This is a genomic window from Rhodanobacter terrae (assembly GCF_042657005.1).
Classification (GTDB): Bacteria; Pseudomonadota; Gammaproteobacteria; order Xanthomonadales; family Rhodanobacteraceae; genus Rhodanobacter; species Rhodanobacter terrae.
Map to the genome: position 1 here is coordinate 57672 of NZ_JBHSNG010000006.1, position 115343 is coordinate 173014.

A 115343-nucleotide genomic window follows, 5' to 3' on the forward strand; every position below is an offset into this window, starting at 1 on the left:
GATAGTCCGCCCAAGTCTGCATGACCTCGCGGCGCTGGTCGTCGAAGGTGGTCCGATCGTAGGCCTTCTGCACCTCGCCCCGCTTGGCGTGGGCGAGCTGCGCTTCAAGCACGTCGATGTCCACACCCAGACGTTCACGCGCCATCGTGCGCAGCGTGCCGCGGAAACCGTGCGTGGCGTGCTTGCCCTGGAACCCCATGTCTCGGAGTGCCTTGCTCAGGGCATCACGGTGTAGATGGGGTGTCGTTTGTTTCGCGGGCGACGGAAACACGTAGGCCTGCCGAGCGGGCAGCGCAGCACGACGGGTTCGCAACATGGCGATCGCCTGGCGCGGCAACGGCACGATATGGTCATGTCCCATCTTCATCAGTGCCCCGGGGATGTGCCATTCGGCGGCGTCAAGGTCGATGTGTGGCCACTGCGCCGAGGCGACGATGGCGGGGCGCAGGGCCGTCCAGGAGGCGAACAGCAACGCGTCGCGCGTCGTGGGCGAACCATAGCCGTCGATGGCGCGGAGCAGCGGGCCGAGCTCGTCGGGGCGAGTGATCGCCGCGATGTGGTGTTTCTCGTAGGTCGGTATGACGCCGCGTAGTGCCAGCACCTTGCCGTCCTCGCGCAGGCCTTCCTTGATGGCGTAGTCGACGATGCCGTTGAGGTATTGCCGGGCCTTGGTTGCCAGGTTGGGTGCGCGCGCGGCGATGTCGCGAAGTATCGGGGTACAATCCTTGGTAGTGAGCGCGGTGGCCGAGTGACGCCGCAGGGCGGGAATCAGGTCACCTTCGACCACAAGCTTCATCTTGCGGTAGGTCTCGGTGCCGACCGTGCCTTCCTTGAAAGCGAGCCACGCCTTAGCAACGATCGGGAACAGTCCGTCGCGTTCGCGCAGGCGGGCGTCGGCTTGTTCGCGCTTGTGCCGGACCGGATCGACGCCGTCGTAGAGCAATCGCCGGGAGTCGTCCCGCTTGCGGCGGGCGAGGGCGAGCGGAATCAGCGGCCACGGTCCCAGGCTCATCATTTGCGACTTGCCGGCATAGCGATATCGCAGGCGCCAGTGCTTGCGTCCGTTCGGATGCACTTCGAGGCACAGACCCGTCGCGTCCGAAACGCGATAAACTTTCGTCTTCGGCTTCAACGACTTGATGGCGATTTCCGTGAGCATCGTAATCCGAAGTTCGACTTCCGGAAGATACTCACAAACGTACTCACATTGGAGGCCGGTTGCAAGCGATGTTCCTCGGATCACATCGGACGCAAAGACAACAAAAAAACCCCGCCGTGGCGGGGTTTCTTGGACTTCCTCGGACGCTATCGGCTATCCTCGGATTGTCAATATGGTGCCCAGGAGAGGACTCGAACCTCCACGGAGTTGCCCCCGCTAGCACCTGAAGCTAGTGCGTCTACCAATTCCGCCACCTGGGCAGGTGTCACACCGCTCTGCGAGCTGCGTGAGCCGCGTAATGTAGGCATCTGTCGGTAGCTTGTCAACACTTTTCACAATCATTCATCGCGTCGTGTCATTCTGCGCGCCGCAGATACCACAAGGATATTTAGTGACCAGAAAAACTCCCCCACAGTCCGGCAAGGAACAGGACTCCAAGTCCCCCCCAAAAGGTCGGGCCAGATCCGCCGACCAGAACCAGCAAACCGGCACGTCTACCGGACCACGACGCAACAAGGCCGCCGCGGGCGCCGTGCGTGACCCCCATGCCGATCGCGAGGCGCAGCGTTATGCGCGCCCGATCCCCAGCCGCGAGGCGATCCTGGCACTGCTCGAAGAGCGCGCCGAACTGCTGACCGAGGCACGCATTGCCGAAGCGCTGGAAATTCACGACGAAGACAGCCTCGAAGCGCTGCGCAAGCGGCTGGCGGCGATGGTGCGCGACGGCCAGCTGCTGCTGGGTCGGCGCGGCGGCTACGCGCCGACGCAGAAGCTAGATCTGATCGCCGGCCGCGTGCTGGCCAATGCCGAAGGCTACGGTTTCCTGCGCCCGGACGAAGGTGGCGAGGATCTGTACCTGTCGCCGCAGCAGATGCGCACCGTCATGCACGGCGACCGCGTGCTGGCCAGCGTTGTCGGCATCGACCGCCGTGGCCGCAAGCAAGGTGCGATTGCCGAGGTGCTGGAACGCCGTTCGCCGCGGCTGGTCGGCCGGGTGGTGATCGAGAACGGCGTGACCCTGGTGGCGCCGGACGACCGACGCCTGAACCAGGACGTGATGATCAAGCCGGGACAGGAGCAAGGCGCCAGCTCCGGCCAGATCGTGGTGGTCGAAATCACCGATCCGCCGACGGTGCATCGCGGACCGATGGGCGAGATTCGCGCGGTGCTGGGTGAGCGGTTGCAGCCGTCGCTGGTGGTGGAAATGGCGATTGCCAGCCACGACTTGCCGCACGAATGGCCACCGGAAGTGCTGCGCGATGCAGCGCAGGTGGAATCCGCGGTGACCGCGCCCGAACGCGAAGGCCGCACCGATATTCGCCAGCTCCCGCTGGTGACGATAGACGGCGCCGACGCACGCGATTTCGATGACGCGGTATATGCCGAGCCGAAGCGTGGCGGCGGCTGGCGGCTGATCGTGGCGATCGCCGACGTCTCGCATTACGTGCAGGCCGGCAACGCGCTGGATCGCGAGGCCTACGAGCGCAGCACCTCGACCTACTTCCCCGGTTTCGTGGTGCCGATGCTGCCGGAGACGCTGTCCAACGGCATCTGTTCGCTGATGCCCAAGGTCGAGCGTATGTGCATGGTCTGCGACATGCAGATCGATGCCGAAGGCAACGTGACCAAGTCGAAGTTCTACGACGCGGTGATGCTGTCGCATGCGCGGCTCACCTACGACAAGGTATGGCAGGCGGTGGGCCTCAAGGAGGCCGACGCCCGCCATGAAGTCGCCGATGTGCTGCCGCAACTGGAAAACCTGCACGCGCTGTACAAGGCGATGGCGCAGCAGCGCAAGCGCCGCGGCGCAATCGACTTCGAAACGCCGGAAGTGAAATTCCGCCTCGACCAGACCGGCAGCGTCGAGTCGATGGGTGCGACCGAGCGCAACGACGCACACAAGCTGATCGAGGAATGCATGATCGCCGCCAACGTTCAGGCGGCGCTGTTCCTGGAAAGAAAGAAGATCCCCGCGCTGTTCCGCGCGCACGAGCCGCCGCCGGCGGAGAAGTACGAGGACCTGCAGCAGTTCCTGCGCGAGTTCAAGCTGCGCATGCCGCCGGTGGACGATGTCACCCCGGCCGACTTCTCCGAAATTCTGCGCATGGTGCGTGACCGCCCCGAGCGTGAGCTGATCCAGAACGTGCTGCTGCGCTCGCAGAGCATGGCTGCGTACCAGCCGGACAACCGCGGTCACTTCGGCCTGGCGCTGCAGGCGTATGCGCACTTCACCTCGCCGATCCGCCGGTACCCGGATCTGCTGGTGCATCGGGCGATCCGTTACGCGCTGAGCGGTCGCAAGCCGGCCGACTACACGTATGGCCCGGCCGAGATGTCGGCGATGGCGATCCATTGCTCACAACGCGAACGCCGTGCGGAAGAGGCCGAGCGCGATGTGGACGAGCGCTTCAAGTGCGCGTGGATGGAAAAGCACATCGGCAGCGAATTCGAAGGTGTGGTCACCGGCGTCACCTCGTTCGGCCTGTTCGTGGAGCTGGACGAATCGAAGGTGTCCGGCCTGGTGCATATCAGCCAGCTGGCCAACGACTACTACCATTTCGATGCGACCCGCAAGCTGCTGAAAGGCGAGCGCACGGGTGCACAGTTCCGCCTCGGCGACCATGTGCGTGTCCAGGTGCTGCGCGCCAGCCTGGAGGATCGCAAAATCGACTTCCGGCTGGTATCGCCACGCGCGGCGGCCACGCCGCCGGCAGCTGTCGGCAAGGCTTACGACTACGCGGCCAGTGGAGAGCGTTATTCGTTGCCGAAGAAGGCGGCTGGTCCCGCCAAGGCGCCAGGCATGTTCGGCCGTGCAGCCAAGGCGATCGGCCGCGCGTTCGGCCGACGCGATGCAGTGGTGCAGGAGGCTCACGTACCGGCCGATAGTCCGCCGCCGCGTTCGCGCACCGCTTCAGCATCGACGGAAGGCAGCAGTCGTCCTCGCCACGCGCCGGCACCAGCCAAGTCGGCGCACGCGCAGCCCAGTCGCGGCAAGCGGCAGGGTCAGTCAGCCAAGTCGGCAGCGGCATCGCCGCCCGCAAACGGCGGCAAGAAGCGCAGCGGACGCAAACCGAAACCGAAAGGCAAGCCATGAGTGAGAGTTGGATCGTCGGCATCAATCCCGTCGAAGGTGCGCTGAGCAACGACGCCGAACGCGTGCGCGAGCTCGTCGCCGAGAACGGCCAGCGCAACCCGCGCGTGCATGAACTGGTCGAGCGTGCGAAGGCGCTGAAGATCACCGTGAACCACCGTCCGCGCGAGCAGCTCGACAAGCTCGCCGGCGAAGCGCGTCACCAGGGCGTGGCGGCGTTGTACGAGGCGCCGCCGATGGCGCATGAAAGCGACCTGGCCGCGCTGATGGAGCGCGATGGCGGCGAAACGCTGGTGCTGGTGCTGGACGGCGTCACCGATCCGCACAATCTCGGCGCCTGCCTGCGCAGCGCGGCGGCGGCGAAAGTCACTGCGGTGATCGTGCCGAAGGATCGCGCCGTGGGTCTGACCCCGGTCGTGCGCCGCGCTTCGGCCGGCGGCGCCGACCGCGTGCCGCTGGTCGCGGTGACCAACCTGGCGCGTACGCTGCGCGAGCTGAAGGATGCCGGCGTGTGGATCACCGGCCTGGCCGGCGACACCGACACCTCGATCTATGGCGTCGACTTCAAGGGGCCGGTGGCGCTGGTGCTGGGCGGCGAAGGCGAGGGCATTCGCCGGTTGACCCGCGAGCTGTGCGATTTCGTGGCGAAGATTCCGATGCCTGGCACGATGGAGAGCCTCAACGTCTCGGTCGCCACCGGCGTGGTGCTGTTCGAGGCCTTGCGGCAGCGGAGTGTGAAGCGATGAACCTGTTCTGGTACGACTGGGCCGGCTATATCGGCGTGGCGCTGGTGCTGCTGGCGTTTTTCCTGCTGCAGGAACGCAAGCTGCAGGGCAGCGGCCCGACCTATCAGCTGATGAACATTCTGGGTGCGATCGGAGTGATGCTGTCGCTGGGCTTCGGCAATTTCAACCTCGCTGCCTTCATCATGCAGGTCGCGTGGCTGCTGATCGGCAGCTACGGCATGTATCGCGGCATCAAGCGGCGCCGCGAAATGCGCGAGCTGCCGTAACGGCGGCTCGCGACGACGGTGATGGCGTTCAGCCCCTGATGTGATGTGCTCGTGTGTAGGAGCCCGCTGGCGGGCGATGCCTTTGCTTTGATGGTTGGATAGGGAGAATCAAAGCAAAGGCATCGCCCGCCAGCGGGCTCCTACATGGCCGGGGCGCCGAGTTTGGTCATCTCCGGACTGGAGGTGAAATCGCCCTTGCTGCGCTGCTTGTTCAGCGGTTCGCCGATGACCTGAAACCACACGTTCTCGGCGATGTTGGTGGCGTGGTCGCCGATCCGCTCGATGTTCTTGGCCATGAACAGCAGATGCGTGCACGGCGTGATGTTGCGCGGATCTTCCATCATGTAGGTGAGCAACTGCCGGAAGTAGCCGGTATAGGCCTCGTCCAGCACGACGTCCTCCTTCCACACCTGGTAAGCCCTTTCGGCATCACGGTCGCGGTAGGCCAGCAGCACCTCGCGCACGCTGGCCGCGGCCAGTTCTGCCAGATAGCCCAGGCCACCGACGGGAGCGACCGGCGCCATCATCGACAGCGGGATCGAGCGCTTGGCCACGTTGGCGGCGTAGTCGCCGATGCGCTCGATGTCGGCGGCTATACGCAGCGCCGCGAACACGTTGCGCAGGTCGCCGGCCATCGGTGCGCGCAGCGCCAGCAGACGCACCACGTCGTGGCTGATCTCTTGTTCCAGCTGGTCGATCGCGTCGTCGTTGCCGACCACGCGCTGCGCGGCGCGTTCATCGCGCCGATCGAGCACGTCGATGGCGGCTTCCAGCTGCGTCACCGACAGCTCGCCCATGCGCACGATCTCGCCGGTGAGGCGCGCGAGCTCGCTGTCGTAGCTTTTGATGATGTGGTCTTTGTCGCCGCTCATGTCGTGATTCTCGCGCTGGAAGTAGGGAGTATATGGCCGCCTGGCGGTTATCCCCTGGCGGGGGACGCCGTCGATCAGCCGAATCGGCCGGTGATATAGTCCTCGGTCTGCTTCTTGTCAGGCTTGGTGAAGATCTTTTCCGTATTGCCGAATTCGATCAGCTCGCCGATATACATGAAAGCGGTGTAATCGGACACGCGGGCGGCCTGCTGCATATTGTGGGTGACGATCACGATGGTGAACTCGCTCTTCAGCTCCTCCACCAATTGCTCGATGCGGCTAGTGGCGATCGGATCGAGCGCGGAAGTGGGCTCGTCCAGCAGCAACACCTCGGGCTTCAAAGCGATCGCACGGGCGATGCACAGGCGCTGCTGCTGGCCACCGGACAGGCCCAGCGCGTTCTGCTTGAGCTTGTCCTTCACCTCGTCCCACAACGCGGCGCTGCGCAGCGCCTGCTCCACGCGGCTTTCCATGTCCGGTTTGGAAAGCTTCTCGTGGTGGCGGATGCCATACGCCACGTTCTCGAAGATCGTCATCGGGAACGGCACCGGCTTCTGGAACACCATGCCAACCTTGCCGCGCAGACGATTCATCGAATAGCCGGGGTCGAGGATATTCTCGCCGTCCAGCTCGATCGAGCCCTTGGCCTCCAGTTTCGGATAGATCGCGTAGATGCGGTTGAAAATGCGCAGCAGGGTCGACTTGCCGCAACCGGAAGGACCGATGATCGAGGTGACCTGCTTTTCCGGTATGTCCATGCTGACGCCTTTCAACGCATGGAAGCCGTTGTAATAGAAGTGCACGTCGCGCACCTTGATCTTGGTGCGCCCATCGACGCTGGTCAACGGGGCCGCGGCAGCGGCTGCGAGGTCATTCATAGCTCACCTTCTTGCGCGAAAACAGCAGGCGTGTCAGCAGGCTAAGTGCCAGCACAAACAGGGTAATCAACAATGCGCCGGCCCAGGCAATGGAGTGCATGGCGGGGCTCGGATCGTTGGTGTACTGGTAGATGGCCACCGGCAGACTGGCCATCTTGTCCAGCGGATGTACCGTCATGAAGTTGTTGCCGAATGCGGTGAACAGCAGCGGCGCGGTCTCGCCAGCCAGCCGCGCCAGCGCCAGCAGCACGCCGGTGAGGATGCCCGAACTGGCCGCCCGTATCAGCACCTGCACGGTCAGCTTCCACTGGGGCACGCCCAGCGACAGCGCCGCTTCGCGCAATGTGCCCGGTACCAGCTGCAGCATCTCGTCGGTAGTGCGCACGATCACCGGCAGACCGATCAGCGCCAGCGCCACCGCCCCGGCGAAACCGGAGAACGAAACGTTGCCGTGGGTCAGGTTCGACATCGGCAGCACGATGATCACGTACACGAACAGGCCCATCACGATGGATGGCGCCGACAGCAGGATGTCGTTGAGAAAGCGTATCGAGGCGCCCAGCTTGGAGCGGTTGGCGTACTCGGCCAGATAGGTGCCGGCCAACACGCCGATCGGTGCGCAGATCAGCAAGGCCATCAGATCCATCAGCAGGCTGCCGACGATCGCATTCGAGAGACCGCCCTGATCGGCGTAGGCGGTGATCTTGGTGAACAGGCGCGGATGAATCGCGCTCAGGCCGTTGCTGATCGTCACCCACAGGATCCATACCAGGAAGATCAACCCGAGCACGGTGGCGAATCCGCCGAAGAGCAGGCCGATCACGTTGACGAGACGGCGGCGGAGATAGATGCCGGCATTCGACATTACTTGCCCTCCCGCTTGGACAGCTGGTGCAGCATCAACCGGGCAATCAGCAGCACGATGAAGGTGACCACGAACAGCAGGAAGCCCAGCGCGATCAGGGCCGACCGGTGCACTCCCACCGCTTCGTTGAATTCATTGGCGATGCTGGAGGAGATCGATGTCCCGGGCATCAGCAGGGACGCGGTGATGTTGTAGGAGTTGCCCAGCACGAAGGTGACCGCCATGGTCTCGCCGAGCGCGCGGCCCAGGCCCAGGAAGATGCCGCCGATGACCGCCGAACGCGTGTAGGGCAGCACGATGTCCCACAGCACTTCCCAGGTGGTCGAGCCGAGCGCATAAGAGGATTCCTTCAGGCGCGTGGGAACGGTCTGGAAGACCTCACGCATCACCGAGGAGATGAACGGCAGGATCATCACGGCCAGCACGATGCCAGCGGTCAGCAGGCCCAGTCCCAGCGGCGGGCCCTGGAACAGCTTGCCGATCAGCGGCAGACTGCCCAGCGTGTCGCTGAGGGAGGGCTCGACGTTGGCCATGAACGGCACGAACACGAACAGGCCCCACATGCCGTAGATGATCGAGGGGATGCCGGCCAGCAGTTCGATCGCGGCACCGACTGGCCCGCGCATCCAGGTCGGCGCGATCTCGGTGAGGAAGATCGCAATGCCGAAGCTGATCGGCACGGCGATCACCAGTGCGATAAGCGACGTGACCAGGGTACCGAAGATCGGTGCGAGCGCGCCGTAGTCGTCCTCGACCGGATTCCACGCATCCCCGGTCAGGAAATGCAGGCCATGCCCGAACAGCACTTCGCGCCCGCCCCACAGGGTCGACAGCGCCGCACCCAGCAGAGTGGCCAGTACCAGCAGGGCGCAGAACTTCAATACCCGGTGGAAGATGCGGTCATGCCGGGCGTCGGCACGCGATCGCCGGTCGATGTCTCGGGCAAGCGGTACGGCGCTGGTCACTTGCATGCGGGCACGTTATCCATGGCAGGGGGTGGTTCAACAGCAAACTGCGCGCAACCTGGGTTGCGCGCAGTGATTTCATACCATCGGTTGCGGTGAGGCAACTTTGGTCAGTTACAGCTTGTATTCGGTCTTCCAGTAATTCTCGATCTGCTCAACCAGGCTGGGCGGCAGCGGCACATAGTCGAGCGAGCGGGCCTGATCCTGGCCATGCTCGTAAGCCCACTTGAAGAAATCGAAGGTCACCTTCGCGTTGGTGAGGTTCTTCGGCTGCTTGTACATGATCACCCACGAGGTGGCTGTGATCGGCCACGCCTTGACGCCGGGAGCGTTGGTCATGACCAGGTTGAAGTTCCTCGAATGCTTCCAATCCGCCGTGTCGGCAGCTGCCTGGAAGTTCGCGATGGTCGGCTCGACCACGTTGCCGGCGGCGTTCTTCATGAGCGCGTAGCCGATGTGGTTCTGCAGCGCGAACGCGTATTCCACGTAGCCGATCGAGTTCTTGATCTGCTTGACGTAAGCGGAAACGCCTTCGTTGCCCTTGCCACCCACGCCGACCGGCCACTGCACCGCGGTGCCTTCACCGACCTTGGTCTTCCACACAGTACTGACCTTGGACAGGTAATCGCTGAAGTTGAACGTGGTGCCGGAACCGTCCGAGCGATGCACCACCGTGATGTTGGCGGCCGGCAGCGAGAGAGAGGGGTTCAACTTGGCTATGGCAGGATCGTTCCACTTGGTGATCTTGCCCAGATAGATGTCGGCCAGCGTGGCGCCATCGAGCACCATCTTGCCGGGGGCGATGCCCTCGACATTGAAGGCCGGCACGATACCGCCGATCACGTCGGGAAACTGGCCCAGGCCGAACTTGCTCAGGGTGGCCTCGTCCAGCGGCATGTCGGAAGCGCCGAAGTCGACCGTGCCAGCCTTGATCTGGGCAATGCCGCCGCCCGAGCCGATCGACTGATAGTTAACGTGGTTGCCGGTCTTCTCGGCGTAGGCAGCCGACCATTTGGAGACAACCGGATAGACGAAGCTGGAACCGGCGCCCGTGATATCGGTGGCCTGTGCGGCCGCGCCGAATGTCGAGGCCACGGCGATCGCGGCGACGGCGGCGAATCGAGTGGATCGAGTGAGATATTTGCGTGAGGTCAACACGGTAGCTCCTTGGAGGATGGTCTGATGAGACCCTGCCATTTCAGGTCCTTCGTGTTGCCATTGGATGTAATCAATGTTTCAGAATGATGACAGCCGGTGACAGGCGGTCATGTCCGCGCGGCAGATCAGGCCCTGCGTGGGCCTGAAATCCCTGCCCGGCGGAGGTTTCAGGCGGCATCCAGCCCTAGCTGTCCCTGTTCGAGCAACTCCAGCTGGCGCCAGCGATTGACCACCTTGCAGAACAGTTCGGCGGTGCGTTCGGCGTCGTACACCGCCGAATGGGCCTCGCGACTGTCGAAGGACAGGCCGGCAGCCAGCACGGCCTTGCTCAGGACTGTCTGGCCATAGGCGAGGCCGCCAAGGCTGACCGTGTCGAAGCAGCTGAAAGGGTGAAACGGGTTGCGCTTGTGCCCGCAGCGACGCACCGCCTGGTTGACGAAGCCCAGGTCGAACGCCGCATTGTGGCCGACCAGGATGGCCCGCTGGCATCCGGCCTCGCGGACCGCCTCGCGCACCACATGAAAGATATGATCCAGCGCCAGCCGCTCGGCCAGCGCGCCGCGCAGCGGATTGGTCGGGTCGATCCCGGTGATCTCCAGCGAGCGCGGATCGAGATTCGCGCCGGGGAACGGCTCCACATGCGTCGACACCGTCGGCTGGAGGCACAGGAAGCCATCCGCACCGATCGTCAGCGGCACGGCGGCTATTTCCAGAAGGGCGTCATGCTCGGCATCGAAGCCGCCCGTTTCCACGTCGACCACCACCGGCAGAAAGCCGCGAAACCGCTCCGCCATGCGCGATGCGGTGTTGTTGCTCAGTATTCCCATCGGCAAAGCATATCAGCCGCCTCGTGCAACGTGAGGCGAATCGCCCGTATGTGGCGCGTTCGACCGCGAGTCGATTCCATGTCACAAATGTGTCATGAAAGATGCATCCAATCGTAAAAATCACTCGCCACACTTGTTAACTAATCGCTAGCCGGCCATCGGATCGAGGGGGCGGTTGAGATGTTTCCCACCAACTTGCGGAGAATGACATGCGTTCCAAATTGATTGCGGTGGCGATTGCCGCTGGCCTGGGCGTTACCAGTTTCACGGCCGCTGCGGCGCCGGCAAAGCACGAAAAGACGACGACGACGGCAACGACGCAGGCCACCAGCAACGCAGAAATCGAGCTGCTGAAAGCGCAGCTGGCCGCGTTGCAGGCCAAGGTGGATTCGCTGGAACAACGCACCGACGCACAGTCCGACATCAACGTCAGCAATGGTCAGGCAGTCGAGAAGGCCACCACGATAACCGCTGCTACCGACACCAAGGTCGCGGCATTGGAAAAGGCGATCAACAACACCTCCCTGTCCGGCAAGATGTACTTCGACTTCACCAACATCAACCAGAAGAACAGCGATACCGGCAAGACGAATGCGTCGGGGACCGGTCTCGACGTCAAGCGCTTTTACCTGAGCGTCGACCACAAATTCAATGACATCTGGTCGGCCAATCTGACCACCGATTTCAACTACGTCAGCAGCGATGGCGAGACCAACCTGTTCGTCAAGAAAGCCTACGTGCAGGGCAAGTTCGACCAGGCGGCGGTATTCCGCGTCGGCTCGGCCGACATGCCGTGGATTCCCTTCGTCGAAAACGTATACGGCTTCCGTTACGTCGAAAATACGCTTATCGACCGTCTGCATTACGGCAACTCGGCCGACTGGGGCCTGCATCTGGGCGGCGACGTCGGGGCTAGCAAGTCGCTCAACTACGCCGTGTCGGTGGTCAACGGCAACGGCTACAAGAACCCGAGCCGCAGCAAGGGCGTGGACGTGGAAGGTCGCGTCGGTTTCGTGCCGTTCGAAGGCATGATCGTGGCGCTGGGCGGTTACAGCGGCCACCTCGGCAAGGAGACCCAGACCGTCAGCGCACAGAACACCGCGCAGCGCGGCGACCTGATGGTGGCCTATGCGAGCAAGGCTTTGCGCCTCGGTGCGGAATATTTCACCGCCAAGGACTGGAACAACGTGCTTAGCCCGCTTTCCGACAAGGCCGACGGTTACTCGGTCTGGGGCAGCGTGCCGGTGGCCGACAATGTCAGCCTGTTTGCACGCTACGATTCAGCCAAGTTGAGCAAGGACCTGGATCGCAACGCGAAAGACACCTACTACAACGCCGGTGTCCAGTTCGACATCACCAAGGGCTTCCAGCTGGCCGTCGTGTACAAGCACGAAAAGGGCGACAAGTCGGTGACCAGTCCGGCTCCGCCCCATATCCAGAACGTGAAGACCGACGAAATCGGCGTTTTCGGCCAGGTGGCATTCTAAAACTGTCACATACCTGAGGCACACTCGGGCATGTAGATACAGGCTGTCAGGTTATCGCAAGGGAGTTCCACTCCATGGACGGAAAACGGCGGGCATATGCCCGCCGTTTGCTTTTTTTGCCGCCGGAAACCGCCGTCAGCGATTGTCCAGCGTCGCTCCAGTCAGCAACCCGCGCGCAAGCATGCTGCACTGGCGCCGGTACAGCAGCAGCTGCCACTGGCGGCCGCCGACCTGCCGCCACAGCACTGCCGAACGTACGGCAGCGAGCAGGCTGGCGCGCACCTTTTCCACCACGACCGGGAGTTGCAGCTGCTGCGGGTTGCCGCTGACCATCACCCGCGGCTTCAGCGTGGACAAGGTGGAGGCGTACAGCTCCGCCAGCCGGCTGATGACCTGCGTCGAGTCCCGGCCGAAATGCTCGACCTGCCGCTCGGCGGCGACGATGCCTTGCTGCAACTTGCCGAGCAGCTCCGGCCGGCCGGCCAGGCTGCGCTCCAGCCGCATCACGGTCACCACCATGCGGGTCACCGCCATGTCGCGATCGCTTTCGTCGAGCTGCGCGATCAGGTTGCGCAAGCCGATCCGCACGCTGGAGATATTGCCGTACACGCCGACTACCGAGGGCGCGTCGATGCGGAACACGCTGGCCACGCTGGCCTCCATCGCGCCTTCATCGCAGCGGCCTTCGTTGGCCAGCTGCTGCGCCAGCGCACAGGCCTGGAACAGACCGGCGAGGGCGAGTACGCGCTCTTCATTCATTGAAAAAGTTTCAAACACGGGATGGCGGTTCTCTTGCGGGGAGCGTGGGAGAGGGAGTGAATGCCGGCAGCAGGCCGCCATACGGTGCGTCGGTGGCGGCGATCACCGCGCCGCCGAGACAGACGTCTCTATCGTAGAAGACCACCGACTGGCCGGGGGTGACGGCACGCTGAGGTTCGTCGAAGCGTACCTCAAGCCGGTCGCCGTGGACTTCGACGACGCAAGCCTGATCGAGCTGGCGATAGCGGGTACGAGCGGTACAGCGAAAATGGGGGGCAGGCGCCGTGCCGGCGATCCAGTTCGGCGTCTCCGTCTGCAGTCGTTGCGAATACAGCCAACGGTTCTCGCCGCCCTGGGCGATGTACAGCACGTTCGCCGGTACATCCTTGCCGACCACGTACCAGGCCTCGCTGCCGGCGCCGTGGCGACCGCCGATGCCCAGCCCGTTGCGCTGGCCCAGGGTGTAATACATCACGCCCTGGTGCTCGCCGATCAGCTCGCCCGCGGGCGTGCGCATCTCGCCGGGCCGGGCCGGGATGTACTGGGCCAGAAAGCTGCGGAAATCGCGCTCGCCGATGAAGCAGATGCCGGTGGAATCCTTCTTCGCATGGGTCGGTAGCGCCGCTTCGCGGGCCAGCTCGCGTACGCGGGATTTCTCGATGTCCCCCAGCGGAAACAGCGTGGCGGCGAGTTGCTGCTGACCTAGCGCGTGCAGGAAATAGCTCTGGTCCTTCGCCGCATCCACCGCGCGCAGCAGGCGATGATGGCCCGCCTGAAAATCGACGCGGGCATAGTGGCCGGTGGCGATCTTCTCGGCGCCCAGCGCATGGGCTTCATCCAGGAAGGTCTTGAACTTGATCTCGCGGTTGCACAGCACGTCGGGGTTCGGCGTGCGTCCGGCGCGGTATTCGGCGAGGAAATGCGCAAACACGCCATCCCAGTACTCGGCGGCGAAATTGCGCGCATGGAACGGGATGCCGAGCCGTCCGCACACGGCCACGGCATCCTTGCGGTCGGCGTCCGTGGTGCAGGGGCCGGAGCGGTCGTCCTCTTCCCAGTTCTGCATGAACAAGCCTTCGACCTGATGGCCGGCCTGTTGCAGCAGCAGTGCCGCGACCGAGGAATCGACGCCCCCGGAAATGCCCAGCATCACCTTCATGTAGGGCCGCTTCACATCGATCCACCTTCAGGCAGGTAACTCAACGTATCCAGCGGCAGGCGCCGGCCGTCCAGCCAGGCGTCGATGCTCAGCAGCACCATCGGGCTGCGCAGGCGGTCATCCAGCGCTGCGATTTCGGCACGGGTCAGCCACAGCGCGCGACGGATGCCGGTATCCAGCGGGCGGTTCGGAGCATGGCTGACCGCCCGGGCGGCGAAGCTGAAACGCACCACGGCCTCGCCATGCTCGGTGCTGCGCCACTGGTGCACGCCGATCAGGTGCTGCAGTTCCACCGTCCAGCCGGTCTCTTCCAGCGTCTCGCGCAGGGCGGCGGCCGTCAGGCTTTCGCCGTCGTCCAGATGGCCTGCAGGCTGGTTGTAGGCGAGTCGGCCGTTCACCTCTTCCTCGACCATCAGGAAACGCTCGCCGACGGCTACCACGCAGGCGACGGTGACGTGCGGGCGCCAGGTTTCGGTAGCGGGAACGGAATTGGCCATAGGGAACGGCAAGGGGCTGGAAAAGCGGCCATTGTGCCATTACCTATGCAGACGGTCGCTGCGGACAGCTGCATATCCCGCGCGGCGTATACTTCATATCAGAGATCACACCCCAAGAAACCATGGCCCACGAAACCGAACACGAGCACGACAGCGGCCGCGGTCTGGCGCTGGAAACCGCCAAGCCGGAGGTGGCGCGACCGCCACTGTTTCAGGTGCTGCTGCTGAATGACGATTTCACCCCGATGGACTTCGTGGTCGAGGTGTTGCGCAGTTTTTTCAACCTCGACCAGGAGCAGGCGGTACAGGTGATGCTGCATGTACATACGCGCGGCAAGGGCGTATGCGGCGTATTCACCCGCGAGGTGGCGGAAACCAAGGTAACCCACGTCAACGAATATTCACGTTCCCATCAGCACCCATTGTTGTGCACTATGGAAAAGCTCTGAGCGACCCCATTTCGTGCCCATCGCGGCGTTGAAGGCCGCTCAACTTTTCAAGCGGAGACGATCCGAATGTTCAGCAAGGATCTGGAAGTCACCATCGGCCACTGCTACAAGCAGGCCCGTGAACAACGCCATGAATTCATGACGGTGGAGCACCTGCTGCTGGCGCTGACCGAGAACCAGTCGGCACTGGGCGCCTTGCGCGCCTGCGGCGTGGATCTGCCGCGGCTTTCCACCGAACTGACGCGCATCATCAACGAGACCGTACCGGTATTGCCGCACGGCGATGAGCGCGACACGCAACCGACGCTGGGCTTCCAGCGGGTGTTGCAGCGCGCGGTGTATCACGTGCAGTCCTCGGGACGGAAAGAGGTCACCGGCGCGAACGTGCTGGTGGCGATCTTCGGCGAGAAGGATTCGCATGCCGTGTACTTCCTGCATCAGCAGGAGATCACCCGGCTCGACGTGGTCAACTACATCTCGCACGGCATCGCCAAGATAGGCGACGAACCGGCGGCCGGCGTGTCCGGCGGCGAGCGCGAGGGCGAGGAGGGCGGCGAGCCGAAGGGCAATCCGTTGCAAGAATTCGCCAACAACCTCAATGAGTTGGCACTGCAAGGCAAGATCGATCCGCTGATCGGGCGCGCCGACGAGATCGAGCGCACCATCCAGGTGCTGTGCCGTCGGCGCAAGAACAACCCGCTGTATGTCGGCGAGGCCGGCGTGGGCAAGACGGCACTGGCCGAGGGTCTGGCCAAGCGCATCGTCGACGGCGAAGTGCCCGAGGTGCTGGAAGATGCCACGATCTGGTCGCTGGATCTGGGTGCGCTGGTGGCCGGCACCAAGTACCGCGGCGATTTCGAGAAGCGCCTGAAGGGCGTGATCGCCCAGCTCAGGAAGCAGCCCGGCGCGATCCTGTTCATCGACGAGATCCACACCATCATCGGCGCCGGTTCCGCCTCGGGCGGCACCATGGATGCCTCGAACCTGATCAAGCCGATGCTGGCCTCGGGCGAGCTGCGCTGCATCGGTTCGACCACGTTCCAGGAATATCGCGGCGTGTTCGAGAAGGATCGCGCACTGGCCCGCCGCTTCCAGAAGATCGACGTGGTCGAGCCCACCGTGGCCGACAGTATCGAGATACTCAAGGGCCTGCGCTCGCGCTTCGAGGAGCATCACCACGTCGCCTATACCAACGAGGCGCTGAAGGCGGCGGTGGACCTGTCGGTCAAGCACATCCCCGACCGGCTGCTGCCGGACAAGGCGATCGACGTGATCGACGAGGCCGGTGCGCGCCAGCGCCTGCTGCCGGAAGATCAGCGTACCGGCACGGTCGACGTCAGCGAGGTCGAGTACATCATCGCGAAGATGGCGCGGATCCCGGCCAAGCAGGTGTCGGCATCGGATCGCGACGTGCTGCGCAATCTCGATCGCAATCTGAAAATGGTGGTGTTCGGCCAGGATCCGGCGATCGAGGCGCTGGCCGCGTCGATCAAGATGGCCCGTTCGGGTCTGGCCGATCCGTCCAAGCCGATCGGCTGCTTCCTGCTGGCTGGTCCCACCGGCGTCGGCAAGACCGAGGTCACCAAGCAGCTGGCGATGCAGCTGGGTATCGAGATGATCCGCTTCGACATGTCCGAATACATGGAAGCTCATTCGGTGTCGCGGCTGGTCGGTGCTCCCCCGGGCTACGTCGGCTTCGACCAGGGTGGTTTGCTGACCGAGGCGGTGACCAAGCATCCGCACGCGGTGCTGCTGCTGGACGAGATCGAGAAGGCGCATCCGGATGTGTTCAACATCCTGCTGCAGGTGATGGACCGTGGCGTGCTGACCGACACCAACGGCCGCGAGGCGAACTTCAAGAACGTGGTGGTGGTGATGACTACCAATGCGGGCGCGGCGATCGCGGCACGGCGCAGCATGGGCTTCGTCGAGCAGAAGCACGAGTCGGACGCGATGGAAGTGATACGCCGCATCTTCACGCCGGAGTTCCGCAACCGGCTGGACGCAGTCATCCAGTTCAGCGCACTCGACTTCGAGCATATCTTGCGCGTGGTCGACAAATTCCTGATCGAACTGGAAAGCCAGCTGACCGAGAAGCACGTGAGCCTGGACGTGGACGCCGATGCCCGCCGCTGGCTGGCCGAGCACGGCTTCGATCCGCAGATGGGCGCAAGGCCGATGGCGCGGGTGATCCAGGAGAAGGTGAAGCGTGCGCTGGCCGACGAACTGCTGTTCGGCAGGCTGGCCGATGGCGGCGTGGTCCGCCTTAGCGTGCACGATGGCGAACTGAAGGTCGATTGCGAGGCGGCCGAAAAGCTGCCGGCGGTAGTCGGGTAAACACGCCCCGGCGGCCAAACGCGGGACAAAGCAAAGGCGGCGCATTGCGCCGCCTTTTGCATCTTCACGCACCACCATCCCCGTTACCGAACCGCAGAGTTACTTCATGCGGTATCACTTCATGCGGTACGTGATGCGTCCCTTGCTCAGGTCGTACGGGGTCATTTCGATCTTGACCTTGTCGCCGGTGAGGATGCGGATGTAATGCTTGCGCATGCGGCCGGAGATATGGGCGATGATCACGTGCCCATTTTCCAGTTGCACACGAAACATGGTGTTGGGCAAGGTCTCCTGGACCGTGCCTTCCATTTCGATGACGTCGTCTTTGGCCATGTGTTCCGGGGTTCACGCGCAGCCGTCATGGCTGCGTAAGCCGACGATTATGCCACGAATAGGGGTTTGGTTAAAGAAACAACAGCGAGCGGCCCGATCCATGCCGGATCAGGCGAAATGCTCATCCAGCTTGCGCCGGATCTCTTGTTCGACCATGCCCTTCAAGGGCGAGAACATCATGCCCAGCTCGGCATGGACTTCGACGGCGTCGCTGCCGACGGCAATCGTGCCGTTCACCCCGGGCCGTGAAAAGCGCAGCGTGTCGCCGTGCCACTGTCCATCCACACCGAGCTTTTCGTGCATCCGCGCGGCTACCTGATCGACCACCGCGCGGGCTTCGGCGATCGACAGTTGATGAGCGCGGCGGATATCGATCTTGGGCATGACGGGCTCCGTGGGAATAGGCCATCTTAATGCTAGAGTTTCACGATCTTTCCAGCGGTCGATTCATGCGTATCGAATTTCTCAATGCGGCCCGCGAGGACTTCCACTGGACGCAGGCGCAGTTACGCATCGGCAGCGCGCCAGACAACGACCTCGTGCTGGCGGCCGGCCAGGCGGCAGCCCAACATCTGCGTATGCAGCAGGATCGTCGTGGCTGGGTGCTGCATGTGTTGCCGTCGGCCGACCGCATTTATGTCAATGCCCGGCCGGTACGCGAATGCGCGCTGCTGCGTGCCGGCGACGTGGTCAGCGTCGGCGATTGCCGCATGCTGCTGCGCGCTGATCAGGATCCGGCCCTTCGTCCTCCGCTGAGCCTGCCGGCGCTGGGTCGCTGCACCGTGGCGCTGCGCGCCGTGGCCGGTCCGCTGTCCGGGCGGGTGCTGCCGCTGCAGGACAGCCTGAAGCTTGGGCCGCAAGGCCGTTGCGCATTGGAGCTGCCGCAGGGCGACGTCGCCGCGCTGCGGATTTTCTGGGATGACGGCCAGTTGCTGCTGGAAGCCACTCAACCATCCGAACGCCATCCGCTGCGGGTCAACGGCGTCGGCGTGCGAAGGTTGGCGCTGCAACCCGGAGACCAGATCGGCCTGGCCATGCATCGTTTCGTGGTCGAGGCGCCTGGCATGGAGCCCGAACCCGAGATCGTGATGCCCGAGCCGCCGCCGCACCTGCCGGAAGAAGCCGCCGGTCCGATCGGCGAAGTGTGGTGGCTGATCGTCACTGCCGCCGTGTTGGCGCTGGGCATCGCGCTGGTCCTGCTGATCCGTTTCTGAGCAAGTCGGCAGCATGCTGCGGATCCGTGATGCACGGCCGGAAATCGCCATGCGGTCGGCTACAATGCCGCACAGATCCGATGTTTGAAGTACCCATGGACAATCCTCGCCCCATCTTGCCTGCTGCCCCGGGAAAACGCTCCGCGGGTCCGCAGGGAACGCGATTCTTCGTCCAGGAAGACCTGCGTCAACTCGCGTCCGGAGCAGGCGGGGCATCCGGGGTGCGGGCCAGTGTGCGCGAGCCGGTTCTGGAGAGCATCACTCCGGGGCTCGGGGGGCGGCGGTTTTCGATCCGTTCGGGCCGCCAGACAATAGGCAGGCTGGCCAGCAACGATATCGTCGTCAGCGGGCCCAGCGTCTCCTCATCGCACGCCTGGATCACGAACCAGCAGGGGCGCTGCATCATCATGAACACGTTGTCGACCAACGGCACGTTCGTGAACGATAAGCGGATTCACCGGGCGATCCTCAGGCACGGCGATCTCGTTCGCCTGGGGGATGTCGAGCTGGTGTTTCTGACCCGTGACCGCGGCTCACCGGCTCCGAGGCAGCTGGTTCGCCTTGCAGTCGGATTGATCGTGGTGACCGGCCTGGCTGCGCTGGTGGCATGGTGGCTTCTCTGATGCCGTCTCGATGAGCGAGCGCGCGTGGCCCCAGACCCTGGGCCGTTATCGCATCGACGGGGTTCTCGGTGAGGGAGCGATGGCTGTCGTCTATGCCGGTTTCGATCCTGGCATCGAACGACAGGTGGCGATCAAATGCCTGCACCGGGAGGTGGCTTCCGATGCTGGCTACCGGCAACGGTTCCTGACCGAAGCCCGTGCGGCAGGCAATCTGGTCCATCCCCACATCGTCACGATTTTCGATGCAGGCGAAACCGACGACGGCCGCTCCTACATCGCCATGGAGCGCCTCTCGGGCGAAACGCTCGCCAGTTTCGTGGCGAGCGAGGGGTTGCCGCCGCTGTCCATAATTATCGAGCTGGCCACCCAGATCGCCGCGGCACTCGACTACGCCCACGCCCAAGGTGTCATCCACCACGACATCAAGCCGGAAAACATCATGCTGGCCGACGGCTGGCATTACGCCAAGATCAGCGACTTCGGCATTGCCGATCGTCGCGGGATACACGATGCCGGCGACGGCGGTCGCCGGGAGATCGGCGGAACCCTGGCCTACATGGCCCCGGAGCGTCTGCGTGGCGAGCCGGCCGACGCACGAAGTGATCTGTTCTCGCTGGGCGTGGTGCTCTACTGGCTGATCACCGGCAGATTGCCCTGGTCGGAAACCGGAGACGTACGGCGCCTGATCAGGGAGCGGCAACGCGCGCCACGCCCGCCGCTTGAACCGGTCGATCCGGCAACGCCGATGATGCTGATCGACATCGTGCATACCTTGCTGACTCCCGCCGCGCAGGCGCGTTATCAGCGAGGCGCGGAAGTCATCGACGATCTTCGCCTGGCCCGTCGCGAGCACGAACGGCTGCACGAAAAGCCCTTGGCCAACCGCATCGTCTCGCTGCGGCTGCGCTGGGCCGGCGCGCTGGGAGCCACGTTGTGCCTTGTCCTGCTGCTTGGCCTGGCGGCGATCCATGCCAAGCAGAACGCCGCCGTCACCGGACTGGCCCTGGATTTCGGCGGTTCCCTGGGGCGCATGGTCGCCGGCGAATCCGCCGAGAACCTTCTGCTGGGCGATCGCGCCGCCACCCGCGCGCTGGTGGAAGATGTCGCACGCAACCAGCAGATCCACTATCTCGCCATCGCCGATCGACACGGCGACATCATCGCCAGCACGCGCCAGGCGGAGATAGGGCAGAAACTGCCCGCTGCCGGCGAGCAGAGATACCCGTCGCGATCGGATGGCGTCGAAAGCTATCGCAGCGAGCTCGTGGACGGCACGCGCCATGACGAGATGCTGCTGTTCGACGTACCCATCAACTACCAGGCCAAGACCGTCGGTGAACTACGCCTGGGCGTCAGCAACGAACCCTTGCGCACGGCGCAGAAGACCACCTTGTGGGTCATCGTCGCCGTTCTCCTGACGACGCTTGCCGCCCTGGTCGGCGCCGCCTATTGGCTGTTCAGACGGCCGCTGGCCCTGCTGGACATGCTGGGCGAAGCGTTGCTCAGGGTAGCCCGCGGAGATTTCCACCACCGCATCCGCCTCGAGCGCAGGGATGAACTGGGCCGGCTGTTCAGTGCCTTCAACCTGATGAACAGCGCATTGCAGACGCGGGGCCATCCGGCATCGGACCGATCCGCTCGTGCCGTAGCGGATGAAGTGGCGCAACCGACGCAAATCATCGGGCCGCCGGCCATCGGTGAAGAAGCTACCTGAGTCATTCCGCCTCTAATCCGATTCGCCTGGCGGCCGATCGGGCCACGCGAACGGCAAGCTTCAGATCTGTTTCAGCCGATGCTTGAGTTCGAGCGCCCGCGCCCGATAGATGACCGCAGGCTCGTAATTCGGATCGATGGCCAGGATGCGGTTCCATAGCGTGATCGCCGGATCCAGTTGCTGGTCGCGGTACAACACGATCGCACGCTCGTGATAAGAGGCCAGCAGCTGCTCGCGCAGGGCAAGGGCTTGCGGTCCCACCGGTTTCAGTTTCGGATCGATGGACAAGGCTTCGCCCAGACGTGCCAGCGCCTGGTCATTCCGTCCCTGATCGAGCAGGGACAGACTCTCCCGCTGCAGTCGCTGCGCTTTTTCGTTGGGCAATTCCGCTGCCGGCGTGTCGCTCCCGGATCCCGATGCATCGCCCGCTGCCGACGATGTGCCGGCCCGGGACAAAGGCAGATGTACCGTTTCGCCGAGGCGCAACATCGATGGGTTGGCCGATCCGTTATAGCGCGCCAGGATCAGGAACGACCCGGGATCGCCGAGATAGCGGGCGGCCAGGGTGCTGTAAGAGTCGCCGGCCTGCACGGTGTAGGAGTGCGAACGGGAACCGAGCGCCTGCTTGGGGTCGATCGTGAGCTGGCGCAGCATGGCTTGCGCCGGGCGGTCGCCGGGGTGCAGCAGCAGATACTGCCGCAAGTCCTGCTCGCCCTCGCTGTAATGGCCGAGCTGGAGCTCGTTGACGATCGCGGGAAACGATGGCGTCGGGCGCCGGCTCTCGGGTGGGGCGGGTGGTGCCGCGCTCGTCGTGGTCGAATTTCTGTTGACCTTCGACTTGAGGGCATCGACCTGGGCGCAGCCAGCCAAACCCAGCAGGATCAAAGGGACGGCCACGAGCGTGATCCGTCGTAGCCACGATCCGTCGCAACGAGTCTGCCTTGCCAAAGTCATACGCCCCCTGATGGCTATCCATGGCCTGCTGCCAGACCGTTTCGCCATTGTAACGACAGGTTCCGCCACGACTGAAGTTCTCTGCTGCCGTCGCATCGAGCCTTCGCCATTGACCCGGAATCGGCATTCTGTGTTGACCACTCCATGCTGCGCCGCGCCATAATGCGTGGACCACCACGACGGGATGCAACAGCACGTGAGCAGAGTCTGGAATTTCAGCGCCGGTCCGGCAGCATTGCCGCAGGCGGTACTTGAACGAGCCCAGCGCGAGATGCTGGACTGGAACGGCAGCGGCGCCTCGGTGATGGAGCAATCCCACCGCGGCAAGCGCTTCATCGAGATGGCTGCGCGGGCCGAAGCCGATCTGCGCTCGCTGCTGGCGGTCTCCGCCGACTATGCCGTGCTGTTCCTGCAGGGCGGCGCCACCCAGCACTTCGCGCAGATTCCGATGAACCTCGCTGACGCCGGCGACAGCGCCGACTACATCGTCAGCGGTCACTGGAGCGAAAAGGCGGTCAGCGAGGCGGCACCGTATCTGCGGGTGAACGTGGCCGCCAGCGGTGAGGCCGGCCATTACCTGGCGCTGCCGCCACGCGAAAGCTGGCAGCTCGATCCGCAAGCCGCGTACGTGCATTACACACCGAACGAAACGATCCATGGCGTGGAATTCCACGACATTCCCGAGGTCGGGGCGGTGCCGCTGGTGGCGGACATGTCGTCGAACATCTTGTCCGAGCCGCTGGATGTTTCGCGCTTCGGGCTGATCTATGCCGGTGCGCAGAAGAACATCGGGCCATCCGGCCTGGTGGTGATGATCATCCGCCGCGACCTGCTGCAACGTGCCGGCCGGCCGATGGCGCGGATCTTCCGCTACGCCGAACACGCGGCACACGATTCGATGCTCAACACGCCCAACACCTGGGGCTGGTACCTGGCCGGGCTGACTTTCCAGTGGCTGCAGGAGCAGGGCGGCGTCGCCGCCATCGGTGAACGCAATCGCGCCAAGGCCGAATTGCTGTATCGGTCCATCGACGGTTCGGGCGGTTACTACCGCAATCCGGTCGAGCCGTCCGCCCGCTCGCGCATGAACGTGCCTTTTACGCTGCACGACGCCGCACTGGATGCCGCGTTCCTGAAGGAGTCCGAAACAGCCGGCCTGCTCGCGTTGAAAGGACACAAGGCGGTCGGCGGCATGCGCGCGTCGCTGTACAACGCGGTGCCGCCGGAGGCCGTGCAGGTGCTCACGGCATTCATGCGGGATTTTGCCCAGCGGCACGGCTGATGGGGCGTGGAGGATGAATTTCGGGCATGATGTCAGTCCATCATTTGGACTTCTTTACTTCCAGGCGGCTAAAGCATGACCGATCCAAAGACACCGCTGAGCGAGATGCGCGAGCGCATCGACAGCATCGATCGCCAGATCCAGCAGCTGATTTCCGAGCGCGCCAACCACGCGCAGACGGTGGCGAAGGTGAAAGGCTCCGGGCTTTCGGCGATCGAATATTACCGTCCGGAACGCGAGGCCCATGTGCTGCGCATGGTGGTGGATCGCAACAAGGGGCCGCTGTCCGATGCCGAGATGGTGCGTCTGTTCCGCGAGATCATGTCGTCCTGCCTGGCGCAGGAAGACCCGCTGAAGATCGGCTTCCTCGGCCCCGAAGGCACGTTCAGCGAGCAGGCTGTACGCAAGCATTTCGGCCATGCCGCCTACGGCCTGCCGCTGGGCAGCATCGAGGAAGTGTTCCAGGAAGTCGCCGCCGGCCACGCGGATTTCGGCGTGGTGCCGGTGGAAAATTCCGGTCAGGGCATGATCCAGGTCACCCTGGACATGTTCCTTACGTCCGAAGCCACGATTTGCGGTGAGGTGGAACTGCGCGTGCACCAGTGCCTGCACTCGCAGGCCGGCAGGCTGGAAGACGTCAAGCGCGTCTACGCGCACGCGCAGTCGCTGCAGCAGTGCAAGACCTGGCTGCGCATCAATCTTCCCAACGTGGAATGCATCGCGGTCGGCAGCAATGCCGAAGCCGCGCGCCTGGCCCGGCATGCCGACGACGCCGCGGCGATCGCCGGAGAGACGGCGGGCAAGGTCTACGGTCTCAAGACCGTGGCGCAGGGCATCGAGGACCGTGCCGACAACACCACACGTTTCCTGGTCATCGGCCGTTCGCTGTTTCCGCCTTCGGGCAACGACCGCACGTCGCTGCTGATCACCGTCAACGACAAGCCCGGCGCGCTGTACGACGTGCTCAGCCCGTTCGCCAAGCACGGCATCAGCCTGAACCGGATCGAGTCGCGTCCGGCGCATACCGGCAAGTGGCAATACGCCTTCTTCATCGACGTCTCCGGCCATATCGACGACGACGCGTTGCAGGCCGCCGTGCAGGACATCGGCGAGTCGGCGGCGACGGTACGCGTGCTGGGGTCCTACCCGGTCGCGTTGCCTTGAACCGCATGGAGATATTCGAGTGAATCGCCTCGACTGGAGCAGCAGCCGGCCACGCCGGCCCCTGCACGGCAGCGTGCGCGTGCCCGGCGACAAGTCGGTTTCGCATCGCGCCCTGATGCTGGCCGCGATCGCCGACGGCGAGTCGCGCATCCGCGGCTTCCTCGAAGGCGAGGACACCCGGGCCACCGCCGCCGTGCTGGCACAGCTGGGCGTACGCATCGAGACACCGTCGGCGGGCGAACGCGTGGTGCATGGCGTCGGCCTGCATGGCCTGCGCGGCTCGTCGCAGTCGCTCGACTGCGGCAACGCCGGCACCGGCATGCGCTTGTTGACCGGCTTGCTGGCCGGGCAGGCGTTCGACAGCAGCTTGATCGGCGACGCCTCGTTGTCGAAGCGGCCGATGCGGCGCGTCACCGATCCGCTGGCCTTGATGGGCGCGCGCATCGATACGCGTGACGGCTTGCCGCCGCTGCAGGTGCATGGTGGACAGCCGCTGCACGGCATCCGCTACGAACTGCCGGTCGCCAGCGCGCAGGTGAAGTCCGCGCTCTTGCTGGCTGGACTGTATGGCGTCGGCGAAACCGAGATCATCGAACCGCATCCGACTCGCGACTACACCGAGCGCATGCTGGCCGCGTTCGGCTGGCCGATCGCGTTCGAGCCGGGTCGCGCGAAACTGGAAGGCGGCCACGCGCTGCGTGCCACCGATGTGAACGTGCCGGCCGATTTCTCCTCGGCTGCCTTCTTCCTGGTGGCCGCCAGCATTGTGCCCGGCTCCGAGCTGCGTTTGCCGGCGGTCGGCCTGAATCCGCGCCGCACGGGACTGTTGCACGCGCTGCGGTTGATGGGGGCGGACATCACGATAGAGCACGAGTGCGCAAGCGGCGGCGAGCCCGTCGGCGATCTGCTGGTACGCCACGCGCCGCTGCACGGCGTCGAGCTGCCCGAGTCACTGGTGCCCGACATGATCGACGAATTCCCGGCGCTGTTCATCGCCGCGTCCGTGGCCGGCGGCCGTACCGTCATCCGCGGCGCCGCCGAACTGCGGGTGAAGGAATCCGATCGCATCGCGACCATGGCCACCGGCTTGCGCACGCTCGGCGCGGCGATCGAAGAGACCCCCGATGGTGCGATCATCCACGGCGGCCAGCTCGGCAGCGGCAGCGTGGAAAGCCACCTCGATCATCGCATCGCGATGAGCTTCGCCTTGGCCGGGCTGGTCGCGAGCGGCCCGGTGCGCATCGACGACTGCAGCCACGTCGCCACCTCGTTCCCCGGTTTTCTCGAGCTGGCCAATGGCTGCGGTTTCGCGCTGCAGAGTGTGAGCTGACCCACCCGCGCAGGTGCCTGTATCTTGGTGGCCACGCCTGCCGCCTGGTTGAAGGATTATCCATGTCCAACGCTGTGCCCCCTTTCATCGTCGCCATTCCCGCCCGGTACGGCTCGACTCGCCTGTCCGCAAAGCCGTTGCGCGAGATCGACGGTGTGCCGTTGGTGGTGCGGGTGGCGCAGCGCGCGCTGCAGGCCGGCGCCCGCCAGGTGGTGGTGGCGGTGGACGATCAGCGCGTCGCCGATGTACTGGCCGGGCAAGGTGTGGATATCTGCATGACCCGCAGCGACCATGCCTCGGGCAGCGACCGCCTGGCCGAATGCGCGGCGCGTTGCGGCTGGAGCGACGACAGCATCGTGGTGAACCTGCAGGGCGACGAGCCGTTTGCGCCGGCTGCCGGCATTCGCGCCGTGGCGCAGGCGCTGGAGGGCGACGACGCGCCGATGGCGACCCTGGCCACGCCGATCATCGACGCCGAGGAGTTGTTCGATCCGAACGTGGTGAAACTGGTGCGTACCGTCAATGGGCGGGCGCTGTATTTCAGCCGGGCGCCGCTGCCCTGGGCGCGCGATGCGTTTGCCGTCGATCGGCAGGCGTTGCCGTCCGGTTCGCCGTTTTTGCGGCATATCGGCATCTACGCTTACCGGGCCGGATTTCTGGACCGCTACGCGCGCCTGCCGCGCACGCCGCTGGAGCAGACCGAATCGCTGGAGCAACTGCGTGTGCTGGAACACGGCCACGCGATTGCGGTGCGCCTGACGCCGGAGCCGTTTCCACCCGGCATCGACACGCTGGCCGATCTCGAACGCGCCGAGCAGTGGTTGCGCACGCAGCATTGAGAGTTTGCAAAACAAGCTCTCAAGCCAGCCACGGATGGCCGGCCGTGAATCGGGCACGCCGGTGCCTCATTTGCGTGAGCGAGTCAGGACACGCGCCGGACTCGCGATGAAAAAAAACCACAGGAAGTGGTTTTTTCACTGGCATTGAGCCTCCACATCGGTCGGATCGCCATCCGCACCGCTAGAATTCCTCCATGCAGCCCGCGCAACCACTACCGTTCGACGGCAAGGCCTTCGTCCGCACGCTCACGTCCTCGCCCGGGGTCTATCGTCATTTCGATGCGGCCGGCGAGCTGCTGTACGTAGGCAAGGCCGGCAACCTCAAAAAGCGTGTCGGCAGTTATTTCCTGAAGCCGCGGATGGAGCCGCGCATCGCCGCGATGGTGGCGCAGATCGCCCGCGTCGAAATCACCGTGACGCGCACCGAGGGCGAGGCGCTGCTGCTGGAATCGCAGCTGATCAAATCACTGAAGCCGCGCTACAACATCTTGCTGCGCGACGACAAAAGCTACCCGTACATCTATCTGTCCGGCGGCGAGGACTATCCGCGGCTGGCCTTCCATCGCGGTGCGCGCAATCTGCCGGGACGCTACTTCGGACCGTATCCGAGCACCTATGCCGTGCGCGAAAGCCTCAGCCTGATGCAGAAGCTGTTCAAGGTGCGCCAGTGCGAGGACAGCTATTTCCGCAACCGCTCGCGGCCCTGCCTGCAGCACCAGATCGGACGCTGCACCGCGCCGTGCGTGCAGTTGATCAGCGTGGAGGATTACCGCAGCGACGTACGCCACGCCGAGATGTTTCTCGAAGGCCGCAGCAACGCGGTGATCGACGAACTGGCCGAGGCGATGGAGCAGGCCAGCAAGGCGCTGCAGTTCGAACGCGCGGCCAAACTGCGCGATCAGGTCGCCGCCTTGCGCCAGTTGCAGGCGCAGCATCACGTGCACGGTGCCAGCGCCGACATGGACGTGATCGCCTGCCGCATCGAAGCGGGCATGGCATGCATCAGCGTGCTGTTCTTCCGCAACGGCATCAGCCTCGGCACCCGCGATTTCTTCCCGCGGCTGCCGCTGGATGCGGAGCCCGCCGATGTGCTGACCCAGTTCATCGCGCAGTACTACCTGGATCGGCCGGTGCCGCGCGAACTGATTCTCGGTGAAACCCTGGCCGACCAGCAGATCCTGACCCAGTTGCTGACCGAGCACGCCGGTCGCGCAGTGGAACTGAAATCCAGCGTGCGCGGCGACCGCGCACAATTCCTGCAGATGGCCGAGCGTAATGCGCAGGCCTCGCTGACCGCGCGCCTGGCCAGTCGGCAGACTCTGGGCACGCGCTTCGACGATCTGCAGAAAGTGCTGGAGCTGACCACCGCGCCGCGCCGCATCGAATGCTTCGACATCAGCCACACCATGGGCGAGCTGACGGTCGCCTCCTGTGTGGTGTTCGGGCCGGAAGGGCCGGAAAAGTCGCACTACCGGCGCTTCAACATCACCGGCATCACCCCCGGCGACGACTACGCTGCCATGCACCAGGCGCTGACCCGGCGTTTCCGCAAGGTCGCCGAAGGCGAGGGCTCTCGACCCGACATCCTGCTGATCGACGGCGGCAGCGGGCAGGTGGCGCAGGCGCTGGACGTGTTGAAGGAACTCGGCGTCGACGGTATCGAGGTGGTCGGTGTGGCGAAGGGGCCGGGGCGGCGGGCGGGCGAGGAGACGCTGGTGCTTGCCCGGGTCGAATCCGGCGATCCCCGCCGTGAACTGCATCCCGGCTCGTCGTCGCCGGCCTTGCATCTGGTTGCCGCCGTGCGCGACGAAGCGCATCGCTTCGCGATCAGCGGCCATCGCAAACGGCGCGAGAAGGCACGCGAGCGCAGCGCGCTGGAAGATGTGGCCGGTATCGGTGCGCGCAGGCGTTCGGCCTTGCTCAAGGCATTCGGCGGCATGCAGGGTGTGGAGAGTGCCGGCATCGAGGAGCTGATGCAGGTCAAGGGTATCGATCGCGGCCTGGCTGAACGCATCTACGCCAGTCTGCACGGCTGAGCATTTTTGTGAATGCCCTGACTCGGCAGTAACGCGATGACGTGCGAAACTGCGGCAAATCACTGGAACACATCATGCGCATCAACCTGCCGACCTGGCTGACCTTGTTTCGTGTCGCGCTGCTGCCGGTCATGGTGGTGGTGTTCTACCTGCCGTTCCCGGGCCACAACATCACCGCCGCCATCGTATTCGTGCTGGCGGCGTTCACCGACTGGCTGGATGGCTATCTGGCGCGGCGGATGAATCTCACCTCGGCCTTCGGCGCGTTTCTCGATCCGGTCGCCGACAAATTGATGGTGGCGGTGACGCTGTTCTTGCTGGTCGAGTCCCATCACAGCAACGGCTGGTCCGGTGTGGTGATGGCGGTGACTGCCGCGGTGATCGTGGGGCGCGAGATCAGCGTGTCGGCGTTGCGCGAATGGATGGCCGAAATCGGCATGCGCGCGGCGGTCAAGGTCGCCTTCATCGGCAAGCTCAAGACCGTGATGCAGATGGTTGCACTGGTGGTACTGATCGTGCAGCACGAGAAGGAGGCCACCGCGCTGCGCCTGTACCACATCGGCGAGGCCTTGCTGGTGATTGCCGGCGTGCTCACGATCTGGTCCGGCATGTATTACCTGCGTGCGGCATGGCCGATCCTGCGCGGCGATGCGCCGGAACAACCATCGAGTGGAAAGGGCGATGCGTGATCGCCATGATGTCCGTCTGCTCATTACGGGCTTGACGATCCGCAATCACGTATTAGAATGCGCGGCTCCAATGCGGGAATAGCTCAGTTGGTAGAGCACGACCTTGCCAAGGTCGGGGTCGCGAGTTCGAGTCTCGTTTCCCGCTCCAGGTCTGGTTTCATGGAAGATCTGGTTTTACGGGGTCCGCAGTCATCCCATGAATTCCTGAATAGGGCTTTTGCCCCTTCGTCAGGTTAGTCCTGAGGTATGAGCTGCGCACTCCGTCATCAGCCGCGCACTCAAAGGGGCCAATTGTGGCAGCGGCAGCGCGGGTGCACTCAATGCGAGTCGCGCGCCACGTCCGATCCACTGCCGCCGACCAGGATGTCCAGGTCGGCACCCAGATGAGCCTGTTGCACGTGCTCGACGTAGAGCTTCGCCCAGCCGCGTTCCGGCACGGGTGCCGCTTTCCACTCGGCGCGCCGGCGTGCCAGTTCTTCGTCGCTCAAGTCCAGATGAAGACGTCGGCCAGGTACATCCAGCTCGATGATGTCGCCGTCGTGTACCAGTGCCAGGTTGCCGCCGGCCGCGGCCTCGGGCGAGACATGCAGCACTACCGTGCCATAGGCGGTGCCGCTCATGCGTGCATCGGAAATGCGCACGATGTCCGTGACACCCTGGCGCAGCAGCTTGGGCGGCAAGGGCATGTTGCCGACTTCGGCCATGCCGGGATAACCGCGCGGACCGCAGTTCTTCAGCACCATCACGCAGGTTTCGTCGATGTCCAGCGCGTCGTCGTCGATGCGTGCCTTGAAGTCTTCGATGTCCTCGAATACCACGGCACGGCCACGATGTTGCAACAGGTGCGGAGAGGCTGCGGAGGGCTTGATCACCGCGCCGTCCGGCGCCAGGTTGCCGCGCAGCACGGCGATGCCGGCGTCGGCCTTGAACGGCGCGTCGGCGCTGCGGATGACGTCGCGGTTCCAGCACGGCGCTTCGGCGATGTTCTCGCCCAGCGTGCGGCCGTTGACGGTCGGGGCGCCCAGATCCAGATGAGGTGCGATCTCGCGCAAGACCGCGGGCAGGCCGCCCGCGTAATAGAAGTCTTCCATCAGGTAGTCGCCTGATGGCTTGAGGTTGACCAGGCAGGGCAGGTGGGAGCCCAGCCGGTCCCAGTCGTCCAGCGTCAGCTCGACGCCGATACGTCCGGCGAGCGCCAGCAGATGGATCACCGCGTTGGTCGAGCCGCCGATGGCGGCGTTGGTACGGATCGCATTCTCGAACGCGGCGCGGGTGAGGATCTTCGACATGCGCAGGTCCTCGTGCACCATCTCGACGATGCGGCGGCCCGAGAGATGGGCCAGGCGGAAGCGGCGCGAATCGACCGCGGGGATCGCTGCGTTCTCCGGCAGCGAGATGCCCAGAGCCTCGACCATGCTGGCCATCGTCGAGGCCGTGCCCATGGTCATGCAACTGCCCTTGGAGCGCTGCATGCAGGCTTCGGCCTCGACGAATTCTTCCTGCGCCAGTTCGCCGGCGCGCACCATTTCCGACATCCGGATCACGCCGGTGCCCGAGCCGATGGGCTGGCCGCGCCAGTTGCCCGACAGCGAGGGGCCGCCGGACACGCCGACGGTCGGGAGATTCACGCTCGCCGCACCCATCAACAGCGACGGAGTCGTCTTGTCGCAGCCCATCAACAGCACCACGCCGTCGATCGGGTTGGCGCGGATGGATTCTTCCACGTCCATGCTGGCCAGGTTGCGGAAAAGCATCGCGGTGGGGCGTATCTGGGTTTCGCCCAGCGACATCACGGGAAATTCAAGCGGGAAGCCGCCGGCCTCGTAGACACCGCGCTTGACGTGCTCGGCCAGTTCGCGGAAGGAGCTGTTGCAAGGGGTCAGCTCCGACCAGGTATTGCATATGCCGATGACCGGGCGGCCATCGAACAGGTCGTTGGGCAGGCCCAGGCCCTTGAGCCAACTGCGGTAGTAGAAGCCCTGCTTGCCTTCGCGGCCGAACCATTCCTGACTACGCCTGAGCGGCTTCTTGGGTGAGCCCATGATCGGCAGGAGGTCCTTGGTATATAGGGGGAAGCGAAGTGCGTGCGGTGCGGGCCGCGCTGCTTTACGGCGGCGATCCTACAAGGCATATTGATATTGTGAAAATAACAATATTCGCATCATCGATATAAATATAGATATTGATAGCGACCCTGCGGAGGACCTTGAGTGCAAGAGCAACAGGCATCGGCTACGCCAACTTCTCACTCGCTCATAGGGCAGGCCCGGTATCCCGAACTGCAGGGGCGGCGGGTGTTCGTTACCGGCGGCGGCAGCGGCATCGGCGCGGCGCTGGTGGAAGCCTTCGCCCAGCAAGGGGCACAGGTGGCCTTCGTCGATGTGGCCGAGGAGGCCGCCGTCGCGCTTGCCGAACGCGTGGCCGCCACAGGACATCCGCGGCCGTGGCTGCGGCGTTGCGATGTCACGGACGTGGATGCCCTGCAGCAGGCCATCGCCGATGCGGCAGCCGAGCTGGGGGACTTCCACGTGCTGGTCAACAATGTCGGCAGCGATGATCGGCACGCGCTGGGCGACGTCACGCCTGAATACTGGGACCGGCGGATTGCGATCAATCAGCGTCCGGCGTTCTTCGCGATCCAGTCCGTGGTTCCGGGCATGCGGCGCCTCGGCGGCGGATCCATCGTCAACCTGGGCTCCACCGGCTGGCAGACCAAGACGGGAGGCTACCCCGTCTATGCGGCCGCCAAGTCCTCGATGAACGGCCTGACCCGGGGACTGGCGCGCGAACTCGGTGCCCAGCGCATCCGCATCAACATCGTCACGCCGGGTTGGGTCATGACCGAACGGCAGATGCGGCTATGGCTGGACGAGGAAGGCGAACGCGAACTGCGACGCAACCAGTGCCTGCCCGACAAGGTGTATCCGGAGGACATCGCGGCGATGGTGCTGTTCCTCGCCTCGGACCAGGCGCGGGCCTGCACGGCGCAGGAGTTCGTCGTCGATGCCGGATGGTCGTGAGTACCCGCCTGGCATCGCCTGTTGCGTTGCCTACGGCAGAGCGAGAACCAGCTTTAATCCGCTATCCACTTTATCCATGACTGCGCCGGACAGAGTCTTGACCTTACTTGTGAGAATCGAGCGATCCAGTGTGATCAACTGTGACACGTTGACGACTGAGGCGCGGTGTAGGCCCGAGTCCGATTTGGCGATGCGCACATTGCCCGGAGCATCCGCCAAGGCCAGGTTGGAAGTTATCGTGGCGACAATGACCGTGGCGATGCGGCTGGCGTTGAACGGGTTGGCTTGTACCACCAAGACAGGGCGTTTATAGCCGGGGCCGGAGCCTACAGGGTTGGGCAGGTCAGCCCACCAGAGCTCACCACGCTTCATGACCGATGACTCCAAGCTGGGCGACGGTCAAAGCGGAATCAACAGGCTCTTGTACCGTGGTGTACACAGCGTTCAGCTGTTCCGTCACCATCGAGTCCTGGCGCTTGCCCAAGTACTCCTCGATGGCCTCGGCGTAAAGTTGGCTTCGCGACACGCGAAGGCGGTGTGCAAGCTTCTCTGCAGCGGAGAAGACCGGATCCGGGAGGGAGATGGCTACCTTCATGTCCTGATGGTAATACCGTGGTATGACTGGCGCAACACCTGTCGCACGGATAAGCATAAAAAAACGCTCTCGTTGGCCGTCCCCGTAATGATGGGTTATTCGAGGTTCCCCCTAGTGAGCAGGCAGGCTTACCCGTATACCTCCGCCGCCACTTCGTTCAACGCCTGCAGTACCGTCTGCGCACTCGGCGACAGCAGCCAGTCGGTTCGGGTGATGATGCCGAACGAATCCATCCGGCACGAAAGTTCCAGGGGCACGATCCGGACCATGCCGTGCTCGGCGTAGTGCCTGGCCACGTCGATGGGCACCACGGCCAGATAGTCGCTCTCTTGCAGCATCTTGGTCAGGAACAGGAGCGCTGCGGTACCGATCACGCGTTGTGGCGCCTGCAGTCCGGCACTGCGGAACATCAGTTCGAAGCGGTGGCGCAACACGCTGCCTTCCGGCGGCACGATCCAGGCGGCCTTCGCCAATTCATCCAGGTCGGGAGCGGGCAGCGAGAAGATGAGATGCTGCGGCCGCGCGATGGCGCAGACCTCTTCCTCGGCCAGCGCCTGGTAGTGCAGGTTGCGCTTGTCGTGCCCGGCGAACAAGCGGCCCACCATCAGGTCGAGCCGGTTCTGTTCCAGCCGCTCCAGCAGCACATCGCTGCTTTCCACCAGCAGCGACACGCGCAAGTCCGGGTGAGCTTGCGATATCCGCGCAAGCGCCTTGGGCAGCAGGCTGATGGCGGCGCCGGCGATCGCGCCGATGGCGACCGTGCCGGCATGCCCGGCTTTCAGCGCCTCGATCTCGTCGCCGGCCGCCCCAAGGCTGGAGAGCGCGATTCTGGCGTAGCGGATCATGCTTTCCCCGTACCAGGACGGCCGCATGCCGCGGGGTAGCCGCTCGAACAACGACACGCCCAGCATGTCCTCGAGGTCCTTGAGCAGCTTGGACGCCGCCGGCTGGGACATGTTCAGCACTTCCGCGGCCCGATGGATATTGCCCTCTTCTTCGATGGCAATCAGCAGCATCAGCTGACGGGTTTTCAGGCGTGCGCGAATGAACCAGGGGGCGGGACGCATAGAGGGTTTCCGATAATGAATCTTGTATAGGTTACGACGAAATATATATTTGTCGTATATCAATCTCGCACGTACAGTCGAAGCGTTTCCGGTCCTTTGCGGCCGGCGCGCCAGTGAACGCGTCGGTCTGAGGGCTGGCTTTCCAATCGACAAGGTGCAAGACGATGCGCTTGATCCAGTTTCTCGACGATTCTGGTGCCACGCGGGTGGGCGTGGTCGATTCGCATAGCTTGCGGGTCCGTACGCTAGACAGCGTGGAGTCCACTTACGCTCTGGCTACCAGCGCTATCCAGCGCGGGCGCAGCCTGCAGGCACAGGCCGAGCTGCAAGGCGGGGATGCGCGGCTCGACTATGCGCGGTTGCTCGCGGACGGGCGCGTGCTCGCGCCGCTGCATCATCCCGACCCGGCGCATTGCCGCGTCACCGGCACAGGCCTGACCCACCTGGGCAGTGCCGCGGCGCGCGACGCCATGCACCAGAACCTCAGGCAAAAGGCCGAAGCGGGTGCGTTGACCGACTCGATGCAGATGTTCCAGTGGGGTGTGGAAGGCGGCACGCCGAAAGGCGATGCGCCGGGTGCGCAGCCGGAGTGGTTCTACAAGGGCGACGGCAGCATCGTGGCGGCTCCGGGGTCGGCCTTGTCGTCGCCGGACTTCGCACTGGACGGCGGAGAGGAGCCGGAACTGGTCGGGCTGTACCTGATCGGCCCGGACGGCACGCCGCACCGCCTCGGCTTCGCCGTCGGCAACGAGTTCTCCGACCACGTCACCGAGCGCCAGAACTACCTGTACCTGGCGCACTCCAAACTTCGCGCCTGCGCGATCGGTCCGGAACTGCGCACGGGCGGGCTGCCGCCCGATCTGCGCGGCACCAGCCGCATCCGCCGTGGCGAAAGCGTGCTGTGGGAGAAGCCGTTCTTCACCGGCGAGGCCAACATGTGCCACTCGCTGGCCAATCTTGAATACCACCACTTCAAGTATGCCGGGCACCGCCGTCCGGGCGACGTCCATCTGCACTTCTTCGGCACCGCCACCTTGAGCTTCGCCGATGGCGTGCGGGCGCAGCCGGGCGACGTCTTCGAAATCGATCTGCCGGAACTGGGAGCGCCGCTGCGCAATCCGCTGCGCAGCGCGGAATCCCGCTTCGCGATAGGCGGCGTGCATACGCTTTGAGAAGGACGCTTTCGTGACGGGAAGAGGAAAACGCATGAAGAGCCGGTATCTGCGTGGGGCGGCGTTGGCGATGTTCGGTCTGGCGCTGGCAGGCTGCTCCGGGCGCGGTGGCCACGATGGGCGCACCGTGCTGGGTTTCAGCCAGGTCGGTGCGGAGAGCGAATGGCGCACCGCCAACACCGCGTCGATCAAGTCGGCCGCGCACGACGCCGGCATCGACCTGCGTTTTTCCGACGCCCAGCAGAAACAGGCGAACCAGATCAGCGCGATCCGCTCGTTCATCGCCCAGCGCGTCGACGTCATCGCTTTTTCGCCGGTGGTCGAGTCCGGCTGGGAGCCGGTGCTGCGCGAGGCCAAGGCCGCGCACATCCCGGTCGTCCTCACCGACCGCGCCGTCGACGTGTCCGATCCGTCGCTGTATGTCACCTTGATCGGTTCGGATTTCGTCGAGGAAGGCCGCAAGGCTGCCCGCTGGCTGTTGCAGAACACCCCCGCTGGCGACGGGCCGGTCGACATCGTCGAGCTCGAGGGCACGGTGGGATCGGCACCCGCGATCGACCGCAAGAAGGGCTTTCACGAAGCGCTTGCCGGCCATCCGCGCTACCAGGTCATCCGGTCGCAGAGCGGCGACTTCACGCGCGCCGGCGGCAAGGAGGTGATGGAAGCCTTCCTCAAGGCCGAGGGCAAGCGCATCAACGTCGTCTTCGCGCACAACGACGACATGGCGATCGGCGCCATCCAGGCCATCGAGGAAGCCGGGCTGCGTCCGGGCAGGGACATCAAGGTGATCTCGATGGATGGCGTGAAGGGCGCCTTCGAGGCGATGATGGCCGGCAAGCTCAACGTCACCGTGGAGTGCAATCCGCTGCTCGGCCCGCAGTTGATGCAAGCGGTCGCGGCGATCAAGGCGGGCAAGCCGCTGCCCAGGCGCATCGTGGTCGAGGAATCGGTATACCCGATGGAGAGCGCCGCCGCCGCGTTCCCGACGCGCAAGTACTGATGATGACATCCGGGCCGACGAACGCATCGCAACCGGTAGCGCTCCAGGCACGCGGGTTGACGCGGCATTTCGGCGGAGTGGCTGCATTGCAGGATGTCGACCTGTGCCTGCGCGGCGGCGAAATCCACGCGCTGATGGGCCAGAACGGGGCCGGCAAGTCGACGCTGATCCGCATGCTGACCGGCGCCCTCGCCGCCGATGCCGGCACGCTAGAGCTCGACGGCCGCGCCATCGCCCCGGCGACGCCGGTCGAGGCGCAGCGCCTGGGCATCAGCACCGTCTACCAGGAAGTCAACCTGTGCCCGAACCTGTCGGTGGCGGAGAACCTGCTTGCCGGCCGCTACCCTCGGCATCGTCGCTGGCGCACCATCGACTGGCCGCGGGTCCGTCGCGAGGCCGAGACGATGATGGCCGGGCTGGGGCTGGAGCTGGACGTACGCCGTCCGCTGTCGCGCTATCCGGTGGCGATCCAGCAGATGGTGGCGATTGCGCGTTCACTGGGCCTTTCGGCGTGCGTGCTGATTCTCGACGAGCCCACATCCAGCCTCGACGAGAGCGAGGTCGAGGCCTTGTTCACGGTCATGCGCGGGCTGCGCGAGCGCGGGCTGGCAATCCTCTTCGTCACGCATTTCCTGGATCAGGTGTACGCGGTGTCCGATCGCATCACCGTGTTGCGCAACGGTCGCCGCGTCGGCGAACGCGTTGCCGCGGACTGGCCGCATGCGGCGCTGGTGGCATCGATGATCGGCCGCGAGCTGCAGCCGCAGTTCGCCCACACCGCCGCGAATGCCGCCGGCAGCGCCGGCAGCGCCGGCGGACCGATGGTGGCGTCGGCGCGTGGCCTCGGCCGGCGTGGCGGCGTCGAGCCGGTGGACCTGGATATTCGCCGCGGCGAAGTGGTCGGGCTGGGCGGCCTGCTTGGCTCGGGGCGCACCGAACTGGCGCGGCTGATGTTCGGCCTCGACCGTTCCGACCGCGGCGAATGGCGCGTCGGTACGCAACCTTCGGCGCCGCGGAACCCGGCCGAGGCAGTGGCCATGGGGCTGGCGATGTGTCCCGAGGAACGCAAGACCGAGGGCATCGTCGCCGACCTTTCGGTGCGCGAGAACATCGTGCTGTCGCTGCAGGCGCGGCGCGGCTGGCGGCGCTACCTGAAGCTGGCGCAGCAGACAAAAATCGCCGCCGAGTTCGTCGCCTTGCTGGACATCGGGACGGCCGGTCTGGAAACGCCGGTGGGGCAGCTTTCCGGCGGCAACCAGCAGAAGGTGGTGTTGGCGCGCTGGCTGGCGACGCAGCCGTCCCTGCTGATTCTCGACGAGCCGACCCGCGGCATCGACGTCGCCGCCAAGCAGGAGATCATGGCCCGGATCGCGGCGCTGGCGCGCGATGGCATGGCGGTGCTGTTCATCTCCGCCGAGATCGAGGAGCTGGTGCGCGTCGCCGACCGCATCGCCGTCATGCGCGACCGCCGCAAGGTCGGCGAGCTGGCGCAGCCCTGCGACACGCATGCCGTGCTCGCCATGATCGCGGGGAGCTGAGCGATGGTCGACGAACGCCAGAGAACAGTCGCCGGGGATGCCAATTCGTCGGGGTGCCGGCGCCGCCTGTTCGCCCACCCGCTGTTCTGGCCGGCGCTGGCGTTGTTTCTGCTGCTGGCCGGCAATGGCTTGTTCAATCCTGGATTCCTCGGTCTCCAATGGCGACAGGGCCACGTGTATGGCAACCTGGTCGACATCCTGCTGCGCGCGGCACCGTTGATGCTCGTGTCGCTGGGCATGACCCTGGTCATCGCCGTGCGCGGCCTGGACATCTCGGTCGGCGCGGTGCTGGCGATCGCGGCGGCGGTCGCCGCCTGGATGATCGGCGGCGCGCTGGTGGTCGAGCACGGCACGCAGGTCGCGGTCACGCGCTTTCCGCTGGCGCTTGTCATCGTCGGTGCGCTGCTGGCGGCGGCGGCTTGCGGCCTGTGGAATGGCCTGCTCGTCGTCGGCGCGGGCATGCAGCCGATCATCGCCACGCTGATCCTGATGGTTGCCGGCCGCGGCATCGCCCAACTGGTCACCGGCGGTCAGGTGCTGACCATCTACTACACGCCGTATTTCTTTCTCGGCAACGGCTACCTGCTCGGGTTGCCGTTCGCGCTGTTCGTCGTCGCCGCGGTCTACGCGGTGCTGCATCTGGCGCTGCGCCGGACCGCGCTCGGCCTGTTCGTGCGCGCCATCGGCGGCAATCCGCGGGCGGCATACGTCGCCGGCGTCAAGGCGCGTTCGATCACCGTCGGCCTGTACATGTTCTGCGCGTTGATGGCCGGGGTCGCCGGTCTGCTGGTCAGTTCCAACGTCAAGAGCGCCGACGCCAACAACGCCGGACTCCTGCTCGAGCTGGACGCGATCCTCGCCGTCACCCTGGGCGGGACGCCGCTCGGCGGCGGGCGCTTCAGCCTTGCCGGCAGCCTGCTTGGTGCGCTGATCATCCAGACCCTGACCACGACTATCTATTCGATCGGCGTGCCGCCGCAGGTGAACATGGTGGTCAAGGCGGTACTGGTGTTCGCGGTGATGCTGCTGCAGTCGGTGGCGTTCCGCGGTGCGGTGCGCAAGCTGTGGACGCGGCATCAAGCCGCGGGGAGTCGCCCTTGAACGCCGCCGTGCGCCTGCAACCGCAGACGACGCCCGCGCGCGGCACCCGCCGCCGGCGCTGGCTGCCGGGTCCGCAGCAGGCGCCGATGGCCGCTTCGGTGACGGTGCTGGTGGCGATGAGCGTGGCCGGTGGCCTGCTGTTTCCCGGGTTCCTGTCGCCGCAGGTGTTCCTGAACCTGCTGGTCGACAACGCCGTCATGTGCGTGGTCGCGGTGGGTATGAGCTTCGTCATTCTCAGCGGCGGCATCGACCTCTCGGTCGGCGCACTGGTCGCCTTGACCACGGTGGTGTCGGCGGTGCTGGTGGAGCACCACGGGTGGAGTCCGTGGCTGGTGATGCCGCTGGTGCTTGCCCTGGGCATCGGCTTCGGCATCTTCATGGGCCTGCTGATCCAGTGCTTCGGCCTGCCGCCGTTCGTAGTCACGCTCGGCGGCATGTTCCTGGCGCGCGGGCTGGCCTATGTGATCAGCGTCGATTCCGTCAGCATCACCCAGCCGACATACGAGGCCGTCGCCCAGTGGCGGCTGCCTCTGGGTGGCGGCGTCTCGCTGTCGGCCGGCGCGGTGATCGCGCTGCTGACGGTCGCCGCGGGCATGCTGCTGGCCCGCGCCACCGCGTTCGGCCGCGCCGTCTACGCCATCGGCGGCAGCGAGGGCTCGGCCTACCTGATGGGCCTGCGCGTGGGTTCGGTGCGGGTGCGGGTCTATGCGCTGAGCGGCTTCTGTTCCGCCCTCGGCGGCATCGTCCTGACGTTCTACATGCTGTCCGGCTACAGCCTGCACGCGCAGGGCATGGAGCTGGATGCCATCGCCGCCGTGGTCATCGGCGGCACCTTGCTGACCGGCGGACAGGGGTCGATCGCCGGAACCTTTGTCGGCGTGCTGATCCTGGGCCTGATCCAGACCCTGATCGTCTTCGACGGCAGCCTGAGCTCGTGGTGGACCAAGATCGCCCTCGGCGTATTGCTGTTCGCTTTCTGCCTGCTGCAGCGCCTGATCGTGCGCAGCCGGGACGGGCAGGAGAGCGTGTCGTGAGCGGCCATCCTGGAGTCCGCGGCGCGGAACCGGAGCAGCGGCTGACCTTGCGCGAAAAGGTCGGCTATGGCCTGGGCGATGCCGGCGGCAACGTCGTCATCGTCCTGATGATGAATTTCCTGAACTTCTTCTACACCGACGTGTACGGCCTCGACCCGGTGACGGTGGGAATCATGTTCCTGACGGTGCGCGTGTTCGATGCGTTCGCCGACCCGGTGATGGGGATCGTGGCCGATCGCACCCGCAGTCGCTGGGGCCGTTACCGGCCGTGGCAACTGTGGATCGCTGCGCCGCTGGGCATCGCGGCGGTGCTGGCGTTCACCGTGCCGCCGCTGCAAGGCGATGCGCGGCTCGCCTGGGCCTGCGCGACCTACCTGTTGCTGTCGCTGGGCTATACCGCGATCAACGTGCCGTACTGCGCCATGATCAATGCGATGACTGTGTCGCGGCAGGAAGTCGTGTCGTGTCAGTCGTGGCGGTTCGCGTTGTGCGGGGCGGCGGCGCTGCTGGTATCGATGGCGCTGCCGTGGCTGGTCGAGGCGTGGGGAGGTGAGCGTGGGCCGGCACGTGGCTACCAGTTGAGCGTGGCGGCGATGGGAGCGGTCGCGGTCGCGATGTTCCTGTGCTGCTTCTTCTGGGTGCGCGAGCGCATTCCGCCACGAACCGAGCCTTTTGCGCTGCGCCGGCTGCTGGGGGGACTGCGGCGCAACGACCAGTTGCAGTTGATGCTGGTGATGTCGTTCCTGCTGATCACCATCCTCAACGTGCGCGGCGGCGGCTATCTGTACTTCATCACCTACGTGCTCAAGGGTGGCGCGGGGTACTCGTCGCTGTTCTTCGGCGCCGTGGCGATCGCGACGATCCTGGGCGCCGTGCTGGTCGGCCCGCTGTCGCGACGGATCGATACCGTCCGTTTCTACCGCAACGTGAACATGGTGCTGGCGGCGGCATCGGCGCTGATGTGGTTGATTCCCGGCGGAGCGGATTGGCAGATCGTCTGGTTGGCGGCGACGTTCTGCAGCGGCGTCGTGCTGGGCCTTTGTCTGCCTTTGCATTTCTCGGTGATGGCATTCGCCGACGACTACGGCCAATGGAAGACCGGCGTGCGCTCGTCCGGCATGAACTTCGCCTTCAACCTCGTCTTCATCAAGCTGGCCTGGGCTTCCGGCGCCGGCATCATCGCGCTGGTGCTGTACCTGGTCGAGTACAAGGCCGGCGCGGCGCAGACGGCCATAGCACTCGGCGGAATCACTGCGATCCAGACCCTGATTCCTGCGGCCATCCACCTGCTGCTCGCCTTCACGCTCGGTTTCTGCCGCCTGGACGACGCGACGATGAAGCGCGTCGGGCACGATCTGGCACGACGCAACTTCGATCGCATCGGATGATCACGGCCATGTCCAACACCCAGGACCTCGATCTTCATCGCATACGGCTGACCTCGCCGTTCTGGACCGGATATCAGGCGCTGGCTCGCGACGTGGTGGTGCCCTACCAATGGGCAGCGCTGAACGACCGGATCGCCGGTGCGGAGCCCAGCCATGCGATCGCCAATTTCCGCATCGCGGCGGGGCGGGAGCAGGGCGAATTTCATGGCATGGTCTTTCAGGACAGTGATGTCTACAAATGGCTGGAAGCCGTGGCGTACCTGCTCTGCCGCGATCCGGACGACGCGCTCGAGCGCGCCGCCGACGAAGTGATCGAACTGATCGCCGATGCTCAGCAGGCCGACGGCTATCTCAACACCTACTTCATCGCGAAGGCGCCGCAGCAGCGCTGGACCAACCTGGCCGAGTGCCACGAGCTGTACTGCGCCGGCCATCTGTTCGAGGCTGGCGTGGCCTATGTCCAGGCCACCGGCAAACGCCGCCTGCTGGAGGTGTGCTGCCGCTTCGCCGATCACATCGATGCGGTGTTCGGGCCCGAGCCGGGCAAGCGGCACGGTTATCCGGGACATCCGGAGGTGGAACTGGCCCTGCTGCGCCTGCACGAGGCGACCGGCGAATCCCGCTATCTGGCGCTGGCGCGCTACTTCATCGAGCAGCGCGGCACGCAGCCGCATTTCTACGACATCGAATACGAACAACGCGGCCGCACCTCGCACTGGAACAACCATGGCCGCGACTGGATGGTGCGCGACAAAGCCTACAGTCAGGCGCATCTGCCGATCGTCGAGCAGACGGCGGCGACAGGGCATGCGGTCCGCTTCGTCTATCTGATGGCCGGGGTCGCGCACCTGGCTCGCCTGAGCGGCGACGAGGCCAAGCGCCAGGCCTGCCTGCGGCTGTGGAACGACATGGCCCAGCGCCAGATGTATGTCACCGGCGGCATCGGTGCGCAGGGCTGGGGAGAATCGTTCACCAGCGCCTACGACCTTCCCAACGACAGCGCCTATGCGGAGAGCTGCGCATCGATCGGGCTGATGATGTTCGCCAGCCGCATGCTGCAGATGGAAGGCGATGCACGCTTCGCGGACGTGATGGAGCGTGCGCTCTACAACTCCGTGCTCGCCGGGATGTCGCTGGACGGCATGCGCTTCTTCTACGTCAACCCGCTGGAGACCGTGCCGCGGATCATGCCGGGCAACCACGCCTACGATCATGTCAAGCCCGTGCGCCAGCGCTGGTTCTCCTGTGCCTGCTGCCCGCCGAACATCGCGCGCCTGCTGACGTCGATCGGCCGCTACGTCTATACACAGCGCGACGATGCGCTGTACGTCAACTTGTATATGGGTTGCGAAGCCGAGTTCGAGCGCGGCGGCACGAACTTCAGCTTGCGCCAGAGCGGCGACTATCCGTGGGGCGAGCGCATCGAGCTGGAAGTGCTCGCCGATGCGCCGTTTGTCACCACGCTGGCCCTGCGGCTTCCGGAATGGTGTGCGCAGCCGCGTCTGCATATCAATGACGAAGACGTCGGGATCGTACCCGACAAGGGATATGCGCACCTTGCGCGCCGGTGGCAACCGGGCGACCGGATCGTGCTCGAGCTGCCGATGCCGGTACGGCGCGTTGGCGCGCACCCGTCGCTGCGCCACGCGAGCGGGAGAGTGGCGCTGCAGCGCGGGCCTGTCGTCTATTGCCTGGAGCAGGCCGACAACGGCGCCGACCTGCATCAGCTGGCGTTGCCGGCCGATGCCGGCTTCCGGCTGCTGCCCGGCGACGGGGTGCTTGCCGGCAAGGCGGTGATCCATTCCGAGGGTGTGCGCCGCATCCCCGCCAACGGCGATGCGCTCTATCGCTACGACGCCGGCGCGCAGGCGTTGCAGCGCCAGCCCCTGGTGTTCGTGCCCTATTTCTGCTGGGCCAATCGCGGCGAAGGCGAGATGCGAGTGTGGGTGGACGCTTGTTGAGGCGCTTGATCTGGAACGCATATGCAACGTGATTTCGGTCGATTGCCCGACGGCGACGACATCCATGCCATCACCTTGACCGGAGACGCCGGGCTGCACGCCGAAGTGCTGACCTACGGCGGCATCCTGCGCCGCCTGAGCCTGGAGACGGGAACAGGTCGCGTGGATCTGGTGCTGGGTCTGCCGGACCTCGCGTCATACCTTGCCGACCGCGACAGTGTCGGCATCCTGGTCGGCCGCTTCGGCAATCGCATCGCAGGTGCACGCTTCCGTCTGGACGGGTGCGAGCATGTGCTCAGCGGCAACGAGGGGCGCAATCACCTGCACGGCGGCTATCGCGGGTTCGGCCGAATGGCATGGACGGTGCGGGAATACGGATCGGGCCGGCTGGTGCTGGGTTGCCGTTCGCCCGCGGGCGACGAGGGATATCCGGGGACGCTTGAAGTCACCGCGACTTTCCGCGTGCAGGGAAGCTCCCTGGAACTGGAATACGCCGCGCTCAGCGACGCGCCGACGCCGGTCAATCTGACCCACCATCCCTATTTCAACCTGGCCGGCGATCCGGTCATCCCCGCAGCACGGCAATGGCTGCGCATCCCGGCCGATCGCTATCTGCCGGTGGACGGGGAACTGATTCCGACCGGAGACATCGCCTCCGTGGCGGGCACGCCATTCGATTTCCGCCGACCCACGACGCCGGCACAGCACACGGACCCCGCGCACGCGCAAATCGTGGTCGGCCATGGCTACGACCATTGTCTGGTGCTTGCCGACGGTGCGGACTGCGTCGCCGAGTTGTACTCGTCGCACAGCGGCGTGGCCATGCGCATAACCAGCGACGCGCCCGCCGTGCAGTTCTACGAGGGGCAGGGACTGGATGCGCGCCATCCGGAGTTGGGGCGGGGCTTGTGCCTGGAGCCGCAGGGGTTTCCCGATGCACCCAACCAGCCGCGGTTTCCCGACGCGATCCTGCGCCCGGGCCAGCTGTACCGGCGCTACATCCGCTACCAGTTCGCCCGCGTGGCGCCCGGGAGCGATTGGGACACGGTCGCGGCTGCGCTGGATCGTTGCGTGCGGTCGTCCGAAGACGTCTGCCGCAACGGTTCGCGGCGCGCGCAAGGGCGCCAGGACACTGCGCAATTGGCCGCAGGAGCGCGGCTGCCGCATGACGAATTCCGGACTTCCCTCGATCGACCGTCGACATCGGGGAACGGCCACGGACGGTGCCATTGCAGCAACAGCCGCGGTTGTCTGGCGGCGAGCAGGCGGGGATCGGGGGCCTCGCCGAAAAGCGTCGCTGCTCCTGCCGGCGTTTCGTATCGGGACGCGCCCGCTTCGCTCGCACATGCCGCCTGTTTTCCAGTTTTCGCTTACTGACGAAAAAGGGGATCCATCCATGTCGCGGAAACAAAAGGGGAGTTCATCTATGCCGTCGAGCCACAATCGTTCTACTTCATCATCTTCTTCCGCTTCCATGCGATTCCGGTCGGTCAGGTCACGGCCCGTGGTGCTGGCCGTGGCGTTGGCGCTGGCCTTTTCTCCTGTGTTGGCGCAGGAGACCGCCTCGGATACGAGTCCGGACACGAAGCCGGACACGAAGCCGGACAAGAAGGCCAAAACGCTCGATGCCGTCATCGTCACGGGCTCCCACATCCGGCGCGTGGACCTGGAAACGGCGAGTCCGGTGATCACCATCGACCGGCAGCGGATCGAGGACACCGGCAAGACGACGATCGGCGATCTGCTGCAGGACCTGCCGGTGATGGCCGGTTTCCAGCCCAACACCTCGATCAACAGCGGTTTCAGCCATGGGCGCGCGCTGGTGTCGCTGCGCGGCCTGGGCCCGGAGCGCACTCTGGTGCTGCTCAACGGCCATCGCATGACCGGGCCTGCGAGCAGCGTCGCCGCCGCGCCGGGCGTGGACGTCAACTCGATCCCGGCCTCGATGGTCGAACGCATCGAGGTACTGACCGCCGGCGCTTCGGCGATCTACGGATCGGACGCCATCGCCGGTGTCGTCAACATCATTCTCAAGGACCGCTATGACGGCTTCGCGCTCGAGAGCGGATACGGCATCAGCGGCCATGGCGACGACATGCGCCGCAACTTCGGCGTGGAATGGGGCAAGACCTGGGACAAGGGCAGTCTCATGCTGGCGCTAGGCCACAGCTCGCAGAACGCGTTCTACAACAGCGATCGCGGCTTCGCCGCACACCAGCTCAGCTACAACAACGGCGTGGTCGGATACATGACCGGCTCGAATACGCGGGCCATCCTCACCGACGGCTCGGTGGTCGCTCCCAACAGCGGAGTCGGCCCTGGAACGCTGACACGGGCCGATTTCCATCCTTTCGGCAGCGCCGCCGGCGATCGCTACAACTACTACGGCACCCAGTACATGGTGACGCCGGGAGACCGTACCAACCTCTCGCTGCACGGTACCTACGACGTGACCGGCACCACCCAGGCCTACGTGGATCTGCAGTGGACGCGCAGCAAGACCACCTCGCATCTGCAGCCGTACGGCATCAACCCGAGCTGGATCGGCGCCGACATTACGCAGAACCCGTACAACCCGTTCGGAGCGGATCTCGCCAGCTACTACCTGCGCACCCCGATCTTCTCCCGCAAGTACGTGTCGTCGATGACACAGACCAACGTCGTCACCGGCCTGCGCGGCATATTCGGCGATTCCAGCTGGCATTGGGACCTCAGCGCCGGCTATGCGCACTACAAGGACAGCCTGGTGCGTTACGGCTTTGCGGTGACCTCGGAGCTGGCTCATGTGTTCGAAACCGCCAACGTATTCAACCCCGGGGATCCGGCCACGGTCGCCGCGTTGCGCTCGACCCTGTTGCCGGTCGATCTGGCCGACGAAAGCACCAGCAAGAGCCTTGGCGTCAGCACCAATGGGACGCTGTTCACGCTGCCGGCGGGCGACGTGCAGGGAGCCTTCGGTCTGGAGTACCGCCACAACGACTTCAGGCAGGGCACGCGCAGTTCGGTGGCCTCGGCCGACGCCTATGGCGCGTGCGACTACATGGATGGCTGCATCATGCGGCAAGGGCACAGCGAGACCCTCAAGGAGGCCTATGCCGAGGCGCTGGTGCCTCTCCTGAGCGATCTGCCGCTGGCGCATTCGTTGAACTTGAACATCGGCAGCCGCTTCTCCGATTACAGCGCCTGGGGCAAGACCACGAACAGTTCGCTGGCGCTGGAATGGCGTCCGGTGTCCGACCTGCTGGTGCGCGCCACCGCTGCGCAAGTGTTCCGGGCTCCGGCGCTGGGCGATCTTTACGGCTCGCCGTATCAAGGCGTCAATGATGTGGGCAGCTACTACGATCCCTGCGAAGGCTATACCGGCGGCGCGGGTCCCGGCGGATGCCAGAACGTGCCCACCGATGGCAGCTTCACCGACAAAGGCGCCATGACGGTCTATGTCACCGGCAGCGCCAACGCCCACTTCAATCTGAAGCCGGAATCCGGCCATTCCTACGATGCGGGCCTGGTCTACGACCCCGACTGGTTGCCCGGTTTCTCGGCCAGCGCGGATGCCTGGCGGGTCGAGTTGAACGACATGATCTCGGGCACCGACTACACCTACGTGCTGGACCAGTGCTACAAGGGCGACGCAAGCTTCTGTTCACTGGTGTCACGCGATGCCACCGGCCAGTTGCGCGGCGTCGTCGTGCCCTACGCGATCAACTACGACAAGATCGAGATCCGGGGTTACGACGCCGGGCTGAAGTACCAGCACGACGCCGGGAGCTGGGGTCGCTTCCAGTTCGGCCTGGATGCGTCCCTGATGTCCAAGTACCTGGTCGATGGCGGGAGCCACAACTATGTGGGCGAAACCTCGAGCCAGGGCAACCTGCCGCGCCTGCGCACCAACCTCAATGTCGGCTGGGACTACCGCGACTGGCACGCGAGCTGGACGGTCCGCTATGTCGGCCGCAGCACCGTCGGCAGTGCCTACGAGGGCTATTGCTTCAATACCGACGCCAACGGGAACTGCGTCTATTTCAAGGTCCCCGTCTACTTCAACCATAGTTTCTCGGTGAGCCGCAAGTTCGAGAAGTGGCACCTCACCGCATCGATGGGCGTGGACAACGTGTTCGGCAAGAAGCCGCCGATCTACTACGGCTACTACTCCAACGCGTCCAACACCGATGCCTCCACCTACGACACCGTCGGACGCTACTACTGGGGAAAGCTGCGGTGGGAGTTCTGATCGCAACCGCCGTTGGTTCGCACCGACGGCGCGATGCCGCTCGTCACCATCCGCCGGACATGCCGGCGGATGGTGCGGGGGTGCGACTTCGGCGTATCGGTGAGCCGCGCCCGGGGCGGTTGCCGCCGCCGGGCCGGCCAGCCGGCGCTGCATGAAGGCGAAAATTTTCCTTTGCCGTCTGTCGCGGCGTGCTTGCTTCCCGGCTGTCCTGGCACTGTCGCTGGCCGCGGTTTGGATGGCCGCGCCGAGGGCTGCCGCGGCGGCAGCGATACCGAGTAGCAACGCGGACATCGGCTATCCGCGCTTCAGCGGCGATCCGCATCCGGTGCCGCCGACCGGCGTCGCATTCTCGCCGGGCGGCTACCTGGAGAAGGTCTTCTCCAGCGAAGCGGCGCGCGGCGCCGGCAGCGAGCCGGGCAAGGATTTCTGGATCGACCGCATGCTGGCGCGCCAAGGCAGCGGCGGCGGTTTCGGCGACAGCAACAACTGGCTGTTCACGCGTGGCTGCGCCGCCTACATGTACACGCACAAGCCCGAACAGCCCGGCTTTGTCGGCGACGTCGCCTACGGCTTCAAGACCGGGCACGATGCGCTGTTCCGCCTGCAGGCCGAACTCGACGGCAAGCCGCTGCAGTTGAAGGAAACCGCCGGGCGGCGGCAGACCCCGAGTTATTTCCGCACGACGTTCGAGGACGCCGCGGCGGGCGTGCGGCTGCGCCTGGTCAAATTCATCACCCAGGAAAACGTGGCGGTCGCCGAGGCCACGCTGTCCTCGCTGGACGGCAAGGCGCACGCCATCACGCTGAAGGCGGTCTCGCCGATGGCGACGCATGCCGACGGCCATGAGCTGGTCGGTGCGTTCCAGGCCCACAACGACATCACCACGGTGTTCCCGCGCCTGTCGGGCGACGGCTTCAAGGTCGATGGCGCGGTGTTGATGCGACGTGTGCAGGTGCCGGCCACGGGCGAGACGGGCCCGATCAAGCTGCAACTGGGGCTGACCACGCGCGAGTTGCCGTCGTCGCTCGCCGAGTATCGCCGTATCGCGGGCGAGTCGCCGCAGCAGGCGTATCGCGAACACGTCACGGCCTACAACCGCTGGTGGGCCGACAACATTCCCTATCTGGACACGCCCGAAGACAACATCGACAAGACGCTGTTCTATCGATGGTGGCTGCTGCGCTTCAACTTCCTCGACGCCGACGTGCCCGGCAACGACTATCAGTTTCCGGTGGCGATCGAAGGCGTGCTCGGCTACGACAACGCCATCGTGCTGACCACCGGCATGTTCATCGACGATCTGAAATACCTGCGCGATCCGGCCTATGCCTACGGGTCGTGGATAGGCGCGGGCGAAGTCGCCGGCGGCGGCAAGTACGTGGACAACCCGGGCTCACCGGAGCATTGGTCGAATTCGTACGCGCAGTACCTCACCGCGGCGGCGTGGCGTTCCTACCGGGTCCACGGCGGCCCGGCGGCGATCGCGGGCAAGCTGGCGCGCTACGGCCGCGACGACGTGCTCGGCCTGCTGAAGGCTTACGACGGCAACGGCAACGGCCTGATTGAATACGACTGGGCCGCGATGACCGGCAACGACGCCGACGCGGTGTCGTTCGACTGGGCGAAACACCACGGCCAGCCGCGCATGGATCGCACCGAGAGCGCCTACGTCTACGCCAATGCGCTGGCCGCGGCGCAGGCGGCGCGTCGGGCCGGCGATGCCGCCTCCGCACGGCAGATGCAGCAGGTGGCGGCGCGGATACGCCTATCGGTCCTCGATACGCTGTGGGTGGATGCGAGCGACCGGCCCGATGCGATGGGCTTGAAGGGCAACCTGCTCAAGCAGCGCCAGAGTGCTGCACCGGGCTTGCCGGTGGACTGGAAGGAGATCAACAACTACTACCCCTTCAGCGTCGGCCTGATGCCGAAGGCGGGCGATCCAGACTACAGCCCGAAGTACGCCGAAGCGCTGCGCCTGTTCGCCGACGCGGCACAGTATCCGGTGTTTCCGTTCTACACCGCCAACCAGGCCGACCAGCGCGCGCGAGGGGAGGGCGGCAGCAACAATTTCTCGGTGATCAACGCCACGGTCATGTTCCGCCTGCTGGCGTCGGCGCTGCGCGACTATCCCAGCCGCTACCTGGACGCGCAGTGGTACCGCAAGCTGCTGTACTGGAACGCCTGGGCCCACTATATCGACGGCGACAACCGCTATCCGGACCAGAACGAGTTCTGGGCCAAGGGCAACGCGGCCAACGGCGGCAGCATCGGCTACCGCTCGTGGATCCACCACACCCAGCTCGGCGCCACCAACTTCACCGTGATCGAGGACGCAATGGGCTTGCGTCCGCGCAGCGACGGCAAGATCGAGCTGTATCCGATCGACATCGGCTGGAGCCATTTCGCCGCCGACAACATCCGCTACCACGGCCACGACCTGTCGATCTTCTGGGACAAGCATGGCGGGCGCTACGGCAACGAGGTGCCTAAGGGCTACTCGGTATTCATCGACGGCAAGCTGGCCTTCACGGTCGATCGCCTGGCCCATGTGGTCTACGACCCGGCCAGCGGCCGCGTCGACGCAGCGCCCGATGCGGTCAATCCGTCCGCGCCACAGGTGATCGCCGTCCACCGCGCTGCGATGGAACGCCCCGAGCAAGTGGCGATCGCCACCGATGCACGCGTGGCTGAGGTGCTGGCGAAGGTCGGCGTCGACTTGTCGCTACCGGCTGGTGCGCGCGACCTGGCGCTCGGCGCCAAGTTCAGCGCGAGCTTTTCCGCCGCCGGCTTCCCGCCGGATGCCGTGGTCGACGGCAGTACGGCGAACGAACCGTTCTGGGGCACCGCCGGCTCGCCCTCGGCCAGCGACTGGATCGAATGGGATGTCGGTGCGCCGCGGACGCTCGACGACGTGCGCCTGTATTTCTATCGCAGTTCCTCGCCGCCCGGCGAGCAGCACGGTTTCCCCTCGGGTACCCGCGCCGGCTACGCGCCGCCCTGGATGTACGTGCTGCAGTACTTCGACGGTCGAGGCTGGACGAACGTGCCGGGGCAGGTGCGCGACGCGCCGATCGCGCAGGGCAACTACAACCGCGTGCGCTTTCCTGCGATCACCGCGCAGCGTTTGCGCGTGCTGGTGACGCACGCAGGCACGCAGCGCACCGGCATCAAGGAGATCCAGGCCTATGCCAGCGGTGCGAACGTCTCCGGCGCCAAGGCCAATCTCGCGCCATCGGTCGAGGCCTGGCAGGAGGATCGCGACGGGCGTTCCGGCGTCCTGCGCGTGGCGGGCCGGGTCGGCGACGATGCGCTGCCGCAAGGCAAACTGGCCTTGCACTGGTCGGTGCTCGCAGGCCCGCAAGGCGGAGATGCGATCTTCGAGGATGCCGCCATGACGGCCACGTCGGTGCGCTTCACCCAGCCCGGCGACTACACACTGCGCCTGGTCGCCGACGATGGTGCGCTGCAGGGACATGCCGACGTGCGCGTGACCGCGCCGGCGCCAGCTTCCGGCGAGGGCGTGGAAGTGCAGGGCGACGCCACCGTCACCGCCCAATACACGGCCGCGCATCATCGAGTGCAGGCGCTCAACGATGGCGTCGTACCGGCGTCCGGCAGCGAGCCGGCCGCCGACCGCCGCTGGGGCAGTTGGGGACGCGAGCAGCCGTCCACGGTATGGCTGCAGTACGAGTGGCGCCATCCGGTACGCATCTCGTCCAGCGCCATGTACTTCTGGGACGACCAGCCCGACGGCGGTGTGGCGCCGCCGGCCGCTTGGCGGTTGCAATACCGCCGGGACGGGCGATGGATCGACATCCAGCCAACTTCCGGTTATCCGGTAGCCGGCAGGGAGCAGGCCAGCCGGGTCCGCTTCGCGCCGGTGATCACTACGGCCCTGCGCGCGGTGATCGCCGCCGCCAAGATGAACGGGGGTCATGCAGCTCTGGGCGTGGACGAGTGGCAGGTCATCGCCGGGCGGCCCGAACGGCTGGAATCCATCGACGTGCGAACCGGCATCGGCCAGCCGCCGCAACTGCCTGCAAGAATCATCGCGTGGTATGCCGACAACCGCAGCGCCCTGGTGAGCGTGAGCTGGCCGCAGCTCGATCCTTCCCGCTTCAACGGCGAAGGCCGTATCGACGTTCGCGGCCTGGCCGATGGCGGCATGCCGGTTTCCGCCACGGTCTGGGTGCGGGCGACCGAGCCGGGACAGGTCAACACCATCGATGCACTCGCAGAGGTCGCCACGGTCGCCGGCGCGGTGCCGGTGTTGCCGGAGTTCGCCACGGTGCAATACAACGACGGTTCGCGCGAACGTCGGCCTGTCGAATGGGGCTCGATCGCGTCGACCGACTATGCACGGCCGGGGCGTTTCACCGCGACGGGCCAGGTGGCCGGACGTGGCAACAGCGGTCGCTTGCCGGTCAAGGTCCAGGTCGTGGTATCGGCCGATTGAGCAGGAACGCATCCATGCCCTTAGCGCTGAACAAGTGGCGAGTCCAGGGCTTCTGCCTGCTGCTGGCGGCGTTGAACGTCCGCGTGCCGCCGCCGCAGCCGCGTCTGATCCACACCTCCGGCAATCCCATCATGGCCGATGGCGAGTACTACTCGGCCGACCCGGCGCCGCTGGTCGCCGACGGCAAGCTGTACATCCTGGCCGGCCGCGACGAAGCGCCAGCGGACGTCAACGACTTCATCATGAAGGAATGGCAACTGCTGGCCACCGACGATGTCGCCAGCGGCGAGTGGTTGCACTATCCGTCGCTGCTGCGGCCGGAACGCCTGTTCGCCTGGGCGGCGGAAGGCCGCGCATACGCCGGCCAGATCGTGCGCGGACCGGACGGGCGCTATTACCTGTACGCGCCGGTCGAGCAGCGCGACTCGACCAACCCGGACAAGTTCGCCATCGGCGTCGCCGTGGCCGACAGCCCGCTCGGGCCGTGGCGCGACGCGCATCCCCAGGGGCCGATCGTGTCGCAGTCGGTACCGGAAAGGAACGACATCCAGAACATCGACCCGACCGTGATGGTCGACGACGATGGCCGCGTGTACCTGTACTGGGGTACCTTCGGTCGCTTGCGCGGCATCGAGCTGGAACGCGACATGATCACCCCGAAGGGCAACGCCATCAGCGTGACCACGCTCGACGGCTACTTCGAGGCACCATGGCTGTTCAAGCGCCGCAACACCTACTACATGGTCTACGCCGGCAACAAGGCCGGCCGCGAATCCGAATGCACGCCGACGCTCTATCACGCCTGCATCGCCTACGGCACGGCGGAGTCGCCGCTGGGACCGTGGACCTATCGCGGCGTGGTGCTGGCCCCGGTGTCGTCGACCACGTCGCACCCGGGCGTCATCGAATTCAAGGGGCAGTGGTACATCACCTATCACACGGCGGATGCGAAGGGCGGCGGCCACTTCCGGCGCAGCGTGGCGATCGACAAAGTCGAATGGGACGACAGCGCGGCACCCGCACGCATGCTTCGCGTGGTGCAGACGCATGCGCCAAAGGCCGGGCCGAAACCACAGCGCAACATCGCGCCGGCGGCGCTGGCCACGGCTTCCAACGGCCCCGACATCCCGGTGCAGTACTGGATCGCCGCGCTCAATGACGGCATGGTCAGGAAATCGCCGCTGCCGCCGGACATGTGGGGCAGCTGGACTGCGCACAATCCGCCGCGGCAGTGGATTCAGTACAGCTGGGACCGGCCGGTTGCGATCAACGCAGCGCGCATCGTGTTCTGGGCGGACCAACCAGCGGGTTCGGGCGTCGGCGTCGCGCCGCCCAGATCCTGGCACCTGGAATACCGCAAGGCCGGCGAGTGGCGGCAGGTGCCGAAGACCGGCGCCTACGGCCATGAACCGGGCATCTTCGAGCAAGTCGGCTTCGCGCCGGTGACCACGCGCTGCCTGCGCGCCGTGTTCGATGCCTCGGGCGACGGCAACGCCTACGCCGCGCTGGCGGTGCAGGAATGGGAAGTGCTGGCGATCGAGCCGCAACGGCTGCCGCCGGCGGCGGGCGGCGCCGATGGGCACTGCGATGCGCGTTGAGAGCCGGCACGGCTTCGCTGCATCCTGCCATTTGCGGTATCTATCCGCTTCGTTTCCATGCCCTGGCGGCACGTCCCGTTCGTTGCCGGTCATCGCTCATCGGAAATGTCCGATGCCGTTTCGAATCTCCACCTGTTCCGGGACCCTCAGATGACACGGAAATCGCCTTACACCCGCACCCATTCACCGTTCGCTTCGTCGATCGAAAATGTTTCGCGCCGCCGCTTCATGCAGTGGAGCGCGCTGGCGGCAGCCGCCGGTTTCCTGAACTTTCCCGTGGAGGCGGCAGCTTCGGTACCGGGCAAGGTCGCTGCGGTGCCTCTCCAGTCTGTGCGCTTGAAGCCGTCGCTGTTCCTGGATTCCCTGCTGGTCAACCAGCGCTATCTGTTCGAGCTGGAGCCGGACCGGTTGCTGCACAATTTCCTGCAGTACGCAGGCCTGCCGCCCAAGGCCGCGGTCTACGGGGGCTGGGAGGGCGACACCATCGCCGGCCATACGCTGGGCCATTACTTGAGCGCGCTGGCCAAGCTGTACGCGCAGACCGGCGATGCCCAGGCCAGGCAGCGCATCGACTACATCGTGGCGGAACTGGCGCGGGCGCAGGCGCAGGACAAGGACGGCTACGTCGGCGGCTTCACCCGCAAGAACGGCAAGGGCGTGATCGAGGGCGGCAAGACCGTGTTCGAGGAAGTGCGCCGGGGCATCATCAAGGGCAGCGCCTTCAACCTCAACGGCAGCTGGTCGCCGCTGTATACCGAGCACAAGCTGTTCGCCGGCCTGCTCGACGCCCATGAGCTGGCGGGCAACCGGCAGGCGCTGGAGGTACTGGAGAGAGTGGCAGCGTATTTCGCCGGCGTGTTCGACACGTTGAACCACGAGCAGATGCAGACGCTGCTGGACAGCGAGTTCGGCGGGCTCAACGAGTCGTACATCGAGCTGGGCGCACGTACGGGAAACCCGCGCTGGATCGAGATCGGCAAGCGCCTGCGCCACGAGGAGATCATCGATCCCGCCATCGCCGGCAAGGACGACCTGCCGCACAGGCACGCCAACACCCAGATCCCCAAGTTCATCGGCGAGGCGCGCCGGTTCGAAGTCGCCGGCGACCCCGACGCGGCCGCGGCGGCGCGTTTCTTCTGGGAAACCGTGGTCGCGCGCCACAGCTACGTGATCGGCGGCAATGCCGACCGCGAATACTTCCAGCAGCCCGACACGATTTCGTCGTTCCTCACCGAACAGACCTGCGAGCATTGCAACAGCTACAACATGCTCAAGCTCACGCGGCACCTGTACCAGTGGACCCCGCAGGCGCGCTATTTCGACTACTACGAGCGCACGCTGCACAACCACACGATGGCGGCTCAGCATGCCGACACCGGCATGTTCGCCTACATGATGCCGATGATCGCCGGCGGCGAGCGCGGCTTCTCGGACAAGTTCGATTCGTTCTGGTGTTGCGTCGGCACCGGCATGGAAGCCCATGCGCAGTTCGGCGATTCGATCTACTGGCACGACGAGCGATCGCTCTACGTCAACTTGTATATCTCCTCCACGCTGGACTGGCAGGAGCGCGGCATCGCGCTGCAACTGGACAGCGGCATCCCGGACAACGGCAAGCTGCGGCTGCAGATCGACCGGGCGGCCGACAATGCGCCTCGGGGGCTGTTGCTGCGCGTCCCGGCATGGAGCGGAGGCCGGTTCGCGCTGCACGTGAACGGCCGCGAGCAAGACGCCAAGGTGGAGGACGGTTACCTGCCGCTTGTGCGTGCGTGGAAAGCGGGCGACGTGGTCGAAATCGAGTTCGACATGCCATTGCGGCTGGAGCATGCCGCCGGCGACGAGAGCACGATCGCCGTGATGCGGGGGCCGTTGGCGTTGGCCGCGGATCTCGGCCCGGTCAGCGAGCCGTACGATCAGCCCGACCCTGCGCTGGTCGCGGATGCATCGCCGCTGGCGGGATTCACGGCATTGCCGCAGCCGGGGCGCTTCCTCGCCGCCGCTGCGCGTCCCCGGCCGCTGACCTTCGTGCCGTTCTTCTCGCAATACGACCGCCGCAGCGCGCTGTACTTCAAGCGCATGGATCCGCAGCAGTGGGCGCAGGAAATCGCCCGGCGCGAGAAGGCGAACGCCGACCAGGCTGCGTTGCAGACCAGCGCGGTGGACATGATCCAGTTCGGCAACGAGGCCTCCGAGAAGGCGCACAAGCTGGCCAGCGACACCTCGTTCGGCGGCGCTTACCGGCGCAGGGAATGCCGCGACGTACGCGGCAAGGGCTTCGTCGAATTCGAGATGAAGGGTAGCGATCGTCCGCTGGCGCTGCGCCTGCGCTTCTGGGGCAGCGACAAGGGGCGCTTCAATATCCTGGTCGACGGCAAGCTGGCGGTGGAGGTGAAGGTCGAGCGCGGCAACGTGATCGATTTCGTCGACCGCGAATACGCATTGCCTCATGCGCTCACCCGAGGAGCGAAAACGCTGAAGATCCGTATCGAGCCCCAGCATGGCGACACCGCCGGTCCGCTGTTCGGCGGGTGGCTGATTCCGGCCTGATCGTGTGCCTGTTCTCTGTCAGCCGTGCGCAGGGACGGCCTTGCCGAAGTCTGCGCCAGGCCGCCGACCGGCAGCTCCACGGCGGTCGGGCTGTTCAATCGGCGAGCGCAGGCGCAGGAGGTCGCGGGGCTTCACAAACGTCATCCTTCTGCTATGATTCGCGGCTCAGATGCGGGAATAGCTCAGTTGGTAGAGCACGACCTTGCCAAGGTCGGGGTCGCGAGTTCGAGTCTCGTTTCCCGCTCCAGTTATTCGCAAAGCCTCGGCTCACCGGGGTTTTGTTTTTTAGAAGCAAGCTGCGATCTCACGGTCGCGATGCACCAAGCAATGGCCAGGTGGCAGAGTGGTCATGCAGCGGCCTGCAAAGCCGCGTACGCCGGTTCGATTCCGACCTTGGCCTCCATTGCGCAACAGGCTGCGACCCAGCCCTCAAGACCCGCCGTCGGCGGGTTTTTTGTTGCGTGTTACGGGGCCGGATACGGACCTCACTTGCTTAATTGGCACAAGCGTCGGCCTGCCACACGTGCGGTCGAAATCCGCTGGAACCGGCTGCAACGGCACAACAAATATCCGCCGGAGCGGAGCCGTCGTTGTACCCCAGACAGCTTCGTTTGGTCCCGCGTGCCTGATTTGACGATCAGGAAGCACTTATTGCCGCTCAAAACCGTTGGCTACAGCGAGAAATTCCCCTACATTCACCGTGCCGAGAGGCATTCCAAACATTCCATCATCATTGACGACGGGGAAATCCATGGCAAAGACGCAGAATACGAAGAAGAAACCGGTGGCCAAGGCGAAAGCCGCACCTGCCGCTCCCAAGCCGATCAAGGAAACCTTGAGCAAGTCCGGCCTGGTGGCGCACATCGTCGAGGCGAGCGGCGTGCTGGCGAAGGACGTGCGCGCCGTGCTCGCCGCGCTGGAGGGCGCCGTGGCCGGATCAGTGCACAAGAAAGGCGCCGGCACCTTCATGCTGCCCGGACTGCTGAAGATTTCCGCCGTCAGCGTGCCGGCCAAGCCGAAGCGCAAGGGCATCAACCCGTTCACCAAGGAAGAGCAGTGGTTCGCCGCCAAGCCGGCGTCGGTCAAGGTCAAGATCCGTCCGCTGAAGAAGCTGAAGGACGCCGCGGCCTGATAGTTCCGACGCACTCAACGAGTGTCAGTCATCCGAGTGCGACGGCTTTGCCCGTCGCACTTTTTATTTGCGTCGCGGAAAATCCTGCTTGGCGAAACGCGACCGGCGTGACGCGTGGTGTCTGGTGCCCGGAGCGGGGGTCGAACCCGCATAGCCTTGCGGCCGAGGGATTTTAAGTCCCTTGCGTATACCAGTTTCGCCATCCGGGCCGGATGTTGAAAGCGCGTTGCAGACAGGCTGCAGGCGGCGCGAATCGTAGCATGCGCGCTTGTCCCGGCTCAGCGTGCTGCTGAGCGGGTCAGAGCAGGCTCTTGAAGATATGGATGCCGGCGCTGTACTCGCCGATGATCGTGCCCAGGCTGACCAGGAAGAAGTTCAGCAGGGTGCGTGCGACGCGGTTCTTCCACCAGCCGCTCCAGTGCACGATGTCGTCGCGCAAGGTGTCGAAGTCGACCACGCGGGGGCGACGCGCCCAGGCCTCGGCCATTGCACTGATGCCACCGGCGGGAATGCCCGGGCGGAACGGTTTGATCGGTGCGGCGATGAAGGCGGCGAGAATGCTGAGCGGATGACCGCCTGCAGCCAGCGCACCGAGCGCGGCGAAGCCGCCGGTGAACAGCACCCATGCCGTCAGCGCCTGCGCACCCAACGCGGCATTGCGATGGAATGCCCAGGCAATCGCCGCAAACACCAGCAATACGAGCGCCACTGCCAGCCACTTGGGCCAGCGGGCCTTGGGGGGCGTGGCAGCCAGTTCGGCGATGGTGGCGGCGGGATCATGCTGCTGTTCTTGCAGCAATCCGCGCAGACCCTTGAGATGACCGGCGCCGATCACCACCAGCACGCGGCGCGGCCCGTCCGTCGCCGAACGTGCCGTTTCCTGACGCAGGCGCGCGGCCATGAATGCATCGCGTTCCCCGATCAGGCTGTTGTACAAAGGCTGCGATTCGCTGGCGAATTCGCTGAACGCGCTTTCCAGCAGGTCGCCTTGTTTCAGCTTCTCGATCTCGCCTTGTTCGATTTCCTCGCGCTCGAACACGCTGGCCAGCAGGCCGCCAAGCAGGCCGAAGCGCTGCCAGAAGCCGACGCTGTGCCAGGCACGCTTGAGCGTGGTGCCGACCTCGCGGTCGATCAGCCAGAGCGGCAGGCCGCGTTGATCGGCGCCATCCATCGCCGCCTTCATCTCGGCGCCGGGCTGGATGCCGGACTGATCGGCCAGGCGCTTCTGGAACGTCGACAACACCAGGCTGGCGGCGACCATGCCGGCCTTGCCCTGGCGGATCACCTTGAACAGATCCATCTGCTTGAACGCTTCCGGATCGCGCATGCTCTGCGCGCGGCTGTCGCACAGCTCCACCGCCACCGCATCGAAATGCTCGTGCGCCAGCAATGCCTCGACCGCGTCCACGCTGTCGCGCGAGACGTGTGCGGTGCCAAGCATCACGTATTCGACGCCGTCACGCTGCACACGCTCGATCGGCTGGCCTTGCAGTGCAGGCAACAGGGCAAGGTCGGTTTCGGGAACACTCATGCGATCAACAGGCCATTCACCAAGGGGAAATCCAAGCATGGGGACGACGGCCATGCGTGACAAGCCGCGCCTGAACAGCTCAGCGCGGCTTCAGTCACGAAAGCGCTTGAGCAGATCGGCATAGGCATCGATGCGTCGATCGCGCAGGAACGGCCAGATCCGCCGCACATGCTCGCTGCGCGCCAGATCGACCTCGGCCAGCAGCAGTTCACGCCCGTCGGTGCCGGCTTGTGCGAGGAACTCGCCTTGCGGACCGGCGACGAAGCTCGAACCCCAGAACCGGATCCCTGCGCCGACACCGGAGGGATCCGCTTCGTAGCCGGTACGGTTGCACGACAGCAGCGGTAGGCCATTGGCTACGGCATGGCCGCGCTGCACGGTGATCCATGCGTCGCGCTGGCGGTCCTTCTCGGCTTGTGCGTCGTTCGGATCCCAGCCGATCGCGGTGGGGTAGAGCAGCAGTTCGGCGCCGGCCAGCGCCATCAGGCGCGCGGCTTCCGGATACCACTGGTCCCAGCACACCAGCACGCCGAGCCGGCCGACCGAGGTGTCGATCGGCTCGAAGCCGAGATCGCCCGGCGTGAAGTAGAACTTCTCATAGAACGCCGGATCGTCCGGGATGTGCATCTTGCGATACCTGCCGGTGATCGCGGCCGAGCGATCGAACACCACCGCGGTGTTGTGATACAGCCCGGTGGTGCGTTTCTCAAACAGCGAGGCGACCACCACCAGCGTCAATTCCTGTGCCAACTGCCCGATGCGCGCGGTGCCGGGGCCGGGGATCGTCTCGGCCTGGTCGAAGATATCGACGGACTCGTGCTGGCAGAAATACGGGCCGTTGTGCAGCTCCTGCAGCAACACCAGCTCGACGCCAGCCGCGGCGGCTTCGCGCAGGCCGGCTTCGATCGCGTCGAGATTGGCGCTGCGGCTGCCGCGGTCGGTTTCCTGAAGCAGGGCGACCTTGAGGGTCTTGCGGGTCATCGGCTTCGATCCTGGCTTGACTGCCTGTACTGGCAACCCGGCAAGTTTAGCGGATGCGGTAATCGCTCACGTCAAACCGGCCGGCAGCTGCATGGTGATGCAGTGCAGGCTGCCGTTCTGCCAGATCAGCGGGCGGCAGGGTACCTGCACGATCTCGCGGCCCGGATGGGCCGTCGCGATGACGCGTGCGGCTTCGTCATCGGCCGAGTCGCCATAAGCGGGCACCAGCACGGCGCCGTTGACGATCAGGTAGTTCGCGTAGGAGGCGGCGAGCCGGCGGCCTTCGTCGAGGCCACTTTTATCCAGGATCGGCTTCGCCCACGGCAACGGGTATAGCTCGTATGGACGGCCAGCGACGGTGCGCAACGCGGCCAGTTCGGCGCCCATCCGTTGCAGTTCGTCGTGATGCGGATCGCTGGCGTCGTCGCAGGCCTGGAACACGATGCGCTCGCCCGGCGCGAAACGCGCCAGCGTGTCGATATGCGCGTCGGTATCGTCGCCTTCGAGGTAGCCGTAATCCAGCCACAGCACGCGCGCGGTGTGCAGGCTGTCGCGCAGGATCGCGCTCATCTCCTCGCGGGACTGTTCCGGATGCCGCTGCACCAGGCAACGCCAGGTGGTGAGCACGCTGCCTGCGCCATCGCTTTCGATGCCGCCGCCTTCCAGCGCCCAGTCGATGCGCTTGTGCGCGGCATGGCCGAATACGCCGGCGTCGACCAGTCCGGCGATCAGCGCATCGTCCTGCTCGGCACCGAATTTGCCACCCCAGCCGGTGAAGCGGAAGTCCGTCAGCTGGAACCTTATATCGCCATCCTTCAGAGTGATCGGGCCGGAGTCGCGCAGCCAGGTGTCGTCGTACGGCAGCTCGACGAAGCGGACTTTCGAAAGATCCACGCCGGCGTCACGCAGTTGCGATTGCACATGCGCGCGCAGCGCGGCATCCGCGACCACGACGATCAGCGGCTGGAAGCGGGTCACCGCGGCGGCGAGGGCGGCATAGGTGGTTTCCACCGCCGCCAGGCGTTCGGCCCAGTCGGTGCCGGCATGCGGCCAGGCGATCAGTACCGCGGACTGCGGTTCCCATTCCGCCGGCAGGCGCAAGGAGTGGTCGGTCATGCGGAGATATCTCGTGCAGTCGGAGAGGCGCCATGGCGGCGGCCGGACCGCTCATTCTACGATGAGGTCATCGTTGCACACACAAAAAACGCGGCCCGTGTCGCCACGGGCCGCGTCGTCGGAAAACCTTGTCAGTTGACCGCGGCCGGATTGGTGTTGTTGCCGGCCGGCGTGTTGAGCACGGCATGAATCACGTGCTCATGCTCGAAATACACGATGAAGTTCGAATATTCCCAGCGGTTGATCTGCGGGTGCTTCTTCGTATCGCCGCCACGCGGCGACAACTTGCGCTGTGGCGCGCCGTAGGCTTTCTCGACCTGGGCCATGCTCATGCCGCGTCTGGGCAGGTTCATGCCGTTTTCCTGCTGTACCCGGTGGATCAGCAGACTGTCCCCCCGCTGGGCTGCCTGGGCCGCCTTTGGTGCAGCAGCAAAACCGGCAGTGGCGGCCAGCATGACGACGATCGGCAAACTGCTCGTGAACTTGACCATGGCTCCCCTCTCCATACAAGGCTGTATGCGGCGTCGTTGTAGCAGAACCACTTATCCTACGCCATGCCGGTTTGTGCCGATTGCGATGGATTGGGCATTCGGCCATCGCAGCGCATAACCGGCCGGTTCGTCGAGAATAGCGCCATCGACGCTATCATGGTCGGCTGCGGACGATTGTCCCGCCCGGTTCGGATACGGTTTTTCATGATTTCCTTTCGACATTTTGCCTTGCGCCGCGGCACTCGCCTGCTGCTTTCCGATATCGATCTGGTGATCCAGGGCGGCTGGCGGCTGGGCGTGATCGGTCGCAACGGTTGCGGCAAGTCCAGCCTGTTCGCGGCCTTGCAGGGCAAGCTGGAGAGCGATGCCGGCGAGCTGGACATGCCCGCCAAGCTGCGGCTGGCCTCGGTGGCGCAGGAAACCCCGGCGCTGCCTGACGCGGCGATCGACTACGTGCTGGGCGGCGACGAGGAACTGGCCGCCGCGATGCGCGACGAGGCCGACGCCGGCGAACGCGGCGACATGGAAGCGATGGCGAAGGCGCATCACCGCATCGAGGAGTTGAACGGTTACGACGGTCGAGCACGCGCCGGTCGCCTGCTGCACGGCCTGGGCTTTCCGCCGGAAACCCACGAGCGCGCGGTCAAGGAGTTTTCCGGCGGCTGGCGCGGGCGCCTGAACCTGGCCCGCGCGCTGATGTGCCCGTCCGACTTGTTGCTGCTGGACGAACCGACCAACCATCTCGATCTCGACGCGGTGCTGTGGCTGGAGGAGTGGCTGCGCCGCTACCAGGGCACCTTGCTGATCATCTCGCACGATCGCGAATTCCTCGATGGCGTGATCACCCACACGCTGCACCTCAACGACGGCAAGGCGAAGCTGTACACGGGCAACTACAGCGCGTTCGAACGCCTGCGCGCCGAGCAATTGCGCCAGCAGCAGATCTCGCACGAGCGCGAGCAGGCCGAGCGGGCGCACCTGCAGTCCTTCGTCGATCGCTTCAAGGCCAAGGCCAGCAAGGCAAAGCAGGCGCAGTCGCGCATGAAGCGGCTGGAAAAGCTGGCCGGTACCGAGGCCGTGCGCGCCGAGCGCCCCTTCAGCTTCCAGTTTCCGATACCCGGGCGGTTGCCCGATTCGATGCTGCAACTGGAAGACATCACGGCGGGCTACGCGACGGATGACGGCGATGATCTCAATATCATCCTGCGCGATGTCCGTTTCAGCCTGGAAGCCGGCGAGCGGATCGGCTTGCTCGGCCCCAACGGCGCCGGCAAATCGACCCTGGTGAAGACCCTGGTCGGCGATCTCGATCCGTTCAGCGGCGAGCGCAAGGCGCACAAGGACCTGAAGATCGGCTACTTCGCCCAGCACACGGTGGAAAGCCTGCGCGAAGGCGCCAGCGCGCTCGACCACCTGCAGGACAAGGCGCCGAGCGCGACGATCCAGGTCATGCGCGATTTCCTCGGCACCTGGAATTTCGCGGGCGACCGCGCGTTCGAATCGGTGGACGGCTTCTCCGGCGGCGAGCGGGCGCGCCTGGCGCTGGCGCTGATCGCGTGGGACAAGCCGAACCTGCTGCTGCTCGATGAGCCGACCAACCATCTCGACCTGGATATGCGTGAGGCGCTGGCCGATGCGCTGGCCGACTTCGACGGCGCGCTGGTGCTGGTTTCGCACGACCGCCATCTGCTCGGCATGGTCTGCGACAGTTTCTGGCGCGTGGCCGACGGCGTGGTGGAAAGCTTCGACGGCGACCTGGACGACTACGCCAAGTGGCTGCGCACGCGCGGCGCGACCAGCAAGAAGGCAGCCAAGGCTGGCGCGGCCGCAGCCAAGCCGGTAGTCAAGATCGTGCCGGAGGAATCGCCCGAGGAACGCCGCCGCAACGCCGCCGCCCAGCGCGAAAACGAGAAAACCTCACGCCAGCGCGTGAAGCGGATCGAAACCCGCAACGCCACCATCGACACCGAACTGGCCGCGCTGGAGATCCAGCTTTCCGATCCGGCCACGTACAACGGTTCGACCAGCGAGATGATGCGGCTGGGACAGCGCCAGACCGAACTGCGCCGCGAGAAGGAAGCGCTGGAAGCAGAATGGCTGGAACTGTACGAACGACTGGAAGCGTAAGGTGCATCCGTGAGCGCCAGGTCCGAGCGATCATTGCAACTGTGGCTGCCGGCGCTGGCGCATGTCGAGCCAGATCATCCGCTGCGCGAGTGGCTGGCTCGCGCCGACCGATTGGCCGATGGCCAAGCCGGCTATCTGGGTGGCCTGGGCGATTACTTTCATGGCATCGATGCCGACCTGCCGGCGGCAGCGATCACCCGCGAATTTCTCATGGGCGACGCGGGCGAAGCCATCTGGTTGTCTGCCGACCCGGCCTGGGTGCAGCCCGACATGAACGGCGTGCGGTTGCTGGCCTGCGGCCAGTTGCAGTTGAGCATGGATGAAGCGCAGGCATTGGCCGAGCCGCTGAAACCGGTATTCAACGAAGCCGGCCTGCAACTGGAAATTTCGACGCCGGACCGGTGGCATCTGAAGCTGCCCGGCGACGCCACGCTGCCCAGCTTCGCGGCACCCGAGCAGGCGCTGGGCGAAGACCTTTCGCAGCATCTGCCGCCAGGCCCGCAAGGGCGGCGCTGGCGTGTGCTGCTCAACGAGATCCAGGTGCTGCTGCACCAGCATCCACTGAACGCGCAGCGGCATGCCCGTGGACTGGCGCCGGTCAACAGCTTGTGGCTGTGGGGCGGCGGGAGTCTGCCGGGCCCGCTGGATAGCTCTCTGCGTGGCGTGATCAGCGACGACCTGCTGCTGCGCGCCCTGGCCAGCCGCGCCGATGTGGCGCAACACCCGCGCACTCCCGAATTCGTCGCCACTGCCGCTTCGGGTTGGTTGATCGATCTGCAGGACCTGCCGCCTGGCGAGATCGCATCGCGCTGGTGGCCGACGTTGCAACCACTGGTCGATCGCCAACCGGTGGTGCTGCATTTCGCCGGCGCCGAGCGCTGGCGGCGCAAGCCGTGGCACCGCTGGCGCATCTGGCGCGGGGCAGCGCGTTGAGCACCTTGCAGTTGCGCCGGCGCGAGAGCAAAGGCCTGCCCAGCGGCTGGCCGTCCAGCGTGCATCCGGTGCTACAGCAGATCTATGCCGCACGCGGCGTGCTGGAGCCCAGCCAGGCCGAACACCGGCTGGCCCGGATGCTGTCGCCGCAGCTGCTGGGCGGCGTGACGCCAGCCGTCGATCTGCTGATCGAGGCGATTCGCGACGACTGGACCATCCTGATCGCGGGCGATTACGACTGCGACGGCGCCACCGGCACGGCGGTGGCAGTGCGCGGTTTGCGGCTGCTGGGCGCGAAGCGGGTGAGCTATGCGATTCCCAATCGTTTCGTGCACGGCTATGGGCTGAGTCCCGCACTGGTCGCATCGCTGCAGCCGACACCGCAACTGATCGTGACCGTCGACAACGGCGTGGCCAGTGTGGCCGGCGTGGCAGCGGCGAAGGCGCGCGGCATCCGGGTGATCGTCACCGACCATCACCTGCCCGGCGAGCAGTTGCCGGCATGCGATGCGATGGTCAACCCTAACCTGGTCGGCGATGCGTTCCCGAGCAAGATGCTGGCCGGCGTGGGCGTGATGTTCTATCTGCTGCTGGCCTTGCGAGCGCGGTTGCACGAGCAGGGCGGGTTCGTCGGCGCAAAACCGGATCTTTCCGTATTGCTCGATCTGGTCGCACTGGGTACGGTGGCCGACCTGGTGCCGCTGGATTTCAACAACCGCGTGCTGGTCGAGGCCGGCTTGCAGCGCATCCGCAGCGGCCGCGCCTGCGTCGGCATCACCGCGCTGGTCGAATCCGGCAAGCGCAGCGTGGCGACGCTGTGTTCCAGCGATCTCGGCTTCGCCGTCGGGCCGCGCCTGAATGCGGCGGGTCGACTCGAAAACATGAGCCTGGGCGTCGAATGCCTGCTTACCGACGACGTGGCGCAGGCTCGCCGCTACGCCGAACAGCTCAGCGCGATCAACCTGGAGCGCCGCGACCTGCAGGCGTCGATGGTGGCTGAGGCCGAACAGATGGTGGCCGGCATGACCGATATCGACGCGATCGGCGTGGCGCTGTATGAGCCGAGCTGGCACGCGGGTGTGGTCGGCCTGGTCGCGTCCAAGCTGAAGGATCGTCTGCATCGTCCGGTGATCGCGTTCGCGCCTGCCAGCGAGGACGACACCGGCAACCTGCGCGGTTCGGCGCGTTCGATCGCCGGCTTCCATATCCGCGATGCGCTGGCGGCGATCGACGCGCGCCAGCCCGGTCTGATCGAACGCTTCGGCGGCCACGCGATGGCGGCCGGACTGAGCATGAAAACTAGCGACTACCCGCGTTTCGCAGAGGCGTTCGATGCGATCGCGCGCGAACTGATCGACGCCGAGCGGCTGCAGGCGGTGCTGTATACCGACGGAGAGCTGCCGCCCGGCGCCGCTTCACTGGCGCTGGCCCGGCAATTGCGGCATGCCGGCCCATGGGGGCAGGCCTTCCCCGAGCCGCTGTTCGACAACGTGTTCGAATGCGCCAGCTGGAAGGTGATGGGCGAACGGCACCTGCGCCTGCAATTGCGCGACCCGCGCGACGGCATGCTGCACGATGCGGTGATGTTCAACGCGTATCACGGCCAGCCGCCGCCGCCGCAGCTGCGCGCGGCCTACGAGCTGACCATCAACGACTGGCAGGGCCGCGAAACGCCGCGGCTGTTGTTGCGGCATATCGAGCCCGCCTGAAGCACCGGTTCTGCCTGCGGGGCCGTCCTGCGCTGGCGGGAAGCGATTTCAGGTGTTCCACTTGCGCGGTTTTCACGCGGATTGATCCAAGCTGGCGGCAACCCGCCCATGGAGAACGCCCGTGATCGCCCATATCGAAGGACTGCCTGCTGGCACGCTGGGTTTCCGTGCCCACGGCCAGGTCACCGCTGCCGACTACGAGAACATCATCGTGCCGGATGTCGAGGCGGCGTTTGCGCTCAACCGCAAGCTGCGCCTGCTGTATGTCACGGCCGAGGATTTCACCGGCTTCGACCCCGGCGCGATGTGGGACGACGCCAAACTGGGCGTGCGCCATTTCAGCAGCTGGGAACGTATCGCCCTGGTCACCGACGTAGGTTGGCTGCGGGTTACCGCGACGGCCTTCGGTTTCGCGATACCGGCGCAGTTCCGCCTGTTCCACGGTAGCGATCTGGCCGAAGCCACGCGCTGGGTGGCCGAGAACGAGGCAGCCTAGAAAACCTCGGCAGGCCCCAAACACTTGCCAAGCCCGGGCTGATCTGTTCAAGTTGGCCCATGCATTCCTTCGCCGCCAGCTTCCAGAACCTCCTCGCGCCTTCCGCGCGGAGCTTCGTGCTGGTCGGCAACAACAATAATCGCGCGAACAATAACGCCAATTTCTGGCGGGCCGACGCGTAGCTTCAAGTTTTCATGAAAGTACGCGAAGAAGGCCCGCCCAGTGCGGGCCTTCTTCGTTTCTGCACCACGGTTTTTATCAACGACGAGGGGAAGTGCGATGTGTTCGATTTTCGGAATGTTCGACCTGCAGCCGGGTGACGACCTGGCCGCGTTGCGCCGGCAGGCGCTGGAGCTGTCTCAGCGCCAGCGTCATCGCGGGCCGGACTGGAGCGGAGTGTTCGTCGATGCCGGGGTGATTCTGGTGCACGAGCGTCTGGCCATCGTCGACCCGGCCAGCGGTGCCCAGCCGTTGCGTTCGCGCGACGGTGTACTGGCGCTGGCAGTGAACGGCGAGATCTACAACCATCAGGAGCTGCGCAGCGCCAGCGCGTACGACTTCACCACCGGCTCGGACTGCGAGGTGATCAACGCGCTGTACCGCGAGCATGGCGCCGACGAATTCGTCGAGCATGGCTTGCCGCGGCTCAATGGCATTTTCGCGTTCGCGTTGTGGGACGGCGCAGCGCAGCGCTATCTGATCGCCCGCGATCCGATCGGCGTGTGTCCGCTGTACTGGGGCCACGACATCCACGGCCGCTTGTGCGTGGCCTCGGAAATGAAGGCGCTGGTCGGCGTATGCGCCGACGTGGCGCCGTTCCCGCCCGGCCATGTCTACGACAGCGCCAGCGGCGAATTGCGCTGCTACTACCGCAAGCCCTGGCGCGACTACGCGCATACGCAAGGCCACGACGTCGATGCGCCGGTCTTGCGCCAGGCGTTCGAGCAGGCCGTGCACCGTCAGCTGATGACGGACGTGCCGTACGGCGTGCTGCTTTCCGGCGGACTGGATTCCTCGCTGGTTGCTGCGTGTGCCGCGCAGTTCGCCCGTCATCGCATCGAAGAGGGCGATCGCACCGAAGCATGGTGGCCGCGGCTGCATTCGTTCGCGATCGGGCTGGACGGCTCGCCGGATCTGGCCGCCGCGCAGATCGCCGCCGATGCGCTGGGCACCGTGCATCACGGCTTCGTCTACACGTTCTGGGAAGGGCTGGACGCTCTGCCAGAGGTGATCCGGCATATCGAAACCTACGACGTCACCACCATCCGCGCCGCCACACCAATGTACCTGCTGGCGCGGCGGATCAAGGCGATGGGCGTGAAGATGGTGCTGTCAGGCGAGGGCTCGGACGAGATCTTCGGCGGCTACCTGTATTTCCACAAGGCGCCGTCGGCCGAGGCGTTCCACGAGGAGACCGTGCGCAAGCTGGACGCGCTGCACAGCTACGACTGCCTGCGCGCGAACAAGGCGATGATGGCCTGGGGCGTGGAGGCGCGCGTGCCGTTCCTCGACCTGGAGTTCATCGACGTGGCGATGGGCCTGGATGCCAAGTACAAGATGGCGGGGCAGGGGAGGATCGAAAAGGCGGTGCTGCGCGAGGCGTTCGATGGCGCATTGCCGGCTTCGATCCTGTGGCGACAGAAGGAGCAGTTCAGCGATGGCGTCGGCTACGGCTGGATCGACGGCTTGAAGGCGCATGCGGAACAAGCCATCAGCGACCGCGAGTTCGCCGCGGCGGCGGCACGCTACCCGTTCAACACGCCCGCCACGAAAGAAGCGTATTTCTACCGGCGCATCTTCGAACAGCACTTTCCCGGTGAAGCCTGCGCAGCCACTGTGCCTGGCGGCAAGTCGATCGCCTGCTCGTCACCGGCGGCGCTGGCGTGGGACCCGGCGTTCGCGAACGCGGCCGATCCGTCGGGCCGGGCAGTCAAGGGGGTGCACGACCACGCGCTGGCGTAAGCCATCCTGCGTGTGGCTCATGCGCAATCGAACAACGCCATGAAACCGAAGTCCATGTGCAGCTGCATGTGGCAGTGGAGCAGCGACAACCCGCGCTGGTCGGCGGTGAAATCGATATCCATGCTCTGGTAGCCGCCCAGCATCGCCACATCCTTGATCACGCCGGCCATGGGCTGGCCGGCGATGCGGGTGATCTCGAAACTGTGCCGGTGCAGGTGCATCGGATGGATGTCGTCGCTGGCGTTGTGCATGCGCAACCGGTAGCGCTTGCCGTATTGCAGCCGGTAAGTCGGCTGCATCGTCCGCATGTCGAACGGCTGGCCGTTGATGGTCCACTGGTTGAAACCGTGGAGGGCCGCGTTGCGCTTGGCGAAAGTCAGCTCGATGGTTTCGTCGGGAGCGGCCGGCGGCGGCGCATTCGGCGCGGCGAAACGGCGATAGTCCCACTGGAACGGCCGCGGCTTGACCCATTGCGGCTTGCCGCCGTAGCCGGCGTACTCGACCACGATGCCCATGCCGCGCGTGCGGTCGTCATCGGCCAGGTCGCCGAGTATCCACACGCCCGGATGCGTCATCTCGACGATGGCCGAAATGCGCTCGGCGGTGCCCAGCCACAACACAGGCACCGTCACCGGGTGGGGCACCGGATTGCCGTCCAGCGCCAGCACCGTGAACGCGTGGCCGGGCAGGGCGAGGCTGCGGATCTCGGTGGCGCTGGCGTTGACGATGTGCAGCAGCACGCGCTCGCCGGCACGCACGCGGATCGGTTCGCCATGGCCGAGCATGCGGCCGTTGATCGAGAACGACTGGTAGCCGACTTCATATCCATGCGGCGCGCCGCCGGCCAGCGAGGCCTTCATCGCTCTTTCGCCGCGCTGCTGCAGGTCCGGGGTGCGCTCGCCCGGCCGCAGGAAATCCATCGCCATGTCGCCGCCCTTGCTGAAGAACGGGTCGAACTCCTTCAATGTCAGGAATACCTCGCGATCGTGGGCGCCGGGCTCATGCTGCGCTTCGATATACACCGGGCCGACCAGGCTGCTGTATTGGCCAAGATCGAGATTGGCCAGGGCGCGCAGATGTGTGTGATAGAAGCGCAGCCCTGCCGGCCCCGGCGTGAAGGCGACCCGACGCATGCCGTAAGCCGGAATGTACGGCGTGCCTTCTTCGGCAGCGCCATCCACCGAGGCGGGCAGGAACTGTCCGTGCCAGTGCAACTGCTCCGGCGTGTCGGTGTCGTTGAAGATGTCCACCACTACCGGCCGGCCCTGCTTCAGTCGCAGCAGCGGCCCCGGAAACTGACCGTTGTAGGTGCGGGTGGAAACGATGTGATCGGGTGCCAGCTCCACCAGGCTCCGGCCGATGTGCAGCGTGCAGTCGGCACGGCCAGTCGGTGCGGACGGTTTCATGGCCGCCGCATCGTTGGCCTGCAGCAGTCCCGGCACGGTACCGCCCAAGGTGGCCAGGCCGCTCAGTTTCAGGAACTCTCGACGGTCGATCGGCATGACGAGCTCCGTTCGGAAGTGGCTTAGCTTAATGTAGTGCGTCGTACGACGAAGGCAGCGTCTCCATCTGGTATTCTTGTGCGCTTGTATTGCGGACCGCCATCACATGATCGAGACCAATCCCATCCTCGCGCAGATCACGGACCTTCGGGGCCGGGTCGAGTCGCTTAGGGGGTATCTTTGACTACGCTACAAAAAGCGAACGTCTGGAAGAAGTAAGCCGCGAACTGGAGAACCCGAACGTCTGGGACGATCCTGCGCGCGCGCAGGATCTGGGCCGCGAACGCGCCCGCCTGCATACGATCGTCGATGGCATCGACACGCTGACCGCGGGTCTGACCGATGCCGGCGATCTGCTGGAAATGGCTGTCGCCGATGACGACGAGGACACCGCCAACTCGGTCGTCGGCGACCTGGCCAAGCTCGACGCGCAGGTAGGCAAGCTGGAGTTCCAGCGCATGTTCTCCGGCAAGATGGATGCGACCAACGCGTTCGTCGACATCCAGGCCGGCGCCGGCGGCACCGAGGCGCAGGACTGGGCCGAGATGCTGCTGCGCATGTATCTGCGCTGGTGCGAATCGCGCGGCTGGAAGACCGAGCTGATGGAAGTCAGCGGCGGGGAAGTGGCCGGCATCAAGTCCGCCACGTTCCGGGTCGAAGGCGACTACGCCTATGGCTGGCTGAAGACCGAGATCGGCGTGCACCGGCTGGTGCGCAAGAGCCCGTTCGATTCGGACAACCGCCGGCACACCAGTTTCACTTCGGTGTTCGTGTCGCCGGAAGTCGACGACGACATCGACATCGAGATCAACCCGGCCGACCTGCGCACCGACGTCTACCGTTCCTCGGGCGCCGGCGGCCAGCACGTCAACAAGACCGAGTCGGCGGTGCGCATCACGCATATCCCGACCAATACGGTCGTGGCCTGCCAGACCGGCCGCAGCCAGCACGCGAACCGCGACACCGCGATGAAGATGCTGGCCGCCAAGCTGTACGAGCTGGAAGTGCAGAAGCGCAATGTCGAACGCGATGCACTGGAAGCGACCAAGTCCGATATCGGCTGGGGCAGCCAGATCCGCAACTATGTGCTCGACCAGAGCCGCATCAAGGATCTGCGCACCGGCATCGAACGCACCGATACGCAGAAGGTGCTGGACGGCGATCTTGACGAATTCATCGAGGCCAGCCTCAAATCCGGTCTCGAGGCCGGCGCCAAACGCGCCGATGCGTGAAGCCCGATCACCGACGAGGAGTACCGACATGAACGGCAACAAGATCTGCGGAATCGTTATCGCATTCGCCGCATTGGCGGCGTTCAACGGCGCGGCCGGCGCGCAGCAGAGCTCATCGGGCCCAGGCATCAAGCAGGATGTCAAGGCCGTCGGCCATGGCATCGGCAACGGCGCCCGCGACGTCGGTCACGCGACCAAGCACGTCGCCGTCTCGGTCGGGCATGGCGCGAAGGAGGCCGGCGTCGGCATCGGGCACGGTGCGAAGAAGGCCGGTATCGCCGTCGGCCACGGCGCGCGCGAGGGCTGGGATGCGACCAAACATGCGGTCAAGCACGTGTTTCACAAGGACGATTGACGAGCGCGCCGTTCCGAAGACAAACCTCGTCGCGTTGCTTGCAACCCGACCATGATCCTAAACAGAAAAGTACGCGGAAAAGCGTGTGCCGCCCGGCGCGAGCGCCGACAGTAACGGAACCCCCCATGAGTGAAACGACCGATACCTCGCCCACCGACGAGAACAAGCCTGACGTCAATCGGCTTGTTGCCGAGCGTCGTGAGAAGCTAAAAGCGCTGCGCGGGCAGGGCATCGCGTTTCCGAACGACTTCAAGGTCGACAGCTTCGCCGGGGACCTGCAGGACGAGTTCGCCGACAAGGATACGCACACGGCCGAAACCATCGAAGCCGCCGCGCGCCGTGTGAAGATGGCCGGCCGCATCGTGCTCAAGCGCGTGCAGGGCAAGGTCAGCTTCGTGCAGCTGCAGGATTTCAGCGGGCGCATCCAGCTGTTCATCCATCAGGGTACGCTCGGCGAAACCTATGAGGCGTTCAAGGGCTGGGACGTGGGCGACATCGTGGGCGCCGAAGGCGTGCTGATGCGCACCAAGACCGGCGAGCTGTCGGTGCGCGTCGACAGCCTGCGCCTGCTGACCAAGAGCCTGCGTCCGCTGCCCGACAAATTCCATGGGCTGGCCGATGTGGAGCAGCGCTACCGCCAGCGCTACGTCGACCTGATCGTCACCGAAGAAGCGCGCCGCACGTTCGTGCAGCGTTCGAAAGTCATCGGCTTCATGCGCCAATGGCTGGAAGCGCCTACGCGCCGCTTCATGGAAGTGGAGACGCCGATGATGCACATCATCCCCGGCGGCGCCACGGCCAAGCCGTTCATCACCCATCACAACGCGCTGGATCTCGACCTGTACCTGCGCGTGGCACCCGAGCTTTACCTCAAGCGCCTGGTCGTCGGCGGCTTCGACCGCGTCTACGAGATCAACCGCAACTTCCGCAACGAGGGCGTGTCGACCCGGCACAACCCCGAGTTCACCATGCTGGAGCTGTACCAGGCTTACGCCACCTACACAGAGATCATGGATCTCACCGAGGGCGTGATCCGCGATACGGCGAAAGCGGTGATCGGTAGTACCCAGCTGCATTGGGACAGCGTCGATATCGACGTCGGCCCGGCTTTCCGTCGCTGGAGCATGGAAGACGCGGTGCTGGAGCTGAATCCGGAGATTCGCCGCGAAGAATTGCGCGATCGCGAGGCGTTGGCTGCGCACGCCAAGCGGCTCGGGGCGCAGGTCAAGCCGGGCTACGGTTGGGGCAAGCTGCTGCTGGAAATCTTCGAGAAAACGGTCGAGCACACGCTGGTCCAGCCGACCTTCATCACTCAGCATCCGGTCGAGGTATCGCCGCTGGCGCGCGAGAGCGATACCGACAAGGGCATCACCGATCGCTTCGAGCTGTTCGTCAACGGCAAGGAGATCGCCAATGGCTTCTCCGAGTTGAACGACCCGGAAGATCAGGCCGCACGTTTCCAGGCCCAGGTCGACGCCAAGGATGCCGGAGACGACGAGGCCATGCACTTCGACGCCGATTACATTCGCGCCCTGGAAGTGGGCCTGCCGCCCACCGGCGGCCTCGGCATCGGCATCGACCGGCTGGTGATGTTGCTGACCGACTCCGCTTCGATCCGCGACGTGCTGCTGTTCCCCTATATGCGTCCCGAAGTCTGACGCACTCGCCGCTGTTGTTGTTGTTGTAGGAGCCCGCTGGCGGGCGATGCTCTTGCTTCGAATCCCCCTATCCCAGACATCAGAACAGGAGCATCGCCCGCCAGCGGGCTCCTACAAGAACCGACAAGAACCGGCAGCAACCGACCGGATCGCCCTGAAATCACCGATCACCCACGCTGGAGCCCGCCATGTGGTACGCCATCATCGGCACTGACAACGCAAACTCGCTGGAGGCGCGCAAGTCCGCGCGCCCGGCGCACCTGGCCCGCCTGCAGCAGCTGCAGGACGAAGGCCGCATGTTGCTGGCCGGTCCGTTTCCGGCGATCGACGCGGAAGATCCGGGTCCGGCCGGTTTCAGCGGCAGCCTGATCGTGGCCGAGTTCGCCTCGCTGGCCGAGGCGGAAAGCTGGGCCGCCGCGGATCCCTATGTTGCCGCCGGCGTGTATCGCGAGACTTCGGTCAAACCGTTCCGCAAAGTGCTGCCGTGACATGGGCACAGCGATGACCGGGCAGCCCGTCATTGAGCAGATCCGCGAACGCCTGCAAGCCGCGTTCGCGCCGAGCGAGCTGGAAGTGCTCGACGAGGGGCACAAGCACGCCGGCCATGCGGGGGAGGGCAAAGGCCACTTCCATGTGCGGATCGTCAGCGCCGCGTTTGCCGGCCAGCTGCCGATCAGGCGCCACCGGATGATCTACGCGGCGCTCGAAGGGTTGATGGATAACGGCATCCACGCGCTGTCGATCGACGCTGCTCAAGATAAATAGACATAAATAACATATAGATATTGTTTATTTTTGAAGTAAAACTTCATGTGAAACCGCATTGCAGCGCCGCCCCGCGTTTGGCACAGTGCCCTGTCGCCCGAGCAGCGGGCGTTACCTGACCGACCCTATTGATGACCGCATGCGCCTGAGCACGATCAAACTCGCCGGTTTCAAGTCCTTCGTGGACCCGACCACTCTGCATCTGCCGAGCAACATGATCGGCGTGGTCGGTCCGAACGGCTGCGGCAAATCCAACATCATCGACGCGATCCGCTGGGTGATGGGCGAAAGCGCGGCCAGCCGCCTGCGCGGCGATTCGCTGACCGACGTGATCTTTTCCGGCTCCAATTCGCGCAAGCCGGTGGGGCAGGCCACGGTCGAGCTGATCTTCGACAACGCCGACGGTTCCATCCAGGGCGAGTACGGCCAGTACGCCGAGATCTCGGTGAAGCGCCAGGTCACCCGCGACGGCCAATCCGCGTATTACCTCAATGGCGCGCGCTGCCGCCGCCGCGACATCACGGACCTGTTCCTCGGCACCGGTCTGGGGCCGCGCAGCTACTCGATCATCGAGCAGGGCATGATCAGCCAGATCATCGACGCGCATCCGGAAGAGCTGCGCATGCACCTGGAGGAAGCCGCCGGCATCTCCAAGTACAAGGAGCGCCGCAAGGAAACCGAAAGCCGCATCAAGGCCACCCGCGAGAACCTCGACCGCGTGCGCGATGTGCGCGACGAGGTCGACAAGCAGCTGGAACATCTCAATCGCCAGGCCCGCGCGGCCGAGCGCTGGAAGGCGCTGAAGGAAGAGCAGACGCGCAAGGAAGCTGAGCTGCGCGCGCTGGAATACCGCGGCCTGAAAAGCCAGCACGAAGGCGAAGGCGCGGATCTGTCGGCCGCCGAGATCGAGATCGAGAAACAGCTGGCCGGGCAGCGCCAGATCGAAGCGCAACTGGAAAGCGTGCGCGAACGCCACACCGACGCCAGCGAGCATCTGAACGCGGTGCAGGCCGACGTGTACAAGGTCGGCGCCGAGATCGCGCGGGTCGAGCAGCAGGTGCGGCACAACCGCGAAACCGCCGATCGCCTGCAGCGGACGCAGGGCGAGGCCGAACGCGAACATGCCGAGCTAGCTGCGCATATCGCCAACGACAGCGGGCAGGTCGAGGCGCTGCGCATGGCCTTGGCCGAAGGCGAGCCGAGACTCGAAGCCCTGCAGCAGATGCAGGACGACACTGCCGAAGCCCAGCGCGACACCGAGGCGAAGCTGGCCGACTGGCAGCAGCGCTGGGACAGTCATACCCGCAACGCCGGCGAATCCAACCGTGCCGCCGAAGTGGAGCGCACCAAGCTCAACTACCTGGATCGCCAGGCGATCGACCTGTCCCGGCGCCGCGAGGCGCTGGAAACCGAGCAGAAAGCCACCGACGTCGCCGCATTGGATGCCGCCGGCGAGCAGTTGCACAGCGAACACGATACCCAGCGCGAGCGCGTCGAAACCCTGGGCAGCCTGCTCGAGCAGCACAAATCCAGCCACGAGAAAGTGCAGGAAGACGAACGCCAGGTGCAGTCGGCGCTGAACGAGGCACGCCAGCAATTGCAGACCGCGCGCGGCCGGCATGCCTCGCTCGAAGCGCTGCAGCACGCAGCCCTCGGCCAGGAAGAAAGTGCCGCCAGCGGCTGGCTGGCCCGCCTCGGACTGACCAAGGCGCGTCGCCTCGGCGAATCGCTGCAGGTCGAAACCGGTTGGGAGGCCGCGGTGGAAACCGCGCTGAGCGGCTTCCTGGACAGTGTGCTGGTGGACGGCGCGCATGCGCTGGCCGCCGAATTCGGCGCGCTCGAGAACGCCGATATCGCACTGCTCGATGCCGCCGAGGGTGGGATCAACACTGCCGGCACACTGGCCGCGCATGTGCGCGGACCCGCGGCGGCGATGGCCATCCTCGGCCACGTGCTGACCGCCGAGTCGCTCGCCGACGCCCATCAGCGAGTGGCCTCGCTGTCCGCGCTGGCGCCGTACCAGTCCGTGATCACGCGCAGCGGCGAATGGCTGGGTCCGGGCTGGGCAAGAGTGCGTCGCGCGCAAGGCAGCCAGATCGGCGTGCTGGCGCGCGAGCGCGAAATCCGGCTGCTGGCCGACCAGATCGCCACGCTGGAAGCGCAGCTGGAGGAAGCCAGCGAGCAACTCGACAGCCTGCGCACCAGCAAGTTCGAAGCCGAACGTGCGCGCGACGATGCGCAGCGCGAGCTGTACAACGCGCACCGTCGCCAGTCCGAACTGGCCGGCCAGCTGCAGAGCCATCGCGGCAAGCTGGAAACAGCCCGTGCCCGCGCCGAAAAGGTCAATGGCGAGCTGACGGACCTGGCCACCCAGATCGACGAGTTGCAGAGCCAGACCCGCGAAGCGCGGGCGCGGCTGGACGAATCGGTCGGCCTGATGGGCGACCTGGAAGACCAGCGCCGCGAACTGGAAAACGAGCGCCGTGCCTTGCTCGAAGCCCGCGAGGAAGCGCGCATGAATGCGCGCGAAGCGGCGGACCAGTCGCACTCGCTGGCGCTGGCGCTGGAGTCCAAGCGTTCCTCGCTGGCTTCGCTGGAGCAGGCGCTGGGCCGCATGGACAGCCAGTTGCGGCAGATCGAGTCGCGCCGTACCGAGATCGCCGAGCAGCTCGCGGCCGGCTCCGACCCGATCGCCGAACTCGAAGCCGAGCGGCAGACCTATCTCGATCAACGCCTGCTGGTCGACAAGCAACTGGTCGAAGCGCGCCGCGCGCTCGAAGACTGCGACCTCGAATTCCGCAAGCTGGAGCAGCAACGGCATCTGGCGGAGCAGGGCTTGTCGGCGCTGCGCGAAAGCCTCTCCGCGAAACGCCTCGCCGCCCAGGCGCTGCATATGCGTGCCGAGCAGCTGGCCGAGGCGATCACCGCGTCGGGCCTGGCGCTGGAAACCTTGCTGGCCGAACTGGCCGAAGACATCGACGCGAACCAGTGGCGCCAGCAGCTGGCCGATCTCGGACAGAAAATCGCCCGGATCGAACCGGTCAACCTCGCCGCGATCCAGGAACACGCCGAGCAGAGCGAGCGCAAAACCTATCTGGACAATCAGCTCGCCGATCTGGTCAGCGCGATGGAAACGCTGGAAGGCGCGATCAAGAAGATCGATCGCGAGACCCGCCAGCGCTTCAAGGAGACTTTCGACAAGGTCAACGCCGGCGTGCAGGAGCTGTTCCCGCGGCTGTTCGGTGGCGGCCATGCCTATCTCGAACTGACCGGCGACGACCTGCTCAATACCGGCGTGTCGATCATGGCGCGCCCGCCGGGCAAGCGCGTCTCCAATATCACCTTGCTCTCCGGTGGCGAGAAAGCACTGACTGCCGTAGCCTTGGTATTCGCGATCTTCGGCCTCAATCCCGCGCCCTTCTGCCTGCTCGACGAGGTGGACGCGCCATTGGATGAGGCCAACGTGGGCCGTTTCTCCAGCCTGGTCCGGGAGATGAGCGAAAAGGTGCAATTCATCTTCATCAGCCACAACAAGGCCACCATGGAAGCGGCTACCCAGCTGTGCGGCGTGACCATGCGCGAGGCGGGCGTATCGCGGCTGGTGCAGGTGGATCTCGCCGAAGCGGCTAAACTGGCAGGAGCTGCCTGAGGAATCTCCAATGACGCTGCAACCTGTGCTCGCTTTTGCCTGGAACCCTGCCGTCGGCATTCCGTTGTTGATCGTGGGCCTTATCGTGCTGGCGCTGATCTGGTTGTTCGGTCAGCCGAAGAAAGAGCAGGGCAAACGTCGAATCGTGCCCAGCCAACATGGCGGCGAACGCCGCGAACCCACCCTTGGCGAGCAGGCAGCTGGCGAAGAGCCTTCGTTCAGTGCGTTTGGCCCGGCCATCGACGATCCCCTGGCCGGCGACGCCGGGCCCCAGCAAGGCGAACTCGAAGTGGGTTTGCGCGAAGAACTTGAGCGCCTTGGCGCCACGCTCTCCGGTCAACGCGCGCAGGTACCAGGCGAGCAGGCACCAGGTCCAGTCGCGACAAGGACCGGCAAGCCGCAACCCAAGCTGGCCGATCATGTGTCCTCGATCATCGACGCCCTGCGTGCGCCCAGTTCCAGCGAGCCCGTGCCGCCGGCACCGGCTCCCGCGGCGCCCGCGCCAGCGCCTGCAGCGACCGCCACCGGCGGCACGCCGCCACGTTCGGATCTCGGTCGACGACCGGCACAACTGCCGGTCGAGCGCATCGTCACGCTATTCGTGGTGGCGCGCGAAGGAGGGCACTTCAATGGCCCGGACCTGGTCGTGGCCGCCGAGAAGGCCGGCCTCGAATTCGGCGACATGGGCATCTATCACCGCCTGGTCGACGGCAAGCGCGAGCTCGGGCCGATCTTCAGCGTCGCCAACATGCTCAAGCCTGGCAACTTCGACCTTGCCCGCCTGGATGCCCTGCGTACGCCCGGCGTGAGCTTCTTCATGACCTTGCCGGCGCCATTGCCGGCACTGGATGCGTGGGACGCGATGCTGCCCACCGCGCAGCGTCTTGCCGAACTGCTGGATGGCCAGGTGCTCGACGAAGAGCGCAACGCTCTCGGTCGCCAGCGCATCGCCCACATCCGCGATCAGCTGCGTGGCTGGGACCGCGACCACGAAGGCAAGGCAATCATCTTCGGTCGTTGAGCGGTACCTGTCCGGGCCGCCGTTGACACATGCAGGCCCGCGCTGCCGGCAGTGGAATGGCATACGCGGGTTGTTCGCGCATCTATCGCCGACCTGGCATCCCCAAGATCAGAGCATCCCCAGCAGCAAGGCCTTGGCAACGGCCTGGGTCTTGTTGGCGACGTCTAGCTTGGTCAGGCTGCTGGTGATATGGAATGTCACGGTGCGCTCGGAGATACCCAGTATTCTCCCGATCGCTTCGGCGGTTTTGCCGGCAGCACTCCATCGCAAGATTTCTCTTTCGCGCGCCGTCAATTCGATATCGAAGACCGGCATGAGCCTTCGCATTTCCATCGCGCCGATCAGTCCATGGGTGGTATGCGACAGCCAGACCATCTGCATCTCGGTCTCGGCCAATTCGGCTTCGGTCACGATTTGATGCGACCGCGCCAGAGAAAGCATGCCGGTCGTCATGTACTTGCCGTGGGTGGCCAACGCCCACCCATGACGTATTCCGTGCGCACGGGCTTCTTCCCAGAAAGCCGGCTCGCTTCCGAAGAGATCATCGCTCCATACGACGGGGGACAACTCCCGCGATGTGCGCTGAATGAGCGGATCGATATCGAGGTAATTGTTCGCGAAATAGTGTTCCAGCCAATTCGCGGGATAGGTGCTCGCCCAGGTAACGCTGGGCTGCGACATCGGGAAGGGCATGCGCAGGACGTAAGAGCAGTATTCGAAGCCCAGATCACGCACTATGACGGCGAGCTCTTTCAGCAGATCGGCAGACGAACCTGCCGGTGATGTGAGCCTGCTCAAGCAATCTTCGCGCCAAGCTTTCACTATGTGATCCCATGTCAATCTGCAAAAACTGACAGTTGGTCGCCTTATGTGCGGGCGGTGTACGGTAAGGCTCTCGAGTATCGGGTCATGCAGGAAAGCGCTGTGAGCTCACCGTCGTCTTCATCTGCCGTTTCCCCGAAAAGATCTTCGGATGGCTATATACGCCTTACTTTCGATGCTTTTTTAAGCCTGAGCTTCCCCCAGAAGCTGGCTTGGGAGGATAACTGCCTTCAGGAGGATCTTGTCGGAAGCAGCATCCCGGCTTTCCGTGCAGGATATTGTGAATGGGCAACCGAAGATATGCCCGTGGTCAGCATAGGCTGGGCCTGGTTCGGATTGGTCGACGGGCAAAGATTCCTCGCTCCAGGCGGCATAAGCAGCAATGTCATGTTCGTGACGCAGACCAATTACGACCTGGGCATGCCCAAGACCAACGAGTTGCTATGCGCATGGCTGGCCCGCGAATGCTGGCAGCCCGTCGAGATTGCCTACACGCTGTGACTTCGCACAGCCGTCTTGCCCAGCCGCGATCCGGGTGACTTCCCGCCTTTCCTTGGGGTGGAATAGGGGCCGTCCAACACGTCGTACTCTGAGCTGCCTCTTGCGGCTACTGTAGAAACATACAGTTATCGCTGGGCGAAAATCATTCTTCAATGCCGTGTCTCTTAGAGGGGGAGGCGCGGCATATGTTCACGGTAGTGAAGGGAACTGGGAGCCAGCTCGTACCCGGCCTCGAAGCAGCGCTCGCCATCTATCGGTACGAAATATTCGTAGAGACCTTGTGCTGGCAGCTGCCTGTCAAGAACGGGTTGGAGGTCGACCAGTTCGATCTCCCGGACACGTCGTATGTCATTGTCCAGGACGCGGACGGGGCAGTATGCGGCTGCGCCCGCCTGCTGCCCACGACCAGGGCCTATCTGCTCGACGAAGTCTTCCCCTGCCTCATGAATGGCGAGCCCTCGCCACATACGCCGGAGGTCTGGGAACTGTCGCGGTTCTCGACAAAAGTCATCGGGGAGAAGACGCCACCTTCCCGTGAAGAGGCAAGGAAGCGCTTTTGTGATCTTTTTTCGGCCGTCGTCGAGATGGCGATCGAGCAAGGTGCCGTCCGGCTGATCACTTTCACCGCCATGGGGATTGAAAGAATTCTCCGCAGCATCGGTCTGCATGCGCATCGCGTCGGACCGCCTCAACTGATCGACGGCGAACCTGTCCTGGCCTTGTGGATCGAATTGGACGACCAGACGCGGCAGGCGCTGGGTCTCCCGAAGGCGGCATTGAGCGGAGTAAGGCATTAGAAAAGAGCTTCATCGGAGATGACGGCGAAACGGACGCAGGCGGGAACAAGCGTGATCGCTGTGAAGTGGGCTGGACAAGGAGCTGTTTGCGAGTGGCGCGGATGTGGTCCCTTTTCATATGCGCGAGGTGTGATCGTGGACTGAGATGAATATCTCCTTGCTGACTCGGCTTGCCGGATGTCTGTATATGACGGTGTTTGCCTCGCCACCCGTCAATGCAGCGAGTGGGTGGATGACGTTCTCGGGCGCCATTGCCGAGCCCACTTGCGATACCGCGGCTGCGGTCGACATGAGGGCTTCGATCGATCGATCGCGAACGGATGCCGGCGCAAGGCGACTGACTTGCGGCAAGCCAGGTGGCGCAAAGAACATCGCACCGACCACGTATCGGTTGATTGTGGTGCACCTGTCGAACACGGTATCGGATCCGGCGCTGAAGTATTTCGACGCATACGTGAAGGCGGATCGGCCCGGGATGGAGGATCCGCTGCTGCTGACGCGGACTTACGAATGACGGTCGCGGCGCCGACTTCGCGGCTGGCTGCGCGGCCGAACCTCGACGTTCGCGCGAACCACGGCGTCATTGGGAAAGGTTTTCAGAACACCGGTGAACATTGATTCCTGGAATACGAAAAAAATGACCAGTCAGTATGTCGTCTTCCTGTTGGGCGACCAGCGCTGCGCCCTGAACCTGTATTCCGTGGACCGCGTGGTGCACATGGTGAAGATCACCTTGTTGCCCAAGGCGCCGGTCATTGTTCTTGGTGTGGTCAACGTGCAGGGGAGCGTCATGCCGGTCATCGATGTCCGCCGTCGGTTCGGTCTCCCGGAGCGTCGGATATCGCTGAACGATCATCTCGTCGTCACGCATACCACTCGGCGCCCGTTCGCCCTGGTGGTCGATGCGGTGGTGGATGTCGTCGAATGCCAGGAACAAAGCCTGGCGCCGACGGCGAGCGTCCTCCCCGCAGCCGAATATCTGGAAGGCGTCATGAAGCTCAAAAGCGGCCTGGTCATCATCCACGATCTCGAGGCTTTCCTTTCCCTGGAAGAAGAAGATTCCCTGAATCGCGCGATGGATGCCGGTCGGGGCGCATGATGCTTCACGCTGCCCTTCCTCGCCCGTTGTTGTTGCAGCTCAGCGAATTGCTCGCCGCAAGGATGGGGTTGAACTTTACGGCAAGGTGTTGGGGCGATCTTGCACAAGGTATCGCTGCTGCCGCGTCGAGCTTCGGCATGCCGGATGCGGATTCCTGCGCCCGTTGGCTTCTGTCCGCCTCCCTGACCAAAGGGCAGATAGAAACCCTGGCCAAACATCTGACCGTGGGCGAGACCTATTTCTTTCGCGATGCATGCAGCTTCGAGGCACTCGAACGCCACGTACTGCCGCCGCTGATGCGCGAGTGCGAGCAAGCGGGTCGGCCGCTTCGCATCTGGAGTGCCGGCTGCTGTACCGGCGAGGAGCCATACTCGATCGCCATGCTTCTGGACCGTCTGACGGCGCCATTCAAGGCCTGGAACGCGAGTATCCTGGCTACCGACATCAACCCGACTTTCCTGCGCAGGGCGGCAGAGGGGACTTACGCCGAATGGTCGTTTCGGGCGACGCCGGCGTGGGCCCGGGCACGCTATTTCGTCCAGGGCAGGAACTCCCGTTTTGAAATGCGGCGCGCCATTCGCGATCGGGTGGCATTTGCCTATCTCAATCTTGCCGACGAGGCTTACCCGTCGCCCATGAATGGCACGAGCGAGCTGGACGTGATTTTCTGTCGCAATGTGCTTATGTATTTCACGCCGCCGCAGGCAGAAAGAATCGTCGAAAATTTTCGTCGCTCGCTGGTCGACGGCGGCTGGCTCGTCGTAAGCCCTGCAGAAACATCCAACAGTTTGTTCTCGCGTTTTTCGGCCGTCAGTTTTCCCGGAGCAAGTTTTTACCGCAGGCTCCCGAACCCGGCATTGCAGGATACGGCGACCATTTCCCCCGCCGCATTGCCTTGCCCAGAGCCCGACGCCTGGCCGCTGGAATGGCTGGCCGAGGGCGCATCTCCCGCACCGGCTGCGCGCGAAATACCCTTGCGCCGGGAATCCCGGTCAACGCCATGCGGGTGGGATGCGGATGATCGCGCCGCGCACATCCATGCCGACCAGGGCAGGCTCGCCGAAGCCGCCGACTATTGCGAACGGGCGGTAGCGGCAGACAGGCTGAATCCCGAACGCTTGTATTTGCTGGCCGCGATCCGCCGGGAGCAGGGCCAGAACGACCTTGCCGCACAGTCGCTGACGCGTGCGCTGTATCTCGACCCGCGTTTCGTGCTCGCGCATTTCGCGCTGGGCAACCTGTGTCTGGCGCAAGGCTCGCGCGGCGAAGCGGAGCGGCATTTCAGGAACGCCCTCGATCTCCTGCATCGGCACCCGCCGGATGAAGCCCTGCCCGAGTCGGAGGGGCTGAGCGCCGGTCGGCTTGCGGAAATTGTCGCATCGGTGCTGTCCGGCTTGTCGGGTACCTAGGCGGTTGAAGCATGAGGAGGATGCGCACATGAGCTCGCATGGATCCAAACCACAAATGCGGGAGAGAGTGGCGGTCGATTGGCACGGCATGAAGGAGCGCATGGGGGCCGTCTGCTCTGCGATCGAGCGCGGCTGGGTACCTTCAGCGGAAGAAGTCGAACGTACTCTGAAAGCGAGGGCGCAGGCGCTGGCTCTGGAGCTCGTGCCGGCGGAGGCCCCTGGTGCGCGCATCGAGGTGGTGGATTTTCTGTTGGCTTACGAACACTACGCCATCGAGTCGCGCTATGTCCGCGAGGTCTACCCCCTGGAAAGCCTCACGCCGGTGCCATGCGCACCGGCATTCGTGCGCGGCGTGATCAACCTGCGGGGCGAGATTCTCTCGGTCATCGATATCAAGATATTTTTCGACCTCCCGGTGCGGGGACTTACCGACCTCGACAAAGTCATCGTGCTGCAGTCCGGGAACATGTCGTTCGGCATCCTCGCCGATGCGATCCACGGCGTTCGCCGTATTCCGGTTACCGACATCCAGGCGTCCCTGCCCACGCTCAGGGATATACGTACGGCATACCTGCGCGGGGTGACATCCGATCGTACCGTCATTCTCGATGCTGGGAAGCTTCTGTCCGACACGAACATCATCGTGCGCCAGCAGGTGGACGAATAGACGAGCGCCCGACCCGAGCAGAGTCACCAGAGGAGAACGCAAGATGAAATGGACCATCGGAACGAAGGTCGGAGCCGGCTACGCGCTTGCGCTGTTCATTCTTGCGGTTATCGGTTTTGTTTCCTACCGAAACACCAGCAGCTATATCGTGGCGGCGCGGCGGAGATCCAGCACCTACCAGGTGATCGAAAATTTCGAGAACGTGCTGTCGTCCTTGAAGGACACCGAAACGGGACAGCGTGGCTATCTGATTGTCGGTGAAGATAGCTATCTGGAGCCGTACGAGACGGGCAAGGCGGCTGTGATCACGGCACTGAAAAATCTCCGGCAGCAGGTACGGGGCGATCCCAGCCAGCAGCGTCTGCTCGATGCGCTGGACCCGCTCATCGCGGCCAAATTCGCCGAGCTCAAGGAAACCATCGATCTGCGCAGGGCCAAGGGCGTTGAAGCTGCGACGCAGGTGGTGCAAACGAACAAGGGAAAGGAAATCATGGACGAAATCCGACAGAAGATCACGGACGGGAAGAACGAGGAAAAAGCCTTGTTGGCGCAGTGGGACACCGAGGTCAATGCGAGCGCAAGACAGACGATTTTCACCATCGTGTATGGCATTCCATTGGCCCTCGTCGTACTGGTCGTCTTTGGCTTTCTCCTGACACGCACCATTACCCGCCAGTTGCGGGAAAGTATTACCTTGCTGTCCTCCTCCGCTGCGGAGATCCTGGCGACCACCACCCAGGTTGCCTCCGGCGCTGCCGAAACCGCTACCGCGGTGAGCGAGACAACTGCCACGGTGGAGGAGGTCAAACAGACCGCGCAACTCGCGAACCAGAAGGCGCGCTACGTTTCCGACAGCGCACAGAAGGCCTCGGATGTCTCGCAGACGGGCCGCAGAGCGGTCGATGACGCGGTGCAGGGGATGCACCATATCCAGGAACAAATGGAGTCCATTGCCGAAAGCATCGTGCGCCTGAGCGAGCAGAGCCAGGTCATCGGCGAGATCATCGCCACCGTCAACGGGCTGGCCGAGCAGTCGAACCTGCTCGCCGTGAATGCCGCCATCGAGGCCACCAAGGCCGGTGAAGTAGGCAAGGGGTTCGGCGTGGTGGCACAGGAGATCAGGAGCCTTGCCGAGCAATCCAAGCAAGCCACGGCCCAGGTGCGCACCATTCTCGGCGACATTCAGAAGGCCACCAGCGCTGCCGTGCTCGCCACGGAGCAGGGCAACAAGGCGGTGGAGGCCGGGGTCAAGCAAACCCGCGAGACCGGTGAGTCGATCCGCTTGCTGGCCGACAGCGTCAATCAGGCGGCGCAGGCGGCTACCCAGATCGCAGCCTCCAGCCAGCAGCAGATGGTAGGCATGGACCAGGTGGCCATGGCGATGGAGAGCATCAAGCAGGCCAGTACCCAGAATGTCGCCGGAACGCGCCAGGCCGAAGTTGCCGCACAGGGCCTGCATGAGCTCGGGCAGAGGCTGGGCGCTCTGATCGGCAACAGGTCCGCCTGACCCGGACCGGGAGACCAGGATCATGGCCAAGAGCAACGACGAACTGCTGAAAAAACTCATGCTGATCTTCCGGGACGAGGCCGATGAGCATCTCCGGGCGATGTCGTCGGGTCTGCTCGCGCTGGAAAAAACACAGGCGCCGGACCAGCGTGCGGACATCGTGGAAACCATATTCCGCGATGCGCATAGCCTCAAGGGCGCTGCCCGGGCCGTGAACCTGACGCCGATCGAGTCGGTATGCCAGCCGCTGGAAAGCGTGTTCGCCGCGTTGAAAAACGGGCGACTCGATCTTTCGCCATCCCTGTTCGACCTTCTGCATGAGGCCATCAATGCCCTCGGAAGGCTGCTTGCCGCAGAGACACCTGGAGCGCATCAGCGGTCTTCGGTCAGCGCGTTGGCACGACGGCTGGACGCGGCCTCGAAAGGGGTGAAACCCGACCCTGCGGCCCTCGACGAACCTGCCGCGAGCGGCGTCGCGCACATGCAGACCATGGCGCCCGGTCTGGCGCCGGAGACGGTCAGGATTTCCACCATAAAACTCGATGCGGTGATGCGCCAGGTCGAGGAGCTGCTGGTGCCGCGTCTGGCGGCAACTCAGCGTGCCAGCGAATTGCGCGCGACCACGGCAGCACTGGCTGTCTGGAAAAAACGGCGCCTCGACATTCAACCGGCATTGCGGACAGTCGGGCATGTGCTTTCGCCGGAGACGCGGGAGACACGGCAAGTCGATGGGCGTGACGGCACGGTCAACGGCTCGATCGCCGGAAGGCGGGAGTTTGCCAGATTGTTCGAGTATCTGGATGCCGAACAGCTGCACATGAAAGTGCTGGAGGAACGGTTGGTCCGTCTGACCCAGTCGGCCGAGCACGACCGGCGCCTGCTGGCCGGGATGACCGAGGTTCTGCAGCACGACGTCAAAGAGATGCAGCTGCTGCCGTTTGCGTCGCTGCTCGAGATTCTGCCGCGCTACGCACGCGAGCTTGCCCGCGAGCAGGGCAAGGACGTCGAGCTGGTGATTCAGGGCGGTGAAATAGAAATCGACCGGCGGATCCTGGAAGCGATGAAGGATCCGCTCATCCATCTATTGCGCAACGGCATCGATCACGGCATCGAGAAACCCGCGGTACGTGAAGCAAGGCACAAGCCGCCGCGTGGAACGATAACGCTGGCTATTTCGCAGAAAGACAGCGGCAACGCCGAGGTTCTCGTGGCCGATGATGGCGCAGGCATCGATGCGGCGCTGGTGAAGGCATCTGCCGACAGGCTGGCCGGCGGTTCCGCGGTAAATGGGGAGCGCACCGGCGAGCAGGATGCGCTGGCGCTCATCTTCGCCTCCGGCGTCAGCACCAGCCCCATCATCACCGACGTCTCCGGGCGTGGACTCGGGCTCGCCATCGTGCGGGAAAAGGTCGATGGGCTGGGCGGACGTATCGAGGTCGAATCGCAGCACGACATCGGTACGGCCTTCCGTATCCTCCTGCCGCTGATGCTGGCCAATTTCAGAGGAGTCATCGTTCGCGCCGGTGGACAGTTATTCGTCATACCTGCGGCCCATGTCGAGCGTGTGACGAGTGTGGCGTGCAAGGACGTACAGACCGTGGAAAACAGGGAAACGGTCTCGCTGGGCGGCCACGCGGTTGCCATGGTCCGGCTCAGCGACGTGCTGGCGTTGCCGCGACCGCGCGAGGCCGATCCGCAGGCAGATGCGATGGAGGCAGCGGTTCTCGGCCAGGGTGGCGTGCGCATCGCGTTTTGCATCGAGGAAGTCCTCGGCGAGCAGGAGGTGCTGGTCAAGGCGCTCGGACCGCAGCTGGCGCGTGTGCGCAACGTCGCAGGCGCAAGCGTGCTGGGCACCGGCCAGGTGGTGCTGGTGCTGAATGTCTCCGACCTGTTGAAGTCGGCGGTGATGCATGTGGCACCTCCCACGCCGCCCGACGATCAGCTGACGACCGGAAAACCCGGGAGAGCGGACAAGCCATCCATCCTGGTCGTGGAAGACTCGATCACCTCGCGCTCGCTGCTCGTGGGAATCCTGGAGTCGGCAGGTTATCGCGTCACCGCGGCCGTCGATGGCATCGACGGATACACCACGCTCAAGACCGGCGCATTCGACCTGGTCGTCTCCGACGTCGAAATGCCGCGCATGGACGGCTTCGATTTCACGGCCAGGGTACGCGCCGACAAGAAGCTTGCGCAGCTGCCGGTGGTGCTCGTCACGGCGCTGGAATCGCGCGAGCACCGCGAACGCGGCATCGACGCCGGCGCCAACGCCTATATCGTGAAAAGCAGTTTCGATCAAAGCAATCTGCTGGAAGTGATACGGAGGTTGCTGTGACGCTGCAGGTTCAAGGTGCCGAATATCCACCTCCGGAGAAGCTCGGTCCTGCCGTGGGGAGCAAGCATCGCTCCGCTGGTAGACGCCATGAAGCAAAACCATTGATCAACGTCCTGGTGGTGGAAGACTCGCCGGTGGTGCGCGAGTTTCTGATCTACGCGCTCCAATCGGATCCCTGTATCCGCGTGATCGGCACCGCATGCAACGGCGAAGAGGCGCTAGTCGCCGTGCGCCACTATCGGCCCGACGTGATCACAATGGACATCCACATGCCCAAGATGGGTGGCCTGGAGGCCACGCGCCGGATCATGGAAGCCGATCCCAGGCCGATCGTCATCGTCAGCGGAAGCCGTGACAGCAGGGAAGTGATGACGGCGTTCGAGGCGATGGAGGCCGGTGCGCTGGCCGTGCTGTCGCGGCCGGCGGGCATCGGCCATCCCGACCATGAGGCTACGGTGAGGGCGCTGGTGCAAAAGGTGAAACTGATGTCGGAGGTCAAGGTCGTGCGGCGCTGGCCCAAGGTGCAGCACAGTCCGCAGTCTCCGCACCCGGCGGAGATGACGCTTGCGAATGCGCGGACGGCAGTGCGGGTGGTCGCCATCGGCGCATCGACCGGCGGCCCGCCGGCCCTTCACACCATACTCAATGGCTTGCCGAAGACGTATTCGGCCCCGCTGCTGATCGTCCAGCACATGGCGACCGGATTTATCGCGGGGTTCGTCGAGTGGCTGGCGCAGTCCTCCGCTCTGCCGGTCCATGTAGCCGCCCATGACTGCCTCGTTCTTCCGGGACATGCCTACGTCGCCCCCGACGATCACCAGATGAGAGTGGGACGCACCGGCAGGATCGTCCTGACCAGGGACGATCCCGAAAATGGATTGCGCCCGTCGGTGTCCTACCTGTTCCGCTCGATCGCGGATGTCTACGGACGCGAAGCTGCCGCAGGCCTGCTTTCCGGTATGGGGCGCGACGGCGCCGAGGAGTTGCGGCAACTGAGGGACAAGGGCGCAGTCACCTTCGCGCAGGACAAGGAAAGCTCGGTCGTGCACGGCATGCCGGGGGAGGCGATCAGGCTCGATGCAGCGATGCTCATCCTTTCCCCGGAGAAGATTGCCGGAGCATTGACGAGCCTGCTCAGCCACCGACGCGAGAATACATAAAGATGAGATTCAGCAAGCATAAGAACAAAGGCCTTGAAGTTCTTGTCGCCGAGGACAGTCCGACTCAGGCGGAAAGGCTGCGGTATCTGCTTGAAGAACGGGGCTACTCGGTCACCGCCGTAGCGGACGGCAAACAGGCGCTGGCAGCGGCCAGGCAATGCAAGCCGGCGCTTATCGTCAGCGATGTGATGATGCCGGAAATGGACGGCTTCACGCTGTGCGGGGAAATCAAGCGCGATGACCAGCTCCACGATGTGCCGGTAATCCTGCTCACTACGCTTGCCGACGTGCGGGACATCATGAAGGGCCTGGAATGCGGCGCCGACAACTTCATTCGAAAGCCTTATGAAGAGCACTACCTGCTTGCCAGGGTCGATTACCTGCTGATGCACCAGGAGTTGCGCAAGAACCAGAAAATGCAGATGGGTGTGGAAATCTATCTCGGCGGCCAAAGGCATTTCATTACCGCCGAGCGCCAGCAGATCGTGGACTTGCTGATTTCGGTCTACGAAGAAGCGGTACATATCGGTGAAGAGCTCAAGACGCGCCAGCGCGAACTGGCGGACTCCAACTGCACGCTGACCGGGCTCTACCATGTCGCCGAGGGGCTGAATCGCGCGATCAGCGAGCACGAAGTATGCAAGCAGGCACTTGAGCATGCGGTGGAATTGCCGGGGGTGCAGGCAGGCTGGATCTTTCTCCTGACCGAGGGTGTCTTCCGCATCGAGGCGGCGCATAACCCCCCGTCGGGATTGTTCGACCAGGACACCGCGGAAACCCCGTGCGAATGCCAGCGCCGTTTTCTCGCTGGCGAGATGAGCAGTGTCACCCATACCTTGCAGTGCGAGCGGCTGGACCGTGTCGACGGCGGTGCGGACCGCTCGTGCTGCCACGTCAGCATACCGCTGTGGAGCGGCGACCGGCGCCTCGGCGTGATGAATCTGGTCAGGGTGGAGCAAAGTTTGTTCAGGGATGATGAGCTGGAAACGCTTTACGGGGTCGGACATCAGGTGGGAATCGCGCTGGAGCGCGCCAGGCTGCACGAACATCTGGAACTGCTGGTGGAACAGCGGACTGCGGCGCTCACGGCGGAGGTCATCGAACGCAAGAGTGCCGAGAAGCGGTTCCATACGCTCTTCGAATACGCACCGGATGCGGTCGTGATGGTCGACCAGCAAGGTACGATCATGCTCGTCAATCGCCAGGCGGAAGCCACATTCGGTTACGCGCGGGACGAACTGCTCGGCCAGCCGGTCGAAAAGCTCATGCAAGGGGCTTTTCGCCGCGCGCATGTCGAATTACGCGAGGATTTCCTGCGGCATGCCGTTCCCCGAACGATGGGTGCGGGCATGCTCAACCTGTGCGGCTTGCGCAAGGATGGAACCACCTTTCCGGTAGACATCAGCCTGAGTCCCATGGAGCTGGAAGGCGGTACCGTGGTGGCCGCGACGGTACGCGACGTCACCCAGCGCAAGGCGCATGAAGCGAGAATTGTGCGCCTCAACCGGATATATACCGTACTGAGCGGCATCAACACCACGATCGTGCGTGTGCGGGAACGTCAGCAGCTTTTCGACGAGGTCTGCCGCATCGCGGTAGATCTGGGCAAGTTCGTCTTTGCCTGGATCGGCACGCTCGACGTGGATTCGGGGATGGTTGCGCCAGTCGCAAGGGCAGGCCATGACGACGGGTACTTGTCCCTGCTCGGCATGAGCGATGCGGAAGATGCGCTCGCGGTCGGTTGCACGCTGACAGCGCGGGCCCTGGTCACGCAGCAGCCGGTGATCTGCAATGACGTCGCCACGGATGAAGTCATGCAGGCATCGCGGGCCGAAGCATTGAGTCGCGGCTATCGCTCCGCGGCAGTGTTTCCTCTGATGCTGGACGGTCGGGTGGTCGGCGTGCTGGCGCTCTATGCACCCGAACCTGATGTCTTCGATGCGGAAGAGATGCGGCTCCTGATCGAAACGGCCGGGGACATCTCTTTCGCACTGGACCATCTCGAAAAAGACGATCGCCTCAATTATCTGGCCTATTACGATGCCGTCACCGGACTGCCGAACCGGACTTTGTTCGTGGATCGCGTCGCCCAGAAAATCAACGTGGCGCGCCACCACAACAAGGTCCTCTTCGTGATCGTGCTCGACCTGAATCGATTCAGCAGCATCAATGAGGCTCTGGGTCGCCAGGCTGGCGACAATCTCCTGCGGCAGTTTGCGCGACGACTACAGGAAACGCTAGGCGAGACGGATATCCTCTCGCATTTTTCGGCGGATTGCTTCGGTATCTCGATCGACAGCAGCGCGAAGGGCACGAGTATTGTCCACGTGATGGAAAGCATCCTGTCGGTCATTCGCGACAAGCCGTTTCTGATCGGTGCGCAGGAGTTGCGCGTGTCGGCCAGAGCCGGAATATCTTCTTACCCTGGCGACGGCGATGGCATCGACGCCATTCTGCATAATGCCGAATCGGCGTTGAAAAAGACCAAGGTGACGGTCGACAGGTATTTGTTCTACAAGCCGGCTTTCAACGTGATGGTTACCGAGAAATTATCGCTTGAGAACAAGCTTCGCCGTGCACTTGAAGAGGGACAGCTGGAGTTGCATTACCAGCCGAAAATCGATCTTTGCAGCAGACAGATCAGTGGACTGGAAGCGCTGATGCGCTGGAATGATCCGGAAATGGGGTTGATATTGCCGATGAAGTTCATTCCCCTGTTGGAAGAGACCGGAATGATCCTGGAGGCGGGACTGTGGGCATTGGAAAAAGCGGTGTCGGACGCCCTGACGTGGCAAACGAAAGACCTCGCGCCACCAAGGGTGGCGGTGAATGTCTCCGCGATTCAGCTGCAACAGGATGATTTTGTCGACGTGATAGAGCGTGTCGTGAAAGGTGATCGTGACATAGCGAGCAGGCTTGAGCTCGAAATAACCGAAAGCCTGATCATGCGGGATATTGCTGCGAACATCCACAAACTCCGATTGATTCGCGAAATGGGTGTGGCATTGACCATCGATGACTTCGGCACCGGCTACTCATCGCTGAGCTACATTGCCAAGCTTCCGGTCACCACACTGAAGGTCGACCAGTCATTCATTACCAACATGATAAGCAATTCGGACGATTTGAGCATCGTGTCGACCATAATCTCGTTGGCGCATTCGCTCGGGATGCGCGTCGTGGCCGAAGGCGTCGAGACTTGCGAACAGGAGAAATTCCTCCGGTTGCTCAAATGCGACGAAATTCAGGGCTTCCTGTTTAGCCAGGCGGTTGTCGCCGAGAAGGTGGAGGAGCTCTTGAAAGAAGGAAGCTCGCTGCCACGGTGAGTTGTGCCGGGAGTTGTGCTTGAGGCCGTTGCCATGGACCGGGTCCTGGCCGGCGTAGCGATAGTCGGTCTCGCTCGGGTCGAACGTCGGATAACCGCAGCGGATCGTCGCGCGTCCACTTGCCACCGCGTCCGGATCATCTCGCGGCGCCTAGGGATGCTCTGATCTATATCAACGCAGGCGGCATGATGTCCAGAAGGTTCGCAGGTGGTGTGCGTGGCGCCGCCAAGGCTGGCCGCCTTGGCAAGCCGCGCGCTGCCGCCTGCGGGCCTTCTGGACATCATGCCGTCATTTGTTTTCAATCGGTTGGGGCCGGTTCTGTCTGCCCGCATCTCCGCGGCGCACCTCCTCGACAGGCGGCCAGCCTGCCTTCGTCGGCGCACCGCGAAGATGCGAGCAGACAGAACCGGTGACGCCTGCGTTGATATAGATCAGAGCATCCCTAGATCCGCGTACGTCTTCTTTCAAGCGCCGTTTCTCTCCCTCGGGCACCTCGAATAACCCCGATTTGTAGGAGCGCACCCTGTGCGCGAACCCCGTCACCCCATCGCATCGTGCTTTCGAGCACAGGGTGCGCTCCTACGAGCGCGAGAAGCGTGATTATTCGAGATTCCCCCGCCAGTCCCTTCATGCGTGCCCGCAGCCGCTCGTCGGTTGTTGCAATGCAACTTGTCACGATCTAAATAAATATGAACCATGGGTTCGTATGTGAACCGGCTATGGCTGGAAGGGGAGGCCCGGAAGTCGTACATCCGTTCAAGCAAACACTTCTCCGTGCGCGTGGCGGATCGACGACCACCCGGTGCCATCGGTGCCGCAAGAATGAAAGGTTGCAGCCATGCCGGGTCATCGCTTTCACCTGTTTCTGGATGGGTCCGGGAATCGGCAACCCGATCAGCCCTCGGCCGGCCGCCACGTCGACCAAAGCTTTTGCTCTCAGCGATGCTCGATGAACGTCGGCGCAAAAGTCATGAGGCGCGCATGGACACGCAAGATGGCGGTGGTCGCCAGCCTGTGGCTGGGGCTGGCCACCCTCTGCGGTTCGGCAGTTGCAGCAGATGCACGGCCGCCGGATGCGGCAACGATAGAGAAGCAATGGGTAGCGGCCAACCGGCCGTACGACCAGGTGCGCCGGACCATTCTCGAGCAGGCCCGCAAGATCGCCTGGCAGGGACCGATGCAGCCGGACTGGCAGAGCCTTGGCGGTTATCGCACTCCCGACTGGTACCGCGATGCCAAGTTCGGCATTTTCATCCACTGGGGCGTGTATTCGGTGGCGGCCTACAAAGGCGAGTGGTATCCCCGCCACATCTATGAGCGCACTGGCGAATACTCCAACTATGACCGGCACCAGGTGGCCACTTACGGCCCGATGCCGAGGGTCGGCTACAAGGATTTGATTCCGCTTTTCAAGGCGGAACACTTCGACCCGCAGGCATGGGCCGGCTTGTTCCGCGAAGCGGGCGCGCGCTACGTGGTGCCCGTGGCGGAACACCACGACGGCTTCGCGATGTACGACTCGAAGTTGTCGGACTGGACGGCGGTGAAGATGGGGCCGCATCGCGACGTGATCGGCGAGCTGGCCCGCGCCATTCGCGCGCAGGGCATGCGGCTGGGCTTGTCCTCCCATCGCGCCGAGCATGACTGGTTCTTCGACAACGGCCGCACCTTCGATTCCGACGTCAACGATCCGCGTTACGCGGCGCTGTACGGCCCGGCGCATGCCTTGACGTCGGGCAAGGGCGAAGACGGCAAGGATGTCGACTGGACCTTCGTGTCCGATGCGTATCTCGACGACTGGCTGGCGCGTTCGGTCGAGATCGTGCAGGACTATCACCCCGACCTGATGTACTTCGACTGGTGGGTCGGACAGCCGCGTTTCCGCGGCGCGCTGGCCGAGTTCGCGGCGTTCTACTACAACCAGGCAGCGGCGCGCCGGCAAGGAGTCGTGCTTTTCTACAAGCTGGACAACATGCGTCCCGGCACCGGCACCATGAACATCGAGCGGGGGCAGGCGGCGGATATCCGCGAACAACCCTGGCAGACCGAAACTTCGGTCAGCGACGATTCCTGGGGCTATGCGGAAGGCGACACCTACAAGTCGCCGGACGAGGTCGTGCACCTGCTCGCCGACGTGGTCAGCAAGAACGGCAACTTGCTGTTGAACATCGGGCCCAAGGCCGACGGCACCATTCCGGCGCAGACCCGGCATATCCTGCAGGCCGTCGGGCAGTGGCTGGCCGCCAATGGCGAAGCGATCTATGGCACGCGGCCGTGGCGGCGTTTCGGCGAGGGTCCCACCCAGGTACCGGCCGGCACCATGCAGGACACCAAGACCCGGCCGTACACCGCCGAAGACTTTCGCTTCACGACGAAGGGCGACCGGCTGTACGCCATCGAACTGGGCTGGCCGGCGACGCGCCACGCGGTGGCTCATTCGATTGGACCCGCCATGCGGGTGAAGTCGGTGACCTTGCTGGCGACCGGCAAACCGGTCGCTTTCAGCCAGCAGGCCGATGGTCTGCATATGGATCTGCCGGCGCAGCCGGCGGGCGTGCATGCCTACGCATACCGCATCGAGCTGGAAAGCGCCGTCGTGTTCACGGGGAAATCGGCCGCAGGAAAATCGACAGCTGCGCGCAACCAGCTGCCGGATGCTCTTGCGCGCCGGGAAGGATCAGTGAGCCGATAGATCGGCTCCGTAATTCGCTGGGAGTTTGTTCGATGTCGAAATCGCTTGCCCTGTGCTGCCTTGGCCTGCTGGCCGCCTTGTCGGGCGTCTGCACGGCGGCCGACATCTCGATTATTCCGAAGCCGCAGCAACTGCAGGTCGACAAGGGGAGCTATGTGCTGGACGCGCGCACCACGATCGTCGCCCCCGGCGATGCGCGCGCACGCGAAATCGCCTCTTTCCTGCGCGAGGCGATTCGGGAGCGGACCGGCATCCGGCTATCCCGCGGCAAATCCGCGCACGCGATCGTGCTGAGGAGGGATCCGTCCGTGCAGGGCGATGAAGCGTATCGGCTTTCGGTGACGACGCGGCATGTCACGATCAGTGCCGCGACCGACAAAGGCCTGTTCTGGGGCGTGCAGACGCTGCGCCAGTTGTTGCCGCTCCGGCATGCGGCCAGGGCGAATATTCCGGCGCTGCACATCGAGGATGCGCCGAGCTTTCCATGGCGCGGGGTGATGCTGGACGCGGGCAGGCACTTCTATCCGGTGTCTTTCATCGAGAAACAGCTGGATGTGCTCAGCTACAACAAGATCGATATTTTTCACTGGCATCTCACCGAGGACCAGGGCTGGCGCATTGCCATCGAGCGCTATCCCGCGCTCACCGAGATGGGGGCCTGGCGCATCGAAGCCGATGGCAGCCGTTATGGCGGCTTCTACACCCAGCAGCAGATCCGCGACATCGTCGAATATGCACGCAGGCGCAACATCACCGTGATTCCGGAGATCGAGATGCCGGGCCACAGCACGGCGGCGCTGGCCGCCTACCCGCAACTCTCATGCACCCGGCAGCCTTTGCAGGTACCCATCACCTGGGGCGTATTCAAGGATGTCTACTGCGTGGGCGACGAAGCCACCTTCACCTTCCTGCAGCATGTGCTCGACGAGGTGATCGACCTGTTCCCCGCGCCGTATGTGCACATCGGCGGCGACGAGGTGCCGAAGGATCGCTGGAAAGCCTGCGACTCCTGCCAGCAGCTCATGCACGCGCAGGGGCTGGCCGACGAGGAAGGCTTGCAGAGCTATTTCATCCGGCGCATCCAGACCTATCTGGCCGGCAAGCAGCGGACCCTGATCGGCTGGGACGAGATCCTCGAAGGCGGCGCGGACAAAAATGCCATCGTCGAGATCTGGCGCGGTGAAGCCGAGGGCCGCAAGGCGCTTGCCAGCGGTCATCGCATCATCAACGCCGGACCGTATTATCTGGACACGCCCACCGCCGAACTCGGCGTGAAAAAGATCTACGCCAGCGATCCCCGCCAGGGTTATGCCGACGCCCCGGCCGGGCAGTTTCTCGGTGCCGAAGCGCCCTTGTGGAGCGAGTACGCCACGCCGCTGAATGCGGAAAGCAAGCTGTACCCGCGCGTGCTGGCGTTCGCCGAAATCACCTGGAACGACGGCCCGCGCGACTACGCCGATTTTCAGCGCCGCCTGCAGGCGCAATACCCCTGGCTCGACGCCCGGCAGGTGAACTACGGTGCCGAGGAACAGAATCTGGCCGATTTCCATGTCGCGCCCGATCCGCAGGGCGGCTGGCAGTTGCAGGCCACGCGCAATCTGGCCGACCTGGTCTTCCGCTACACCATCGATGGCAGCGCGCCGGGCGAGGGTTCTCCCGCATTCACCGACACGCTGGCGATCCGCCACGCGGGCACGTTGCAGGTGACGCCTTTCCGCCACGGCCGCGCCATGGATCTGCCGACCCGCTTTACCCTGCTCGACAACCTGGCGTCGGGCAAGCCGATCACCTACGCACAGCCGCCGAGCCCGCGCTACAGCGGCTCGCCCGGCGCGCTGGACGATGGACTGCTAGGCAGCAACAACCTCCACGACGGCCAATGGATCGGCTGGGAAGGCGGCGATCTGGATGCAAGCATCGACCTGCGGCAAACGACCAGCCTGCGCAGTATCGCGGTGAACTTCATCCAGCAGAGCGGCTCCTGGGTGCTCCCGCCCAGGAGCGTGACGTTCTATGTGTCGGCCGACGGCCAGCACTGGTCGCAACTCGACACCAAGACGCCCAGGATCGACGCCGGCGATGCGCGCACGCTGGTGCAGCGCATCGAATTCGCCAGCGCCGTGCCGATAAGCGCGCGCTATGTCCGCGTCAAGGCGGAAAACTATGGACCGCTGCCGACCGACAGCCCTGGTGCCGGTCACCGGGCGTGGTTGTTCTCCGACGAAATCATGCTGCAGTGATTTTGTCCGTCATCCCGGAATCGCGAAGCGATATCCGGGACCCAGTGCCCTTGTGCATCAACGCGTTACGTGAAAGACGCGGGATTCCCGCCATGGATTCTGAAAAATAAACTCATCAATACCTGTATTTTCACCTGAAATGGTGAAAATATAGCGGGCATGAGCCTGCAGCTGACCTCCCGCCAATCCAACATCCTGGACTTCATCCGTGCCCGCGTGGAGCAAGGTGGCCAGGCACCGACGCTGGAAGAGATCGGCCAGGCGATGGGCCTGCCCAACGTCAGCGCGGTGCTGAAACATGTGCGCTCGCTGGAGGCCAAGGGTCGGCTGGTCATCGAGCCGAACCGTTCGCGCGGCATCCGGCTGGTGACCGCGCCGGACCCCATCGATGCGGACACCATGGATCTGCCGCTGGTCGGCCGCATCGCTGCAGGCGAGCCGCTGTTTTCCGAATCGCGTATCGAACGCACGTTGCGCGTGTCGCGCTGGCTGTTCCGGCTGAAACCGGATTACCTGGTGCGGGTGATCGGTGACTCGATGCGCGACGAGGGCATTCTGGACCAGGATCTCGTGGGTGTGCATGCCACACCGGTGGCCCGTCACGGTCAAGTGGTCGCGGCGCGGTTGGGTGGCGACCGTTTCACCATCAAGCGGTTGTACTGGAAGGGCGATGTGATACGGCTGTTGCCGAACAGTCCGGGCTATCGGCCGATCGATCCGGATCCCAGCGACGACTTCGCCATCGAAGGCTTGTTCGCAGGCTTGCTGAGGGGCTGCTGATGGGCGCGATCGTCGCCTTGTCGGGCATGCTCGATGCGCGACAGGTCTGGCGCGGCCGGGCCGTGCCCGTACCGGCAGGCGAGCAGCCGACCGGGTGGGCCGCGCTGGATGCGTCGCTTCCCGCAGGGGGCTGGCCGGCTGCCGCACTTTCCGAAATCCTGCTGCCGGTCGATGGCGTGGGCGAGCTTCGCCTGCTACTGCCCACGATGGCGCGGCTCAGCCGCGGCAAACGTGCGGTAGTCATCGTGGCGCCGCCGTATGCGCCCTGCGTGGCCGGCTGGCAACAGCACGGCGTCGACATGCGGCGGGTGGATATCGTGGCGGCGCCGGAAGCCGAGGTGCTGTGGGCTACCGAGCAATGCCTGCGCTCGGGCAGTTGCTCCGCCGTGCTGGCGTGGCCACGCCAGGCCGACGATCGCGCGCTGCGCCGCCTGCAGGTGGCGGCCGACACGGGCAAGGCGTTGGCGTTCGCGTTCCGCGATCGCAGGCATCTCTCGAGTGCTTCGCCGGCGGCATTGCGGCTGGAGATCGAAACCGCGCCACGCGCCCAGGTATGGGTGCGCAAGTGTCGCGGCGGCGCCGTGCCGGCGCAGCCTTTCGCGCTTCCGCGCTCATTGCATTGATGGCTGGCGATCATGTTGTGGGCCTGTGTATTGCTGCCGCATCTGGCACTGGATGGCATCCTTCGCCGTCGCGTGGGCGACGAGCCGCTGGTTCTGGTGGATGGCGCCGTCAACGCGCGCAGCATCGTGGCGGTCAATGCCTCGGCGCGTGATGCGGGCTTGCGGGTCGGCCAGCGCCTGACCGCCGCCCACGCGTTGCTCGCGCGATTCGACGCGCTGCCCTACGACCCGCAGGCGGCCGATCGCTGGCAGCGATTCCTGGCGGCGGTGGCGTATCGCTACAGCTCCGAGGTGAGCCTGCTGCCGCATGCGATCGTGCTGGAGGTAAGCCGCAGCCTCGGCCTGTTCGGCCCCTGGCCGCGGTTCGAGTCCATGCTGCGTGCCGACTTCACCGCGCTGGGTTTTCGTCATCGCGTCGCGGTCGCGCCCACGCCACATGCGGCTTACGTGCTGGCCGGCATCGAGGATGGCCGGGCAGTGCTGGCGCCGGACGGGTTGCGCGCCGCGCTGCGCGACGTGCCGATGCGCAAGAGCCGCCTGCCGGCCGCTGCCGTCGATGCCTTGTCGGGCATGGGCATCCGCACGCTGGGGCCGTTGCTGGGACTGCCGCGCGATGGCCTTCGTCGCCGCTTCGGGGCCGGACTGCTGCAATCCATCGATCGCCTGCTCGGCGAGCTGCCGGCCGGGCTCGACAGTTATCGTCCACCGGATGTGTTCGACCTTCGGGTCGAACTGACGCACGAGGTGGAGAACATCGCCGCTCTGGTGTTTCCGCTGCGTCGCATGACCGGCGACCTCGCTGCCTACCTGGCGGGCAGGGACGGCGGCGTGCAGCGGTTCGTGCTCCGGCTCGAGCATCGCGAAGGCAGGACGACCGCGGTGACGGTCGGCCTGCTGTCGCCCGAGCGCGACGCCGGCATGCTGTTCGAACTGGCACGCGGCCGGCTTGAGCACGTGCAACTGCCCGAGCCCGTGCTGGGCTTGCGGCTGGTCGCCCGCGAGCTGCCGGACTTCGTGCCGGCCGGCCGCGACCTGTTCGACGAACGCCCCGCCAACGCGTTGCCGATCGAACAGCTGCGCGAGCGGCTGCGTGCGCGGCTGGGCGATCGCGCCGTCTACCGGCTGGGCGGCACCACCGATCCGCGTCCCGAACGCGCGCAGGCAGTGGCCGAACACGGCGGCGCCAGCTACGAAGAGCCGCGTCCGCGCCCGACCTGGCTGCTCGATCGCCCGATTCCGCTGCGCGGTCCGGCACCGCGCATCCTGGCCGGTCCCGAACGATTGGAAACCGGCTGGTGGGACGGCGCCGAAGCGTGCCGCGACTACTACGTGATCGAGACCTCGCTGGGTCAGCACGCGTGGGCGTTCTGTCAGCCCGGCGAACAGAGCGGCTGGATGCTGCAGGGCTGGTTCGCATGAACCTGCTTGTATGAGTTCGTATGCCGAACTGCATTGCCTGTCCGACTTCTCCTTCGGTCGCGGAGCATCCAGCGCGGGCGAGTTGTTCGAGCGCGCGAAGGCATGCGGCTACACCGGGCTGGGGATCACCGACGAATGCTCGCTGGCCGGCATCGTGCGCGCGCTCGAGGCTTCGCGCGAAACCGGCGTGAAGTTGATCGTGGGCGCCGAGTTCCAGCTCGACGATGGACCGAAGCTGGTGCTGCTGTGCGAAAACAGGCAAGGCTATACGGCGCTCTGCCGCCTGATCACGCGCGGGCGACGGGCATCGAAAAAAGGCAGGTACCGACTCACCTGCGCCGACCTGGACGATGGCCTGCCGGGCACGCTGGCGCTGTGGCTGCCCGGGCCGCAACCGGACATCGCACAAGGCCGCTGGATGCGCGCGACCTTCGGCGAGCGCGCATGGCTGGGGGTGGAACTGCATCGCGGGCCCGACGATGTGGCACGCCTGCGCGACCTGCAGGCGCTGGGTCGTGCGCTCGATCTCCCGCTGGTGGCCAGCGGCGATGTGCACATGCACGTGCGTCGCCGGCTGGCGTTGCAGCACACGCTCACCGCGATCCGGCATCGCGTGCCGATCGCCGATGCAGGTGCGCTGATCTTCCGCAACGGCGAACGCCACCTGCGCCGGTGCGATGCGCTGGCGGCGATCTATCCGGCTGCATTGATGCGCGAAAGCGTGCGCATCGCGCAGCGCTGCACGTTCGACATGACGGAACTTCGCTACGACTATCCGGAGGAGCTGGTGCCCGAGGACCACACGGCGACCAGCTGGTTGCGCCATCTGGTCGAGCAAGGCATGCGCTGGCGCTGGCGAGGCGGCGCCAGCGACAAGGTGCGCCGATTGATCGACGACGAACTGGCGCTGATCGAACTGAAGAAGTACGAACCGTTCTTCCTCACCGTGCACGACATCGTGCGCTTCGCGCGCGGCGAAGGCATCCTTTGCCAGGGCCGCGGTTCGGCCGCCAACTCCGCCGTGTGCTTTGCGCTGGGCGTGACCGAGGTGGATCCGGAAATCAACAACCTGCTGGTCGCGCGCTTCATCAGCGAGGACCGCGACGAGCCGCCCGACATCGATGTCGATTTCGAGCACGAGCGGCGCGAGGAGGTGATCCAGTACATCTACGCGAAGTACGGGCGCGAGCGCGCCGCGCTGGCCGCCACGGTGATCTGCTACCGCGGCCGCAGCGCGGTGCGCGACGTGGCCAAGGCGCTCGGTCTCCCGCTGGACCAGGTGGACCAGCTCAGCGATGTCTTTGCGCGCGGCTGGGGCGACAGCACCGCCGAGGAGCGTCTGCGCGAACAGGGTTTCGATCCGCACAGCCCGGTCATCCGCCGTCTACTGAAGCTGACCCATGAACTGCTAGGCATGCCGCGGCACCTGTCGCAGCACGTAGGCGGTTTCGTGATTTCCCATGTGCCGTTGCACGAGATGGTGCCGGTGGAAAACGCGGCGATGCCGGATCGCACCATCATCCAGTGGGACAAGGACGATCTGGACACCATGCGCATGCTGAAGGTGGATTGCCTGGCGCTTGGCATGCTGACCTGCGTACGGAAATGCCTCGATCTGCTGCGCGCGCACGACGGCGTGGATCACACGCTGGCAACGATCCCGCCTGACGATGGCGCCACCTACGAGCTGATCCAGCGCGCCGACACGGTGGGCGTGTTCCAGATCGAAAGCCGTGCGCAGATGGCGATGCTGCCGCGGCACCGGCCGGCGAACTTCTACGATCTGGTGATCCAGGTGGCGATCGTGCGGCCCGGCCCGATCCAGGGCGACATGGTGCATCCCTACCTGCGACGCCGCAACGGTGAAGAGCTGGTCGAGTATCCGTCGCAGGCTTTCAAGGAGGTACTGGAACGCACGCTGGGCGTGCCGCTGTTCCAGGAGCAGGTGATGAAGCTGGCGATGGTGGCTGCGGACTTCAGCGCCGACGACGCCGACAAGCTGCGTCGTTCGATGGCCGCATGGAAGCGGCACGGCGGGCTGGAGCAGCACCGCGAGAAGCTGATGCAAGGCATGCTGCGCAACGGATACACGGCGGCCTTTGCCGACCGCATCTTCGAGCAGATCAAGGGTTTCGGCTCGTATGGGTTTCCCGAGTCGCACGCGGCCAGCTTTGCGAACATCGTCTACGCATCGAGCTGGCTGAAATGCCATCACCCGGCCGCGTTCGCCTGCGCGCTGCTCAACTCGCAGCCGATGGGTTTCTACGCGGCTAGCCAGATCCTGCAGGACGTGCAGCGTCATCGCGTGGTGGTGCGCCCGGTCGATGCGCGTTTCAGCGCCTGGGACTGCACGCTGGAAAACGGCAGGCCGGAAAAAGGCCGGCTGGAAAAAGGCAGGCGTGACGCGGCCGGTTCACATGCGATCCGGCTGGGTCTGCGCATGGTGCGCGGCTTTTCCGAAGCCGCCGCTCTGCGCCTGATGACGGCGCGCCAGCAGCATGTTTTCGCCGACATCACCGACTTGTGCGCGCGTGCCGGGCTGGATCGCCGGCATCAGGACCTGCTGGCGGATGCGGGCGCGCTACACGGCATGGCCGGCCATCGCCATCGCGCCCGCTGGGCCGTCGCCGGCGTCGAGGCGCAGCTGCCGTTGTTCGGCATGGACAGCCCGGCCGAGCAGTCCGTCGCGTTGCCGCTGCCCACGCAAGCCGAAGACACGCTGGCGGACTATGCGCGGCTGGGACTGAGCCTCGGGCCGCACCCGCTGCGACAGATCCGGGCCAGGCTGCGCGCGGCCCACTGCATCGATGCAAAGGTGTTGCGCACCCGGCCGCACAACAGCCGCGTGCGGGTGGCCGGGCTGGTGACGTCGCGGCAGCAGCCGCAGACGGCCAGCGGCATCATCTTCCTGACCCTCGAAGACGAACACGGCCTGGTCAACGTGGTGGTCTGGCGGCATGTGGCCGAAACGCAGCGCCGCGCGTTGATCGAGGCACGCCTGCTCGCGGTGGAAGGCCAATGGGAACACGTGGACGGCGTCAGTCACCTGATCGCACAGCGTCTGCAGGATCTGACCCCCTTGCTGGGCACGCTGGATGCGCGGTCGCGGGATTTCCATTGACCGGATTTCCACTGACCATCGCGAGCGTGCTCAAGCGGCGATTGCGAGGTCAACCCATGCCCTCACATAGGTCATGATGCGCGCCGCGTCGACGAGCGACGCATCGGTGTAACACGACTGCCATGCCGCGGGAATGCAGAGTGCTGCGGCCACGCCCGTGATGCGGTAGCCCAGCTTTTCCACCACGCGCCGCCATACCTCACGATTGGAGGTGTCGGGTGTCTGCTCCATCTGCACTCGCAGCAACCAGGGCGCCACGTCTTCGCGCAGCATCACGCACATCTTCTCGATCAGCTGCGGCTCGGCCTGGCTGCCGCGCGTGCGCCAGTTGCTCACGGTCTGGCTCTTCACGCCCAGCGCCTGTGCACCAGCGCTGTCGGCATGGGCACCGATCGATTGCTTGTAGCGTTCGAACAATTCGAGAGTCGCACTCACATCTTCACCCTGTTGACGAGTGTCCTCGGCCTGAGTACCTTTTGACTGACGGGGAATCATAACCCGTTACGAGAATCATCAAGCAACTGGGGAGTAGCTGGATGTCAAGGACGTCGTTGTTTCGACAGGAAGTCGTGGAAGCCCGGCGCGGGGAATGGCTGGGTTCCATCATTGTCGCCGCACCCTTGTCGCGCTGGTTGCTGACCGCCTTGGCACTGGCACTCGCTGTGGCCCTCCTGCTGTTCCTCGTCCTCGGCCACTACACCCGCCGCGAAACTGTCAGCGGCCAGTTGGTGCCCAGTGCCGGCCTGCTCAACGTCACCGCGCCCAGCGCCGGCACGATCACGCGTCTGCACGTGCATGACGGTCAAGCTGTCAAGGCGGGCGAAGTGCTGCTGGAATTGTCCAGCGATCAGGACAGTGCTGCGCTGGGCGACACCCATGCGCTAGTCGGGCAGCAACTGGACGCACAGCGAGCCGGCCTGCAAGCGGACCTGCTCAACCAGCAGCAGTTGACGCAACAGCAAGCTGACGCTCTGCGCGCCAGAGTGTCCCTGCTGCATGCGCAGCTGACGCAGATCGGCGGTCAGTTGGGCATTCAGCAACAACAGGTCACCAGCAATCAGCAATTGCTGGCACGCATCGAGCCGCTCGGTGCCAAGGGCTACGTCTCCGCGCTGCAAATCCAGCAGCAGAAAGCCACTGCGCTCGATGCGCAGGCGCAGTACAAGGCATTGGTTCGTCAACAGCTGGATACGCGCCAGCAACTGGATGCCGCGCAGCAGCAACTGACGCAACTGCCGCTGGACGCCACCGCTAAGCGCAACGATACCGAACGCCAGCTCGCCACCGTGGTGCAGTCCATTGCCCAGAACGAACTGCAGCGCGCGGCAGTGCTGCGCGCACCGCGCGACGGCATTGTTTCGGCCGTACTGCTGAAACAGGGCCAGATGGTGAGCGCCGGGCAGCCCCTGCTGTCCATCCTGCCTGCTGGCTCGACGTTGCAGGCGCAGCTGCTGGTGCCCAGCCGCGCGATCGGCTTCATCGCGCCGGGCAACACGGTGGTGCTGCGCTACCAAGCTTTCCCCTACCAAAAGTTCGGCCAGCAGTACGGGCGGGTGACGGACATCTCGCGCAGCGCGCTGTCACCCTCTGAAGTCACCACGCTCGTCGGTCAGCAGAGCCAAGAGCCGCTGTACCGCGTACAGGTGAGGTTGAACCAGCAGGACGTGCTGGCCTACGGCAAGCCCGAGTCGGTGAAGCCCGGCATGGCGCTGGACGCCGACATCCTGATGGATCGGCGCAGCCTGCTCGAATGGGTGTTCGCGCCGCTGTATGGCATGGCACATCACCTAGCGGGAGGCGCGGCCCATGGCTGATGGCTCTCGCGAGCAACGCGCCGCCATGTCCAGTGCGCAGCGCATGGCACTGCAATTCGGCTGGTCGCACCGCCTGTCGATGATATTGCAGACGGAAGCCGCCGAGTGCGGACTGGCCTGCTTGGCGATGATTGCCAGCTACCACGGCCATGACGTCGATCTAGCTGGTTTGCGCCGGCGTTTTTCCACCTCGCTCAAGGGCGTCACGCTAGCGCGCGTAATGACAATGGCCGGCCAGCTCGGCTTTACCTGCCGCCCGCTCAAGCTCGACCTGAACGATCTCGCCCAACTACGCACCCCCTGCATGCTGCACTGGGATCTCAACCACTTCGTGGTGCTCAAGCGAGCCGGCAGACGGGGTGCCGTGATCCATGATCCAGCGCGCGGCATCCGCAAACTAAGCACGCGCGAGGTATCCGAACACTTCACTGGCGTGGCGCTGGAGCTGACCCCTGGTGCAGATTTCGCACCGCTCAGTGAGCGCCAGGCTGTGTCATTGCGCTCGCTCACTGGCAAAGTGCGGGGGCTGGTGCCCGCATTGGGGCAGATCCTGCTGCTGGCGTTGGCGTTGGAAGTATTCGCGCTGGCGGGGCCGTTCTATATGCAGTGGGTACTGGATCAGGTGCTGGTTTCGGCAGACCATGATCTGTTGACACTACTTGGGCTAGGGTTCCTCGGCATCACTGTGTTCTCCGCCCTCATCACCGCCGCGCGTTCATGGGCCGTCACTTGGCTCGGCGCCACGCTCAACGTGCAGTGGGCCAGCAATCTGTTCAGCCATCTGATGCGCCTGCCACTGGACTGGTTCGAGAAGCGGCACATCGGCGACGTGGTGTCGCGCTTCGGTTCCATCCAGACCATCCAGCAAACCCTCACAACCCAGTTCATCGGTTCATTGCTGGATGGCTTGATGTCGATGGTGACCTTGGTGGTGATGGGTTTCTACAGCCTGTGGCTCACTGTCTTGGTCGTGGGGCTGTTCTTGGCCTATGGCTTGATCCGCTGGGCCTTCTTCAACCCGCTGCGCCGAGCGAACGAGGAGCAGATCGTCTACGCCGCGCGGCAGCAGAGTGAGCTTCTGGAATCCATCCGCGGCGCCATGCCGATCAAGCTGGCCAACAAGCAGGACGAGCGGCTGTCACGTTATGCCAATGCTACGGTGTCCACTGTCAACCGCGGCATCGGCATCCAGCGCCTCGTTATCGCCTTCACCCTGAGCAACCAGTTGATGTTCGGCCTCGGTCGAGTGGCGATGATTTGGATCGCCGCCACGCTCGCGCTCAAGAGCGAATTTACCGCAGGTGCCTTGATCGCTTTCATTGCATATGCGGATCAGTTCACCAGTCGAGCTGCTGGGCTGATCGACAAGTGGGTGGACTTCAGCATGCTCAGTTTGCACGCCGAGCGGGTGGCAGACATCGCGCTGACGGCACCTGAACCCAATGTCGAAACCGCATGGAACGGCCCACTCCCCGAGGCTAGCATCGAGCTGTACAACATCAGCTTTCGCTATGCCGAAAGCGAGCCATGGGTCCTTAGACACTGCAATCTTCGCATCGAAGTCGGTGAATCGCTCGCCATCACCGGCTCCAGTGGTTGTGGCAAGAGCACGCTGGCCAAGATCGTGCTGGGCTTGCTAGCACCAACCGAGGGCATCGTTAAATTTGGGGGTATCGACATCCGCAAGCTCGGGCTGGATACCTACCGTCAGTGGATCGGGGCGGTGATGCAGGATGATCAGCTCTTCGCGGGCACGATCGCGGACAACATAAGATTCTTCGACGGTGACATCACCCCGACCAAAATTGAAGCAGCGGCGTGGTTGGCGGCCATCCACGACGACATTGCAGCGATGCCAATGGGATACCAGAGTCTCGTAGGTGACATGGGGTCGAGCTTGTCAGGCGGACAGAAGCAGCGGGTAATTTTGGCGCGGGCGCTGTGTCGACGACCAAGGCTTTTGGTGCTTGATGAGGCGACCAGTCATCTGGATATGGAACGGGAGTATCACGTTAATGAAGCTCTTCGTTGCCTAAAAATCACAAAAATTGTAATCGCGCACAGGGCAGAAACGATTCGAATGGCATCAAACGTTGTTTCCCTTCGCGGGGGGAGTATCGAATTGGTCGACGAGCATTCATCAGTGGCACCGCCTAATGAAGCCGCGAGGGGTATCAACGAGGTGACTAAAGATTGATCAAACTGCCAAATTTTAAATTGGCGGATCGATCATAGCTGCACCTGAAACATAGGGTGCGTAATTCAACGAGAGAAATCAAGGAGAGAAATAATGTCTTTTTCCGAATCGATGCGTGAATTGGAAGAATGTGAAATCAATGATGTGTCTGGCGGTGGCTACATCGCCGACGTTTTGGGGGCGGGGGCAGCTATTTGTGCTATTGGTGCTGCCGTGCTCGCTGCGCCAATCCTTGGAGGAGCCATGTTGGGAGCTGCCGCTGTATATGGGGCGGCAAGTGGTGTGATGGCTCTTGGTGGGGCGGTTGCCGAGATGAATGGTTACTGAGGCAATCTTTGAGATCCATCGCTCCTGATGGTCTTAAAGCCGGCGAGCTTTGGCATATGCCAAGGCTCGCTTTTGTCGACCTGGTCCGGTTAGGCTTAACTCCAGTTTGTACTTCATTTAATCGTGCGGTGTTAGATTTTTATGTATAAAATATTATACAAAGTATCAGGCGTTATTTTGCTCGCAATTGGATTGTACTTGATAAATGTCTCAATATTTTCTAACACAACACTTGATGTCTGGGTTAAAAAATTTATGCTTGTGCTGTTTGATATTTCAGCAGTACTTCAATTGTACTATTTTTTACTTAGCAGCTACCGCGGCAATTTTATGTACTGGGTGATACTTGCAATATACTTTGTGTCGGGCGTGACGGTATTTATTTTAACAAAGATAAATGGCGATTACGCAATGATTGTTTTATTTGTTCTCTTTGCGATCTCATTTGTCCCGTCGGCGAATGTGCAGATGCAAATGCGAAGAGAGCCCCCCCCCGAAGACTTCTTCAAAAAATATTTTGATTAACTATCGGCACCCTCAAGCAGAATGTGGCTGCACTGGAAATGTTGTTTGCTTTTAGGGTTTTCTGCAGATAGCCGGAAACACTACTCACTTCGGCTGTTTACTATTGGTTTAAATTTACTCTGGATGCGTAAAGTGACTAATGGAATAAAATTCTACGAAACGCCGATGGGAAAACTGCTAACTCTCTTTGAAGATCAGAAGCGCACCAGCCCGATTACTCCTAAACATCATGATTTGGGTAGTAAGTTAATAATTTCCATGACGTCTTATGGACCAAGATTTAAATGGCTTCACTTAACCATTAAGAGCCTTCTTGAGCAAACTATCATTCCCGATGCCATTGTGCTGTGGATTGCTGAGGAAGAAATGGGCAGCTTGCCGAACTCCGTGCGCGAGCTCAGTGATAAAATAACTATTGCGCCGACCAGGAACCTTTACTCGTATAAGAAAATTGTCCCAGCTCTTCGTGCGTATCCTCATGCTCATATTGTGATATGCGATGATGACATTTATTATCCGAGACACTGGCTTGAGGAATTGGTTCGTAGTTTCGCCATTTTTGGCAAAGCCATTTTAGCGCACTCGGTGCATAGGTTTCACTACCTGCCTAACGGACAGATGGCTCCATACTACGATTGGAGCTTCGATGTTCAGGATAATAGATCGCGGACACGTAGTTCCGACACGATCGCTGTTGGAGTAGGTGGGGTACTGTACCCATGTGGCAGCCTGCATTCTGATGTAACGGATGAATCACTTTTCACTGAATTATGTCCTAGGGGCGATGACCTTTGGTTGTATGTCATGGCCCGCTTAAATGGATTTTTTCCAATTAAAGTTGGCAATAGATTGCATCCGATTTTCTGGCCCGATACTCAATCAGTTGGGATGTTCAGGGAAAATATGTACAAAAATGATGACGTTGCCATTTCTAAATTAGCCTCACATTATGGGAAAGAGGTTTTCCTTACTGAAGCTATTTAATGCTTAGCGTAGGTAAGCGTCCAATCCACCAAAGTTAAGGATCAATCGCCGCTTCCCTACGTGGAAGCGCTTTCAAAACCAACAAGCAGGATGACAAGGTATGGCATTGACACGACAGGTGGTATCGACCCTTCAGGATGATGGCACGGACGTGATGGGACCAAGCACATTGGCCTGGCATTATCCGGAACAGAATCTGGTCTCGGGAAGTTTGCTGACAGTGGAGGCCAATCATTTTGCCGTGCTCAAGTCGCGCGGCGCGGTGCTGGGCGTTTACGACACGGGGCAATATCCCATCCAAACGCCAGACAAGCCGTTGATTGGCGGATTCGTCACCGGCTTTTTTGGTGGCAGTTCGCCGTGGCAGTACGAGGTGCTTTACGTCAATCGTGCCAAGCTGTTGATCCGCAGCACCGGCATCGCCAGTTCCGCGGAGATGGCCGAGATGTCCTACCAAGTGGAGTATTACATCCACGTGGACACGAAGGACGATGCGCTCAAACTCACCACGCACATGCCATTCGCCGGTCACGCGATCGAGGCCGACGAAGTCGCGCGCTATGCCGGCCCGGTGGTGGAGCAGGCGATCAACCAGATCATCCAGGTCACGCCGATGGAGAAGATCAACGAGCACATCCACGACATCGTGGAGCTGGTGAAGGGACACCTGGGCTCGTTCCTGGGTGTCTACGGCATCACGCTGAATGACGCCAAGGTGCTGATTCTCCCGAAGGACGAGCGCATGCGAGAGCTCATTTCCTTGCGCGCCTTCGGGTTGTCAGAGCTCGATGCCGTGCGTTACTACGTTGCGCTGAAAATGGCGGAAAAGGGTCTGGTGTCCGCACCGAACATGGCGGTGGGCCAGCCGTTCTCCATCGGTGGCCACACGATGGGCACGTTTCCCGTGCCGGGAGTGGACTGACATTCGTTCCCGCTGGTGGCCGTGCCGGTGAAGGTGCGGCCCTTCATTCTGTCGAGGGCAGTTCATGGAACTGAAAACCACCCCTAATCCGATCGACGACGCCGGCACGGCCAAGCAAGCCGTGTCCAACCTGTTCTACGGTTGGGGATACAACTTCTATCGCCGCGAAAACCAGCTGCGCGCCGATGATCTGCTGATCCGCAGCAAGCTCAGCGAACTGCTCGGGCAATGCCGCGCCCATCTGGGAGCCTTGGAGGCCGCCTTCCGACGCGAACATCTGCCGCCACCGACGCGCGAGCATCCCTTTCCGGATCAGGCAGCCGTCACCAACGCGCAGGCGTTGCAGCGTTTGCAATGCGACATCGAACATCTCGAAACGACCCTCCGCACCGCGTCAGTACCGGAGATGGATCGCATTCATCAGCGGCACCGGGATGAGCGCGACACGCTTGAGACACTGGTCGCCATCGACAGCGACATGGTGTGGGCTGTCGTCACGCTGCATGACGCCCTGACCCAGCTCGACGATGGTGCCACGGCGGCGGCCGCAGGGTCGAACCTGATGAAAGCCAGCGACATCGACGCGATATGGAAACGTCGAGAGCAGGCGCTTTCAGCGCTGAAGGCTCCGTCGTGAAGGGTGTGGAAATGACCTGATCATGCGGTTGAACGGCTTATCTGCCGGAGCCGATCCGATCCATCTGCAGGCTGGGGCGCCACAACGCGCCGTTCCGTGCGAGCGCGCTGTTCGGGGAGTTGACCGCGATCTGACCAGCGTGGCAAGGCGTCAGTAGCCGTAATCTTGAAGCGGTGCGGTGATAACGGATCGAGCATGTTCAACGGAACCCTCAATGCATGAAACGGGTTTCGTCGAACGATCTACAGCGACAGTAGTGACATCAACCCCAAGGAAAATCCAATGAAGAAACAAGTCGTGCCGTTGGCCGCTGCGATCGCGCTGGCCCTGACAGCGGTTACGGCGGCCGCGAGTGGCGCCAGTGACGTCACCCGCGCCACCCTCGACAACGGTCTGCAGGTGGTGATCGTGCGCGACGCGCTGGCGCCGGTGGTGACCACCGAGATCAATTACCTGGCCGGTTCGGACGAGGCGCCGGAGGCGTTTCCGGGCACGGCGCATGCGATGGAGCACATGATGTTTCGCGGCAGTCCGGGCCTGACCAAGGACCAGCTGGCGGCGATCGCGGCTAACATGGGCGGTGCGTTCAATGCGGATACCACGCAGAGCGTCACCCAGTATTACTTCGTCACGCCGGCGCGGGATCTGGGCGTGGCGCTGCACGTGGAGGCCCTGCGCATGCGCGGGGTGGACGTGACCGACGCGGCCTGGGCGAAGGAGCGCGGCGCGATCGAGCAGGAAGTGTCGCGCGACCTGTCCAACCCGTCGTACAAATTCTACGAACAGCTGCAGGCGCAGCTGTTCGAGGGCACGCCGTACGCACATACGCCGCTGGGCACGCGCGCCTCGTTCGACAAGACCACGGCGGCGATGCTGAAGCAGTTCCACGAAACCTGGTACGCGCCGAACAACGCGATCCTGGTGATCGCCGGCGACGTCGATCCGGCCGCCACGCTGGCCGAGGTGAAGGCGCAGTTCGCCGACATTCCTCGCAGCACGATGCCGGCGCGGCCCGCATTCGCATTCCAGCCGGTGCCGGCGAAAACGGTGCAGTTGCCTACCGACAGTCCGTATGGCTCGGTCTACCTCGCCTATCGCATGCCGGGGCTTGGCGCGAAGGACTACGCCACGGCCGCCGTGCTCGGTGCGGCGCTGGGTTCGCAGCGCGCCGACCTGTTCGGCATGGGCATAAACGGTACCGCGCTGTACGGCGGCTTCGTCGGGCAGTTCATGCCGCAGGCCGGACTGGGCATGGCGGTGGGCATCTTCCCGCGCGGCGGCAACCCGCAGCCGGTACTGGCGAAGATGCAGTCGATCCTGGCCGACGCGGCGAGCAAGGGCATCGACCCGGCGCTGGTGGAGGCGGCCAAGCGCAAGGCGATCGCCGGGCTGGAGTTCCAGAAGAATTCGGTCGCCGGGCTGGCCAACGCGTGGTCGCAGGCGCTGGCGTTCCAGGGGCTGGACTCGCCCGACGCGATGAAGCAGGCGATCGAGGCGGTGACCCCGGCCGGCGTGAATGCGCTGGCCCGCGCCACCTTCGTTCCCGCGCACGCGGTCACCGCCATCCTCACCCCGCAAAGCTCGGGCAAGCCGGTGGCCGGCAAGGGCTTTGGCGGCGCGGAGAGTTTCTCCTCCAGCCCGGACAAGCCGGTGACGTTGCCGGACTGGGCGGCACACGCGTTCGACAAGCTTTCGGTGCCGCGCTCCGCGTTGTCGCCGGTGAAGAGCACGCTGCCGAACGGCCTCACCCTGATCGTGCAGCCCGAATCGATCAGCGACACCGTGCAGGTGTTCGGCCAGATCAAGACCAACCAGGACCTGCAGGCGTCCAAGGACCAGGAAGGCGTGGCCGAAGTGCTGGACGGGCTGTTCCCCTTCGGCACCAGTCACCTCAACCGACTTCAGTTCCAGCAGGCGCTGGATGCGATCAGCGCGCAGGCATCGGCCGGCCGCCGCTTTTCGCTGGCCGTGCCGTCGGCGCATTTTACCGACGGCATCAAGCTGCTGGCCGACAACGAGCTGCATCCGGCGTTGCCGCCGCAAGCGTTCGCTGTCGTGCAGCATCAGGTGGCCGGTATGGTCGCCGGGCAGCTGCAGTCGCCCGCGTTTCTCACCGAGATGGGCCTGGAAAAAGCGCTGCTGCCGGCCAATGACCCGCAACTGCGCCATCCCACGCCGCAGAACGTGCTCACATTGACGCTGCCCCGGGTGAAGCACTACTACGCGCAAACCTTCCGGCCCGACATGACCACCATCGTCATCGTCGGCAAGGTCGATCCGGCGCAGGCGAAGCAGGTGGTGGAGCAGGCGTTCGGCGACTGGAAGGCGACCGGCTCGAAGCCCGTGGTGGACTATGCCGCGGTGCCGCCCAACCGACCCACCCAGTTCAATGTGCCCGACAGCAGTGCCAGCCAGGACAGTGTAGCGATGGCGCAGACCATCGACGTGACCCGCGACGATCCGGCCCGCTTCGCGCTCGACCTTGGCAACCAGGTACTGGGCGGCGGCTTCTACGCCTCGCGGCTGTACCAGGATCTGCGCGATACGCGCGGCTTGGTCTACAGCGTCGACAGCAGCTTCGACCTGGGCAAGCACCGCAGCACGTACACGGTGTCGTTCGGCGCCGATCCGGACAAGGTGGCGGCGGCCAGCGCCATCGTGGTGAAGGATCTGCAGCAGATGCAACAGCAACCGGTATCGGCCAGCGATCTGCAGCGCGCCAAGGGCATCATGCTGCGGCAGATTCCTTTGGGCGAATCCAGTTTCGCCGCCATCGGCGGTCAGTTACTGCAATTGTCAATCGAGGGCAAGCCGCTGGATGCGATGACCATCGCCGGCCAGCACTATCTGCAGCTCACCGCGCCGCAGGTCCAGCAGGCCTATGCGAAGTACCTTCGCCCCGGCGGCTTCGTGACTGCAGTGAAGGGGCCGGCACCCAAGAGCTGATCACGTTCGCGCGAGCATCGGCGAAAAGGCCCGTCGTCGACAGGCCTTTTCGTGTAGGCGCGAGCGCGCGCACCAGGGCAAACGAAGCGGGCGGGGCGCTTGCCAGATGCGCGTGGCAACTGTCGGCGTCAGCAGCGGCATGAGCCATTCCATCGGCGCGCTGGAGCGTTCCACGACGTCCGACGCCAGCGGATGACTTTTCCCCAGACGCCGCAACAAACTCTAGGCCACAACACGGAACACGACGGCCACCAGCAGTCCGATCCCCACGGCCAGCCCGAACCGCACCCTCGCGTTCTGCGGCAGCGCGGAAAACTCCATCACCATGCGCTGCAATGTCGTGTATGGAATATGGGCAGGATGTCGCCTTGCGATCCGGGTCTCATGCCCAGCCCAAATTTTTCTCGTCATCCCGGAATCGCGAAGCGATATCCGGGACCCAGTGCCTTGGTGCGTCACCGCCTTACGCGAAAGTGCAAAACGCCAGCCAACCGACCACCTTCGCCACGCAACTTGACCAGCTTCGCCAGCGGCGGGAGTCGATCGGCGGACTTCGGCCAAAGACCGGCCGTTGGAGGCTTGCCAAAACTGCGGGCATGGCCCCTGATTCTGGCCTCGGGCAGATTTCGGATAGCATCCTGTGAAGCCATTCGGTCGAAGTCAGACCCAATAAGCGCGGCGTCGATGTCGCAAGGGGACAACGGAGTGTTTGCCTATTATCTCGAACTGGCTGTGCGCAGCTTGCGGCGCAGCCCTGGCCTTACTGCACTGATGATGCTGGCGATCGGCTTTGGCGTGGCGGCGTCCATGACGATGTATTCGGTATTTCGCGGCGTGTCCGCCGATCCGATTCCATGGAAGTCGTCACAACTGTTCGTACCGCAAATCGATGCCTGGGGGCCGGGCCACCGCGAAAATGGCGAGCCGCCCACGACGCTGACCTATATCGATGCCATGGCGCTGATGCGGCAACATCGAGCCTTCCGCCAATCGGCAATCATTCCGATGTGGCGTTCGATCATGCCGCCTCGCACCAACCAAGGCAACAGCCTTATCGACATCCGGGGCTATGCGGTCTACAGCGAATTTTTCCCCATGCTGGATGTGCCGTTTCACTACGGCAATGGTTGGAGTGCGGGCGATGATGCTAGTCAGATTCCAGTCGTGGTGATCAGCGATCACCTAAACCAGCAGATGTTCGGTGGCGGCAACAGCGTCGGCAAGACCATCGCCATCGACAATCACGACTATCGTATCGTGGGTGTTGTCAAGCACTGGAACCCGGAACCGGAATTTTTTGCACTAATGAGGTACCAAGACTTCGAGCCCGACTTTTTTTTACCGGTTCAATTCGCGGTTGCAAATAACGTCCTCAACAACACCCACGCTGACTGCAAAGACGGCCACTATGCAGGCACCGACTTCGCAGCGC

General features: G+C 64.2%; 89 protein-coding genes, 5 tRNA genes and 1 pseudogene (2 of these 95 cut by a window edge). 69 read left to right on the forward strand and 26 right to left on the reverse strand.

What is annotated here, in order from left to right:
• On the reverse strand, positions 1-1243 hold the 5' portion of the coding sequence (locus ACFPPB_RS07815; protein ID WP_377326050.1) for a tyrosine-type recombinase/integrase. Its footprint begins 185 nt before the window's first position; 1243 of the gene's 1428 nt are visible here — the first part of the coding sequence; the start codon lies at positions 1241-1243; the stop codon falls past the left edge of the window.
• An 89-nt stretch (positions 1244-1332) separates the two neighbouring features.
• Positions 1333-1419 (reverse strand) — tRNA-Leu (locus ACFPPB_RS07820).
• Between the two features lie 272 nt (positions 1420-1691).
• Here ACFPPB_RS07820 and rnr point away from each other — a divergent pair.
• The 3 genes from rnr to ACFPPB_RS07835 are packed head-to-tail and all read left to right on the forward strand — an operon-like array spanning position 1692 to position 5262.
• The gene (gene rnr, locus ACFPPB_RS07825) at positions 1692-4253 is read left to right on the forward strand and encodes a ribonuclease R (RefSeq protein ID WP_377326052.1); all 2562 of its coding nucleotides are present in this window, start codon (positions 1692-1694) and stop codon (positions 4251-4253) included.
• A complete protein-coding gene (rlmB, locus tag ACFPPB_RS07830; RefSeq protein WP_377326054.1) occupies positions 4250-4996 on the forward strand; it encodes a 23S rRNA (guanosine(2251)-2'-O)-methyltransferase RlmB in 747 nt (248 codons plus the stop codon). The genes rnr and rlmB overlap by 4 nt, the downstream gene beginning before the upstream one ends.
• The gene (locus ACFPPB_RS07835; RefSeq protein ID WP_377326056.1) at positions 4993-5262 is read left to right on the forward strand and encodes a CBU_0592 family membrane protein; all 270 of its coding nucleotides are present in this window, start codon (positions 4993-4995) and stop codon (positions 5260-5262) included. Before rlmB ends, ACFPPB_RS07835 begins: the two co-directional genes overlap by 4 nt.
• Before the next feature lie 140 nt (positions 5263-5402).
• Here the strand turns inward: ACFPPB_RS07835 and phoU are convergent, their stop codons facing one another.
• The 6 genes from phoU to rnt form a co-directional block, all read right to left on the reverse strand.
• Positions 5403-6134, reverse strand: a complete 732-nt coding sequence (gene phoU / locus ACFPPB_RS07840; protein WP_377326058.1) for a phosphate signaling complex protein PhoU — start codon at positions 6132-6134, stop codon at positions 5403-5405.
• A 74-nt stretch (positions 6135-6208) separates the two neighbouring features.
• The gene (pstB, locus tag ACFPPB_RS07845; RefSeq protein WP_377326060.1) at positions 6209-7012 is read right to left on the reverse strand and encodes a phosphate ABC transporter ATP-binding protein PstB; all 804 of its coding nucleotides are present in this window, start codon (positions 7010-7012) and stop codon (positions 6209-6211) included.
• Positions 7005-7877 carry a phosphate ABC transporter permease PstA gene (gene pstA, locus ACFPPB_RS07850; protein WP_377326062.1) on the reverse strand — a complete coding sequence of 291 codons (873 nt, stop codon included), beginning with the start codon at positions 7875-7877 and terminating at the stop codon, positions 7005-7007. The genes pstB and pstA overlap by 8 nt, the downstream gene beginning before the upstream one ends.
• Positions 7877-8848: a phosphate ABC transporter permease subunit PstC gene (gene pstC / locus ACFPPB_RS07855; protein ID WP_377326064.1), complete on the reverse strand. Its 972-nt coding sequence runs from the start codon at positions 8846-8848 to the stop codon at positions 7877-7879. Before pstC ends, pstA begins: the two co-directional genes overlap by 1 nt.
• Positions 8849-8956: 108 nt before the next feature.
• Positions 8957-10000 (reverse strand): phosphate ABC transporter substrate-binding protein PstS, encoded by a 1044-nt coding sequence (gene pstS, locus ACFPPB_RS07860; RefSeq protein ID WP_377326066.1) that lies wholly within the window; start codon positions 9998-10000, stop codon positions 8957-8959.
• Positions 10001-10167: 167 nt separating this feature from the next.
• Positions 10168-10827, reverse strand: coding sequence for a ribonuclease T (gene rnt / locus ACFPPB_RS07865; protein WP_377326068.1), 660 nt, complete (start codon positions 10825-10827; stop codon positions 10168-10170).
• 209 nt (positions 10828-11036) lie between these two features.
• On the opposite strand from rnt, the gene ACFPPB_RS07870 reads away from it, so the two are divergent.
• Complete coding sequence (locus ACFPPB_RS07870; protein ID WP_377326070.1) at positions 11037-12314, forward strand: porin; 1278 nt, start codon at positions 11037-11039, stop codon at positions 12312-12314.
• A gap of 135 nt (positions 12315-12449) precedes the next feature.
• On the opposite strand, the gene hflD is transcribed toward ACFPPB_RS07870, so the two are convergent.
• Genes hflD through ACFPPB_RS07885 form a run of 3 tightly spaced genes read right to left on the reverse strand, consistent with a single transcriptional unit; the run spans position 12450 to position 14729 of the window.
• Positions 12450-13073, reverse strand: a complete 624-nt coding sequence (hflD, locus tag ACFPPB_RS07875; RefSeq protein ID WP_377326072.1) for a high frequency lysogenization protein HflD — start codon at positions 13071-13073, stop codon at positions 12450-12452.
• A gap of 10 nt (positions 13074-13083) precedes the next feature.
• Positions 13084-14232 carry a tRNA 2-thiouridine(34) synthase MnmA gene (gene mnmA / locus ACFPPB_RS07880; RefSeq protein ID WP_377326304.1) on the reverse strand — a complete coding sequence of 383 codons (1149 nt, stop codon included), beginning with the start codon at positions 14230-14232 and terminating at the stop codon, positions 13084-13086.
• An 11-nt stretch (positions 14233-14243) separates the two neighbouring features.
• Positions 14244-14729 (reverse strand): NUDIX hydrolase, encoded by a 486-nt coding sequence (locus ACFPPB_RS07885; protein WP_377326074.1) that lies wholly within the window; start codon positions 14727-14729, stop codon positions 14244-14246.
• Between the two features lie 122 nt (positions 14730-14851).
• Here ACFPPB_RS07885 and clpS point away from each other — a divergent pair, with 122 nt between their 5' ends.
• Both clpS and clpA read left to right on the forward strand, forming a co-directional pair.
• Positions 14852-15178, forward strand: coding sequence for an ATP-dependent Clp protease adapter ClpS (gene clpS / locus ACFPPB_RS07890; protein WP_377326076.1), 327 nt, complete (start codon positions 14852-14854; stop codon positions 15176-15178).
• Positions 15179-15244: 66 nt separating this feature from the next.
• Positions 15245-17515 (forward strand): ATP-dependent Clp protease ATP-binding subunit ClpA, encoded by a 2271-nt coding sequence (clpA, locus tag ACFPPB_RS07895; RefSeq protein WP_377326078.1) that lies wholly within the window; start codon positions 15245-15247, stop codon positions 17513-17515.
• Between the two features lie 114 nt (positions 17516-17629).
• Here clpA and infA read toward each other — a convergent pair whose 3' ends face one another.
• Together infA and ACFPPB_RS07905 are read right to left on the reverse strand one after the other, a co-directional pair.
• A complete protein-coding gene (gene infA, locus ACFPPB_RS07900) occupies positions 17630-17848 on the reverse strand; it encodes a translation initiation factor IF-1 (protein WP_007508585.1) in 219 nt (72 codons plus the stop codon).
• A gap of 108 nt (positions 17849-17956) precedes the next feature.
• A complete protein-coding gene (locus ACFPPB_RS07905) occupies positions 17957-18232 on the reverse strand; it encodes a polyhydroxyalkanoic acid system family protein (RefSeq protein WP_377326080.1) in 276 nt (91 codons plus the stop codon).
• A 65-nt stretch (positions 18233-18297) separates the two neighbouring features.
• Between ACFPPB_RS07905 and ACFPPB_RS07910 the strand changes: the two genes are divergently transcribed.
• The 3 genes from ACFPPB_RS07910 to ACFPPB_RS07920 all read left to right on the forward strand — a co-directional run bounded on the left by ACFPPB_RS07910 (position 18298) and on the right by ACFPPB_RS07920 (position 21399).
• Entirely contained in the window at positions 18298-19062 is a 765-nt protein-coding gene (locus tag ACFPPB_RS07910; protein ID WP_377326082.1) for an FHA domain-containing protein, read from the forward strand.
• Between the two features lie 95 nt (positions 19063-19157).
• Positions 19158-19685 (forward strand): FHA domain-containing protein, encoded by a 528-nt coding sequence (locus ACFPPB_RS07915; protein WP_377326084.1) that lies wholly within the window; start codon positions 19158-19160, stop codon positions 19683-19685.
• Positions 19686-19695: 10 nt separating this feature from the next.
• Positions 19696-21399, forward strand: coding sequence for a protein kinase domain-containing protein (locus ACFPPB_RS07920; protein ID WP_377326086.1), 1704 nt, complete (start codon positions 19696-19698; stop codon positions 21397-21399).
• Positions 21400-21459: 60 nt separating this feature from the next.
• On the opposite strand, the gene ACFPPB_RS07925 is transcribed toward ACFPPB_RS07920, so the two are convergent.
• Positions 21460-22296, reverse strand: a complete 837-nt coding sequence (locus tag ACFPPB_RS07925; protein WP_377326088.1) for a LysM peptidoglycan-binding domain-containing protein — start codon at positions 22294-22296, stop codon at positions 21460-21462.
• Between the two features lie 253 nt (positions 22297-22549).
• Here ACFPPB_RS07925 and serC point away from each other — a divergent pair, with 253 nt between their 5' ends.
• The 7 genes from serC (at position 22550) to ACFPPB_RS07960 (ending at position 29841) form a co-directional block, all read left to right on the forward strand.
• On the forward strand, positions 22550-23635 hold the full coding sequence (serC, locus tag ACFPPB_RS07930) for a 3-phosphoserine/phosphohydroxythreonine transaminase (protein WP_377326090.1): 1086 nt from the start codon (positions 22550-22552) through the stop codon (positions 23633-23635).
• Positions 23636-23710: 75 nt separating this feature from the next.
• Positions 23711-24799, forward strand: coding sequence for a prephenate dehydratase (gene pheA / locus ACFPPB_RS07935; RefSeq protein WP_377326092.1), 1089 nt, complete (start codon positions 23711-23713; stop codon positions 24797-24799).
• 19 nt (positions 24800-24818) lie between these two features.
• Positions 24819-26129 carry a 3-phosphoshikimate 1-carboxyvinyltransferase gene (gene aroA / locus ACFPPB_RS07940; RefSeq protein ID WP_377326094.1) on the forward strand — a complete coding sequence of 437 codons (1311 nt, stop codon included), beginning with the start codon at positions 24819-24821 and terminating at the stop codon, positions 26127-26129.
• A 62-nt stretch (positions 26130-26191) separates the two neighbouring features.
• Positions 26192-26968 (forward strand): 3-deoxy-manno-octulosonate cytidylyltransferase, encoded by a 777-nt coding sequence (kdsB, locus tag ACFPPB_RS07945; protein ID WP_377326096.1) that lies wholly within the window; start codon positions 26192-26194, stop codon positions 26966-26968.
• Positions 26969-27162: 194 nt separating this feature from the next.
• Complete coding sequence (gene uvrC, locus ACFPPB_RS07950) at positions 27163-29004, forward strand: excinuclease ABC subunit UvrC (RefSeq protein WP_377326098.1); 1842 nt, start codon at positions 27163-27165, stop codon at positions 29002-29004.
• Between the two features lie 74 nt (positions 29005-29078).
• Positions 29079-29693: a CDP-diacylglycerol--glycerol-3-phosphate 3-phosphatidyltransferase gene (gene pgsA, locus ACFPPB_RS07955; RefSeq protein ID WP_377326100.1), complete on the forward strand. Its 615-nt coding sequence runs from the start codon at positions 29079-29081 to the stop codon at positions 29691-29693.
• Positions 29694-29765: 72 nt separating this feature from the next.
• A tRNA-Gly gene (locus ACFPPB_RS07960) sits at positions 29766-29841 on the forward strand.
• 169 nt (positions 29842-30010) lie between these two features.
• Here ACFPPB_RS07960 and ACFPPB_RS07965 read toward each other — a convergent pair.
• A complete protein-coding gene (locus tag ACFPPB_RS07965) occupies positions 30011-31735 on the reverse strand; it encodes an IlvD/Edd family dehydratase (protein ID WP_377326101.1) in 1725 nt (574 codons plus the stop codon).
• Positions 31736-31903: 168 nt separating this feature from the next.
• On the opposite strand from ACFPPB_RS07965, the gene ACFPPB_RS07970 reads away from it, so the two are divergent.
• Positions 31904-32713, forward strand: coding sequence for an SDR family NAD(P)-dependent oxidoreductase (locus tag ACFPPB_RS07970; RefSeq protein WP_377326103.1), 810 nt, complete (start codon positions 31904-31906; stop codon positions 32711-32713).
• 30 nt (positions 32714-32743) lie between these two features.
• Here ACFPPB_RS07970 and ACFPPB_RS07975 read toward each other — a convergent pair whose 3' ends face one another.
• The 3 genes from ACFPPB_RS07975 to ACFPPB_RS07985 all read right to left on the reverse strand — a co-directional run bounded on the left by ACFPPB_RS07975 (position 32744) and on the right by ACFPPB_RS07985 (position 34375).
• On the reverse strand, positions 32744-33085 hold the full coding sequence (locus ACFPPB_RS07975; RefSeq protein ID WP_377326105.1) for a type II toxin-antitoxin system PemK/MazF family toxin: 342 nt from the start codon (positions 33083-33085) through the stop codon (positions 32744-32746).
• Positions 33072-33308 (reverse strand): ribbon-helix-helix domain-containing protein, encoded by a 237-nt coding sequence (locus ACFPPB_RS07980; protein WP_377326107.1) that lies wholly within the window; start codon positions 33306-33308, stop codon positions 33072-33074. The genes ACFPPB_RS07975 and ACFPPB_RS07980 overlap by 14 nt, the downstream gene beginning before the upstream one ends.
• Positions 33309-33436: 128 nt before the next feature.
• Positions 33437-34375 (reverse strand): LysR family transcriptional regulator, encoded by a 939-nt coding sequence (locus ACFPPB_RS07985; RefSeq protein WP_377326109.1) that lies wholly within the window; start codon positions 34373-34375, stop codon positions 33437-33439.
• Positions 34376-34539: 164 nt separating this feature from the next.
• Here ACFPPB_RS07985 and araD1 point away from each other — a divergent pair, with 164 nt between their 5' ends.
• The 15 genes and pseudogenes from araD1 to ACFPPB_RS08060 all read left to right on the forward strand — a co-directional run bounded on the left by araD1 (position 34540) and on the right by ACFPPB_RS08060 (position 57533).
• Complete coding sequence (araD1, locus tag ACFPPB_RS07990; RefSeq protein ID WP_377326111.1) at positions 34540-35547, forward strand: AraD1 family protein; 1008 nt, start codon at positions 34540-34542, stop codon at positions 35545-35547.
• A gap of 34 nt (positions 35548-35581) precedes the next feature.
• The gene (locus ACFPPB_RS07995) at positions 35582-36547 is read left to right on the forward strand and encodes an ABC transporter substrate-binding protein (RefSeq protein WP_377326113.1); all 966 of its coding nucleotides are present in this window, start codon (positions 35582-35584) and stop codon (positions 36545-36547) included.
• Positions 36547-38085 carry a sugar ABC transporter ATP-binding protein gene (locus tag ACFPPB_RS08000; protein ID WP_377326115.1) on the forward strand — a complete coding sequence of 513 codons (1539 nt, stop codon included), beginning with the start codon at positions 36547-36549 and terminating at the stop codon, positions 38083-38085. Before ACFPPB_RS07995 ends, ACFPPB_RS08000 begins: the two co-directional genes overlap by 1 nt.
• Positions 38086-38088: 3 nt before the next feature.
• A complete protein-coding gene (locus ACFPPB_RS08005; protein WP_377326117.1) occupies positions 38089-39186 on the forward strand; it encodes an ABC transporter permease in 1098 nt (365 codons plus the stop codon).
• Positions 39183-40220 carry a galactofuranose ABC transporter, permease protein YjfF gene (gene yjfF / locus ACFPPB_RS08010; RefSeq protein WP_377326119.1) on the forward strand — a complete coding sequence of 346 codons (1038 nt, stop codon included), beginning with the start codon at positions 39183-39185 and terminating at the stop codon, positions 40218-40220. The genes ACFPPB_RS08005 and yjfF overlap by 4 nt, the downstream gene beginning before the upstream one ends.
• Positions 40217-41608, forward strand: a complete 1392-nt coding sequence (locus tag ACFPPB_RS08015) for an MFS transporter (protein WP_377326121.1) — start codon at positions 40217-40219, stop codon at positions 41606-41608. The genes yjfF and ACFPPB_RS08015 overlap by 4 nt, the downstream gene beginning before the upstream one ends.
• Positions 41609-41616: 8 nt before the next feature.
• Positions 41617-43569, forward strand: a complete 1953-nt coding sequence (locus ACFPPB_RS08020; RefSeq protein ID WP_377326123.1) for a glycoside hydrolase family 127 protein — start codon at positions 41617-41619, stop codon at positions 43567-43569.
• Positions 43570-43590: 21 nt separating this feature from the next.
• Positions 43591-44634, forward strand: a pseudogene (locus ACFPPB_RS08025) (aldose epimerase family protein); the annotation flags it as partial.
• Between the two features lie 409 nt (positions 44635-45043).
• On the forward strand, positions 45044-47800 hold the full coding sequence (locus tag ACFPPB_RS08030) for a TonB-dependent receptor plug domain-containing protein (protein WP_377326125.1): 2757 nt from the start codon (positions 45044-45046) through the stop codon (positions 47798-47800).
• Positions 47801-47951: 151 nt separating this feature from the next.
• Entirely contained in the window at positions 47952-52256 is a 4305-nt protein-coding gene (locus ACFPPB_RS08035; protein ID WP_377326127.1) for an Ig-like domain-containing protein, read from the forward strand.
• Between the two features lie 14 nt (positions 52257-52270).
• Positions 52271-53854 (forward strand): family 43 glycosylhydrolase, encoded by a 1584-nt coding sequence (locus tag ACFPPB_RS08040; RefSeq protein WP_377326129.1) that lies wholly within the window; start codon positions 52271-52273, stop codon positions 53852-53854.
• Between the two features lie 150 nt (positions 53855-54004).
• Positions 54005-56401 carry a glycoside hydrolase family 127 protein gene (locus tag ACFPPB_RS08045; RefSeq protein WP_377326131.1) on the forward strand — a complete coding sequence of 799 codons (2397 nt, stop codon included), beginning with the start codon at positions 54005-54007 and terminating at the stop codon, positions 56399-56401.
• 171 nt (positions 56402-56572) lie between these two features.
• A tRNA-Gly gene (locus ACFPPB_RS08050) sits at positions 56573-56648 on the forward strand.
• An 82-nt stretch (positions 56649-56730) separates the two neighbouring features.
• Positions 56731-56804 (forward strand) — tRNA-Cys (locus ACFPPB_RS08055).
• Between the two features lie 348 nt (positions 56805-57152).
• Entirely contained in the window at positions 57153-57533 is a 381-nt protein-coding gene (locus ACFPPB_RS08060) for an HU family DNA-binding protein (RefSeq protein WP_377326132.1), read from the forward strand.
• A gap of 122 nt (positions 57534-57655) precedes the next feature.
• Here ACFPPB_RS08060 and ACFPPB_RS08065 read toward each other — a convergent pair.
• The 5 genes from ACFPPB_RS08065 to ACFPPB_RS08085 form a co-directional block, all read right to left on the reverse strand.
• Positions 57656-57742, reverse strand: a tRNA-Leu gene (locus ACFPPB_RS08065).
• Between the two features lie 89 nt (positions 57743-57831).
• Positions 57832-59064, reverse strand: a complete 1233-nt coding sequence (locus ACFPPB_RS08070; RefSeq protein ID WP_377326134.1) for a TraB/GumN family protein — start codon at positions 59062-59064, stop codon at positions 57832-57834.
• Positions 59065-59154: 90 nt separating this feature from the next.
• Entirely contained in the window at positions 59155-60045 is an 891-nt protein-coding gene (locus ACFPPB_RS08075) for a carbon-nitrogen hydrolase (protein ID WP_377326136.1), read from the reverse strand.
• 66 nt (positions 60046-60111) lie between these two features.
• Positions 60112-61161 (reverse strand): agmatine deiminase family protein, encoded by a 1050-nt coding sequence (locus tag ACFPPB_RS08080; protein WP_377326138.1) that lies wholly within the window; start codon positions 61159-61161, stop codon positions 60112-60114.
• A gap of 131 nt (positions 61162-61292) precedes the next feature.
• Positions 61293-61652: a hypothetical protein gene (locus ACFPPB_RS08085; RefSeq protein ID WP_377326139.1), complete on the reverse strand. Its 360-nt coding sequence runs from the start codon at positions 61650-61652 to the stop codon at positions 61293-61295.
• A 204-nt stretch (positions 61653-61856) separates the two neighbouring features.
• Here ACFPPB_RS08085 and ACFPPB_RS08090 point away from each other — a divergent pair, with 204 nt between their 5' ends.
• The 6 genes from ACFPPB_RS08090 (at position 61857) to asnB (ending at position 68879) form a co-directional block, all read left to right on the forward strand.
• The gene (locus ACFPPB_RS08090) at positions 61857-63779 is read left to right on the forward strand and encodes an ABC-F family ATP-binding cassette domain-containing protein (protein WP_377326141.1); all 1923 of its coding nucleotides are present in this window, start codon (positions 61857-61859) and stop codon (positions 63777-63779) included.
• Positions 63780-63788: 9 nt separating this feature from the next.
• The gene (locus ACFPPB_RS08095) at positions 63789-64712 is read left to right on the forward strand and encodes a phosphoglycerate mutase (protein ID WP_377326143.1); all 924 of its coding nucleotides are present in this window, start codon (positions 63789-63791) and stop codon (positions 64710-64712) included.
• A complete protein-coding gene (recJ, locus tag ACFPPB_RS08100; RefSeq protein ID WP_377326145.1) occupies positions 64673-66421 on the forward strand; it encodes a single-stranded-DNA-specific exonuclease RecJ in 1749 nt (582 codons plus the stop codon). Before ACFPPB_RS08095 ends, recJ begins: the two co-directional genes overlap by 40 nt.
• 121 nt (positions 66422-66542) lie before the next feature.
• Positions 66543-66917, forward strand: coding sequence for a SpoIIAA family protein (locus ACFPPB_RS08105; RefSeq protein ID WP_377326147.1), 375 nt, complete (start codon positions 66543-66545; stop codon positions 66915-66917).
• Between the two features lie 59 nt (positions 66918-66976).
• Positions 66977-67099 (forward strand): hypothetical protein, encoded by a 123-nt coding sequence (locus ACFPPB_RS08110; protein ID WP_377326149.1) that lies wholly within the window; start codon positions 66977-66979, stop codon positions 67097-67099.
• A gap of 97 nt (positions 67100-67196) precedes the next feature.
• Positions 67197-68879, forward strand: coding sequence for an asparagine synthase B (asnB, locus tag ACFPPB_RS08115; RefSeq protein ID WP_377326151.1), 1683 nt, complete (start codon positions 67197-67199; stop codon positions 68877-68879).
• Between the two features lie 17 nt (positions 68880-68896).
• Here asnB and ACFPPB_RS08120 read toward each other — a convergent pair whose 3' ends face one another.
• On the reverse strand, positions 68897-70381 hold the full coding sequence (locus ACFPPB_RS08120; protein ID WP_377326153.1) for a multicopper oxidase family protein: 1485 nt from the start codon (positions 70379-70381) through the stop codon (positions 68897-68899).
• 106 nt (positions 70382-70487) lie between these two features.
• Here ACFPPB_RS08120 and prfB point away from each other — a divergent pair.
• The 7 genes from prfB to zipA all read left to right on the forward strand — a co-directional run bounded on the left by prfB (position 70488) and on the right by zipA (position 79061).
• Positions 70488-71613, forward strand: a protein-coding gene (prfB, locus tag ACFPPB_RS08125) for a peptide chain release factor 2 (protein WP_377326155.1) whose coding sequence is annotated in 2 segments (ribosomal slippage) — positions 70488-70562 and positions 70564-71613 — 1125 coding nt in all. Because the reading frame shifts where the segments join, the coding sequence is not laid out codon by codon here.
• Between the two features lie 28 nt (positions 71614-71641).
• On the forward strand, positions 71642-71968 hold the full coding sequence (locus tag ACFPPB_RS08130) for a hypothetical protein (RefSeq protein ID WP_377326157.1): 327 nt from the start codon (positions 71642-71644) through the stop codon (positions 71966-71968).
• A gap of 125 nt (positions 71969-72093) precedes the next feature.
• Positions 72094-73626, forward strand: a complete 1533-nt coding sequence (gene lysS / locus ACFPPB_RS08135; protein ID WP_377326159.1) for a lysine--tRNA ligase — start codon at positions 72094-72096, stop codon at positions 73624-73626.
• 188 nt (positions 73627-73814) lie between these two features.
• Positions 73815-74114: a YciI family protein gene (locus tag ACFPPB_RS08140; protein WP_377326160.1), complete on the forward strand. Its 300-nt coding sequence runs from the start codon at positions 73815-73817 to the stop codon at positions 74112-74114.
• A 13-nt stretch (positions 74115-74127) separates the two neighbouring features.
• Positions 74128-74391: a BolA family protein gene (locus ACFPPB_RS08145; RefSeq protein ID WP_377326162.1), complete on the forward strand. Its 264-nt coding sequence runs from the start codon at positions 74128-74130 to the stop codon at positions 74389-74391.
• A gap of 139 nt (positions 74392-74530) precedes the next feature.
• Entirely contained in the window at positions 74531-78040 is a 3510-nt protein-coding gene (gene smc / locus ACFPPB_RS08150; protein ID WP_377326164.1) for a chromosome segregation protein SMC, read from the forward strand.
• A 10-nt stretch (positions 78041-78050) separates the two neighbouring features.
• Positions 78051-79061, forward strand: a complete 1011-nt coding sequence (zipA, locus tag ACFPPB_RS08155) for a cell division protein ZipA (protein ID WP_377326166.1) — start codon at positions 78051-78053, stop codon at positions 79059-79061.
• Positions 79062-79169: 108 nt separating this feature from the next.
• Here the strand turns inward: zipA and ACFPPB_RS08160 are convergent, their stop codons facing one another.
• Positions 79170-79859 carry an autoinducer binding domain-containing protein gene (locus tag ACFPPB_RS08160; protein WP_377326168.1) on the reverse strand — a complete coding sequence of 230 codons (690 nt, stop codon included), beginning with the start codon at positions 79857-79859 and terminating at the stop codon, positions 79170-79172.
• A gap of 126 nt (positions 79860-79985) precedes the next feature.
• Between ACFPPB_RS08160 and ACFPPB_RS08165 the strand changes: the two genes are divergently transcribed.
• The 16 genes from ACFPPB_RS08165 (at position 79986) to ACFPPB_RS08240 (ending at position 103559) form a co-directional block, all read left to right on the forward strand.
• Complete coding sequence (locus tag ACFPPB_RS08165) at positions 79986-80384, forward strand: DUF4902 domain-containing protein (RefSeq protein WP_377326170.1); 399 nt, start codon at positions 79986-79988, stop codon at positions 80382-80384.
• 185 nt (positions 80385-80569) lie between these two features.
• Positions 80570-81181 (forward strand): acyl-homoserine-lactone synthase, encoded by a 612-nt coding sequence (locus tag ACFPPB_RS08170; protein WP_377326172.1) that lies wholly within the window; start codon positions 80570-80572, stop codon positions 81179-81181.
• A 187-nt stretch (positions 81182-81368) separates the two neighbouring features.
• A complete protein-coding gene (locus tag ACFPPB_RS08175) occupies positions 81369-81695 on the forward strand; it encodes a hypothetical protein (protein ID WP_377326174.1) in 327 nt (108 codons plus the stop codon).
• A gap of 93 nt (positions 81696-81788) precedes the next feature.
• Entirely contained in the window at positions 81789-82280 is a 492-nt protein-coding gene (locus ACFPPB_RS08180) for a chemotaxis protein CheW (RefSeq protein ID WP_377326176.1), read from the forward strand.
• The gene (locus ACFPPB_RS08185; RefSeq protein WP_377326178.1) at positions 82277-83689 is read left to right on the forward strand and encodes a CheR family methyltransferase; all 1413 of its coding nucleotides are present in this window, start codon (positions 82277-82279) and stop codon (positions 83687-83689) included. Before ACFPPB_RS08180 ends, ACFPPB_RS08185 begins: the two co-directional genes overlap by 4 nt.
• 28 nt (positions 83690-83717) lie before the next feature.
• Positions 83718-84356, forward strand: a complete 639-nt coding sequence (locus tag ACFPPB_RS08190; protein WP_377326180.1) for a chemotaxis protein CheW — start codon at positions 83718-83720, stop codon at positions 84354-84356.
• Positions 84357-84399: 43 nt separating this feature from the next.
• Positions 84400-85863, forward strand: a complete 1464-nt coding sequence (locus ACFPPB_RS08195) for a CHASE3 domain-containing protein (RefSeq protein ID WP_377326182.1) — start codon at positions 84400-84402, stop codon at positions 85861-85863.
• A 58-nt stretch (positions 85864-85921) separates the two neighbouring features.
• On the forward strand, positions 85922-88198 hold the full coding sequence (locus ACFPPB_RS08200; protein WP_377326306.1) for a hybrid sensor histidine kinase/response regulator: 2277 nt from the start codon (positions 85922-85924) through the stop codon (positions 88196-88198).
• Positions 88195-89358, forward strand: a complete 1164-nt coding sequence (gene cheB / locus ACFPPB_RS08205) for a chemotaxis-specific protein-glutamate methyltransferase CheB (RefSeq protein ID WP_377326184.1) — start codon at positions 88195-88197, stop codon at positions 89356-89358. The genes ACFPPB_RS08200 and cheB overlap by 4 nt, the downstream gene beginning before the upstream one ends.
• Before the next feature lie 2 nt (positions 89359-89360).
• The gene (locus tag ACFPPB_RS08210) at positions 89361-92684 is read left to right on the forward strand and encodes an EAL domain-containing protein (RefSeq protein ID WP_377326186.1); all 3324 of its coding nucleotides are present in this window, start codon (positions 89361-89363) and stop codon (positions 92682-92684) included.
• 970 nt (positions 92685-93654) lie between these two features.
• Positions 93655-95376 (forward strand): alpha-L-fucosidase, encoded by a 1722-nt coding sequence (locus ACFPPB_RS08215; RefSeq protein ID WP_377326188.1) that lies wholly within the window; start codon positions 93655-93657, stop codon positions 95374-95376.
• Positions 95377-95408: 32 nt separating this feature from the next.
• Positions 95409-97616 carry a glycoside hydrolase family 20 protein gene (locus ACFPPB_RS08220; protein WP_377326190.1) on the forward strand — a complete coding sequence of 736 codons (2208 nt, stop codon included), beginning with the start codon at positions 95409-95411 and terminating at the stop codon, positions 97614-97616.
• Between the two features lie 159 nt (positions 97617-97775).
• On the forward strand, positions 97776-98396 hold the full coding sequence (lexA, locus tag ACFPPB_RS08225) for a transcriptional repressor LexA (RefSeq protein WP_377326192.1): 621 nt from the start codon (positions 97776-97778) through the stop codon (positions 98394-98396).
• Positions 98396-99019, forward strand: coding sequence for a translesion DNA synthesis-associated protein ImuA (imuA, locus tag ACFPPB_RS08230; protein WP_377326194.1), 624 nt, complete (start codon positions 98396-98398; stop codon positions 99017-99019). Before lexA ends, imuA begins: the two co-directional genes overlap by 1 nt.
• Before the next feature lie 12 nt (positions 99020-99031).
• Entirely contained in the window at positions 99032-100438 is a 1407-nt protein-coding gene (locus tag ACFPPB_RS08235; RefSeq protein ID WP_377326196.1) for a Y-family DNA polymerase, read from the forward strand.
• Positions 100439-100448: 10 nt separating this feature from the next.
• Entirely contained in the window at positions 100449-103559 is a 3111-nt protein-coding gene (locus ACFPPB_RS08240) for an error-prone DNA polymerase (protein ID WP_377326197.1), read from the forward strand.
• Between the two features lie 30 nt (positions 103560-103589).
• Here the strand turns inward: ACFPPB_RS08240 and ACFPPB_RS08245 are convergent, their stop codons facing one another.
• Entirely contained in the window at positions 103590-103994 is a 405-nt protein-coding gene (locus tag ACFPPB_RS08245; RefSeq protein ID WP_377326198.1) for a helix-turn-helix domain-containing protein, read from the reverse strand.
• 101 nt (positions 103995-104095) lie between these two features.
• Between ACFPPB_RS08245 and ACFPPB_RS08250 the strand changes: the two genes are divergently transcribed.
• From ACFPPB_RS08250 to ACFPPB_RS08285, 8 genes are all read left to right on the forward strand, one after another.
• A complete protein-coding gene (locus tag ACFPPB_RS08250) occupies positions 104096-105373 on the forward strand; it encodes an HlyD family secretion protein (protein WP_377326199.1) in 1278 nt (425 codons plus the stop codon).
• Complete coding sequence (locus tag ACFPPB_RS08255; protein WP_377326201.1) at positions 105366-107570, forward strand: peptidase domain-containing ABC transporter; 2205 nt, start codon at positions 105366-105368, stop codon at positions 107568-107570. The genes ACFPPB_RS08250 and ACFPPB_RS08255 overlap by 8 nt, the downstream gene beginning before the upstream one ends.
• 93 nt (positions 107571-107663) lie before the next feature.
• Entirely contained in the window at positions 107664-107897 is a 234-nt protein-coding gene (locus tag ACFPPB_RS08260) for a hypothetical protein (RefSeq protein ID WP_377326203.1), read from the forward strand.
• Between the two features lie 690 nt (positions 107898-108587).
• The gene (locus tag ACFPPB_RS08265; protein ID WP_377326205.1) at positions 108588-109406 is read left to right on the forward strand and encodes a glycosyltransferase family 2 protein; all 819 of its coding nucleotides are present in this window, start codon (positions 108588-108590) and stop codon (positions 109404-109406) included.
• 100 nt (positions 109407-109506) lie between these two features.
• Entirely contained in the window at positions 109507-110328 is an 822-nt protein-coding gene (locus ACFPPB_RS08270) for an SPFH domain-containing protein (RefSeq protein ID WP_377326207.1), read from the forward strand.
• Positions 110329-110392: 64 nt separating this feature from the next.
• Positions 110393-110965: a hypothetical protein gene (locus ACFPPB_RS08275; protein WP_377326209.1), complete on the forward strand. Its 573-nt coding sequence runs from the start codon at positions 110393-110395 to the stop codon at positions 110963-110965.
• A gap of 282 nt (positions 110966-111247) precedes the next feature.
• Positions 111248-113911 (forward strand): M16 family metallopeptidase, encoded by a 2664-nt coding sequence (locus ACFPPB_RS08280; protein ID WP_377326211.1) that lies wholly within the window; start codon positions 111248-111250, stop codon positions 113909-113911.
• Between the two features lie 705 nt (positions 113912-114616).
• Positions 114617-115343, forward strand: partial view of an ABC transporter permease gene (locus ACFPPB_RS08285; protein ID WP_377326213.1) — the 5' portion only. The gene runs 587 nt beyond the window's last position; only the first 727 of its 1314 coding nucleotides appear in the window; the start codon lies at positions 114617-114619; its stop codon lies off the right edge, out of view.

What these genes read in the sequence shown, in the direction of transcription:
- rlmB (WP_377326054.1), top strand. Translation starts at nt 4,250, where the DNA reads ATGAGTGAGAGTTGGATCGTCGGCATCAATCCCGTCGAAGGTGCGCTG.
- ACFPPB_RS07835 (WP_377326056.1), top strand. Translation starts at nt 4,993, where the DNA reads ATGAACCTGTTCTGGTACGACTGGGCCGGCTATATCGGCGTGGCGCTG.
- phoU (WP_377326058.1), bottom strand. Translation starts at nt 6,134, where the DNA reads ATGAGCGGCGACAAAGACCACATCATCAAAAGCTACGACAGCGAGCTC.
- pstB (WP_377326060.1), bottom strand. Translation starts at nt 7,012, where the DNA reads ATGAATGACCTCGCAGCCGCTGCCGCGGCCCCGTTGACCAGCGTCGAT.
- pstA (WP_377326062.1), bottom strand. Translation starts at nt 7,877, where the DNA reads ATGTCGAATGCCGGCATCTATCTCCGCCGCCGTCTCGTCAACGTGATC.
- pstC (WP_377326064.1), bottom strand. Translation starts at nt 8,848, where the DNA reads ATGCAAGTGACCAGCGCCGTACCGCTTGCCCGAGACATCGACCGGCGA.
- rnt (WP_377326068.1), bottom strand. Translation starts at nt 10,827, where the DNA reads ATGGGAATACTGAGCAACAACACCGCATCGCGCATGGCGGAGCGGTTT.
- ACFPPB_RS07870 (WP_377326070.1), top strand. Translation starts at nt 11,037, where the DNA reads ATGCGTTCCAAATTGATTGCGGTGGCGATTGCCGCTGGCCTGGGCGTT.
- hflD (WP_377326072.1), bottom strand. Translation starts at nt 13,073, where the DNA reads ATGAATGAAGAGCGCGTACTCGCCCTCGCCGGTCTGTTCCAGGCCTGT.
- mnmA (WP_377326304.1), bottom strand. Translation starts at nt 14,232, where the DNA reads ATGAAGGTGATGCTGGGCATTTCCGGGGGCGTCGATTCCTCGGTCGCG.
- ACFPPB_RS07885 (WP_377326074.1), bottom strand. Translation starts at nt 14,729, where the DNA reads ATGGCCAATTCCGTTCCCGCTACCGAAACCTGGCGCCCGCACGTCACC.
- clpS (WP_377326076.1), top strand. Translation starts at nt 14,852, where the DNA reads ATGGCCCACGAAACCGAACACGAGCACGACAGCGGCCGCGGTCTGGCG.
- clpA (WP_377326078.1), top strand. Translation starts at nt 15,245, where the DNA reads ATGTTCAGCAAGGATCTGGAAGTCACCATCGGCCACTGCTACAAGCAG.
- infA (WP_007508585.1), bottom strand. Translation starts at nt 17,848, where the DNA reads ATGGCCAAAGACGACGTCATCGAAATGGAAGGCACGGTCCAGGAGACC.
- ACFPPB_RS07905 (WP_377326080.1), bottom strand. Translation starts at nt 18,232, where the DNA reads ATGCCCAAGATCGATATCCGCCGCGCTCATCAACTGTCGATCGCCGAA.
- ACFPPB_RS07910 (WP_377326082.1), top strand. Translation starts at nt 18,298, where the DNA reads ATGCGTATCGAATTTCTCAATGCGGCCCGCGAGGACTTCCACTGGACG.
- ACFPPB_RS07915 (WP_377326084.1), top strand. Translation starts at nt 19,158, where the DNA reads ATGGACAATCCTCGCCCCATCTTGCCTGCTGCCCCGGGAAAACGCTCC.
- ACFPPB_RS07920 (WP_377326086.1), top strand. Translation starts at nt 19,696, where the DNA reads ATGAGCGAGCGCGCGTGGCCCCAGACCCTGGGCCGTTATCGCATCGAC.
- pheA (WP_377326092.1), top strand. Translation starts at nt 23,711, where the DNA reads ATGACCGATCCAAAGACACCGCTGAGCGAGATGCGCGAGCGCATCGAC.
- kdsB (WP_377326096.1), top strand. Translation starts at nt 26,192, where the DNA reads ATGTCCAACGCTGTGCCCCCTTTCATCGTCGCCATTCCCGCCCGGTAC.
- uvrC (WP_377326098.1), top strand. Translation starts at nt 27,163, where the DNA reads ATGCAGCCCGCGCAACCACTACCGTTCGACGGCAAGGCCTTCGTCCGC.
- pgsA (WP_377326100.1), top strand. Translation starts at nt 29,079, where the DNA reads ATGCGCATCAACCTGCCGACCTGGCTGACCTTGTTTCGTGTCGCGCTG.
- ACFPPB_RS07965 (WP_377326101.1), bottom strand. Translation starts at nt 31,735, where the DNA reads ATGGGCTCACCCAAGAAGCCGCTCAGGCGTAGTCAGGAATGGTTCGGC.
- ACFPPB_RS07975 (WP_377326105.1), bottom strand. Translation starts at nt 33,085, where the DNA reads ATGAAGCGTGGTGAGCTCTGGTGGGCTGACCTGCCCAACCCTGTAGGC.
- ACFPPB_RS07980 (WP_377326107.1), bottom strand. Translation starts at nt 33,308, where the DNA reads ATGAAGGTAGCCATCTCCCTCCCGGATCCGGTCTTCTCCGCTGCAGAG.
- ACFPPB_RS07985 (WP_377326109.1), bottom strand. Translation starts at nt 34,375, where the DNA reads ATGCGTCCCGCCCCCTGGTTCATTCGCGCACGCCTGAAAACCCGTCAG.
- araD1 (WP_377326111.1), top strand. Translation starts at nt 34,540, where the DNA reads ATGCGCTTGATCCAGTTTCTCGACGATTCTGGTGCCACGCGGGTGGGC.
- ACFPPB_RS07995 (WP_377326113.1), top strand. Translation starts at nt 35,582, where the DNA reads ATGAAGAGCCGGTATCTGCGTGGGGCGGCGTTGGCGATGTTCGGTCTG.
- ACFPPB_RS08000 (WP_377326115.1), top strand. Translation starts at nt 36,547, where the DNA reads ATGATGACATCCGGGCCGACGAACGCATCGCAACCGGTAGCGCTCCAG.
- ACFPPB_RS08005 (WP_377326117.1), top strand. Translation starts at nt 38,089, where the DNA reads ATGGTCGACGAACGCCAGAGAACAGTCGCCGGGGATGCCAATTCGTCG.
- ACFPPB_RS08020 (WP_377326123.1), top strand. Translation starts at nt 41,617, where the DNA reads ATGTCCAACACCCAGGACCTCGATCTTCATCGCATACGGCTGACCTCG.
- ACFPPB_RS08030 (WP_377326125.1), top strand. Translation starts at nt 45,044, where the DNA reads ATGCGATTCCGGTCGGTCAGGTCACGGCCCGTGGTGCTGGCCGTGGCG.
- ACFPPB_RS08035 (WP_377326127.1), top strand. Translation starts at nt 47,952, where the DNA reads ATGAAGGCGAAAATTTTCCTTTGCCGTCTGTCGCGGCGTGCTTGCTTC.
- ACFPPB_RS08040 (WP_377326129.1), top strand. Translation starts at nt 52,271, where the DNA reads ATGCCCTTAGCGCTGAACAAGTGGCGAGTCCAGGGCTTCTGCCTGCTG.
- ACFPPB_RS08045 (WP_377326131.1), top strand. Translation starts at nt 54,005, where the DNA reads ATGACACGGAAATCGCCTTACACCCGCACCCATTCACCGTTCGCTTCG.
- ACFPPB_RS08060 (WP_377326132.1), top strand. Translation starts at nt 57,153, where the DNA reads ATGGCAAAGACGCAGAATACGAAGAAGAAACCGGTGGCCAAGGCGAAA.
- ACFPPB_RS08070 (WP_377326134.1), bottom strand. Translation starts at nt 59,064, where the DNA reads ATGAGTGTTCCCGAAACCGACCTTGCCCTGTTGCCTGCACTGCAAGGC.
- ACFPPB_RS08075 (WP_377326136.1), bottom strand. Translation starts at nt 60,045, where the DNA reads ATGACCCGCAAGACCCTCAAGGTCGCCCTGCTTCAGGAAACCGACCGC.
- ACFPPB_RS08080 (WP_377326138.1), bottom strand. Translation starts at nt 61,161, where the DNA reads ATGACCGACCACTCCTTGCGCCTGCCGGCGGAATGGGAACCGCAGTCC.
- ACFPPB_RS08085 (WP_377326139.1), bottom strand. Translation starts at nt 61,652, where the DNA reads ATGGTCAAGTTCACGAGCAGTTTGCCGATCGTCGTCATGCTGGCCGCC.
- ACFPPB_RS08090 (WP_377326141.1), top strand. Translation starts at nt 61,857, where the DNA reads ATGATTTCCTTTCGACATTTTGCCTTGCGCCGCGGCACTCGCCTGCTG.
- ACFPPB_RS08110 (WP_377326149.1), top strand. Translation starts at nt 66,977, where the DNA reads ATGCATTCCTTCGCCGCCAGCTTCCAGAACCTCCTCGCGCCTTCCGCG.
- asnB (WP_377326151.1), top strand. Translation starts at nt 67,197, where the DNA reads ATGTGTTCGATTTTCGGAATGTTCGACCTGCAGCCGGGTGACGACCTG.
- ACFPPB_RS08120 (WP_377326153.1), bottom strand. Translation starts at nt 70,381, where the DNA reads ATGCCGATCGACCGTCGAGAGTTCCTGAAACTGAGCGGCCTGGCCACC.
- ACFPPB_RS08130 (WP_377326157.1), top strand. Translation starts at nt 71,642, where the DNA reads ATGAACGGCAACAAGATCTGCGGAATCGTTATCGCATTCGCCGCATTG.
- lysS (WP_377326159.1), top strand. Translation starts at nt 72,094, where the DNA reads ATGAGTGAAACGACCGATACCTCGCCCACCGACGAGAACAAGCCTGAC.
- ACFPPB_RS08140 (WP_377326160.1), top strand. Translation starts at nt 73,815, where the DNA reads ATGTGGTACGCCATCATCGGCACTGACAACGCAAACTCGCTGGAGGCG.
- ACFPPB_RS08145 (WP_377326162.1), top strand. Translation starts at nt 74,128, where the DNA reads ATGACCGGGCAGCCCGTCATTGAGCAGATCCGCGAACGCCTGCAAGCC.
- smc (WP_377326164.1), top strand. Translation starts at nt 74,531, where the DNA reads ATGCGCCTGAGCACGATCAAACTCGCCGGTTTCAAGTCCTTCGTGGAC.
- zipA (WP_377326166.1), top strand. Translation starts at nt 78,051, where the DNA reads ATGACGCTGCAACCTGTGCTCGCTTTTGCCTGGAACCCTGCCGTCGGC.
- ACFPPB_RS08170 (WP_377326172.1), top strand. Translation starts at nt 80,570, where the DNA reads ATGTTCACGGTAGTGAAGGGAACTGGGAGCCAGCTCGTACCCGGCCTC.
- ACFPPB_RS08175 (WP_377326174.1), top strand. Translation starts at nt 81,369, where the DNA reads ATGACGGTGTTTGCCTCGCCACCCGTCAATGCAGCGAGTGGGTGGATG.
- ACFPPB_RS08185 (WP_377326178.1), top strand. Translation starts at nt 82,277, where the DNA reads ATGATGCTTCACGCTGCCCTTCCTCGCCCGTTGTTGTTGCAGCTCAGC.
- ACFPPB_RS08190 (WP_377326180.1), top strand. Translation starts at nt 83,718, where the DNA reads ATGAGCTCGCATGGATCCAAACCACAAATGCGGGAGAGAGTGGCGGTC.
- ACFPPB_RS08195 (WP_377326182.1), top strand. Translation starts at nt 84,400, where the DNA reads ATGAAATGGACCATCGGAACGAAGGTCGGAGCCGGCTACGCGCTTGCG.
- ACFPPB_RS08200 (WP_377326306.1), top strand. Translation starts at nt 85,922, where the DNA reads ATGCTGATCTTCCGGGACGAGGCCGATGAGCATCTCCGGGCGATGTCG.
- ACFPPB_RS08210 (WP_377326186.1), top strand. Translation starts at nt 89,361, where the DNA reads ATGAGATTCAGCAAGCATAAGAACAAAGGCCTTGAAGTTCTTGTCGCC.
- ACFPPB_RS08215 (WP_377326188.1), top strand. Translation starts at nt 93,655, where the DNA reads ATGAGGCGCGCATGGACACGCAAGATGGCGGTGGTCGCCAGCCTGTGG.
- ACFPPB_RS08220 (WP_377326190.1), top strand. Translation starts at nt 95,409, where the DNA reads ATGTCGAAATCGCTTGCCCTGTGCTGCCTTGGCCTGCTGGCCGCCTTG.
- lexA (WP_377326192.1), top strand. Translation starts at nt 97,776, where the DNA reads ATGAGCCTGCAGCTGACCTCCCGCCAATCCAACATCCTGGACTTCATC.
- imuA (WP_377326194.1), top strand. Translation starts at nt 98,396, where the DNA reads ATGGGCGCGATCGTCGCCTTGTCGGGCATGCTCGATGCGCGACAGGTC.
- ACFPPB_RS08235 (WP_377326196.1), top strand. Translation starts at nt 99,032, where the DNA reads ATGTTGTGGGCCTGTGTATTGCTGCCGCATCTGGCACTGGATGGCATC.
- ACFPPB_RS08240 (WP_377326197.1), top strand. Translation starts at nt 100,449, where the DNA reads ATGAGTTCGTATGCCGAACTGCATTGCCTGTCCGACTTCTCCTTCGGT.
- ACFPPB_RS08250 (WP_377326199.1), top strand. Translation starts at nt 104,096, where the DNA reads ATGTCAAGGACGTCGTTGTTTCGACAGGAAGTCGTGGAAGCCCGGCGC.
- ACFPPB_RS08255 (WP_377326201.1), top strand. Translation starts at nt 105,366, where the DNA reads ATGGCTGATGGCTCTCGCGAGCAACGCGCCGCCATGTCCAGTGCGCAG.
- ACFPPB_RS08260 (WP_377326203.1), top strand. Translation starts at nt 107,664, where the DNA reads ATGTCTTTTTCCGAATCGATGCGTGAATTGGAAGAATGTGAAATCAAT.
- ACFPPB_RS08265 (WP_377326205.1), top strand. Translation starts at nt 108,588, where the DNA reads ATGGGAAAACTGCTAACTCTCTTTGAAGATCAGAAGCGCACCAGCCCG.
- ACFPPB_RS08270 (WP_377326207.1), top strand. Translation starts at nt 109,507, where the DNA reads ATGGCATTGACACGACAGGTGGTATCGACCCTTCAGGATGATGGCACG.
- ACFPPB_RS08275 (WP_377326209.1), top strand. Translation starts at nt 110,393, where the DNA reads ATGGAACTGAAAACCACCCCTAATCCGATCGACGACGCCGGCACGGCC.
- ACFPPB_RS08280 (WP_377326211.1), top strand. Translation starts at nt 111,248, where the DNA reads ATGAAGAAACAAGTCGTGCCGTTGGCCGCTGCGATCGCGCTGGCCCTG.